The sequence below is a fragment of the Thermomonas fusca genome (assembly GCF_005862345.1).
Classification (GTDB): Bacteria; Pseudomonadota; Gammaproteobacteria; order Xanthomonadales; family Xanthomonadaceae; genus Thermomonas; species Thermomonas fusca.
In genome coordinates this window covers 392,429-507,771 of sequence record NZ_SROY01000002.1, presented here as the reverse complement: position 1 = coordinate 507,771, position 115,343 = coordinate 392,429, and the positions used below count along the sequence as shown (strand labels likewise).

The 115,343-nt window shown below is 69.3% G+C and carries 93 protein-coding genes, 4 tRNA genes and 1 pseudogene (2 of these 98 running past the window's edge); 55 read left to right on the top strand and 43 right to left on the bottom strand.

From position 1 onward, the window contains the following. From lpdA to pilH, 4 genes are all read left to right on the top strand, one after another. Positions 1-1,079, top strand: the 3' portion of a protein-coding gene (gene lpdA / locus E5S66_RS06565) for a dihydrolipoyl dehydrogenase (protein WP_138348465.1). 352 nt of this gene lie to the left of the window's left edge; 1,079 of the gene's 1,431 nt are visible here — the last part of the coding sequence; its start codon lies beyond the left edge, outside the window; its stop codon occupies positions 1,077-1,079. A gap of 334 nt (positions 1,080-1,413) precedes the next feature. Then, the gene (locus E5S66_RS06560) at positions 1,414-2,025 is read left to right on the top strand and encodes an LOG family protein (protein WP_138348464.1); all 612 of its coding nucleotides are present in this window, start codon (positions 1,414-1,416) and stop codon (positions 2,023-2,025) included. Beyond that, a complete protein-coding gene (locus E5S66_RS06555) occupies positions 2,022-3,026 on the top strand; it encodes a YhdH/YhfP family quinone oxidoreductase (RefSeq protein WP_138348463.1) in 1,005 nt (334 codons plus the stop codon). The genes E5S66_RS06560 and E5S66_RS06555 overlap by 4 nt, the downstream gene beginning before the upstream one ends. A 58-nt stretch (positions 3,027-3,084) precedes the next feature. Beyond that, complete coding sequence (gene pilH / locus E5S66_RS06550) at positions 3,085-3,465, top strand: twitching motility response regulator PilH (RefSeq protein ID WP_028839940.1); 381 nt, start codon at positions 3,085-3,087, stop codon at positions 3,463-3,465. A gap of 79 nt (positions 3,466-3,544) precedes the next feature. Here pilH and E5S66_RS06545 read toward each other — a convergent pair whose 3' ends face one another. Then, positions 3,545-4,450, bottom strand: coding sequence for a DnaJ C-terminal domain-containing protein (locus E5S66_RS06545; protein ID WP_138348462.1), 906 nt, complete (start codon positions 4,448-4,450; stop codon positions 3,545-3,547). 99 nt (positions 4,451-4,549) lie between these two features. Between E5S66_RS06545 and E5S66_RS06540 the strand changes: the two genes are divergently transcribed. Then, positions 4,550-5,032, top strand: coding sequence for a peroxiredoxin (locus E5S66_RS06540; RefSeq protein ID WP_138348461.1), 483 nt, complete (start codon positions 4,550-4,552; stop codon positions 5,030-5,032). 52 nt (positions 5,033-5,084) lie between these two features. On the opposite strand, the gene pbpC is transcribed toward E5S66_RS06540, so the two are convergent. From pbpC to E5S66_RS06475, 13 genes are all read right to left on the bottom strand, one after another. Further along, complete coding sequence (gene pbpC, locus E5S66_RS06535; protein ID WP_138348460.1) at positions 5,085-7,478, bottom strand: penicillin-binding protein 1C; 2,394 nt, start codon at positions 7,476-7,478, stop codon at positions 5,085-5,087. A gap of 7 nt (positions 7,479-7,485) precedes the next feature. Then, the gene (locus tag E5S66_RS06530) at positions 7,486-12,429 is read right to left on the bottom strand and encodes an alpha-2-macroglobulin family protein (RefSeq protein ID WP_138348459.1); all 4,944 of its coding nucleotides are present in this window, start codon (positions 12,427-12,429) and stop codon (positions 7,486-7,488) included. Between the two features lie 99 nt (positions 12,430-12,528). Next, positions 12,529-13,644, bottom strand: coding sequence for an HDOD domain-containing protein (locus E5S66_RS06525; protein ID WP_171033490.1), 1,116 nt, complete (start codon positions 13,642-13,644; stop codon positions 12,529-12,531). 132 nt (positions 13,645-13,776) lie between these two features. Continuing rightward, positions 13,777-16,344 (bottom strand): DNA gyrase subunit A, encoded by a 2,568-nt coding sequence (gene gyrA, locus E5S66_RS06520; RefSeq protein WP_028839935.1) that lies wholly within the window; start codon positions 16,342-16,344, stop codon positions 13,777-13,779. Between the two features lie 289 nt (positions 16,345-16,633). Continuing rightward, positions 16,634-17,701, bottom strand: coding sequence for an S-methyl-5-thioribose-1-phosphate isomerase (gene mtnA, locus E5S66_RS06515; RefSeq protein WP_028839934.1), 1,068 nt, complete (start codon positions 17,699-17,701; stop codon positions 16,634-16,636). A gap of 69 nt (positions 17,702-17,770) precedes the next feature. Then, the gene (locus E5S66_RS06510) at positions 17,771-18,502 is read right to left on the bottom strand and encodes a DUF3011 domain-containing protein (protein ID WP_138348457.1); all 732 of its coding nucleotides are present in this window, start codon (positions 18,500-18,502) and stop codon (positions 17,771-17,773) included. A gap of 146 nt (positions 18,503-18,648) precedes the next feature. Next, positions 18,649-19,617: an EF-P lysine aminoacylase EpmA gene (gene epmA / locus E5S66_RS06505; RefSeq protein WP_138348456.1), complete on the bottom strand. Its 969-nt coding sequence runs from the start codon at positions 19,615-19,617 to the stop codon at positions 18,649-18,651. Next, entirely contained in the window at positions 19,614-21,986 is a 2,373-nt protein-coding gene (gene ligA, locus E5S66_RS06500; RefSeq protein WP_138348455.1) for an NAD-dependent DNA ligase LigA, read from the bottom strand. The genes epmA and ligA overlap by 4 nt, the downstream gene beginning before the upstream one ends. A 129-nt stretch (positions 21,987-22,115) precedes the next feature. Further along, entirely contained in the window at positions 22,116-22,331 is a 216-nt protein-coding gene (locus tag E5S66_RS06495; RefSeq protein ID WP_028839930.1) for a hypothetical protein, read from the bottom strand. A gap of 63 nt (positions 22,332-22,394) precedes the next feature. Next, positions 22,395-23,111, bottom strand: coding sequence for a cell division protein ZipA (zipA, locus tag E5S66_RS06490; RefSeq protein ID WP_138348454.1), 717 nt, complete (start codon positions 23,109-23,111; stop codon positions 22,395-22,397). Between the two features lie 22 nt (positions 23,112-23,133). Then, a complete protein-coding gene (gene smc / locus E5S66_RS06485; RefSeq protein WP_138348453.1) occupies positions 23,134-26,637 on the bottom strand; it encodes a chromosome segregation protein SMC in 3,504 nt (1,167 codons plus the stop codon). A gap of 131 nt (positions 26,638-26,768) precedes the next feature. Next, positions 26,769-27,005: a BolA family protein gene (locus E5S66_RS06480; RefSeq protein ID WP_138348713.1), complete on the bottom strand. Its 237-nt coding sequence runs from the start codon at positions 27,003-27,005 to the stop codon at positions 26,769-26,771. Between the two features lie 71 nt (positions 27,006-27,076). Continuing rightward, positions 27,077-27,376 (bottom strand): YciI family protein, encoded by a 300-nt coding sequence (locus tag E5S66_RS06475; RefSeq protein ID WP_138348452.1) that lies wholly within the window; start codon positions 27,374-27,376, stop codon positions 27,077-27,079. A 345-nt stretch (positions 27,377-27,721) separates the two neighbouring features. Between E5S66_RS06475 and E5S66_RS06470 the strand changes: the two genes are divergently transcribed. From E5S66_RS06470 to E5S66_RS06460, 3 genes and pseudogenes are all read left to right on the top strand, one after another. Next, positions 27,722-28,627 (top strand): segregation and condensation protein A, encoded by a 906-nt coding sequence (locus E5S66_RS06470; protein ID WP_138348451.1) that lies wholly within the window; start codon positions 27,722-27,724, stop codon positions 28,625-28,627. After that, positions 28,624-29,181: pseudogene (gene scpB, locus E5S66_RS06465) on the top strand (SMC-Scp complex subunit ScpB); the annotation flags it as partial. The gene E5S66_RS06470 and the pseudogene scpB, both read left to right, overlap by 4 nt. Before the next feature lie 205 nt (positions 29,182-29,386). Continuing rightward, positions 29,387-31,060 carry a pseudouridine synthase gene (locus tag E5S66_RS06460; RefSeq protein WP_138348450.1) on the top strand — a complete coding sequence of 558 codons (1,674 nt, stop codon included), beginning with the start codon at positions 29,387-29,389 and terminating at the stop codon, positions 31,058-31,060. A 108-nt stretch (positions 31,061-31,168) separates the two neighbouring features. On the opposite strand, the gene E5S66_RS06455 is transcribed toward E5S66_RS06460, so the two are convergent. Continuing rightward, positions 31,169-33,220, bottom strand: a complete 2,052-nt coding sequence (locus tag E5S66_RS06455; protein ID WP_171033488.1) for a GGDEF domain-containing protein — start codon at positions 33,218-33,220, stop codon at positions 31,169-31,171. 135 nt (positions 33,221-33,355) lie between these two features. Between E5S66_RS06455 and E5S66_RS06450 the strand changes: the two genes are divergently transcribed. Next, positions 33,356-33,739, top strand: a complete 384-nt coding sequence (locus E5S66_RS06450) for a hypothetical protein (RefSeq protein WP_138348448.1) — start codon at positions 33,356-33,358, stop codon at positions 33,737-33,739. A 124-nt stretch (positions 33,740-33,863) separates the two neighbouring features. Continuing rightward, a complete protein-coding gene (locus tag E5S66_RS06445; protein ID WP_138348447.1) occupies positions 33,864-34,733 on the top strand; it encodes a pirin family protein in 870 nt (289 codons plus the stop codon). Positions 34,734-34,847: 114 nt separating this feature from the next. On the opposite strand, the gene tpx is transcribed toward E5S66_RS06445, so the two are convergent. The 6 genes from tpx to E5S66_RS06415 form a co-directional block, all read right to left on the bottom strand. Beyond that, entirely contained in the window at positions 34,848-35,348 is a 501-nt protein-coding gene (gene tpx, locus E5S66_RS06440) for a thiol peroxidase (protein ID WP_138348446.1), read from the bottom strand. 65 nt (positions 35,349-35,413) lie between these two features. Beyond that, positions 35,414-36,184, bottom strand: a complete 771-nt coding sequence (locus E5S66_RS06435; protein ID WP_138348445.1) for a lipoate--protein ligase family protein — start codon at positions 36,182-36,184, stop codon at positions 35,414-35,416. Then, positions 36,181-36,525: a lipoate-protein ligase small subunit gene (gene lplB, locus E5S66_RS06430; protein ID WP_246037161.1), complete on the bottom strand. Its 345-nt coding sequence runs from the start codon at positions 36,523-36,525 to the stop codon at positions 36,181-36,183. Before lplB ends, E5S66_RS06435 begins: the two co-directional genes overlap by 4 nt. After that, positions 36,522-37,340: an amidohydrolase gene (locus E5S66_RS06425; protein WP_138348444.1), complete on the bottom strand. Its 819-nt coding sequence runs from the start codon at positions 37,338-37,340 to the stop codon at positions 36,522-36,524. Before E5S66_RS06425 ends, lplB begins: the two co-directional genes overlap by 4 nt. Positions 37,341-37,345: 5 nt before the next feature. Next, positions 37,346-38,560, bottom strand: a complete 1,215-nt coding sequence (msrA, locus tag E5S66_RS13915; RefSeq protein WP_246037160.1) for a peptide-methionine (S)-S-oxide reductase MsrA — start codon at positions 38,558-38,560, stop codon at positions 37,346-37,348. A 141-nt stretch (positions 38,561-38,701) separates the two neighbouring features. Beyond that, entirely contained in the window at positions 38,702-39,850 is a 1,149-nt protein-coding gene (locus E5S66_RS06415) for a pyridoxal phosphate-dependent aminotransferase (protein ID WP_138348443.1), read from the bottom strand. A gap of 115 nt (positions 39,851-39,965) precedes the next feature. Between E5S66_RS06415 and ccmA the strand changes: the two genes are divergently transcribed. The 13 genes from ccmA (at position 39,966) to E5S66_RS06350 (ending at position 49,632) form a co-directional block, all read left to right on the top strand. After that, a complete protein-coding gene (ccmA, locus tag E5S66_RS06410; RefSeq protein ID WP_138348442.1) occupies positions 39,966-40,613 on the top strand; it encodes a heme ABC exporter ATP-binding protein CcmA in 648 nt (215 codons plus the stop codon). After that, positions 40,610-41,281, top strand: coding sequence for a heme exporter protein CcmB (gene ccmB / locus E5S66_RS06405; RefSeq protein ID WP_138348441.1), 672 nt, complete (start codon positions 40,610-40,612; stop codon positions 41,279-41,281). Before ccmA ends, ccmB begins: the two co-directional genes overlap by 4 nt. Before the next feature lie 104 nt (positions 41,282-41,385). Beyond that, positions 41,386-41,958, top strand: coding sequence for an azurin (gene azu / locus E5S66_RS06400; RefSeq protein ID WP_138348440.1), 573 nt, complete (start codon positions 41,386-41,388; stop codon positions 41,956-41,958). A gap of 134 nt (positions 41,959-42,092) precedes the next feature. Continuing rightward, positions 42,093-42,845, top strand: a complete 753-nt coding sequence (locus E5S66_RS06395) for a heme ABC transporter permease (protein ID WP_138348439.1) — start codon at positions 42,093-42,095, stop codon at positions 42,843-42,845. Then, positions 42,842-43,018, top strand: a complete 177-nt coding sequence (gene ccmD / locus E5S66_RS06390; RefSeq protein WP_138348438.1) for a heme exporter protein CcmD — start codon at positions 42,842-42,844, stop codon at positions 43,016-43,018. The genes E5S66_RS06395 and ccmD overlap by 4 nt, the downstream gene beginning before the upstream one ends. 10 nt (positions 43,019-43,028) lie before the next feature. Beyond that, on the top strand, positions 43,029-43,514 hold the full coding sequence (ccmE, locus tag E5S66_RS06385) for a cytochrome c maturation protein CcmE (RefSeq protein WP_138348437.1): 486 nt from the start codon (positions 43,029-43,031) through the stop codon (positions 43,512-43,514). Beyond that, entirely contained in the window at positions 43,514-45,439 is a 1,926-nt protein-coding gene (locus tag E5S66_RS06380; RefSeq protein ID WP_138348436.1) for a heme lyase CcmF/NrfE family subunit, read from the top strand. The genes ccmE and E5S66_RS06380 overlap by 1 nt, the downstream gene beginning before the upstream one ends. Before the next feature lie 10 nt (positions 45,440-45,449). Beyond that, positions 45,450-45,995: a DsbE family thiol:disulfide interchange protein gene (locus E5S66_RS06375; protein ID WP_138348435.1), complete on the top strand. Its 546-nt coding sequence runs from the start codon at positions 45,450-45,452 to the stop codon at positions 45,993-45,995. Continuing rightward, positions 45,992-46,477 (top strand): cytochrome c-type biogenesis protein, encoded by a 486-nt coding sequence (locus E5S66_RS06370; protein ID WP_138348434.1) that lies wholly within the window; start codon positions 45,992-45,994, stop codon positions 46,475-46,477. Before E5S66_RS06375 ends, E5S66_RS06370 begins: the two co-directional genes overlap by 4 nt. Further along, positions 46,477-47,478 carry a tetratricopeptide repeat protein gene (locus tag E5S66_RS06365; protein ID WP_138348433.1) on the top strand — a complete coding sequence of 334 codons (1,002 nt, stop codon included), beginning with the start codon at positions 46,477-46,479 and terminating at the stop codon, positions 47,476-47,478. The genes E5S66_RS06370 and E5S66_RS06365 overlap by 1 nt, the downstream gene beginning before the upstream one ends. Positions 47,479-47,569: 91 nt before the next feature. After that, a complete protein-coding gene (gene metX, locus E5S66_RS06360; RefSeq protein ID WP_138348432.1) occupies positions 47,570-48,724 on the top strand; it encodes a homoserine O-acetyltransferase MetX in 1,155 nt (384 codons plus the stop codon). A 101-nt stretch (positions 48,725-48,825) separates the two neighbouring features. Beyond that, positions 48,826-48,911 (top strand) — tRNA-Leu (locus E5S66_RS06355). A gap of 184 nt (positions 48,912-49,095) precedes the next feature. After that, the gene (locus E5S66_RS06350) at positions 49,096-49,632 is read left to right on the top strand and encodes a cysteine dioxygenase family protein (RefSeq protein ID WP_138348710.1); all 537 of its coding nucleotides are present in this window, start codon (positions 49,096-49,098) and stop codon (positions 49,630-49,632) included. Between the two features lie 27 nt (positions 49,633-49,659). On the opposite strand, the gene E5S66_RS06345 is transcribed toward E5S66_RS06350, so the two are convergent. Continuing rightward, positions 49,660-51,063, bottom strand: a complete 1,404-nt coding sequence (locus E5S66_RS06345) for an FAD/NAD(P)-binding protein (protein WP_138348431.1) — start codon at positions 51,061-51,063, stop codon at positions 49,660-49,662. Between the two features lie 147 nt (positions 51,064-51,210). On the opposite strand from E5S66_RS06345, the gene E5S66_RS06340 reads away from it, so the two are divergent. The 8 genes from E5S66_RS06340 to E5S66_RS06305 all read left to right on the top strand — a co-directional run bounded on the left by E5S66_RS06340 (position 51,211) and on the right by E5S66_RS06305 (position 57,676). Beyond that, positions 51,211-52,356 (top strand): glycosyltransferase family 4 protein, encoded by a 1,146-nt coding sequence (locus tag E5S66_RS06340; protein WP_138348430.1) that lies wholly within the window; start codon positions 51,211-51,213, stop codon positions 52,354-52,356. Continuing rightward, positions 52,334-52,888 (top strand): phosphatase PAP2 family protein, encoded by a 555-nt coding sequence (locus E5S66_RS06335; RefSeq protein WP_425472175.1) that lies wholly within the window; start codon positions 52,334-52,336, stop codon positions 52,886-52,888. Before E5S66_RS06340 ends, E5S66_RS06335 begins: the two co-directional genes overlap by 23 nt. 72 nt (positions 52,889-52,960) lie before the next feature. After that, complete coding sequence (locus E5S66_RS06330; RefSeq protein WP_138348429.1) at positions 52,961-53,746, top strand: SDR family oxidoreductase; 786 nt, start codon at positions 52,961-52,963, stop codon at positions 53,744-53,746. 4 nt (positions 53,747-53,750) lie between these two features. Further along, complete coding sequence (nei, locus tag E5S66_RS06325; protein ID WP_138348428.1) at positions 53,751-54,578, top strand: endonuclease VIII; 828 nt, start codon at positions 53,751-53,753, stop codon at positions 54,576-54,578. Positions 54,579-54,587: 9 nt separating this feature from the next. Next, positions 54,588-56,039 carry an aldehyde dehydrogenase gene (locus tag E5S66_RS06320; RefSeq protein ID WP_138348427.1) on the top strand — a complete coding sequence of 484 codons (1,452 nt, stop codon included), beginning with the start codon at positions 54,588-54,590 and terminating at the stop codon, positions 56,037-56,039. Then, positions 56,036-56,701 (top strand): carbonate dehydratase, encoded by a 666-nt coding sequence (gene can, locus E5S66_RS06315; RefSeq protein WP_138348426.1) that lies wholly within the window; start codon positions 56,036-56,038, stop codon positions 56,699-56,701. Before E5S66_RS06320 ends, can begins: the two co-directional genes overlap by 4 nt. Then, entirely contained in the window at positions 56,698-57,126 is a 429-nt protein-coding gene (locus tag E5S66_RS06310; protein ID WP_138348425.1) for a RidA family protein, read from the top strand. The genes can and E5S66_RS06310 overlap by 4 nt, the downstream gene beginning before the upstream one ends. Positions 57,127-57,130: 4 nt before the next feature. After that, complete coding sequence (locus E5S66_RS06305) at positions 57,131-57,676, top strand: 3-hydroxyanthranilate 3,4-dioxygenase (protein WP_138348424.1); 546 nt, start codon at positions 57,131-57,133, stop codon at positions 57,674-57,676. Positions 57,677-57,786: 110 nt separating this feature from the next. Here the strand turns inward: E5S66_RS06305 and pnp are convergent, their stop codons facing one another. From pnp to E5S66_RS06240, 13 genes are all read right to left on the bottom strand, one after another. Further along, positions 57,787-59,892, bottom strand: coding sequence for a polyribonucleotide nucleotidyltransferase (gene pnp, locus E5S66_RS06300; protein WP_138348423.1), 2,106 nt, complete (start codon positions 59,890-59,892; stop codon positions 57,787-57,789). Between the two features lie 160 nt (positions 59,893-60,052). Continuing rightward, entirely contained in the window at positions 60,053-60,313 is a 261-nt protein-coding gene (rpsO, locus tag E5S66_RS06295; RefSeq protein WP_028839392.1) for a 30S ribosomal protein S15, read from the bottom strand. Between the two features lie 134 nt (positions 60,314-60,447). Beyond that, complete coding sequence (gene truB, locus E5S66_RS06290) at positions 60,448-61,464, bottom strand: tRNA pseudouridine(55) synthase TruB (RefSeq protein WP_138348422.1); 1,017 nt, start codon at positions 61,462-61,464, stop codon at positions 60,448-60,450. Continuing rightward, positions 61,448-61,819: a 30S ribosome-binding factor RbfA gene (gene rbfA / locus E5S66_RS06285; RefSeq protein ID WP_138348421.1), complete on the bottom strand. Its 372-nt coding sequence runs from the start codon at positions 61,817-61,819 to the stop codon at positions 61,448-61,450. The genes truB and rbfA overlap by 17 nt, the downstream gene beginning before the upstream one ends. A 15-nt stretch (positions 61,820-61,834) precedes the next feature. Beyond that, entirely contained in the window at positions 61,835-64,447 is a 2,613-nt protein-coding gene (infB, locus tag E5S66_RS06280; protein WP_028839394.1) for a translation initiation factor IF-2, read from the bottom strand. 116 nt (positions 64,448-64,563) lie between these two features. Beyond that, the gene (gene nusA, locus E5S66_RS06275; protein WP_138348420.1) at positions 64,564-66,051 is read right to left on the bottom strand and encodes a transcription termination factor NusA; all 1,488 of its coding nucleotides are present in this window, start codon (positions 66,049-66,051) and stop codon (positions 64,564-64,566) included. Between the two features lie 6 nt (positions 66,052-66,057). After that, positions 66,058-66,687 carry a ribosome maturation factor RimP gene (gene rimP, locus E5S66_RS06270; protein WP_138348419.1) on the bottom strand — a complete coding sequence of 210 codons (630 nt, stop codon included), beginning with the start codon at positions 66,685-66,687 and terminating at the stop codon, positions 66,058-66,060. A 148-nt stretch (positions 66,688-66,835) separates the two neighbouring features. Continuing rightward, a tRNA-Met gene (locus E5S66_RS06265) sits at positions 66,836-66,912 on the bottom strand. A 116-nt stretch (positions 66,913-67,028) separates the two neighbouring features. Beyond that, the gene (crcB, locus tag E5S66_RS06260) at positions 67,029-67,439 is read right to left on the bottom strand and encodes a fluoride efflux transporter CrcB (RefSeq protein WP_138348418.1); all 411 of its coding nucleotides are present in this window, start codon (positions 67,437-67,439) and stop codon (positions 67,029-67,031) included. Between the two features lie 40 nt (positions 67,440-67,479). After that, positions 67,480-68,838 (bottom strand): replication-associated recombination protein A, encoded by a 1,359-nt coding sequence (locus E5S66_RS06255; RefSeq protein ID WP_138348417.1) that lies wholly within the window; start codon positions 68,836-68,838, stop codon positions 67,480-67,482. A gap of 29 nt (positions 68,839-68,867) precedes the next feature. Continuing rightward, positions 68,868-69,485: an outer membrane lipoprotein periplasmic chaperone LolA gene (lolA, locus tag E5S66_RS06250; protein WP_138348416.1), complete on the bottom strand. Its 618-nt coding sequence runs from the start codon at positions 69,483-69,485 to the stop codon at positions 68,868-68,870. Positions 69,486-69,594: 109 nt separating this feature from the next. Next, positions 69,595-71,967: a DNA translocase FtsK gene (locus E5S66_RS06245; RefSeq protein WP_138348415.1), complete on the bottom strand. Its 2,373-nt coding sequence runs from the start codon at positions 71,965-71,967 to the stop codon at positions 69,595-69,597. Positions 71,968-72,012: 45 nt separating this feature from the next. Continuing rightward, positions 72,013-73,083 (bottom strand): alanine dehydrogenase, encoded by a 1,071-nt coding sequence (locus E5S66_RS06240; RefSeq protein ID WP_138348414.1) that lies wholly within the window; start codon positions 73,081-73,083, stop codon positions 72,013-72,015. Positions 73,084-73,235: 152 nt separating this feature from the next. On the opposite strand from E5S66_RS06240, the gene trxB reads away from it, so the two are divergent. The 6 genes from trxB (at position 73,236) to E5S66_RS06210 (ending at position 80,784) form a co-directional block, all read left to right on the top strand. Next, complete coding sequence (trxB, locus tag E5S66_RS06235) at positions 73,236-74,186, top strand: thioredoxin-disulfide reductase (RefSeq protein ID WP_138348413.1); 951 nt, start codon at positions 73,236-73,238, stop codon at positions 74,184-74,186. Positions 74,187-74,293: 107 nt separating this feature from the next. Further along, the gene (locus E5S66_RS06230) at positions 74,294-75,442 is read left to right on the top strand and encodes a GNAT family N-acetyltransferase (protein WP_138348412.1); all 1,149 of its coding nucleotides are present in this window, start codon (positions 74,294-74,296) and stop codon (positions 75,440-75,442) included. Next, on the top strand, positions 75,439-76,179 hold the full coding sequence (gene aat / locus E5S66_RS06225) for a leucyl/phenylalanyl-tRNA--protein transferase (RefSeq protein ID WP_138348411.1): 741 nt from the start codon (positions 75,439-75,441) through the stop codon (positions 76,177-76,179). The genes E5S66_RS06230 and aat overlap by 4 nt, the downstream gene beginning before the upstream one ends. Before the next feature lie 110 nt (positions 76,180-76,289). Further along, positions 76,290-76,508 (top strand): translation initiation factor IF-1, encoded by a 219-nt coding sequence (infA, locus tag E5S66_RS06220; RefSeq protein WP_028839405.1) that lies wholly within the window; start codon positions 76,290-76,292, stop codon positions 76,506-76,508. 143 nt (positions 76,509-76,651) lie between these two features. Further along, a complete protein-coding gene (locus tag E5S66_RS06215; RefSeq protein WP_138348410.1) occupies positions 76,652-77,584 on the top strand; it encodes a PLP-dependent cysteine synthase family protein in 933 nt (310 codons plus the stop codon). Between the two features lie 104 nt (positions 77,585-77,688). Beyond that, the gene (locus E5S66_RS06210; protein ID WP_138348409.1) at positions 77,689-80,784 is read left to right on the top strand and encodes an EAL domain-containing protein; all 3,096 of its coding nucleotides are present in this window, start codon (positions 77,689-77,691) and stop codon (positions 80,782-80,784) included. A gap of 90 nt (positions 80,785-80,874) precedes the next feature. On the opposite strand, the gene E5S66_RS06205 is transcribed toward E5S66_RS06210, so the two are convergent. After that, positions 80,875-80,950: transfer RNA gene (locus E5S66_RS06205), tRNA-Ala, on the bottom strand. A gap of 300 nt (positions 80,951-81,250) precedes the next feature. Here E5S66_RS06205 and E5S66_RS06200 point away from each other — a divergent pair. Continuing rightward, positions 81,251-84,175 carry a VIT domain-containing protein gene (locus E5S66_RS06200; RefSeq protein WP_171033487.1) on the top strand — a complete coding sequence of 975 codons (2,925 nt, stop codon included), beginning with the start codon at positions 81,251-81,253 and terminating at the stop codon, positions 84,173-84,175. A 77-nt stretch (positions 84,176-84,252) separates the two neighbouring features. Here E5S66_RS06200 and E5S66_RS13910 read toward each other — a convergent pair whose 3' ends face one another. The 4 genes from E5S66_RS13910 to E5S66_RS06180 all read right to left on the bottom strand — a co-directional run bounded on the left by E5S66_RS13910 (position 84,253) and on the right by E5S66_RS06180 (position 91,886). Then, the gene (locus E5S66_RS13910; RefSeq protein ID WP_138348708.1) at positions 84,253-85,893 is read right to left on the bottom strand and encodes a serine hydrolase; all 1,641 of its coding nucleotides are present in this window, start codon (positions 85,891-85,893) and stop codon (positions 84,253-84,255) included. A gap of 82 nt (positions 85,894-85,975) precedes the next feature. Further along, positions 85,976-87,535, bottom strand: a complete 1,560-nt coding sequence (locus tag E5S66_RS06190; protein WP_138348407.1) for a serine hydrolase — start codon at positions 87,533-87,535, stop codon at positions 85,976-85,978. Further along, positions 87,532-88,785: a diaminopimelate decarboxylase gene (gene lysA / locus E5S66_RS06185; protein WP_138348406.1), complete on the bottom strand. Its 1,254-nt coding sequence runs from the start codon at positions 88,783-88,785 to the stop codon at positions 87,532-87,534. Before lysA ends, E5S66_RS06190 begins: the two co-directional genes overlap by 4 nt. Before the next feature lie 95 nt (positions 88,786-88,880). Further along, positions 88,881-91,886, bottom strand: coding sequence for a TonB-dependent receptor (locus tag E5S66_RS06180; RefSeq protein WP_138348405.1), 3,006 nt, complete (start codon positions 91,884-91,886; stop codon positions 88,881-88,883). A 232-nt stretch (positions 91,887-92,118) separates the two neighbouring features. Here E5S66_RS06180 and E5S66_RS06175 point away from each other — a divergent pair, with 232 nt between their 5' ends. From E5S66_RS06175 to E5S66_RS06105, 15 genes are all read left to right on the top strand, one after another. Then, positions 92,119-93,558, top strand: coding sequence for a C40 family peptidase (locus E5S66_RS06175; protein ID WP_342777276.1), 1,440 nt, complete (start codon positions 92,119-92,121; stop codon positions 93,556-93,558). Then, positions 93,555-94,661: a dipeptide epimerase gene (locus tag E5S66_RS06170; RefSeq protein ID WP_028839411.1), complete on the top strand. Its 1,107-nt coding sequence runs from the start codon at positions 93,555-93,557 to the stop codon at positions 94,659-94,661. Before E5S66_RS06175 ends, E5S66_RS06170 begins: the two co-directional genes overlap by 4 nt. After that, entirely contained in the window at positions 94,645-95,520 is an 876-nt protein-coding gene (locus E5S66_RS06165; protein WP_138348404.1) for a MurR/RpiR family transcriptional regulator, read from the top strand. The genes E5S66_RS06170 and E5S66_RS06165 overlap by 17 nt, the downstream gene beginning before the upstream one ends. Before the next feature lie 103 nt (positions 95,521-95,623). After that, positions 95,624-96,418 (top strand): L,D-transpeptidase family protein, encoded by a 795-nt coding sequence (locus tag E5S66_RS06160; protein WP_138348706.1) that lies wholly within the window; start codon positions 95,624-95,626, stop codon positions 96,416-96,418. Next, positions 96,415-97,671 (top strand): dicarboxylate/amino acid:cation symporter, encoded by a 1,257-nt coding sequence (locus tag E5S66_RS06155; protein ID WP_138348403.1) that lies wholly within the window; start codon positions 96,415-96,417, stop codon positions 97,669-97,671. Before E5S66_RS06160 ends, E5S66_RS06155 begins: the two co-directional genes overlap by 4 nt. A 192-nt stretch (positions 97,672-97,863) precedes the next feature. After that, positions 97,864-100,350, top strand: coding sequence for a bifunctional aspartate kinase/homoserine dehydrogenase I (gene thrA / locus E5S66_RS06150; protein ID WP_138348402.1), 2,487 nt, complete (start codon positions 97,864-97,866; stop codon positions 100,348-100,350). Beyond that, a complete protein-coding gene (locus E5S66_RS06145) occupies positions 100,347-101,279 on the top strand; it encodes a homoserine kinase (RefSeq protein WP_138348401.1) in 933 nt (310 codons plus the stop codon). Before thrA ends, E5S66_RS06145 begins: the two co-directional genes overlap by 4 nt. After that, positions 101,276-102,568, top strand: coding sequence for a threonine synthase (gene thrC, locus E5S66_RS06140; RefSeq protein WP_138348400.1), 1,293 nt, complete (start codon positions 101,276-101,278; stop codon positions 102,566-102,568). The genes E5S66_RS06145 and thrC overlap by 4 nt, the downstream gene beginning before the upstream one ends. A gap of 95 nt (positions 102,569-102,663) precedes the next feature. Continuing rightward, a tRNA-Arg gene (locus tag E5S66_RS06135) sits at positions 102,664-102,740 on the top strand. Between the two features lie 115 nt (positions 102,741-102,855). After that, complete coding sequence (gene amaB / locus E5S66_RS06130) at positions 102,856-104,388, top strand: L-piperidine-6-carboxylate dehydrogenase (RefSeq protein WP_138348399.1); 1,533 nt, start codon at positions 102,856-102,858, stop codon at positions 104,386-104,388. Between the two features lie 9 nt (positions 104,389-104,397). Continuing rightward, a complete protein-coding gene (locus E5S66_RS06125) occupies positions 104,398-104,697 on the top strand; it encodes a DUF4190 domain-containing protein (protein WP_028839419.1) in 300 nt (99 codons plus the stop codon). A gap of 7 nt (positions 104,698-104,704) precedes the next feature. Beyond that, positions 104,705-105,760, top strand: a complete 1,056-nt coding sequence (locus E5S66_RS06120) for a quinone-dependent dihydroorotate dehydrogenase (RefSeq protein ID WP_138348398.1) — start codon at positions 104,705-104,707, stop codon at positions 105,758-105,760. Continuing rightward, entirely contained in the window at positions 105,757-106,812 is a 1,056-nt protein-coding gene (gene murB, locus E5S66_RS06115) for a UDP-N-acetylmuramate dehydrogenase (RefSeq protein WP_138348397.1), read from the top strand. The genes E5S66_RS06120 and murB overlap by 4 nt, the downstream gene beginning before the upstream one ends. 38 nt (positions 106,813-106,850) lie before the next feature. Continuing rightward, positions 106,851-107,750, top strand: a complete 900-nt coding sequence (locus E5S66_RS06110) for a DMT family transporter (protein WP_138348705.1) — start codon at positions 106,851-106,853, stop codon at positions 107,748-107,750. Between the two features lie 78 nt (positions 107,751-107,828). Next, on the top strand, positions 107,829-108,395 hold the full coding sequence (locus tag E5S66_RS06105; protein WP_212745324.1) for a hypothetical protein: 567 nt from the start codon (positions 107,829-107,831) through the stop codon (positions 108,393-108,395). A gap of 7 nt (positions 108,396-108,402) precedes the next feature. Here the strand turns inward: E5S66_RS06105 and E5S66_RS06100 are convergent, their stop codons facing one another. Further along, complete coding sequence (locus E5S66_RS06100; RefSeq protein WP_171033486.1) at positions 108,403-111,123, bottom strand: serine/threonine-protein kinase; 2,721 nt, start codon at positions 111,121-111,123, stop codon at positions 108,403-108,405. A 91-nt stretch (positions 111,124-111,214) separates the two neighbouring features. Here E5S66_RS06100 and E5S66_RS06095 point away from each other — a divergent pair, with 91 nt between their 5' ends. Beyond that, on the top strand, positions 111,215-112,117 hold the full coding sequence (locus E5S66_RS06095; RefSeq protein WP_171033485.1) for a GGDEF domain-containing protein: 903 nt from the start codon (positions 111,215-111,217) through the stop codon (positions 112,115-112,117). Between the two features lie 15 nt (positions 112,118-112,132). Here E5S66_RS06095 and ispG read toward each other — a convergent pair whose 3' ends face one another. Next, positions 112,133-113,386, bottom strand: coding sequence for a flavodoxin-dependent (E)-4-hydroxy-3-methylbut-2-enyl-diphosphate synthase (gene ispG / locus E5S66_RS06090; RefSeq protein WP_138348394.1), 1,254 nt, complete (start codon positions 113,384-113,386; stop codon positions 112,133-112,135). A gap of 210 nt (positions 113,387-113,596) precedes the next feature. Here ispG and xseA point away from each other — a divergent pair, with 210 nt between their 5' ends. Further along, the gene (gene xseA, locus E5S66_RS06085) at positions 113,597-115,006 is read left to right on the top strand and encodes an exodeoxyribonuclease VII large subunit (RefSeq protein WP_138348393.1); all 1,410 of its coding nucleotides are present in this window, start codon (positions 113,597-113,599) and stop codon (positions 115,004-115,006) included. 42 nt (positions 115,007-115,048) lie between these two features. On the opposite strand, the gene E5S66_RS06080 is transcribed toward xseA, so the two are convergent. Then, positions 115,049-115,343, bottom strand: partial view of a GGDEF and EAL domain-containing protein gene (locus E5S66_RS06080; protein WP_138348392.1) — the 3' end only. The gene runs 2,555 nt beyond the window's last position; the window shows 295 of its 2,850 coding nt (coding positions 2,556-2,850); its start codon lies off the right edge, out of view; the stop codon is at positions 115,049-115,051.

The following is a 115,343-nucleotide window of genomic DNA, read 5'->3' as shown; positions in this document are numbered from 1 at the left end:
CCGCGTTCCACGGCTACGGCCAACTGCAGCCGGGCAACGTGGTCAGCGTGAAGCAGCATGACGGCAGCACCGTCGAGCTGAAGGGCACCAACGTCATCCTCGCCGCCGGTTCCGATTCCATCGAGCTGCCGTTCGCCAAGTTCGGCGAGCACATCATCGACAACGTCGGCGCGCTGGACCTCGAGAAGGTGCCGAAGCGCCTCGGCGTGATCGGCGCCGGCGTGATCGGCCTGGAACTGGGCAGCGTGTGGAAGCGCCTGGGCGCCGAGGTCACCATCCTCGAAGGCCTGCCGAACTTCCTCGCCGCCGCGGACGCGGAGGTGGCGAAGGTCGCCGCGCGCGAGTTCAAGAAGCAGGGCCTGGACATCAAGCTGGGCTGCAAGTGCACCGCCACCGAGGTCAAGAAGGACGGCGTGCACATCAGCTACACCGACGACAAGGGCGCGGCGCAGGAACTGGTGGTCGACAAGCTGCTGGTGGCCGTTGGCCGCCGTGCCGCCACCAAGGGCCTGCTGGCCGATGGCACCGGCGTGCAGCTCAACGAGCGCGGCCAGATCGTGGTCGACGAGCATTGCCACACCGGCGTCGACGGCGTGTGGGCGGTCGGCGATTGCGTGCGCGGGCCGATGCTGGCGCACAAGGGCTTCGAGGAAGGCATCGCGGTGGCCGAGCTGATCGCCGGCCTGCCGGGCCACGTCAACTTCGACACCATCCCGTGGGTGATCTACACCGAGCCGGAAATCGCCTGGGTCGGCAAGACCGAGGAGCAGCTGAAGGCCGAGGGCATCCCGTACAAGGCCGGCAGCTTCCCGTTCGCGGCGGTCGGTCGCGCGGTGGCGATGGCCGAGCCGGCGGGCTTCGTGAAGGTGCTGGCGCATGCCGAGACCGACACCATCCTGGGCATGCACCTGGTCGGCGTGAACGTGTCCGAGTTGGTCCACGAAGGCGTGCTGGCGATGGAGTTCAAGGGCAGCGCCGACGACCTGGCGCGCATCTGCCACGCCCACCCGTCGCTGTCCGAAGCCGTGCACGACGCCGCAATGGCGGTGCACAAGCGGGCGATCCACAAGGCCAATTGAGCCGGCTTTGTCGCCCCCACCCGTGCCATGCCGCCGCCAGTGGCAGCTTGGTGCGAGGCTGATGGCGACAATCGGCGGCATGGGTTCGGCGCATTGCGCCGAACGGGCAGGCCAGGGATGGTCTGCCCAGGCCCTGCCGCATGCGCAGGAAAGCGCATGCGAGCAGGCCACCGATTAGCCTACATGGACGTACTTGCGGCGTGTCGCCATCAGCCTTGCGCCGCGCTGGCACATCCGCATACCAACGAACGCCCGTGCTGATGCTGCATGAGGCCGGGCAGAAACGGCGCACCTCGGTGCGCCGTTTTCGTTGGCGGCGGGCGATAATCGACGCATGAAAACCCTCTGCGTCTATTGCGGCTCCAACGCCGGCAGCGACCCGGCCTATGCCGCGCTTGCCCGCGACCTGGGTAGCCGCCTCGCGCGCGACGGCATCGCGCTGGTGTATGGCGGCGGCAACGTCGGCCTGATGGGCATCGTCGCCGATGCGGTGCTTGCCGGGGGCGGCGAGGTGATCGGGGTGATCCCGCAGCAGCTGGTCGACTGGGAAGTCGCCCACAGGGGCGTCACCCGCCTTGAAGTCGTCGATTCCATGCACACCCGCAAGGCGCGCATGTTCGAACTTGCCGACGGCTTCGTCGCCCTGCCCGGCGGCTTCGGCACCCTCGACGAAATGTTCGAGATGCTGACCTGGCGCCAGCTGGGCCTGGGCCGCAAGCCCTGCGCCTTCCTCGGCGTGAACGGCTTCTGGGAGCCGCTGATGGCGATGCTGGACACGATGGTGCGCGAGCGCTTCCTGCACCCCGAACAGCGCACCGACATGTGGCACGGCACCGACATCGAGGCGCTGCTGGCATGGATGCGCGGCTACGTGCCGGCCCAGGCCGACAAATGGCTGGACGAGAAGCGCCGCAGCCAGCTCAACCTCACCACGGAGGATGTATGACCATTCCGGCGACGTTCCGGGCCTTCCGCATCCACAGCGACGCCGCCGGCTACCGCAGCGGCATCGAAACCCTGTCGCTGGACGACCTCAACCCCGGCGAAGTGGTGGTGAAGGCCGCCTACTCCTCGGTCAACTACAAGGACGCGCTGGCCGGGACCGGCAAGGGCAAGATCCTGCGCAGCTTCCCGCTAGTCGGCGGGATCGACGTTGCCGGCCACGTCGTCGCTTCGACCGATCCCGCCTTCAGGGAAGGCGACGCCGTGCTGGTCACCGGCAGCGGGCTGTCGGAAACCCGCGACGGCGGCTATTCGGAAGTCGCGCGGCTGGATGCGCGCTGGGTGATCCCGCTGCCCGCGAGCCTGAGCCTGCGCGAAGCGATGATCCTGGGCACCGCCGGCTTCACCGCGGCGCTGGGCCTGCTGCGGATGACCGAAAACCGGCAGACCCCCGCGCTCGGCCCGTTGGCCGTGACCGGCGCCACTGGCGGCGTGGGTTCGCTGGCGGTCGCCATCTACAGCAAGGCCGGCTATGAGGTGCACGCGATCAGCGGCAAGCCCGAACATGCGGCCTACCTGAAGTCACTGGGCGCGTCCGACGTGCTGGGCCGCGACGCGCTGGCCACCACCAAGCCGATGGACAGTGCCCGCTTCGGCGGCGGCCTGGACAACGTCGGCGGGCCGATGCTGGCCGCCCTGCTGGCGCAGACCGCCCCCTACGGCAACGTCGCCAGCTGCGGGCTGGCCGCATCGCATGAGCTGCACGCCACCGTGATGCCCTTCATCATCCGCGGCGTCTCGCTGCTGGGCGTAGCCTCGGCCGGCACCGCCCGCGACATCCGTGACGAGGTCTGGCGCCGTTTGGCCGGCGACTGGAAGCCGGACAACCTGGCCGCGATCTGCACCCGCGAAGCCAGCCTGGACGAACTGCCGCAGGTGTTCGACGGCATGCTTGCCGGCGGCGCGCTGGGGCGTACGGTGGTGCGCATCGCGCCTGTCATCTGACCGCGCTTGCAGGCCGCGGGCCTGCGGCTACAATCGACCCGCATACCCGGGGATTCACATGGCACGCATCCTGATCGTCGACGATTCGCCCTCCCAGCTGATGAGCATCCGACGCATCGTCGAGAAGCTCGGCCACGACGCACTCACCGCCGAGGACGGCGCCGCCGGCGTGGAAGCGGCCAAGCGCGAGCTGCCGGACCTGATCCTGATGGACGTGGTGATGCCGAACCTCAACGGTTTCCAGGCCACCCGTTCGATCAGCCGCGAGGCCACCACCAAGCACATCCCGGTCATCCTGGTCACCACCAAGGACCAGGACACCGACCGCGTCTGGGGCATGCGCCAGGGCGCCAAGGCCTACATCACCAAGCCGTTCAGCGAGTCCGAACTGGCCGATGTGATCAACCAGTATCTGGTCACCGGCCCGAGCGCCGCGTAACTCCTGCGGGCGCGGCCTCAGCAGCGAACCTCACCGCAGCCGGTGGGGCTTGACCTGAAACCCCATCCGAGAGGCCGGCTCACCCCCGTCGCCAGTCGTCGCCGAAGGCATCGCGCATCTTCGCGTAGGCCTTGCGCTGCGCGTCGTTGTGCGCCTTCGGGGCGAGGACTTCCAGCTCGACGATCTGGTCGCCATCCGCCGCGCCGCCGCTGCCCGGCAGGCCGCGCCCGCGCAGGCGCAGCTTGCGGCCGGATTCGGAATCGGCCGGAATCTTCAGTTCCACCGGCCCGCCCAGCGTGGGCACGCTGAGGGTGGCGCCCAACGCCGCTTCCCACGGCGCCACCGGCAGCACATGGATGACGTTGCGGCCATCGACCTCGAACTGCGGGTCGGCGGCGTATTCCACTTCCAGCAGCAGGTCGCGGCCGCCGTTGCCCTGCCGGGCCAGACGGATCACCTGACCGGGGCGCACGCCCTTGGGCACGCGCACATCCAGGGTCTTGCCGCCCACGCCGATGCGCACGCTGCTGCCGTTGTAGACCGCGCTCAGCGGCACCGCCAGCTTGGCGCGGGTGTCGCCCACCGGCTGCCCAGGGCGCCCACCGCCGTTGCCGCGGGCGCGCTGGCCGAACAGGTTCTCGAAGAAATCGGAGAAACCGCCGCCGGCACCACCGCCGGCGAAGATCTCGTCGTAGTCGAAATCCGGCTGCCCGCCCTGCCCGCGGCCGAAGCCGCCGGGCGGCGGGCGGATCTCGTCGCCGGGGCGGTATCCGCCGGCGCGCAGCTGGTCGTAGGCCGCGCGCTTCTGCGGGTCGCGCAGCGCTTCATAGGCTTCGTTGACCGCCTTGAACTTGTCCTCGGCGCCCTTTTCCTTGCTGACGTCGGGATGGTATTTGCGCGCCAGCCGGCGGTAGGCGGTCTTGATCTCGGCCTCGCCCGCGCTGGCTTCGACCCCGAGGATCCCGTAGTAGTCCTTGAATTCCATCGATGCTCCCTGCGGTCTGCGTACGGGGATTATCCCACCGCGCAGCCCAAGCGCAGTCACAGGCCTTAGACTGCCTGCTCATCGAAGTGAGGCCCGGTCATGTCGATTCAAGTCGGTCAGCACCTTCCCGAAGCGGTTCTGCAGTACATCGACAACGGTGTGCACCGGATCGACACCCACAGCCTGTTCGGCGGACGCAAGCTGGTGCTGTTCTCGGTGCCGGGCGCGTTCACGCCGACCTGCTCCGAACGCCACCTGCCCGGCTTCATCCAGCATTTCGATGCGTTCCGCGCCAAGGGCATCGAGGTCGCCTGCATGGCGGTGAACGATGCCTTCGTGATGCAGGCCTGGGGCAACAGCCAGGGCGTGCCGCAGGGCATGAAGATGCTGGCCGACGGCAATGCCGACTTCACCCGCGCGCTGGGGCTGGAGCTGGACGCCAGCGGCTACGGCATGGGCGTGCGCAGCAAGCGCTTCGCGCTGTATGCCGAGAACGAGATCGTGCGCGGCCTGTGGGTGGAGGCGCCGGGCGAATACCGGGTGTCGTCGGCGGAAAACGTGCTGGCCAATCTTCCGGCCTGATTGCACCTGCCACCGCGGCGCGATGCGCATTCGCGCATCTTTGCCCGGCGCGTCACGGTGACCGCGGCAGGATCGCGAAACGCAGGCTGTCCCAGGCGCCGCTGTCGGCCAGCGCGGTGAGTTCGTGCCGGCCCGGCTCCGCGAACTCGCGCAGCAGGGGCCGGCCGCCTTCGGTTTCACCGATCCAGCGGCCGTCCAGCAGCCACTGCACCCGCGCGCCGGCGCCCAGCGCACGCAGCGCAAGCCGCACGCCGGCGCCGCGGCCCGGCGGCGCAGCGAGCACGGCGCCATCGTTGACGCCTTCGATACGCAGGGTTTCCAGCGCGCCGCGGCCGTCGTCCGCGCAGTCGTCGGCCAGAGGCGGCAGGGTCGCGCCGGCACGCCAGGCCGTCGGCAGCCACGGCATCGCCAGCGCCGGCCAGCGCGCGATCTGTCGCGCCTGCGCGACATGCGGCAACCGGCAGTCGGCGGACAGCCGGCGCCCGCTGCCGGCATCCACTTCGAAGCGCTCGATGCCGGCGCTCCACAGCCGCGCCTGGCGCTCCGGCAGGGTCGGCGGCACCATCCCGTCGAGCGTCCACGCCCCTCGCCGCCGCTGGCACAGCGCGTCCGGCTGCGCGCTGGCGGCAGTGCCCAGCGGCCAGCAGATGTCGATTTCGGCCACGCTGGCCGGCATCGGCACGCGCCGCGAATCGCCGGGCGCGCGCGGCAGGCTGTCGACCACTTCGAACAGCAGCGGCAGTGCGGTGACCGCGCCGTACTGGCCGGGCAGCGGCGTGCCGTCCGGCCGCCCCACCCACACGCCCACGCTGTAGCGCGGCGTTGCGCCGATCGCCCAGGCATCGCGGAAGCCGTAGCTCGTGCCGGTCTTCCACGCCACCTGCGGGCGCCGGCCGGTGTCGAACATGCCCTCGGCCTCGCCGGGGCGCGGATGGGCGGCCAGGATCTCGCGCACGATCCAGGCCGCGCCGGGCGATAGCAGGCGGCGTTCGAGCTTCGGCGCATCGCCGGTATAGCGCACCCGCCCGGCGATGCCGCCGCGCTGCAGGGCGGCAAACGCGCCAACCAGATCCTCCAGCCGCGCGCCGGTGCCGCCCAGGATCATCGACAGGTTCGGCGCCGCCCCACGCGGAAGCCGCAGGGTGATGCCCGCGTGCTCCAGCCGCGCCGCGAAGCGCGCTGGCCCGACCCGGTCCAGCAGGTCCACCGCCGGCACGTTGAGCGACAGCCGCAGCGCCTCGGCCACGCTGACCGGGCCGTTGAAAGCGGTATCGAAATTGGACGGCCGGTAGCCGCCGAACGACTGCGGCGCATCGACCAGCAGGCTTTCCGAATGCACCAGGCCGTAGTCCAGCGCCATCCCGTACAGGAACGGCTTGAGGGTGGAGCCGGGCGAACGCCAGGCCTGCACCATGTCGACATGGCCCAGCCGCGCCTTGTCGGCGAAGGCCAACGAGCCCACGTAGGCGCGCGCTTCAAGACTGGCGTTGTCGACCACCAGCAACGCCGCCGAGGTGCGCGGCGGCAGGTCGGAGAAATACGCCGCGACCCGTTCCTCCAGCGCACGCTGCAGGGCCGGCTCCAGCGTGGACACGATGCGGCGTGCCTGCGGCCGCGCGGCGTGCAGGCGCTGCGCCAGCAGCGCGGCGTCCATCGGCGCGCGCAGGCGGCGCGACACCACGTTCTCGATGCGCGCATCTTCCACCTGTGCGCGCGTCCACACGCCGCGCGCGGCCATCCGCGCCAGCAGCTTGTCGCGCGCAGCCTGCGCCGCCTCGGGGTAGCGGTCCGGGCGCAGCCGGCTGGGCGCCTGCGGCAGCACCGCCAGCAGCGCGGCCTCGGCATGCGACAGCCTTGATGCCGGCTTGCCCAGGTAGGCCCAGCTGGCGGCCTCCACGCCTTCGATGGTGCCGCCGAACGGCGCGCGCTCCAGGTACAGGGTGAGGATCCCGCGCTTGGACAGATGCGCTTCCAGCTGCAGCGCACGCAGCAGCTGGCGCAGCTTGCCGGCGACGCTGCGGGTGCGCGCGCCGTGCAGGCCGGGATCGATGATCCGCGCCACCTGCATGGTCAGGGTGGAGCCGCCGGAGACGATGCGCCGGCTGGCCAGCATCTGCGCGCCGGCGCGCAGCATCGCCACCGGGTTGATGCCGGGATGGCGCCAGAACCAGCGGTCCTCGTAGCCCAGCAGCGCCTGCACGTACAGCGGCGACACCTGCTCCGGCGTGGCCGGATAGCGCCAGACGCCGCCCGCGTCGGCAAACGCGCGCAGCGGGCTGCCGTCGCGGGCGGTCACCACGGTGGCGGAATCGCGGCCCTTGGGCAGCGGCAGCGGAAAGGCGAAATCAAGGACCAGCAGGGTCAGCAGCAGTGCGGCCGTGCCCCAGCGCAGCCACGCCAGCAGGCGCCGCCAGCGCTGGCGGCGCAACGCACTTGCGAACGTCATCGCGGCCTCAGGGCTGCACCACCGTGATCCGCTCCGGCACCGCCTTGCCCACCCCGCGCAGCGCCGGCCGGTACATGTCCTCCGCCAGCGGCGGCGGCACGGTGTAATTGCCGGGGGTGACCGCGCGCACGAGGTAGAACAGCTTGGCGGTGCTGCCCGCGTCCAGCTTGAGCGCCGCCACGTAACGGTCGTCGCGGAACTCCTCGTGGCGCAGGTTGACGCTGTCACCACGCTCGCCGATGCCGATGCCGTCCACCACCACCTCGGCCCACTGCTTGGCATCACCGAGGTTGAAGTTCTCGATCTCCAGCCCCGCGGGCAACAGGTCGGTGAGCAGCGCGTCCGGCATGTCGCGGTCTGCCGTGACGGCAACGCGCACGATCAGCGCTTCGCCCTCCTTCAGCGCCCGCGGCGCCCACGGCTTGCCGTCGGTGCCGAACAGCGCCCGCTCGACCTTGATCACGCTGGCATCCGGCGCAGGCGCGGCGCGGGGCACGCCGGCCACGTCGAGGCTGGCGTAGAACGGCGGCTCGCCGGCCGGCAGGAAGCGCAGGCCCTTGGCCAGGGTGGCGTAATCGACGTCGCGGGCAAAGCTGCGCGCCTTGGCGATGGCTTCCTCGGTGCCGCCGGTGACCAGCTTGCCGGCCACCTCCTTCTTCACGTCCATCAGCAGCGCCTTGCCCAGCCGCGCCAGCGCGATCTGTTCCTGCGTGCTCAGCCAGAACCACGACGACGCGCGACGGCGCGCATCCAGTTCGCGGCTGACCTCGATCACCTTGGCATCGAACGCCGGCCTGGCATAACCGCGCTCGTGGGTCATCGCGATCATCAGCGCCATGTCGCGCAGCGGCGTGCCGTAATCGCCCAGCCAGTCGTGGCGGTCGCCTTCGAAGGCGAAGCCGGCGGCGATCGCCTTGCCGCCGCGCACCTTGTCGCCCTGCATCGACAGCGCCAGCCCGAGGTGGACCAGCGGCAGCCCCTTCAGCGCCTGCTTGCGGTCGTTGTCGTACAGCGCCCGCAGTGTCCCCAGCGGCGCGCGGTTGACCCGCGCCAGCACGTAGCCGGCATGCGTCTGGTAGGCGAACTTGAGGTACTGGCGGTGGCTGCGCCCGTAGAACTCGTTGCCTCCGGACAGCAGGTCTTCGCTGAGCCGCTGCAGCGCCTTCTGCAGCACCGCCTCGGGCACCACGAAGCCGGCCTGGCGCGCGTCCAGCAGGAACTCGGCGATGTACGGCGTCAGCAGGGGATCGACGTTGTCGTCGTCACCCCACATCGAGAAATGGCCGTTGCCCGCCTGCATCGACGCCAGCCGGCCGAACGCGCCCTCCATGCGCGCGCGCCGCTTGCCGGCGTCCAGCCCGGCCACGCCGAAGCGCCGGGCGGTTTCCGCATCCAGCGCCAGCGCCGCGTAGCCCTTGCTGGTGGTCTGCTCGGCGCAGCCATAGGGGTAGTCCAGCGCGCCCTTCAGCGCGGCGCCGAACGGGATCGGCGGCAGCGCGCTGACCAGCATGCGCGCACGCACCGAGCCCGGCAGCAGCCCTTCGGCAAGGCCGGCATCCATCGATGCCGCCTCGCCCGCGCCCAGCACCTGCGTGCGCGAGCGCAGCACCTGCGGCCAGCCCGCGCGCACCGGCAGGTCGTACCTGCGGTCCACCTTGAAGCCGTTGCCATCCACCCGCACCCGCACCTGCGCCACGCCATAGCCTTCCTGCGCGGTCAGCGGGAAGCTCAGCGTGGACTTGGCTTCGCTGGCCAGCTTCAGCGTGCGGCTGGCCTCGCCGATCGCGGCCGGGCCAATCCCGTCCAGCTGCACCTTGAACTCGCCACTTTTGCCGGTGAAGTTGGTGATGTCCAGGCTGACCATGCCGCGATCACCCGGCGCCATCGCGCGCGGCATGCTGGCCTCGGCGACGATCGGCGCGCGCACCACCACTTCGGCATCGCGATTGCCGTACTGCGCATCGGCATAGACCAGCGCCGACACCCGCAGGGTGCCGTTGAAATCCGGCACCGGCAGCGACACGCGCGCGGTGCCCCTGGCGTCCAGCTTCACCGGCCCGGCGAACAGGTCCACCGTCTGCACCCGCGCGGTCGGCCGCCGCGCCTGCGGCAGCGCGGCCAGCGCCATGTCGCCACCGAAGCGCAGCTTGGCGATGCCGCCGTCGAAACTCTCGATGACCCGGCCGTAGATGTCGTACGCATCCACGCCCAGGCGGCGCTGGGCGAAGAAATGCGCGCCGGCATCCGGCACCGGGAAGCGGGTGATGTTGAGGATGCCCACGTCCACCGCCGACACCGTGGCGTAGGCCGTCTTGCCGGCCAGCTGCGGCGCGCTCAGCGTGACCTGCAGCGGCTGCTCGGGGCGCACCTGTTTCTTCACCGCCAGGCCCACGGCGATGCGGCGGTCACGACGGTCCATCGGCACGAAGGCCTCGCCCACCGCGCGCGCCGGGGTGATCTTGCTGGACGCGCTGCCGCCGCGGAACACCAGCGCGGTCACGTACACGTCGTGGCGTTCCCAGTCCTGCGTCACCGGGATTTCCACCACGGTGCCGGGCTTCACATCCACCGACTGCACGAACAGCATGCGGTCGCTTTCCACCATCACCACGCCCTTGCCGGCATGCGGCGGCGTCAGGGTGACCTTCAGCTTGTCGCCGGCGCGATAGGCGGTCTTGTCCAGCGCCAGCTTGACCTTGTCCGGGCGCGCGTCCAGCCCGCGGTTCTCGTCGCCCCAGCCCCAGCCGGCGCGGAACGGGTAGCGCATGGTCAGCCTGGTCGCCGGGTCGAACACCTCCAGCCGGTAGTCGCCCCACTCCACCGGGAAGTCGATGCGCGCCGCGGTGGCGCCGGCGTCGATGCTGCGCGTCTCCACGGTCTGGAAACGACGGGTGAAATCGTGGCGCCAGCCGCTGTCCTCGTCGTGGCTCCAGTGGTAGTCGCGGAGTTCGCGCACCAGCGACACCTTCAGCCCGGCGGCCGGCCGCGGGCGGCCGTCGCTGCCGTAGCGCATCAGCTCGAAGCCGGCGCTCGCATTGGCATTGGCGCCGTCCTCGTCGTCGAACAGCGGGCGCACGCCGACCAGCGCATCGGCCGGCCACAGCGTGCGCACGAGGCTGCGGTTGACGCTGCGGCCGCCGGACTCGAACAGGCTGCCCGCCACGATGGCCTGCACCGGCGTGGTGCCCTTCACTTCCTCGGGCAGCGGAATGTCCTTGCGCAGCTCGCCTTTCGCATCCAGCTCGGCATCGATGGCATCCGCGGCGTCCTTCGGCAGCGCCACGGTGGGATCGCCGAAGAACCAGCCCTTCAGATTCTCCAGCGGGTGCTGGTCCACCCGCACCGTCAGCTTGGCGGTGAAGCGGTTGCCGGCGGCCGGCGCGCCGTAAAGGTAGGCGCCCTTGGCATGCAGCGCCAGCGGCTGGCCGGGGCGCAGGATCGGCGCCGCGCTGCCGAGGTCCAGCTTCATCCGCTCCGGCAGGAACTCCTCGATGCGCAGGCTCATGCCCTGCACCGCCTCCTTGCTGGCCGGATCCGTGCGGAACTCCACCTGCCAGCGACCGGTGGGCGCTTCGACCGGGATGGTTTTCTCGAAGCGGAAGTAGCCCTGCGCACCGGGCTGGATGCGCGACTCGACGAAGGTCCTGCCATCCGGCTGTTTCAGCCGGACGAACAGGGATTGCGACTTGCCGCCCTTTGCCTGCACCGGCCGGCCGTCGAAGTCGCGCAGCAGCGCGGAGACGCGCACGGTTTCATCCGGGCGGTAGAGGTCGCGGCCCGACCAGGCGAACACGTCGAACCAGGCCTGCTCGCGCCCGGCCACGGCGAATTCGGACAGGTCCAGCGCCGGCTGGTTGAACGGCAGCATCGACATGTCCTTGCCGCGCAGCGCGGTGAGCACGTGCCCGGCGTCCAGCCGGTAGTCGAGCAGCGCGTTGCCGTTGCCGTCGGTGCTGCCCTTGAACACCGGCTGGCCGCGCGCATCCAGTACCCGCAGCTCGACGTTGGCAAGGCCGGCACCGCTGGCCAGCGAGGCGGTATGCACGAACAGCTTGTCCTTGTAGGCGCGCGCGTGCAGGCCGATGTCGCTGACGCTGAAGTAGGCGACGTCGAACTCGCCCTTGAAGCTGCCGGCCTGTTTCATCACCGCGAAGTACAGGCCGGGCTTCTGCAGCTCGGCGATGTCCTGCAGCGGCAGGTAGGTCAGCACCCGCTCGTTGCGTTCGCCCCCCAGCACGAAGCGGTTGACGTACACCGGTTCGGCCAGCTTGCCGATCGGCGCGCGGCTGTCCGCATCGTCCGGGTCGTACCAGGACGGGTCCAGCTCCCAGCTGCCGCGACGGCCGCCGCGCTGGTAGTCGGCGAAGAACTTCGGCAGCGCGTCGTCGCGCACGCGGAGGAACTCGACGTCGACCTCGTCCACGTTCACCGACACCACCGGCAGCCCGCGCGATTCCTTCGCCGGGATCACGCTGCCCTGCGAAGCGAAACCCACCGCGGGTTCCAGCTCGCCGGTGAACACCTTCAGTTCCAGATCCTTGCCCAGCTTGCTGCCGTCGGCGGCGGTCAGCGCGGCGGAAATCCGCAGCGTGTAGTGCTTGTTCGCCTCGACATAGGGAAAGCGCAGGGTCTTGCCGTCGTCGGACAGCGCCCAGCCGCTCTGGCCGTCGCCCTTGGCATCGATCACCAGCAGCTTGTCGAAATCCTGGGTGCCCACCAGCGGGCGCGAGAACTCCACCGCCACCGCCAGCCCGTCCGGGCGCTGGTCGGGCCAGGCGCGCGCCACCGCGAAGCCGGTGATCTTCGCGCGCTCGGCCTTGATCGCCTCGCCGCTGGGAGCCGGCAGTTGCCCGCCCGGGTCGCGCTTGCAGCCGGCAATTCCCGTCGCCAGCAGCCCAAGCAACAGCAGCGCCAGCAGGCGCGCGGGCAGAAAGGTCCGTGCACGCATCATCGCGATATCCATTCCGTGGGATCGCGCCGAGTATAGGGGGCCTACGCGGGCTGGCACGCAGGATGGCGCGGCGCGGAACGCCCGGCGCAGGACGCGCGGTCAGACCAGCAGGCGCTCCCACATGCCGGCGAAATCGGCGTGGATCCGGCGGTGCTGCGCCCATGCCTCCAGCATCGCCAGGCCTTCGTCGCGGCTGAATTTCCCCTGCCGGGCCAGCATCGCCAGCGCCGCCGCCAGCCGCCCGGCGCGCAGCGCCCGCCCCAGCGGATCGGCCGGCATTCCGTCCGCACGCTGCGCATCCAGTGCGGTGCCGATCCGCTCGGACAGCTCCCACGACACCGCGATGCGGTGCGCCATCGGCGCCGTCTGTTCGTCGAGCACGCGGGCCACGGTGCGCGGGTCCGGCGGCAGGTGCGGGTGCAGCGCGTAGTTGTCGCGCAGCACCTGCGCCACCATGATCGCGCCCAGCCCGTGCAGCAGCCCCACCATCTGCGCGGCGAATGCGTCCTCCTGCCCGCGCCCGCCGCGAATCATGCCGGCGGCAACGTCAGAGGCCAGCTGGGTGTGTTCCCAGATCACCCCGGGCAGCCGGCCCAGCGGGCCTTCGCCGGTCTGCATGACCGGCTGCACCAAGGCCGCGGCGATGACCGGGCGCAGCCCGTCCAGCCCGAGCAGGGTGGCGGCGCGCATCAGGCTTTCGACCGGTTTTTCCTGGATCCGGTAAAACGGGCTGTTGGCGATGCGCAGCAGGTTGGCCGACAGCGCAGGGTCTTCGCTGACGATGCGCGCGATGTGTTCCAGCGATACGTCGGGATCGTTGATCGCCCGCATCAGCTTGGGCAGCAGGTAAGGCCGGCGCGGCATGTGCCGGGCCTGGAACTGCGTCCGCGACAGCAGGTTGGCGCAGGCCGCGGCGATGGCCGCATGCGCGGACGCTGCTTCCTCCGGCGCAACCGCCACTGGCGCGGCCCCGACGGTCTTGGTGTCCACCGCCAGCGCATACAGTTCGCGCACCAGCGTGCGACCGCGCGGGATCCCGGGGTCGGCAACGTCTCCGGCATCTGTCGGCGGCCAGTCTTCGTCGTCATCCTGCGCATCCGCAGGATCGATTGTCGGGCGCCGATCCGCCGCATCGGCATGGAACGACCACCATGCGCCGATCCCGGCCAGCACCGCCACCGTGCCCGCTACCGCCACCCATCCCACAGCATCCATCCGCGACTCCACCGGCCCCGTTGCACGTCCTGGATCCCGCTGCATCCTGTGCGGGAAGGGGACAGGCTAGCCGATGTAAGCACGGAGTGGCAGCCGCGCGCGCGCCGGGCCTCGTCGGCCCGGCGCCAGGACTCAGGCGACGGGATCTTCCGCGCCGTCGCTGCTTTCGTCGTCCAAGGTGGCATCCAGGCGCTCGATCGCCTGCAGCTTCTCGTCCGCCGCCAGCCGCATCAGGGTCACGCCCTGGGTATTGCGGCCGACCTGGGCGATCTCCGCGGCGCGGGTGCGCACGAGGGTGCCGCCGTCGGAAATCAGCAGCACGTCGTGGCGTTCGGTGAGCTGGATGGCGCCGACCAGCGCGCCGTTGCGCTCGTTGGTCTTGAGCGCGATCACGCCCTGGGTGCCGCGGCCCTTCTTCGGGAACTCGTCGATCGGGGTGCGCTTGCCGAAGCCGCGCTCGCTGGCGGTCAGCACGTCGCCGTCGCCATCCACCACGATCAGGCTGCGCACTTCCTCGCCGTCGGCCAGCTTCATGCCGCGCACGCCGGTGGCGGTACGGCCCATCGGGCGCACGCTGTCGCCACCGAAACGCACGGCCTTGCCATTGCTGGCGAACAGCATGATGTCGCGGGTGCCGTCGGACAGCTCGGCGTTCACCAGCGCATCGCCCTCGGCCAGGTTGATGGCGATCTTGCCGCGCGCCAACCGGAACGCGTATTCGGTCAGCGGGGTCTTCTTCACCGTGCCGTTGCGGGTGGCGAAGAACACGTACTTGCCGTCCTCGTACTCGCGCACCGGCTGCACCGCCTGCACCTTCTCGCCTTCTTCCAGCGGGATCCAGTTGATGATCGGGCGGCCGCGCGCGTTCGGCCCGGCCTCCGGCAGCTGGTACACCGGCAGCCAGAACACGCGGCCGTGGCTGGTGAAGGTGAGCAGGGTGTCGTGGGTGTTGACCAGCCACAGCTGGTCGATGAAATCCTCGTCCTTGGTCGCCGCCGCGTTGCGGCCCTTGCCGCCGCGCTTCTGCGCGCGATAGGTGGTGGCCGGCTGGCGCTTGGCGTAGCCGGCGTGCGACAGCGTGACCACCACGTCTTCCGGCGCGATCAGGTCGAGGATGTCGAGGTCTTCCTCGGAGGCGCGGATCTCGCTGCGGCGCGGGTCGTTGAACTCGGCCTTGACCAAGCGCAGCTCCTCGCGGATTTTCTCCAGCAGCACGTCCGGATTTTCCAGGATCAGGATCAGCCCGGCGATTTCTTCCAGCAGCTGGCGGTATTCGTCGGTCAGCTTCTCCTGCTCCAGCCCGGTCAGGCGGTGCAGGCGCATTTCCAGGATCTGCTGGGCCTGCGTCTCGGTCAGCTGGTAGCCATCCGCCTGCAGGCCCACGCCGGCCGGCAGGTCTTCCGGCCGGCTGGCCTCGGCGCCGGTGGCGGCCAGCAGCGCGCCCACCAGCCCCGGCTGCCAGCGCCGCGCCAGCATGCGCTCGCGGGCGACGCCCGGGTTCTCCGAGCTCTTGATCAGCTCGATCATCTCGTCGATGTTGGCCAGCGCAACGGTCAGGCCTTCGAGGATGTGCGCGCGCGCGCGCGCCTTGCGCAGCTCGAAGATGGTCCGGCGGGTCACCACTTCACGGCGGTGGCGGACGAAGGCCTCGAGGATCTGCTTGAGGTTCAGCAGCCGCGGCCGGCCATCGACCAGCGCCACCATGTTGATGCCGAACACCGACTCCATCTGGGTCTGCGAGTACAGGTTGTTCAGCACCACGTCGGCGGATTCGCCGCGCTTGACCTCGATATAGATGCGCATGCCGTCCTTGTCGGACTCGTCGCGCAGTTCGCTGATGCCCTCGAGCTTCTTCTCCTTGACCAGCTCGGCGATCTTCTCGATCAGCCGCGCCTTGTTCACCTGGTACGGGATCTCGGTGACGATGATCGACTCGCGGCCGTTGTCGGCCACTTCGATGTCGGCACGGGCGCGCATGCGCACCCGGCCCTTGCCGGTGCGGTAGGCGACGTGGATGCCGCCGACGCCGTTGATGATGCCGGCGGTGGGGAAATCCGGGCCGGGGATGTATTCCATCAGCCCGTCGATGTCGATCTGCGGGTCGTCGATCAGCGCCAGCAGCGCGTCCACCACCTCGCCCAGATTGTGCGGCGGGATATTGGTGGCCATGCCCACCGCGATGCCGGCCGAGCCGTTGACCAGCAGGTTCGGGAACCGGGTCGGCATGACCGTGGGTTCCAGTTCCTTCTCGTCGTAGTTGGGCTGGAAATCGACGGTGTCCTTGTCGATGTCGGCCATCAGCTCGTGGCTCAGCCGCGCCATCCGCGCCTCGGTGTAGCGCATCGCCGCCGCGGAGTCGCCGTCGACCGAACCGAAGTTGCCCTGCCCGTCCACCAGCAGGTAGCGCAGCGAGAACGGCTGCGCCATGCGTACCAGCGTGTCGTACACCGACTGGTCGCCGTGCGGATGGTACTTGCCGATCACGTCACCGACGATGCGCGCCGACTTGTAGTACGGCTTGTTGCTGTGCGCGCCCAGTTCATTCATCGCGAACAGCACGCGGCGGTGCACCGGCTTCAGGCCATCGCGGACGTCCGGGAGCGCGCGCCCCACGATCACGCTCATCGCGTAATCGAGGTAGCTGCGACGCATCTCGTCTTCCAGCTTGACGGGGATGATTTCCTTGGCGGATTCGGCCATCGTGCGTCCGTTTTTCGTGGTGGTGCCTATCGTGAATTCCGGCCCGCAGGCGACCAGCGGAAACCTGTTCCGCAAGTGCGTCCGGCGGGAATATCAACAACACGGAATCATACCATCCGGGTGCCTTTAAAGCACCCCGATTCCATCGGAAATCAAGCAGTTGCGCGGCTTCCAGGGCGCCATGCGTCGCCCCGCAGCGGCATTTCCCGGTGCCTGAAGCGCGATCGCGGCCAAGAGGGCGAAGTCCACGCCGCCCGCCCGATCACGGGAACGCTGCGAAAGCCGCGTCTCAGGCGCCGAACAGCGCCCGCATGCGCGCCGCGTCCGGGCGTTCGACCACCCCTTTTTCGGTGACGACGGCGTCGATCAGCGCATGCGGGGTCACATCGAAAACCGGATTCCACGCGCTCACGCCGTCGGCCACCACGCGCTTGCCGCGGAACGACAGCAGCTCGGCCGGGTCGCGCTCCTCGATCTCGATCAACTCGCCGGAAGCCGTGCCCATGTCGACGGTGGAGGACGGCGCCACCACCATGAACTTCAGCCCGTGGTGGCGGGCCGCGATGGCCAGCTGGTAGGTACCGATCTTGTTGGCGGTATCGCCGTTCGCGCAGATGCGGTCGGCGCCCACCACCACCCACTGCACCTGTCCGGTCTTCATCAGGTGCGAGGCGGCGGCGTCGGCGATCAGGGTGGCGTCGATGCCGTCCTGCGCCAGTTCCCACACGGTCAGCCGCGCGCCCTGGTTCCACGGCCGGGTCTCGGTGGCGAACACGCGCGCGATGCGGCCGTCGGCCACGCCGGCGCGGATCACGCCCAGCGCGGTGCCGAAGCCGGCGGTGGCCAGCGAGCCGGTGTTGCAGTGGGTCAGCACGCCGCTGCCGGGCGCGATCAGCGCGGCGCCGGCGCGGCCCATCGCGCGGTTGGCGGCCAGATCCTCGGTTTCGATGGCAAGCGCCTCGTTCTCCAGCGCCGCGCGCCAGTCGTCGCCCGGATCCAGCGCAGCCAGCGCGTCGCCCATGCGCGCCAGTGCCCAGGCCAGGTTGACGGCGGTGGGGCGGGCGGCGTTGAGTCGCTGGATGGCGGGCTCCAGCAGGCGCGAAGCTTCGGCCGCATCGGCGGTTTCCAGCCCGCGGCCGGCCAACACCACGCCCCAGGCCGCGGCGATGCCGATGGCGGGCGCGCCGCGCACGGTCAGCGCGCGGATCGCTTCGGCGACCTCGTCGCTGCTGCGGCAGATCTCGTGGACCACGGTGAACGGCAACACGCGTTGGTCCAGCAATTCCAGCGTCTCGCCGTTCCAGCGGATCGGGCGGACGTGGTCGTAGCGGTCGTAATCGATGGCGGAATCGTTCATGCCCGCATTTAACCACGGCCATCGCGGGGTGCCTGCGCACCCCGCGATGCCGTCACGCGCCCGCTGCGATCAGAAGCTGCGGAATTCGGCGCGGCAGCCCTGCGCCACCCAGATGCCGTTGCGGCCATAGCCCCAGCTGCGACCTTCGATGCAGGACGCGCGCGACAGCTGGCGAACCAGCTGCACGCCGGCGCGGGTGTTGGCCGCGCATTCGACGTAGCGCCCGTCGTTGGATTCGCAGCGGAACATGCGGCCGCCGTAGCCGTAATCCGGGCGGTCCCAGCTGCCACCGCGGCGCACCGCGAACTCGCCGCGGCAGCCCTGCGACACCCACACGCTGCCGCGCTCGGTACCCCAGCTGCGGCCCTCGATGCAGGCCGAACGCGACAACTGCCGCACCAGTTCAGCGCGTCCGCGACCGGGGAACGCGCAGCGGTTGTAGCGGCCATCGTTGGAATCGCAGCGCACGATGTTGCCGTAGCCCTGCCCGTATCGGTCGTCCCGGCCATAGCGGTCACCGCCCCGGTCGGTCAGGCGGAAGTCGGCGCGGCATCCCTGCGACACCCACACGCTGCCGCGCGCGGAACCCCAGCTGCGGCCCTCGATGCACGGCGCTTTTGATAGCTGCCTTTCCAGCATCGCCCGCGCACCTCCGGTGGGGCATTCGCGGGTGCGGCCGTCGTTGGATTCGCATCGGATGACCTGATCGCGATAGCCGTCGCCGCCGTAGTACTGGGCGGCAGCTGGAGCCGCGGCGGAGCCGGCGAACAGGGCGATGGCAATGACAAGCTGGCTACGCATGGGCTGGCTCCTCCTGGCTCGGCCCGGCATGGGCACGATTCACGGCTCCGACTGTAGGCGCGCCGGATTAACCGCAGGCAAAAATAGCGCGTCCGCCAGGCGTATGGACACGACGCATTCAGATTTAGCTTCGGCTGCCTTCGCGCTCAGGCGCGGGCGAAATCGAATGCCAGCACATCGGCGATGCGTGGCGTGCCCAACAACGACATCAGCAGCCGGTCCACCCCCAGCGCCACCCCGGCGCAGGCCGGCAGGCCGTGCTCCAGCGCCGCCAGCAGCGCGGCATCCAGGGGGATCGCCGGCTGGCCGCGCTGTGCGCGCACCTGCACATCGCGTTCGAAACGCAACTGCTGCTCGCGCGCATCGCGGAGCTCGTGGTAGCCGTTGGCCAGCTCCAGCGGGCCCAGATACAGCTCGAAGCGTTCCGCCACCGGCGGATCCTCGGCACGGATGCGCGCCAGCGCCGCCTGCGACGCCGGCCAGTCGTGCACCGCCAGCAGCACGTCGTTGCCGAACAGCGGCTGCAGCCGATGGGTCATCAGCAGGTCCAGCCAGTCGTCGCGGGTCAGGCCGTCGGGATCGATGCGCACCTCGCCCAACGCGTTGCGCAGGGTGTCGATGTCGGCGGTCAGGGGATCCAGCTGCAGGCGCTGCCAGTACAGATCGCGGAAGGTCGTGACCACCGGCGCGGCGTCGCGCCCGACCAGCGCCAGCGCGGCGCGCACCAGCGCCACGGTTTCGTCGAGCAGGCGCAGGTGGTTCCAGCCGATCCGGTACCACTCCAGCATGGTGAATTCGGGGTTGTGGCGACCGCCAGCCTCGCCGTCGCGGAACACCCGGCCCAATTCGTAGCAGTCGCCGATGCCCGCCGCCAACAGGCGCTTGAGCGCGAACTCGGGCGAGGTGCGCAGCCAGCGCGTGCGCGGCGCGCCGTCGGTGCGGCCGCAAAACTGCAGCGAAAACGAGGCGATGTTCGGCTCGGTATTGCCAGCCAGCGACAGCACCGGGGTTTCCACTTCCAGCACGCCGCGGGCGTGGAAGAATTCGCGCACCAGGCGGTTGAAGGCGGCGCGCAGGCGCAGCGCGTCAGGCAGCGCGGTCGGTTCCCAGCTCATGCGTGCTGCGCCAGGAACGCCAGCAGCTTCGCTTCGTCCCAGACTTCGATCCCGAGCTCCTCGGCCTTGGCCAGCTTGGAGCCCGCCTCGCTGCCAGCCACCACGAACGAGGTCTTCTTCGACACGCTGCCGGCCGCTTTCGCACCCAGCGCTTCCAGCTTCTCCTTCGCTTCGTCGCGGCCCATCGACACCAGCGTGCCGGTCAGCACGACGGTCTTGCCGTCCAGTGGTCCCGCCGCCTGAGCGCCGCGCTCGGGCAGGCGCGCGCGCAGCTCCGCCTGCGCCTGCGCGGTGCGCAGCAGCAGGCCGGCGTTGGCCTCGATCTCCAGCCACGCAACCAGCGCGCCGGCGGTCTCGGCCGGCAGGCCGGCGGTGACCAGGTTGTGCACCGGCGCATCCAGCAGCGCCTGCGCGTCGGCGAATGCGCGGCCCAGCTGGGCCGCGCGCAGGTCCGTGACTTTCGGAATTTCCAGGTCCAGCAGCAGTGTCGCCAGGTCCAGCGCCTCGGCCAGCTTCGGATTCGGCGCCCGCGCATCGGTGATGCGCACGCCGCGCGCCAGCAGGCGGTCGATCACCTGCTGGTTGCCGGGCTGGTCGAGGAAATGACCGAGCGCGCGCGCGACTTCGCCACCGATGTCGGGCACGCGCTTGAACAGCGGCCAGGGCAGGTGGCGGATCAGCTCGAGGTCGCCGAACCACTGCGCCAATGCCTTGGCGGTGCTTTCGCCGACGTGTTCGATGCCGAGCGCGTACAGGAAGCGGGCCAATGTCGTCTCTCGGCTGCGGTCGATCGCCTCGATCAGGTTGTCGGCCCACTTGGTCGCGACCTTCCCGGCCTTCACCGTCTCTGGAATGGAGCCGTCGCGCTCGTCCACGCGGCGCTTCATTTCCAGCAGGTCATCCAGCGTCAGCCGGTACAGGTCGGACACGTCCTGCAGGTAGCCGAATTCGGCCAGCGATTCGATGTAGCGCTCGCCGAGGCCGTCGATGTCCATCGCGCGGCGCGAGGCGAAGTGGAACACCGCCTGCACCCGTTGCGCCGGGCAACTCAGTTCACCCGAGCAGCGCCACACCGCCGCGCCCTCCTCGCGCACCACCTCCGCGCCGCAAACGGGGCAGCGCGTCGGCATCGACCACGGCTGCGTGCCCGGCGGGCGCTGTTCCAGCACCACCTGCACCACTTCCGGGATCACGTCGCCGGCGCGGCGCACGATCACCGTATCGCCATTGCGCACGTCCAGCCGCGCCACGTGGTCGGCGTTATGCAGGGTGGCGCGGGTGACGGTGACGCCGCCGACCTGCACCGGTGTCATCAGCGCCCACGGCGTCACCGCGCCGGTGCGGCCGACGTTGACTTCGATCGACTCCAGCACGGTCATCTGTTCCTGGGCCGGGAACTTGTGCGCGATCGCCCAGCGCGGCGCGCGTGAAACGAAGCCGAGCTCACGCTGGCCGGCGTAGTCGTCGAGCTTGTACACCACGCCATCGATGTCGAACGCAAGGCCGTCGCGGGCGGCGCCGATACGCTGGTAATAGGCCAGCAGCCCTTCGACGCCCTGCACCACCGTGGCCAGGTCGCTGACCGGGAACCCCCATTCGCGCAGCAACGCCAGGGTGGCCGAATGGGTGGCCGGCAGCGCGCCGCCCGCAACCTCGCCGATACCGTAGGCGAAGAAGCTCAGCGGCCGCTGCGCGGTGACGGCCGGGTCCAGCTGGCGCAGCGAACCGGCGGCGCCATTGCGCGGATTCGCCAGCACCTTGCCGCCGTGCAGGCGCGCGTGTTCGTTGTACTTCTCGAAGTCGGCGCGCGGCATGTAGACCTCGCCGCGCACTTCCAGCACCTCCGGCCAGCCGCTGCCGCGCAACTTCAGGGGAATCGCCTTCAGCGTGCGCAGGTTCGCGGTCACGTCCTCGCCGCTGGCACCGTCGCCGCGGGTGGCGCCCTGCACGAACACGCCATGCTCGTAGCGCAGGCTGATCGCCAGGCCGTCGAGCTTGGGCTCGGCGGAAAACGCGAGCTCGCCACGATCCAGCGTCTCGTCGATGCGGCGCACGAAGTCGCGCACTTCCTTGTCCGGGTCTTCACCAGGTTTCGGATCGGGGTTGCTGAACGCATTGCCCAGCGACAGCATCGGGATGGCGTGGCGGACTTCGGCAAACCTGCCCGATGGCGCGCTGCCAACGCGCCGGGTGGGCGAATCGGCAGTCGCAAGCTGCGGGTGCGCGGCCTCCAGTTCATCCAGCTCGCGCAGCAGGCGGTCGTACTCCGCATCCGGGATATCCGGCGCATCGAGGACGTGGTAGCGGTAGCTGGCGTCTTCCAGCTTCTTTCGCAGCTCGGCGGCGCGTTCGGCGAGGGTGGCGGTCATGCCGCGATTTTAGCGTTGCCGCGGTGAGCGCCAACGGACGGTGGCGGGTTCCGGCTCTGTCCGCATTCGCCCCGGTCGATCACGCCAAGCCCAAGCCCACCAAAGTCCGACCCGGAATCGAGGTGGGTTTCAGAGCATCCGCGGCGCGCTGGAAAAGTACCCGCCGGTGGTTTCGTAGCTGAGCGCGCTGCTGGCGTTGAACAGCGCGGCGGTGGCGGTGAACTGGGTGGGACTGAGGAACACCTGGGTGGTCGCCGACGAGCCTTCCAGGGTGTAGTAGAGCCAGTATCTCTTGTCGCTCGGCTTGTAGCCGAAGCTGTAGCTCTCGACCTTCTTCCACGCCATGGCCTGTCCCCGCTTTGTGTGTGTCCCTGCAACAACGGAGGATCCGGGCCGGACAGGCCGGCGCTACCAGCGCGACGTCTTGCCCAGCGGCGGCGCGGCGTTCTGGCGGTCGTAGGCACGCAGTTCGTCGCGGATGTGCTGGATGCGCTGGCGGCCCAGCGCGCTGCGCTCCTCGTCCAGCACCACACCGTCCAGCAGGTCGGCCATGCGCTGCGCGGCGGGCTCCATGGTTTCCCAGGCGTTCAGTGCCGGCAGCGGCGCCGGCAGGGTGAGGAAGAAGGCGATGGCAGGGGTTTCGACCTCGGCGATGCGCGCCATGTCGAAGCTGCCAGGCTTAATGATGTTGGCCACGCTGAAGATCGGGCCGGCTTCGGGCCGGCCGTCCACCAGGCGGTGGAACACGTCCATGTAGCCGAAGGTCAGGCCGGCCTTCTCGGCGGCGACCACGATGTCGGACCCGCGCAGCTTGTTGCCGGCCTTGGCGGCGACGTACAGCGAGATGATGCGATCGAACTGTTCGCCCGGGCGCCGGCCCAGCTCGCTCTGCGGCGCGCCGGTGGCCAACGGCAGTTCCTCCTGCTCGACCTCGGCGTCGCCCCAGCTGTCGGCCAGCTGTTCGCCCAGCGAGGGCTCGGCGCGGTCGGCGGCGTCGCGCGCGGACTCGCGGGGCACGCGGCGGCCCTGCCCGTCCTTGCGGCTGCGGCCGAAAAAGATGATCGCACCGAGCAGCAGCGACATCGCCACCGCGATGCCGATCCGGAGCAGGGTCATGTCCGACATCAGGCAATCTCCACGAAACAGGTTATGCGGCGCCGGCCAGGCGCGCGGCCTCGGCCAGGTCGACGGATACCAGGCGCGACACGCCCGGCTCGCGCATGGTCACGCCCGAGAGCTGCCGCGCTGCTTCCATCGTCGCCTTGTTATGGGTCACGAACAGGAACTGTACCGCCTCGCTCATCTCGCTGACCATCGCGGTGAAGCGGCCGACGTTGGCTTCGTCCAGCGGCGCGTCCACCTCGTCCAGCAGGCAGAACGGCGCGGGGTTGAGGCGGAAGATCGCGAACACCAGCGCCACCGCGGTCATCGCCTTCTCGCCGCCGGACAGCAGGGTGATGTTGGACACGCGCTTGCCCGGCGGCCGCGCCATGATCGTCACGCCGGTGTCCAGCAGGTCGTCGCCGGTCAGTTCCAGATAGGCGTGGCCGCCGCCGAACAGGCGCGGGTACAGCTCCTGCACGCCGGCGTTGACACGGTCGAAGGTGTCCTTGAAACGGCCGCGGGTTTCGCGGTCGATCTTGCGGATCGCTTCTTCCAGCGTATCCAGCGCAGATGTCAGGTCGGCGTCCTGCGCATCCAGGTATTCCTTGCGCTGCGCGGCCTCGGCATGTTCGGCGATGGCGGCCAGGTTGACCGGCTCCAGCCGCCGCAGCTTGCCGTCCAGCTCGCCAACCGTGCGCTCCCACGCGCCCGCGTCGGCGTTTTCCGGCAGCGTGTTCAGAACCTCGTCCATGACGAAGCCGGCCTCGACCACCGCCGCGGTGAACTGCTCGGCCTTCAGCGCCAGCGCCTGCTGGTCGAGGCGGCGCTGGCCGATGGCCTCGCGCTGCTCCAGCGCCTGCGCATCGCGCTGCTGGCGCACCTGCTCGTGCTGGCGCAGATCGGCGTCGACGCCCTCCAGCAGCGAGCGCGCCTGCGCCAGCTCGCGATCCACCCGCACGCGCTCTTCCAGCGCGGACTGGCGCTCGGCTTCCAGCGTCTGCACCGGCGCGTCGCCCTCGGCCATCTGCGCGGCCAGGTCGCCCAGCCGCGAATCCAGCTGGCCGCGCTGGCCGCCCATGCGTTCCAGCGCCTGCGCCAGCGCCACCGCCTGCACGCGCTGCGATTCCAGCGTCAGCGCCAGCGCGTGGGCGGCGTCGCGGGCCTCGCGGGCGGCGGTGCGCGCGGCCTCGCGCTTGTCGGTGAGGTAGCGACGCTCGTTTTCCAGGGTCTGCCGCGCCGACTCCAGATTGCCCATCCGGCCCAGCGCGTCGTCGATGCGGATGCGCGCCTCGGCGGCCTGTTCCTTGTTCGCCTCCAGCGCTTCGCCCAGCTGCGCCAGCTCACCGTCGATGCGGGCGATGCGGTTGCGCGCGTTCTCCAGCCGGCCCTGCTGGCTCTGCAGCTGGCCGGCCAGTTCCGACACGTTGCGATGGGCCATGTACAGCTGGCGCTGCGCGTCCTCGCGCTGCTGCTCGGCCGCCAGATGGGCGTCGCGCAGCTGGATCAGCGCGGCGTCCAGTTCGCGTTCGCGCTGCTGGTGCTGTTCGATGTCGCCGCGCAGGCTCTGGATTTCCTTCTCGCGCAGCAGCGCGCCCTGCTTGGCCGCGCCGGAACGGGCGATGCGCACCCAACCGTCGCCAAGCCGCTCGCCGCCACGGGTGATGACCGAATCGCCCTCGCCCAGCGTGGCCTGCAGCGCGCGCGCATCGGCCAGCGTGTCAGCGGCGTGCAGCCGCGCCAGCAGGCGCCGGATCGCGCGCGGGCCCTGCACTTTCGCCGCCAGCGAGGTGGCGGGATAGTTGGTGTCATCGGCGGCGCCGGCGACCAGCGCCAGCCGGCCTTCGCCGAGTTCGCCCAGCGCATCGACCAGCTGCTCCGGCGCCTCCACGATGACCGCTTCGATCAGCTGGCCCAGCGCGGCTTCGACCGCATTTTCCCAGCCGGCCTCGACCTGCAGGCGTTCGCCGACGCGGGCGGCATCGTGCAGGCCATGCGCTTCCAGCCACTGTTTGGCCGCGCCTTTTTCCTGCCCCAGTGCCGCCGCCTGCAGGGTTTCCAGCGAAGACAGGCGGCCGCGCGCGCCCTGCGCCTGCTTGCGCAGTTCGGCCAGTTCCGACTGGGCAGCGCGCTGGCGCTCCTGCACCTCGCCGCTGGCCTGCTTGCGCGTTTCCACTTCACCGGTCAGCGACTCCAGCGATTCCTTCTGGGTTTCGTGCTGCAGCTGCAGCTGCTCGAAGGCATCGCTGAGGGTGTCGAGATCCAGTCCGGCGCGCTCTTCGCGCAGCTGCTGGCGGCGGCGGTCGGCGTCGAGGATCTGCCGGTCCAGGTGTTCGATGCGGGTGCGCTCGACGTCGCCGGCGCGCGCGGCTTCGGCCTGGTCGCGGCTGTGCGTGTCCCAGCGCTGCTGCCAGTCGGCCAGCCGGGTTTCCGCCTCGCGCAGCGCGTCCTGCCGCAGCAGGTCTTCTTCCTGCAGCAGTTCAAGCCGGGGTTCGGCGTCGGCCAGCGCCTCGCGCAGCACGTCGAGCTTCTGCTGATCGCCGCTGATATGGCTGCCCAGTTCGGCCAGCGCTGCCTGCGCCTCGTCGCGGGCGCGCTGCAACCGCACCGACAGCTCGCGCTGGTGGGCGATCTGCTGTTCCACCCGCGCCAGCGTGCTGCCCACCTGATAGACCGCGGCCTGCGCGGTATTGAGCGCGTCGCTGGCGGTTTCGCGGCGCTCGCGCCCGGTTTCCAGCTCGCTTTCGGCGTGGCGCTGCTCGGCGATCAGCTGCTCCAGCCGGGTTTCCTCGCGCGCCAGTTTTTCGCGCAGTCCCTGCAGGCGGGCGTCCAGCGCGCGGAACTCCAGCGCCTTCCATTCGGCGTCCTTGACCCGGCGTTCGGCCTGGATCGCGGTGTACTGCTCGGCCTGCTTGGCCTGCCGCGCCAGGTGCTGCAGCTGCTTGCCGACTTCCTCGCGCAGGTCGTTGAGGCGGTCCAGGTTCTCGCGGGTGTGGCGGATGCGGGTCTCGGTTTCCTTCCGCCGCTCCTTGTACTTGGAGATGCCGGCCGCCTCTTCCAGATAGACGCGAAGTTCCTCGGGCTTGGCCTCGATGACCTGCGAGATCATGCCCTGCTCGATGATCGAATAGCTGCGCGGTCCCAGACCGGTGCCGAGGAACAGGTCGGTGATGTCGCGGCGACGGCACTTGCCGCCATTGAGGTAGTAGCCGCTCTGGCCGTCGCGGCTGACCGTGCGCTTGACCGAGATTTCGTTGAACGCCGCGTATTCGCCGGTGATGGTGTGGTCGCTGTTGTCGAACACCAGTTCCACGCTGGCCTGCGACACCGGTTTGCGCGCCGAACTGCCGGAGAAGATCACGTCGGTCAGCGAATCGCCGCGCAGGCGGCTGGCGGCGCTCTCGCCCATCACCCAGCGGATCGCGTCGATGATGTTGGACTTGCCGCAGCCGTTGGGACCGACGATGCCGGTCATGTTGGTCGGCAGGTGCAGCGTGGTCGGATCGACGAAGGACTTGAAGCCGGACAGCTTGATGGTGGACAGGCGCATGCGCGTCGGTGAACCCTTGGCGGCGCGAACCCGCGCCGCTGGAAAATTGGACTGAATCGATCCCCTAAACCATTGTTTTATCTAAGGGAAACTCTGCGGCAACCCGATGCCGACAGATGAGTATAGCGGCGCTATGCGACCTCGTCGGGGGTTCGCGCGCGGATCGCCAGGGCGTGGATGTCGGTCTGCATCATCTCGCCCAGCGCGGCGTAGACCAGCCGGTGCCGGGCCAGCGGCAGCTTGCCGGCGAAGGCGGCGCTGACGATGTCGACGCCGAAATGCCCCTGCCCGCCACGGGCGCCGGCATGTCCGGCGTGCCTGTGGCTGTCGTCGCTGACCTCCAGCGACAGCGGCGACAGCGCCTGCATCAGCAGCTCGCGGATGCGCTCGACCCGCGCCGGGTTCAGGCGCGGAATGTCGGCCTCGCTCCAGCCGCCGCTCACGGCAGCACCTTGCGGAACGGGCGCACGTCCACCCGCGCGTACACGCCGGCGGCGCAGTAGGGATCGGCATCGGCCCAGGCGCGGGCGTCCTGCAGCGAATCGAAGCGGGCCACCACCAGGCTGCCGGAGAAGCCCGCCGGGCCCGGATCCTCGGCGTCGATGGCCGGGCATGGACCGGCCAGCAGCAGCCGGCCCTCGTCGCGCAGCGCCTGCAGCCGCGCCAGGTGTTCCGCCCGCGCCGCCTGCCGCCGCGCCAGCACGTCCTGTCCGTCGTAGCCCTCGATCACGTACCACATCGCATCCGCCCTCCATGAACCGTTACCGCCATTGTAGGGGCGGCCAGTGGACAGCCGCGGCGGCAGCCCGTACCCTTGACCGATCGTGTAAGGCCCGATCCCGCGGCCGGTGCGGCCATCCGGCGCTCCACGCCGTCCCGCACCCGCCGATCCGGCCTCCCGCCACCCGTTCCGATGCCGCCCGCTGGCCGGGTGCATGCGCGCAGTGGCGGATTGCTGCAGGCGCAAGGTGACCCGGCCGGTACGGCCATCGACACATGCCGTGGCCCGGAGGGGGCCGCAAACCAGATGACATCCGAATCCAGCAGCGGCCCGGCGGCCGATGCCCCCGCCCACAATCCGAGCATGCGCCCCGAACAGCAGGCCGCGCCACAGCAGCAGGAAATGCCGCTGGCGATGGTGCTTGGGCAGCCGGTGGTGGAAATCCCGAGGGACCTCTACATCCCGCCGGACGCCCTGGAAGTCATCCTCGACGCCTTCGAAGGTCCGCTGGACCTGCTGCTGTACCTGATCCGCCGACAGAACCTGGACATCCTCGACATCCCCGTCGCCGAGATCACCCGGCAGTACGTGGACTACATCCAGGCCATGCACGAGATGCGCTTCGAGCTGGCCGCCGAATACCTGGTGATGGCCGCGATCCTGGCCGAGATCAAGTCGCGCATGCTGCTGCCGCGCCCGCCCAGCGAGGAAGGCGTGGAAGACGACCCGCGCGCCGACCTGGTGCGCCGGCTGCAGGAGTACGAGCGCTACAAGAAGGCCGCCGAGGACCTGGACACCCTGCCGCGGCAGGACCGCGACACCAGCGTGGCCACGGCCCACCTGCCCGATCGCGCCGCGGTGCGGCTGCCGCCGCCGGTGGAACTGAAGGAAATGCTGCTGGCCCTGCACGACGTGTTCAAGCGCGCCGAGCTGTACACCCAGCACGCGATCAAGCGCGACGCGCTGAGCGTGCGCCAGCGCATGGGCGAACTGCTGGAGCGGCTGGCCGGCGGCGCCTTCCACCGCTTCGAATCGCTGTTCACGGTCGAGGAAGGCAAGCTGGGCGTGGTGGTCACCTTCCTCGGCCTGCTCACCCTGGCCAAGGAACAGCTGATCGACATCGTGCAGGACGAGCCTGTGGACGTTCGCCAAGGCGAACGTCGGCCGCTGGCGCCGATCTACGTGAAGTCGCTGACCACGGGCGAAGACGCGCCCGCGCTGGACGAGCTTTCCAGCGAGTTCGATGACGCAACCGGGCCGAATGCATGACCGAAATCGACCAATCCCTTGTCACCCGCATCGTCGAAGCGGCGCTGCTGGCCTCCAGCCAGCCGCTGACGCTGGTGCAGCTGAAGGGCCTGTTCCCGCTGGACGAACCGGCGCCCGAGGACAGCGTGGAAACCGCGCTGCGCGAGCTGCAGGCCGGCTGCGACGGGCGCGGCGTGGAGCTGGTTGAAGTCGCCTCCGGCTGGCGCTTCCAGATCCAGGCCGACGTGCACCCGTGGGTGGCGCGGCTGTGGACCGAGCGGCAGACCAAGTACACCCGCGCCACCCTGGAGACGCTGGCGCTGATCGCCTATCGCCAGCCCATCACCCGCGGCGAGATCGAACAGATCCGCGGCGTCACCGTGAACAGCAGCATCATCAAGGCGCTGGAAGAGCGCGAGTGGATCCGCGTGGTCGGCCATCGCGACGTGCCCGGCAAGCCCGAGCTGCTGGCCACCACCAAGACCTTCCTGGACTACTTCGGACTGAAGCGGCTGGACGAACTGCCGCCGCTGTCGGAACTGAAGGAGATCGGCGAGCTGGAACCGCAGCTTCCGTTTGCCCCGGCCATTCCGGCCGGGATGGAAACGGGGTCGGAGAACATTTCCAGCCAAGCAAGCCCGAACGAAGACAGCGATGGGGAAATGGTCTCGGACCCCATTTCCGTACACGCTCTGCCCGAACAACCCCAACCCAACCAAGACCCACACGGAGACGACGCGAATCCCTCGGCTGACAGCCGCGCATCGTCGGAGCAAGCACATGAGCAATGAAGATTCCAAGACCCGCCGCCCGCTGAGCCTGAAGCGCGCCGCCACCGAAACCGCCGCCACCCCGCAGATCAGCGAACGCCTGCACAAGGTGCTGGCGCAGGCCGGCCTGGGCTCGCGCCGCGCGCTGGAAGCACGCATCGCCGAGGGCCTGGTCAAGGTCAACGGCGAGGTCGCGCAGACCGGAATGAGCATCACCGGCGGCGACAAGATCGAGATCGACGGCCGCACCTTCGTGGCCAGCGCGCTGACCGATCCGCCGCGCGTGCTGATGTACAACAAGCCGGAAGGCGAAGTGACCACCCGCGAAGACCCCGAAGGCCGCCCGACCATCTTCGACGCACTGCCCTCGCTGAAGGGCGCGCGCTGGATCGCGATCGGCCGGCTCGACATCAACACCACCGGCCTGCTGCTGCTCACCACCGACGGCGAGCTGGCCAACGCGATGATGCATCCCAGCCACGAGGTGGAACGCGAATACGTCTGCCGCGTGCGCGCGCCGGAAGGCGAGGAAAGCGTGTCCGACAAGCTGGTGGACCGGCTGGCCCGCGGAGTTGCGCTGGAGGACGGCCCGGCCAAGTTCGACGAGATCGAGCGCGTGACCGGCGCCAATGCCCCGCAGGAAAGCAGCCACGACTGGTTCCGGGTGCTGTTGAAGGAAGGCCGCAACCGCGAAGTACGCCGGTTGTGGGAATCGCAGGGCTGCCAGGTCAGCCGCCTGAAGCGCATCCGCTACGGCCAGGTGCGCCTGCCGCAACCGCTGCTGCGCGGACAGTCGCAGGAGCTGCCGCAGGCCGAGGTCGAGGCGCTGCGCAAGGCGGTGGGGCTGGAAGACGGCGCGCCGTCCGCGCTGACGCTGATGCCGGTGCTGGGCCAGCGCAAGGCTGGCAAGACCGTGGTGACCGGCAACGCCCGTGGCCACGGCTACGTGGGCGGTCACACCACCGCAGACGAAGGCCGCGAACTGCGCCGCTTCGACGCCTTCCGCGAGGATCGCGGTCGCCGCGGCGCCCCCCGCAAGCCCGGCGGCCTGACCGTCAGCGGCGAGATGGCCGCGGCGCAGCGTGACAAGCACCTGAAGATGAAAGGCCCGCGCCAGCCCGGCCAGCGCATGAAGCCCGGCGAGCAGCGCGGCGACAATCCGGCGGCGATGCGCACCTGGTTCGTGCCGGATGGCGTGGACACCGGCCCGTCCGGCCACCGCAACCCCGGCCAGCGCGGCCCGAAGAAGTTCGGTGACAAGCCGTTCGGCGAACGCAGCGGCGGCGCTGGCCGCCCCGGCGGCGGCAAGCCGCGCGGACCCGGTGCCGGCTTCGGCGGCGACGCTCGCGGCCCCAAGCCGTTCGGTGAGCGCGGCCCGCGCCGTGAAGGCGGCCCGGGTGCCGGCGAAGCGCGTCCGCAGCGCGCGCCCAAGCCTTACGGCCATCCGGGCAACGCCCCGCACTTTCCGTCCGACCATGCCCACGGCGGCGGCTTCAACCCGTACGGCGGCAGCGGCCACGGTGACGCCCGTGGCCCGCGTGGCCCGCGTCCGGGCGGCCCGCGTCCAGCCGGCCCGCGTCCGGCCGGCCCGCGCCCGGGCGGCAACCGCAATGGCCCCGGCAATGGCCCGCGCGGGCCGCGTCCGGCCGGCGGCAACCGCGGCCCGCGCGGCGGCAGCAAGTAAGCCGCAGCGTTTTCCAGTTGAAGCCATGCCATCACGCCCGCAGCTGCGGGCGTGATGGTTTCAGCGGGGCAAAGCCTGCGCGCTGACGCACCGCAGGCAGCTTCGACGTCAGCCCTGCGTCGGCGGCGCGTCCCGGTGCTCGGGCCCGCCGCCATGGAGCGGCTGCACCGGCCCTTCGACCATCTGCCACTCGGCCTGCGCCGCCTCGCGCAGTCGCGCCAGATCGGCTTCGCTGCAGGCGGCATCAACCTCGACCCGGGTCAGGCAAATCGCCTGATTGCGGCCGCTGGCCTTGGCCAGATACAGCGCGGAATCCGCGAGCCCAAGCGCAGCCGCCCACGACTGTCCCGGCATCATCGGATAGGCGACCACGCCCAGCGACACGCTGACCGGAATCGCCTGCCCCTCGAACATGACCGGATCGCCGCCGATCGCATCCAGCACCTTTTTCGCCACCAGCGGCAGCGCCGCGGCCAGGGTGGTGGGCAACACCAGCACGAACTCTTCGCCGCCCCAACGAGCCACCACGTCGTTCTGGCGCAGCTTCGCCTGCAGGCGCCTGACCGTTTCCACCAGCACCGCGTCGCCTGCCGCGTGCCCGCGGGTGTCGTTGATCCGCTTGAACAGATCCAGATCAAGCAGCATCAGGCCGATGCTTTGCCCACTGGTCGCCTGCTCCATCTGCTGCTGCAGCCCGTCCAGCATGGCCTGGGTGTGTCGGCGGTTGAATGCGCCGGTCAACGCATCGGTAGCCGACTGCAGGGCCAGCGCGGCATTGACATGGGTCAGCTTGCGGTTTGCCAGCCGCGCGCGCTTGATCGATTGCCAGGATCCCAGCAACACCAGCCCCAGAATCACCGCCAGCGCGATCCACAGGCGCTGCTTCCAGCTCTCTGCCTCCAGCTGGCTCTGTTTGGCCGTGTTCTGGGCAGCGAGCTTCTCGATCTCGTCGGCCTTGCGCTGGGCAGAGTATTTTTCCTGCAGCTCCAGCACTGCGGTCTCGCGCGCCTGAACCGCGCGCTTTTCCTGCAGCTCGGTGATCGTCTGCAGGGCATCCAGCGCTTCTTCATACCGCCCGGCCTCGCGCAGCACCCGCACCAATTCCTGGGTGATGCCCAGCGTGTAGACCTCGATGTCGGCCTGTTTGGACAGCTCCACGGATTCACGCAGCACGGCCACGCCCCGGTCCACGTCTCCCATCCCCGCCAGTGCGATGCCGATGTTGGCCAGCGGCGCGATCATTTCCCGCTGCAGTCCCTGCTCCCGCGCCAGGGCCAGTGCCTGCCGCGCATACCGCAGCGTCTGCGCGTAGCCGCCGGGCTGCGACAGCCAGAAATCGGCCAGGTTGTTGAGGATGATGATCCTGTCTCGCAACAGGTCCGGGTCGTCACCCACCAGCGCCAATGCCTTTTCCAGCGCAGCGCGCTGCTTCGTGCGTTCCCCGGCAAGCGAATAGGCGTGGCCCAGGTCGAGCAGAATGGTGGGCCGCCCCACCAGATAGCCAATCTCTTCCGCCAGCCGGTAGGCCTCGTTCCCCATCTGGATCGCGCGCTTGGGATCGCCACGATCCGCATTCAGCGCGGCCATCAGGCCCAGGTATTCCACCTGCGCCGCGTTGCGGCCTTCCAGCTTGGCCAGCTCGCTGGCGCGGACCAGCAGGGCGATCGCGTCGTTGTAGTTGCCCTTCCGCCTGTCCAGTTCGGCCTGCGCCGCCAGCAGCTTCCGCAAAGCGTCCCGCGAATCCAGCTGCCGCTGCAGGATCTCCATCTCCGCCAGTCGTGCTTCGGCATCCGCGCGCGTTGCCTTGTTGATGACTCCCTCGCGGAACGCCGACAAGGCCAGGTCGAACCTGCAGCGCACGCAGCCTTCCTTGTCTGCCATCAGTTGCAGCGCAGCGGCGCTGGAGCGATGCACCTGCGGATGCCGGCCGCCCCTGGACAGGTCCAGCAATACGCCGTGATAAGCGGCGCGGCGCGCCAGCGGCGCGTTCTGGCCGGGCACGTCCTCGACCGATTGCAGGCGCTCGATCGCCGCCGCCACCGACGGATAACCATGCTCGCTAAAATCCTTCAGCACGTCGTCCATGCGCGCCTGCGCCGCGGCCAGCGACGACAGCATGCACAGCAGCAATCCGGCGACCAGCCGTAGTCCAGACTTCATCGGCACCCCATGCTCCCCATGCGATTGTTGTACTCCACCGCGCATCGCCGCGATGCGACTCCTTCGGCAAAAACCGCCACCCGTCCGCCCGGCCCATGACCCGGGTAAGCTCGCAGCATCATCACGGAGGCCTCCATGCACGTTGTCCTGTCGCTACTGCTTCTGTTCGCCGCCCCGCAGGCAGCAACCACCACGGCCATGGACTATAGCGAAGCCAAGCGCCTGGCCGATGCCGACGAGGCCGCGGTGACCGGCCCCGCCAAGGAAAGACTGCTGGCGGCGCAGGCAGCGCTGCTGGATGCCGGGGTGGCCGAATGCAATCGCTTCGATCTGCGCGGCGACGTCACGCCGTTCGTGGTGGTGATGCAACTGGATGCACAGGGCCGGGTTCAGCAGACCTGGCGACAGGGCGGCTCGCCGCTGGCGATCTGCCTGCAACGCTATGTGCGCGGCCGGACGCTGGTGGCGCCGCCGAAAGCCCCATTCCACGCTTCGCTGGAAATCAGCTTCGACAAGTAGCGAAGCGGATGCGGCACAAATAGAACAATCCGTAGTTTTATACAGAATTGAACGCAATTTTCAGACAATCCATCATGACACCCAAGGCAACCGGCATCGCGCCGGCCCGCATTGGAGCAAAGCCATGAAGAAGGTCCTCGAAGTCGCCGGTGCGCCCGGCCGACACTGGGTCGGCAACGGGTTTCCGGTGCACGGCATGTTCGGCTACAGCGGCGCGGGCGTGGCCGAGCGCAGCCCGTTCCTGATGCTGGATTACGCCGCACCAATCCGGTTCGAGCCCACCAGCGAGCGCCGCGGCGTCGGCCAGCACCCGCATCGCGGGTTCGAGACGGTGACCATCGTTTACGAGGGCGAGGTGGAGCATCGCGACTCCACCGGCAACGGCGGCATCATCGGCAAGGGCGACGTGCAGTGGATGACCGCCGCCGGCGGCATCCTGCACGAAGAGTTCCATTCGCCCGCCTACGCCGCCGCCGGCGGGCCCTTCGAAATGGTGCAGCTGTGGGTCAACCTGCCGGCCAAGGACAAGATGGCGCCGCCCGGCTACCAGGGCATCCTGGACGCGCGGATCCCTGCCATCGCCCTGGCGTACGGCGCCGGCACGCTGCGGCTGATTGCCGGCGAACATGCCGGCCAGAAGGGGCCGGCGCGCACCTTCACCCCGATGAACGTGTGGGACCTGCGGCTGGCCGCGGGGCAGCGCGTATCGCTGCCGCAGCCGGAAGGCTGGACCACCCTGCTGGTGGTGCTGGACGGCACCGTGCAGCTGAACGGCGAAGCCATCGTCCGTGCCGCGCAGGTGGCCACGCTGTCCACCGCCGGCAGCGGCGTGGAGATCGAAACCAGCGGCGAGGCCAAGCTGCTGCTGTTGGCCGGCGAGCCGATCGACGAGCCGGTGGTGGGCCACGGCCCGTTCGTGATGAACAGCCAGCGGGAGATCATCCAGGCGATTGCCGACTTCAACAGCGGCAAGTTCGGGCGCATGGCGGGGTAGCCCGGCCGCGAACGCGCGCCGCGGCCACAAACGGAACCGGCGTCCCTGCCACAGGGACGCCGGATATCGGGGCATATCTGGAAACGCGCCCGGGCCGATGGGCGCGCTGAGGCTTCAGCCCAGCGCAGCCAGCGCCGCGGCGTAGTCCGGCTCGTCGGTGATTTCCGGCACCAGCTGGGTGTACAGCACCTTGTCGTGGTCATCCAGCACCACCACCGCGCGCGCGGCCACGCCGGCCAGCGGGCCGTCTTCCATCGCCACGCCATAGTCGCGGAGGAACTCGCGCCCGCGCATGGTCGAGAGCATGGTGACGTTGTCCAGCCCTTCCGCGCCGCAGAAGCGCTGCTGGGCGAACGGCAGGTCGGCGGAAATGCACAGCACCGCGGTGTTGGCCAGCCCGGCGGCGTCCCGGTTGAAGTGGCGCACCGAGGCCGCGCAGACGCCGGTATCGATGCTGGGGAAGATGTTGAGGATCTTGCGCTTGCCGGCAAAGTCCGCCAGCGCGCGGTCGGACAGGTCGACGCCGACCAGACGGAACGCCGGTGCCTGATCGCCGATCTGCGGAAGCTGGCCGCCGACGCTGACGGGATTGCCCTTGAGGGTGACGCTGGACATGTGGAACTCCTGAACGGAACGATGAATGGGACGCCCATGCTAGGGCGGCAGACGTAAGCCTGCCGTCACGGCACCACGGCCGTCCATGCGCGGGTGGCGAACTTCTCCAGCACCAGCGCCTCGGCCCGCGCCAGCTCGTCCGGGCGGACGGCGGCGTCGGACAGTCCGTGCGCCTCGCGGAAGGTGTCGATCATCCGCGCGATGACTTCCGCGCGGGCCAGCCCGGTCTGGCTGCGCAGCGGGTCCACCCGTTTGTTGGCGCTCTGGGTGGCCTTGTCGGACAGCTTCTCGCGGCCGATCCGCAGCACCTGCAGCATCTTGTCGGCATCGATGTCGTAGGCCATGGTCACGTGGTGCAGCACCGCCTTGCCGCGGCGCATTTGCGCGGCGCCGGCGATCTTGCCGGCCTTCGAGGCGATGTCGTTGAGTGGCTGGTACCAGGCCTCGATGCCGAGCGTGCGCAGCGCCTCCAGCACCCACGCGTCCATGAACGCGTAGGACTGCTCGAACGACATCCCGGCCACCAAAGACTCCGGCGCCGACAGCGAATAGGTGATGGTATTGCCCGGCTCGATGAACATCGCGCCGCCGCCGGTGATCCGTCGCACCACCTCGATGCCATGGCGCGCCGCGCCGTCGGGATCGACCTCGTTGCGCAGCGACTGGAAGCGCCCGATCACCACCGCCGGCGACGCCCATTCCCACACCCGCAGCGTCGGCGCCCGGCGGCCGGCCGCCACCTCGTCGGTGATGACCTCGTCCAGCGCCATGTGCAGCGCCGGCGACTGCGGCCCGGCGTGGACCAGCTGCCAGTCGAATGCACGCCAGGCGCTCATGCCGCCTCCGCCGCGTCGATGGCACGCCGCACCGCGACCGCAACCGCGTCGGCGCTGATCCCGTACATCCGCACCTGCACGGGCAGCGCCGCCTGCACCACCGCGGCCAGCACATCCGCATCGGCATCCGCGCTCTGCCCGGCCAGCGCCGCATTGATCGCGTCCAGCGCCTCGTCCGGTTCGAGGAAGAAATCCCCGCTCACCGCCACCTGCGCCAGCCGGCCGCGGTCGATGGCCACGTCGGCCACCACCAGCTTGCCGCCGGGCATCTTGTACTCGCCATGTCCGTGCATGCCGGCATTGTCCGCCGGCGCCGATGCCGCCGCCATGACCCCGGTCACGCCTCGAGGTTGAAGGCATCCGCATCGCGCAGTGCCGGGAAGCGCTGGCGCTGCGCGTGCAGCTCCGCCGCCTGCAGGGTGGTGGTGGCCACCACTTCGGCGTCCATGCACTCGCTGACCGGCTGGCCGAGGAAATCGATCACCGCGCTGTCGCCGCTGTAGTGCAGGCCGTTGCCGTCAGTGCCGACCCGGTTGACGCCGACCACGTAGCTGACGTTCTCGATCGCGCGCGCGCGCAGCAGGGTCTTCCACGCATGACTGCGCACCGACGGCCAGTTGGCGACGTACAGCGCGAGGTCGTAGTCCGGCAGGCCGGGACGGGCGGCGTCGAAGCGATTGCGCGAGAACACCGGGAAACGCAGGTCGTAGCAGACCTGCAGCAGGATATGCCAACCATTCCATTCCACGATCACCCGGCGGTTGCCGGCGGCGTAGCGCTCATGCTCGTTGGCGAACGAGAACAGGTGGCGCTTGTCGTAGTGGGCCAGCCCGCCACCCGGCGCGGCGAACAGCATGCGGTTGTAGACGCCGTCGCCATCGCGCAGTTGCACGCTGCCGGTGACCGCCGCGCCAAGCCGGTCGGCCTGTTCCAGCATCCAGTCCACGGTGGCCCCCTGCATGTCTTCGGCGGCGGCAACCGCGTCATTGGAAAAGCCGCTGGTGAAGGTTTCCGGCAGCACCACCAGGTCGGTGATGCCGTGCAGGGGCGCGATCAGCCCGGCGTAGTGGTCGCGATTGCCCGCGGGATCGTGCCAGCGGGTCTCGCCCTGCACGATCGAGACGCGCAGGTCGGACTGGGGAACGGAATCATCCATGGAGATCATGCCTTGGGCGGATCGGGAAGGAATTTCAGCACGTTGCCGTTGATGCAATAGCGCTTGCCGGTGGGCGGCGGGCCGTCGTCGAACACATGCCCCAGATGGATGCCGGAGCTGGTGCTGCGCACCTCGACGCGTCGCATGCCGTGACTGTCGTCCTGCAGGAACTCCAGTGCACCGGCCATCGGCTCGAAGAAGCTGGGCCAGCCGCAGGCGCTGTCGAACTTGGCGTCGCTGCGGAACAGCGCGGCGCCACTGATCGGGTCGAAATAGGTGCCGGGGCGGGATTCGGACAGATGCGCGCCGGTGCCGGGCAGCTCGGTGCCGGATTCGAAGGCGATGCGTTGCTGTTCCGGGCTGAGCAGGTGGAAGCCCAGCCACTGCCAGAACTTCCTCGGATCACCGGCATAGCCTGTGAAACGCGCGACCTCCTTGCCCTGCTGGAACAGCACGATGGTCGGCGTGCCCAGCAGCGGCCCGGCCAGCGTCCAGCCGCTCGGCGCCTTCTGCGAACGGGTCTTGGCGAACGGCACGTCCGCGTTCCAGCCCGCCAGCACCTGCGCCTGGAACTTCTCGCAGTACGGGCAGTCCTCGGCGTCGTACACCACCAGCTGGCGATCATCACGCAGCGTGCTGCCATCCAGCGGCGGTGTGGTCACGACATCGGCATCGAGGCCGTACTTCACCCCGGTGCCGCCCAGCCCGCAGTAGCCGTCGGGATTCTTCAGCAGGTAATCCTGATGGTTCTCCTCGGCGCGGCTGTAGTGGCGCAGCGGCAGGATCTCGGTACTGATCCGGCCGTGGCCGGCACGCGTGAGGTTCTTCTGGTAGAGATCGCGGCTCTGTTCGGCCAGGATCTTCTGCGCCTCGCTGGTGAAATAGATCGCGCTGCGGTAGTTGCTGCCGATGTCGTTGCCCTGTCCGCCCACCTGGGTGGGATCGTGGTTCTCCCAGAACGCCACCAGCAGGGTCATCAGGTCGAGGCGCTTCGGGTCGTAGCGCACCCGCACCACCTCGGCGTGGTTGCGGGCCTGGCTGCGGCCGGCGCGGATCAGCCGCTCCTCGCGCAGCACGTCTTCGTAGGTCACCTTGGGCGCATCGCCACCGGCGTAGCCCACTTCGACATCAGCCACGCCCGGCACCGCGCGCAGCCGTTTTTCCGCGCCCCAGAAACAGCCCATGCCGAAATAGATGTCCTGCAGCTGTTGCGTGTCCATGGCGGTGACTCCTGTCCGTGGCATGACCGGTCGGGCCTGCAAGGCCCGCCATCCCAGTAATGCGGCTGCGCCCGTCAGCAGCAGTGCAAACAACAGGGCGATGGTCTTGTCGGCCTGCATCATGGCCTCCGGGTTGTGGCGTTACAGCTTGGACAAACGTTCGATGGCACGGTTCACCGTGTCCTCGTTCTTGGCGAAACACAGCCGCAGCAGGCGCTGCCCGGCCGGCGCCGAGGCGTAGAACGGCGACAGCGGAATGCCGGTCACGCCGTGCTCCACGGTCAGCCAACGCGCGAACTCCAGATCCGGCAGGTCGCTGACGGCCGAATAGTCCACCAGCTGGAAATACCCGCCCGGCACCGGCAGCGGCTTGAGCCGGGTTGCGGCCAGCTGCGCGCGGAAGCGGTCGCGCTTGTCCTGGTAGAACGCCCCGAGCTGCTCGTAGTGTTCCGGCTCCTGCGTGATCATCTCGGCAAAGGCGTGTTGCGACGGCGTGAAGCTGCAGAACACGTTGTACTGGTGGACCTTGCGGAACTCCGCCGACAGCGCCGGCGGCGCGATCGCGTAGCCCAGCTTCCAGCCGGTGCAGTGGTAGGTCTTGCCGAAGCTGGAGATCACGAAGCTGCGCTCGCGCAGCTGCGGGTAGAGCAGCGCGGATTCGTGGCGCGCGCCGTCGAACACGATGTGCTCGTAGACCTCGTCGCTGAGCAGCACGATGTCGGTGCCCTGCAGCAGGTCGATCAGCGCCTGCATGTCGGCGGCGGTGAACATCGCGCCGGACGGGTTGTGCGGGCTGTTGACCATCAGCATGCGGGTCTTCGGGGTGATCGCCGCGCGCACCGCGTCCCAGTCGGGGGCGAAGGTAGCCGGGTCCAGCGGCACGTGCACCGCGGTGGCGCCGGCCAGCTCGATGGCCGGCTCGTAGCAGTCGTAGCAGGGGTCGAGGACGATGACCTCCTCGCCGGCGCGCACCACCGCGTGGATGGCGTTGAAGATCGCCTCGGTGGCACCGCTGGTGACGGTGATTTCGGTGTCGGCATCGGGGCGCCAGCCGTAGCAGCGCTCGGTCTTGGCGGCGATGGCCTGGCGCAGCGCCGGGATCCCGGTCATCGGCGCGTACTGGTTGTGGCCGGCCTGCATCGCGCGGGTCAGCGCGTCCACCAGCCGCGGCGGCACCGGGAAATCCGGGAAGCCCTGGCCGAGGTTGACCGCACCGTGCTCGGCCGCCAGCTGCGACATCACGGTGAAGATGGTGGTGCCGACCTTCGGCAGTTTGGTGTCTGGACGCATGGCGATGCCGTTTGCAGCGGGCATTCCAGTGTACGGAATCCACGCGCAGGCGGATGCGCAGGCAGGCGCAGGACGGTGGGCGCGCGTCGGAGCGGGCCGGTAGAATCGGCGGCCCATGCCCGATTCCCGCACGCCTTCCCGACCCCTGCTCGCCGCGCACGGGCTGGCGTTCTCGCGCGACGAGACGCCGGTGTTCGGGCCGCTGGATTTTTCCGTCGATGCCGGCGAGGCGCTGCTGGTGCAGGGCGGCAACGGCGCCGGCAAGACCACCTTGCTGCGCGTGCTGGCCGGCCTGCTGCGCGCCGAGGCTGGCAGGGTGGAGATCGACGGCCTGCCCGCACGGCCCGCGTCGCGCGCGCGCCACATCGCCTATCTAGGGCATTTGCCGGGCCTGAAGGCCGATCTGTCGGCGCTGCGCAACCTGGATTACCTGTGCGGGCTGCATGGCCGTCGCGCCCGGCAGACGCCGGAAGCGGCGATGGCCATCGTCGGCCTGGGCGGTTTCGAGGACGCACCGCTGCGCACCCTCTCGGCCGGGCAGAAAAAACGCCTCGGGCTGGCCCGGCAGTGGCTGTCGCCGGCGCCGCTGTGGCTGCTCGACGAACCCTACGCCAACCTCGATCTGGACGGCATCCAGCTGGTCAACCGGATGGTGGAAGCGCATCTGCGCGAAGGCGGCGCGGCGCTGATCACCACCCACGGCGCCTACGCCGCGCCGCCGGTGCGCACCCGCCTGCTGGAACTGAAGAGGCCGGCGGCATGATGTGGCAGGCCGCGCGCGCGCTGATGACCCGCGACCTGCAGCTGCTGTGGGCGCGCCGCGGCGACGCCCTGCAGCCGGCGCTGTTCGCGCTGTTGACGGTGGTGCTGTTCGCGCTGGCCCTGGGCGGCGATGCCAGGTCGCTGGCGCCGGTGGCGTCGGCGGTGTTGTGGCTGGCCGCCCTGCTGGCCGGGCTGCTGGCGCTGGACAACCTGTTCCGCGGTGACGCCGAGGACGGTTCGCTGGAACAGTGGATGCTGGCGCCGGTGCCGCTGTGGTGGCTGGTGCTGGTGCGCACCCTGATGCACTGGGCCACCACCGCGCTGCCGCTGATCCTGGCAGTGCCGCTGCTCGGCGAGTTGCTGCACCTGCCGCATGCGCAGCTGCCGGTGCTGATGCTGTCGCTGCTGCTGGGCACGCCGATCCTGAGCCTGCTGGGGGCAGTGGTCGCCGCGCTGACCGTGGGCATGCGCCGAGCCGGCATCCTCGTCGCCCTGCTGGCGCTGCCGCTGTACGTGCCGGTGCTGGTGTTCGGTGCCGGCGCGGTGGCCGCGCACGCGCAGGGCTTCGATGCGGTCGGCGCGCTGCTGCTACTGAGCGCCGGCCTGGTGCTGGCGCTGGCGCTGGCGCCGGTCACGGCCGCCGCCGCCTTGCGCATCGCCCATTCATAAGACAGCGCAGGCTTGAGATGGATCAATGTTTTTTTAACGAGCGGCGTCCGACAATGACGCGCCTGGCCGATGCGGCCAGCCCCACATTCTTTGGAGCATTCGCAATGAAGTCCCGTCATATCCTGCTCGCCGGTGCGGTTGCGCTGGCCCTGTCCGCCTGCGGCAACTCGTCCGCGCCCGCCGATTCCGCCGCCCCCGCCGATGCAGCGCCGGCGGCCGAAGCCCCCGCCGCGGCCCCGGTCGAGGCTGCTCCGGCCGAAGCCGCGCCCGCTGCCGCCAGCACCAAGCCGGCCGTGGTCGAAAACTGCGCCACCACCATCGAATCGAACGATGCGATGCAGTACAACGCCGACTCGATCACCGTGCCGGCCAGCTGCACCCAGTTCACCATCAACCTGAAGCACGTCGGCAGCATGGCCGCCAACGTCATGGGTCACAACCTGGTTGTCGCCAAGGAAGCCGACATGGCCGGCATTTCCGCCGACGGCGCCTCCAACGCGGCCGAACACGTCAAGGAAGGCGACGCCCGTTCGATCGCCCACACCAAGATCATCGGCGGCGGCGAATCCGCGTCGGTGACCTTCGATGTGGCCAAGATCAAGGACGGCGGCTACAAGTTCTTCTGCAGCTTCCCGGGCCACCTGGCGCTGATGCAGGGCAACATCCAGGTCCAGTAAGCCGCGCCACCCACGGGCGGGCGGCCCATGCCGCCCCGCCCGTTACCGGAAGTCCGGGTACCGGCCCGCCCGCGGGCTGGTATCCTTCGCAGGATTGACCACGGCGCGTCCACGCCGCTCCTGCCAAGGCCAAGATGTCTCCGCTGATCCGCTGGTTCCACCAACTCGGCTCGCCCCCGTACTTCGATCGCTTTGCCGCCCGCTGGACGCCGTGGGCTTGGCTGCTGGGGCTGGTGGCGATGGTCGTGGGCCTGTATGGCGCGCTGTTCCAGGTCCCCGCCGACTACCAGCAGGGCGACAGCTTCCGCATCCTCTACATCCACGTCCCCGCGGCCTGGATGAGCATGGCCATCTTCGGCCTGATGGCGTTCTATTCGGCGATCGCGCTGATCTGGCGGATCAAACTCTGCGAAATCCTGGCGATGGCCTGCGCGCCCACCGGCGCCGCCTTCACCTTCGTCACCCTCGCCACCGGCTCGATCTGGGGCAAGCCGATGTGGGGCACCTGGTGGGACTGGGACCCGCGCCTGACCACCGAGCTGATCCTGCTGTTCCTGTACCTGGGCGTGATGGGCCTGTACGCCGCCATCGACGACCGCCGCAACGCCGCCCGCGCCGCCGGTCTGCTGGCCATCGTCGGCGTCGCCCTGCTGCCGGTGATCCGCTGGTCGGTGGTGTGGTGGAACTCGCTGCACCAGGGCCAGACCATCCGCGTGTTCGGCGAGTCCAGCATGGACGCCAGCATGATGTGGCCGCTCATCTGGATGATCGTCGGCACCAAGCTGTGGTTCGTCGGCTCGCTGCTGGCCCGCGCCCGCGCCGACAACCTGCGCCGCGAAGCCGCCAAGGACTGGGTCTCGAAGCTGGCCGCCGGAGTGCCGCGATGAGCTACCGCGAATACGTCATCGCTGCCTATGCGGTGTTCGCCGCGATGCTGCTGTGGGACTTCCTGGTGCCGAAGCTGCAGATCCGCGCCGCCCTGCGCGCCGCCAGGCTGCGCAGCACCCGCCAGCAGGCCGCCCCTCCCCCCGATACCGAACGCCCGCTGTCGCGGGACTGACCTGGACGCCATGCACCCCACCCGCAAACGCCGCCTCCTGCTGATCCTCGCCCTGGTCGCCGTCGCCGGCGTGGCGACCGCGCTGATCGCGATGGCGCTGCAGCGCAACGTCGCCTATCTCTACACCCCGCATGAAGTGCTGGGCGGGACCGCCGGCGACAACGTGCGCAGCGGCGAAGCCCGCTTCCGCCTCGGCGGTATGGTCGCCAAGGATTCGTTCAAGCGCGCACCCGGCTCGATGGAAGCCCATTTCGAAGTGGACGACGGCGATGCGCGCCTGCCGGTGGTCTACACCGGCATCCTTCCCGACCTGTTCCGGGAGAACCAGTCGGTGGTGGCCACCGGGCGGATGCAGGGCGACGTGTTCGTGGCCGAGGAAGTGCTGGCCAAGCACGACGAGACCTACATGCCCAAGGAAGTGGCCGACAAGATGGGCGCCGCGCACAAGAAGCACAACGTGCAGGACAAGACGACGCCTGCGGAAGGCGCGCCGTAATGCTTCCGGAACTCGGACAGATCGCGCTGCTGCTGGCGCTGCTGGTAGCGGCGCTGCAGGCGCTGCTGCCCCTGCTGGGCGCCCAGCGCGACGTGCCGGTGCTGATGGCGGTGGCGCGGCCCGCCGCCTGGATGCAGCTGCTGCTGGTGGGCCTGGCCTTCGCCATCCTCACCTACGCCTTCGTGGTCAACGACTTCTCGGTGCAGTACGTAGCCGAGAACTCCAACTCGCTGCTGCCCACGCTCTATCGCTACACCGCGGTGTGGGGTGCGCACGAAGGCTCGCTGCTGCTGTGGGCGCTGGTGCTGGCGCTGTGGACCGCGGCGGTGGCGCGGTTCTCGAAGGCATTGCCGCTGCCGGTGGTGGCGCGGGTGCTGGGGGTGATGGGAGTCGTCTCGGTCGGCTTCCTCGCCTTCCTGGTGTTCACCAGCAACCCGTTCATCCGCATCCTGCCGGCCGCCGGCGAAGGCCGCGACCTCAATCCGCTGCTGCAGGACCCGGGGCTGATCGTGCACCCGCCAATGCTGTACGCCGGCTACGTCGGCTTCGCGGTGCCGTTCGCCTTCGCCATCGCCGCGCTGCTGGAGCGCCGCATCGACGCGCAGTGGCTGCGCTGGACGCGACCCTGGACCAACGTGGCCTGGGCCTGCCTCACCCTCGGCATCGCGCTGGGATCGTGGTGGGCCTATTACGAGCTGGGCTGGGGCGGCTGGTGGTTCTGGGACCCGGTGGAAAACGCCAGCTTCATGCCGTGGCTGGCCGGCGCCGCGCTGCTGCATTCGCAGGCGGTCACCGAAAAGCGCGGCAGCTTCGGCGGCTGGACGCTGCTGCTGGCCATCGCCACCTTCTCGCTGTCGCTGCTGGGCACCTTCCTGGTGCGCTCCGGCGTCCTGACCAGCGTTCACGCCTTCGCGGCGGATCCCGGCCGCGGCCTGTTCGTGCTGATCTTCCTCGGCATCGTGGTCGGCGGCTCGCTGGTGCTGTACGCGTTGCGCGCGCCGGACACCGAGAGCAACGCCAAACCCTTCGCCGCCGGCTCGCGCGAGACCCTGCTGCTGCTCAACAACCTGCTGCTGACCACCGCCTGCGCGATGGTGCTGCTGGGCACCCTGTACCCGCTGCTGGCCGACACCCTGGAACTGGGCAAGATCTCGGTGGGTCCGCCCTATTTCGCGATGATGTTCATCCTGCTGATGGCGCCGCTGGTGGCGCTGGTGCCGCTGGGCCCGCTGACCCGCTGGCAGCGCGAGCAAATGGCCACGCCGCTGCGCCTGCTGCTGCCGTGGGCGGTGCTGGCGCTGGTGGCCGCCACCATCGCGTTCTTCCTTGCGCCGCAGGGCCAGTGGAAGACCGGTGCCGGCATCCTCGGCGCGGTCTGGGTGGGCGCCGGCACGCTGCGCTTCGTCTGGACCCGCCTGCGTTCCGCCGGCGGCCGCCTGACCCGCGAAATGTGGGGCATGGTGCTGGCCCACCTGGGCATCGCGGTGTTCCTGGTCGGCGCGCTGCTGGTCGAAGGCCTGAACCTGCAGCGCGAGCTGGCGGTGAAGGCCGGCGACACGGTGACGCTGGGCGATTACGCGTTCCGCTTCGACGGCATCGTCGAGCGCGAGGGCCCGAACTACGTGTCCGACCGCGGCACCGTGCAGGTGCTGCGCGATGGCCGCATCACCCACACCCTGCATCCCGAGAAGCGCCGCTATCGCGCCGGCGGCCAGGTGATGACCGAATCCGGGATCGCCCGCGGCGTGTTCGCCGATGCCTACGTGGCGATCGGCGAATCGCTGGGCAACGATGCCTGGGCGCTGCGCGTCCATATCAAACCATTCGTGCGCTGGATCTGGGCCGGCGCACTGCTGATGGCGCTGGGCGCCATCGTCACCGCTTTCGACCGGCGCTTCCGCAGCGTGCGCAAGGATCTCCAATGAAGGGCCTCGCATGAAAACCTCCCGCTGGCTGCCGCTGGCCGCCTTCGCCCTGCTTGCCGCGCTGCTGGCGGCGGGCGTGTGGATGAGCCGCAAGCCCAACCGCGACGCCCTGCCCTCGCCGCTGATCGGCAAGCCGGCGCCGGAGTTCGCGCTGCCGGTGCTGCACGACCCCACCTACACGGTGAAGCTGTCCGACCTGCGCGGCCAGCCGTTCCTGATGAACGTCTGGGGCAGCTGGTGCGTGGAGTGCCGGGTGGAGCACCCGGTGCTGACCAAGTTCGCCGAGACCAAGCGCCTGCGCGTGGTCGGCTACAACTGGAAGGACGAGCCCGCCGACGCGCTGCGCTGGCTGGAGCAGTTCGGCAATCCCTACATGGTGGTGCTGTCCGACGTCGAAGGCCGCACCGCGCTGGACTGGGGCGTGTACGGCGCACCGGAATCGTTCCTGGTCGATGGCCGCGGCATCGTGCGCTGGAAGCACGTCGGCCCGCTGACGGACGAACTGATCGCCAAGGAACTGCTGCCGCTGGTCACCAGGATCGAGGCTGAACGATGAGCCGGGTCGCCAACTTCCTTGGCCGGGGCAGGATCGCCGGCCTGTCCCTGGGCCTCATCCTGGCCTGCGGACTTGCGCCGCCCGCCTTCGCCCAGGCCAACCAGCAGGCCGACGCCGCCCCGCTGCAGTTCCAGGATGCCGCCGAGGAAGCCCGCTTCCACGCGCTGACCCTGCAGCTGCGCTGCGTGATGTGCCAGAACCAGTCGCTGGCCGACTCCAACGCGCTGATCGCGCTGCAGCTGCGGCGCGAGGTGCTGGAGCTGATGCGCAAGGGCATGAGCGATGCGCAGATCAAGGATTACCTGGTGCAGCGCTACGGCGAATTCGTGCTGTACAAGCCGAAACTGGAAGGCGGCACCCTGCTGCTGTGGATCGGCCCGGCGGTGGTGCTGCTGGCCGGCGCCGGCGTGGTCGCCGCGATCGTACGCCGACGCAGGCCCGCGGCCAACCGGGATGCCAGCGACGACGGGCAGGAGTGGTGATGACCGCTTTCGTCGTATTCGCCGCGCTGCTTTGCCTGATCGTGCTGGCCGCCCTGCTGCGCCCGCTGTGGCGCGATGCGCGCGGCGTGGCGCTGGGCATCGGCCTGATCACCCTGCTTTCCACCGGCCTGCTGTACCGGCTGGTGGGCACCCCGCAGGCACTGGACCCCGCCGCCCGGCAGGCGCCGCGCACGCTGGAGGAAGCGGTGGTCCAGCTCAAGGCCGCGCTGGCGCGCGACCCGCAGCAGGCGGAAGGCTGGGCCCTGCTCGGCCAGGCCTATCTGCGCATGGAAGACGCCGCCAACGCCCGCGACGCCTTCGCCAAGGCCGCCAGGCTTGCCCCCGAGAACGCCGACTTCCTCACCGAAGCCGCGCAGTCGCGCGCGATGGCCAATCCCAACCGCAGCTTCGACGCCGAGGCGCTGACGCTGCTGCAGGCCGCGCTCAAGGCGGACCCCAACCACCAGCGCGCGCGCTGGTTCCTCGGCGTGGCCCAGCGTCAGGCCGGCAAGCATGCGGAGGCCGCCGCCACCTGGGCGCCGCTGCTGACGCAGGTCAGCGCCGACACCGCCACCAGCCTGCGCAAGGAAATCAACGCCGCCCGTGCCGATGCCGGCCTGCAGCCATTGGCCGAAGCCGCCGCCCAGCCTGCCGCGACCGCCCTGCTGAACGTCGAGGTGGCACTGGATCCCGCGCTGGCCGAACGGGTGCGCCTGCGGGCCGATGCCACGGTGTTCGTGATCGCCCGCCAGCCCGGTTCGCCGATGCCGGTGGCCGCGCAGAAACACGCGGTCTCGGAACTGCCGTTCAGTGCCGCGCTCAGCGACGGCGACAGTCCCATGCCCACCCTCAAGCTGTCGCAAATGCAGGAAGTCGAGCTGGTGGCGCGGCTGTCGGCCAGTGGCGATGCCAGTCGCCAGGAAGGTGACCTGGAGTCCAGGCCGGTGCGGGTGAAATTGCCGGCCGACAAGCCGGTGCGGCTGGTGATCGGCGCGCAGTAACCGCCGGTTCATGCCGGCATGCCTAAAAGGCATGACCGTCCGCTTCGTCAGGGGGGATGATGGCCTACCGGTCTTTTCCCCCCGCACTTCCATGGCCGAATTCATTCCCCCCGGCACCCGCTGGTTCGATCTGCCCACGCCGTTTCCGATGAAGCGCGGCGGCGCGCTGCACGGCGCGCGCCTGGCCTATGAAACCTGGGGCCGGCTGGATGCCGACGGCGGCAACGCCATCCTGATCCTCACCGGCATGTCGCCGGACGCCCACGCCGCGTCCAGCGATGCCGCCCCCGCGCCGGGCTGGTGGGAATGGATGATCGGCCCCGGCAAGCCCATCGACACCCGCCGCTGGTTCGTGGTCTGCATCAACCCGCTGGGCAGCTGCAAGGGCAGCACCGGGCCGGCGTCGGTCAACCCCGACACCGGCCAGCCCTACCGCCTGGACTTCCCCGAGCTGTCGATCGAGGATGCCGCCGATGCCTCCGCGGCGCTGCTGCGCGGGTTGGGCATCGCGCAGCTGGCCTGCCTGGTCGGCAATTCGATGGGCGGGATGGGCGCGCTGTCGCTGCTGGCCCGCCACCCCGGCATTGCCCGCAGCCACGTCAATATCTGCGGCGCGGCGCGCGCGCTGCCGTTCTCCATCGCCATCCGCTCGCTGCAGCGCGAGGCGATCCGGCTGGACCCGCAGTGGAACGGCGGCGCCTACGACGACGCGGAGAATTACCCGGAAAACGGCATGCGCATGGCGCGCAAGCTCGGCGTCATCACCTATCGCTCGGCGCTGGAATGGGACGGCCGCTTCGGTCGGGTGCGGCTGGATTCCGACCGCCGCGAGGGCGAGGATCCGTTCGGGCTGGAGTTCGAGGTGGAAAGCTACCTCGAGGCCCATGCGCGCCGCTTCGTGCACAAGTACGACCCCAACTGCTACCTCTATCTCAGCCGTTCGATGGACTGGTTCGACCTCGGCGAGGCGCACGCCGGCGACACCGCGCGCGGGCTGGCCGCCATCGAGGGCGTGCGCCATGCGCTGGTGATCGGGGTCAAGACCGACATCCTGTTCCCGATCCAGCAGCAGGAAGAGATCGCCGCCGGCCTGCGCAACGCCGGCTGCGACACCCGCTTCCTGCCGATGCCGTCGCCGCAGGGCCACGATGCCTTCCTGGTCGATGAAGAACGCTTCGGCCCCGCCGTCGCCGGCTTCCTGCGCGCGCTGCCGGCCGCGGCCCTGCCCAGCGGCAAGGTGGCCTGAACGCGCCGCATCGGAAGGACTGGAACCAGCAGAGGCGACGGCCACGCTCCCGCCGCCGGAGGCGTGCATATAGGCGCGCCGTCACGGTAAGATAAGCGCATGCCGGTGTGGCGGAATGGTAGACGCGGTGGACTCAAAATCCACTGGCAGCGATGTCGTGTAGGTTCGAGTCCTATCACCGGTACCAGCGATCCGAAGGGTCGGGCCTTGCGCCCGGCCCTTTCGCGTTTTTCACGGCCCCTGCGACCGCCACGGCGTCCGGCCGCGCAGGAACCGCCGCCGCGCTGGATTAGACTCCGGGGGTGAATCTTCCCCAGCCCAGCGCACCGACGCCGCAGATCGCCTTCCCCGGAAGCGCGCGCTTCCAGGCCATGCTCGATGCCGCCGTTGCGCTGGATGGAGTGCAGGCGGTCACCGCTGCGCTGCGCGACGCGCTGACTGCGCTGATCGTCGACCCCGGGGTTTGCCTGCCGGACTGCGTGCACGCGCCGGTGGCCGGGCACTACGCGCGACGCGAGCTTTACCGCAGCCCCGAGCACGGCTACAGCGTGGTGGCCATGACCTGGGGCCCCGGGCAGGGCACGCCGCTGCATGACCACGACGGTCGCTGGTGCGTGGAAGGGGTCTGGCAGGGCCAGCTGGACATGGTCCAGTACGAATTGGTGGAACAGGCAGGCGAGCGGTTCCGCTTCCGCGTCGCCGGGCGCAGCAGCGCTGGCCTCGGCAGCGCCGGCAGCCTGATCCCGCCGCACGAGTACCACACCATCCACAACGCGGATCCGGACCACATCGCGGTCTCGGTGCATGTCTACCAGGCGCCGCTGGAAAGCTGCGCGAGCTTCTGCCCGCAGGAAGACGGCTGGTTCGTGCGCGAATCCACACGGCTGGCCATCGACGAAGCTGCCTGAGCCGGCAGCCGTATCCACGCGCCTCGCTCAGGTCGTCGGTGCCGCCCGCCCGTCGAGCGTCGCGCGCAGGTGATCGGCCAGCGCCTGCGCCTGTCCGCGCAGCTCCGGAATCGCCAGGCTTTCCCACAGCGTGCCGATCCGCATCGCACCGAGCACGAACAACCCCGGATCTGGCTGGCCACGTGCATCCAGCACGCGCCCCGGTTCTTCACTGGCAATGCCGATGCCATGCGGGCCGGGCAACACGCGGCCGCGTACCCGCAGTGCGCCCAGCAGCGTGTCCGGCTGCAGGTCGATATGGGTCTCGACGCCGGTGGCATTGATGAGCCAGTCGGCGCGGAACGCGCACTCGCCGTCGGCGTGGCGCGGCCGGTAGCGGACATCGAGGCCGCCGTCCGCGCGTGCCGCGACCGATTGCAGCCGTCCGGCCAGGACTTCCAGCCGGCCACGCTCTCGCAACGCCCCCAGCGTCTGCGCGACCTGGGGCGCGATGCGGTGTCGATGGATGTCCCAATAGCGCACCAGATGACGCAGGAACCGCTGCTGCTCCACGTGCCCCAGCGAGCGCCAAAGCGCCTGCCCGTGAGGGCGCAGGCGGTCGAACACCCATTGCCAGGGCTCGCCGGCTGCGGTCGCCTCCCGCGTCCACGCACGGATCCGGCGCAGCCGCTCGCGCAGGCCCAGCGCGAGCAGCCCATCGATCGCGACGAGGTCCGCGCCGCCGGTCGCGGCGTGCGCCAGCGGCATCAAGCCGTGCCGCGACAACACGTGGATGCAGCCACGGTGGCCGCCGTGGACCAGGCTCAGCACGGCGTCCACCATGCTCAGCCCGGACCCGATGATGCAGACATCGGCATCGGCGGGAACGGCGGCGACGCCTTCGTAATTCCAGGCGTCGGCCAACCGCACTGCGCCGTGCAGCCGCGCAGCGGGAATGCGGCGCGGCGTATTGCCCACCGCCAGGACCACTGCGCGGGCGGCAAGGGTGGCGCCGGACGCGAGCGTCAGCAGGCTGTCTGTATCGCGCCTTTCGATGTCGGTCGCGCGTTCCTGAAGCCACTGCAGCGCCGGATAACGCGGCTGCGCGCGCAGCGTGTCGCCCAGATAGCGGCCGTAATCGCGACGTGGCGCGAACCCGGTCGCCAGCGCCGCGGCCGTGCCGGCATCGTCGCTGCCGGACAGGAAGCGGACGAAATGCCCCGGGTCTTCGGCCAACGCGCTCATCCGCCCGGCGGTGACATTGAGCAGGTGGGCGGGCTGGGTGGTCGCATACGCGGCGCCGCGGGCCAGCTCGGCGGCGGGCTCGATGATGGCAATGCGCAGCCGCGAGGCGGGATCGGACAGCAGCCGGATGGCGACCAGCACACCGGCCGCACCGCCACCGACGATGGCGACATCGACGCCGGAAGACCCGGCGGGTTCAAGGGACATGGGCAGGGGCCGAGGACTCCGGAGCCCGCATTGTAAGTGGCGCGCGACCGGTGCCGGCCGTCATCCACGGGTCATCCGCGCGACACCGTCCGTTCACCGCCATCGCCGACGCTGTGCCGCGACCAGCCCGTGCTGGCGGAGTCGCCCATGCGCTACGGCATCGTCACCGAAACCTATCCGCCCGAAGTCAACGGCGTGGCGCTGACCGTGCAGGGGCTGGAGCACGGCCTGCGCCAGCGTGGCCACGAAGTTGCGATGGTGCGCCCGCGCCACGATGGCGAAGCCGAGCCTGCCGTGGATACGCTGCTGGTGCGCGGCGCCGCCCTGCCCCGCTATCCCGGCCTGAAATTCGGCCTGCCGGCCACCCGCCTGCTGCACAACCACTGGCGGCAGGCCCGTCCCGACGCGATCTACGTGGCGACGGAAGGCCCGCTGGGCTGGTCGGCGCTGCGCGCCGCGCGCAGGCTCGGCATCCCGGTCGCCACCGGCTTCCATACCCGCTTCGACGACTACGTGCGCAGCTATGGCGCCCCGTGGCTTGAGGGCACGGCGCTGCGCTGGATGCGGCATTTCCACAACGGCGCGCAGGCGACCCTGGTGCCGACGCGCGAACTGCAGGCGTTCCTGCAGACGCAGCGGTTCCGCAACGTGGTCCGGCTGCCGCGCGCGGTGGACACGGTGGCGTTCCATCCGGGCCACCGCGATGAAACGCTGCGGCGCGAATGGGGACTGGATCCGCACGCGCTCGCGGTGATCCACGTTGGCCGCATCGCCGCGGAAAAGAACCTGCCGCTGGCGGTACGCGCGTTCCGCGAGCTGCAGCGGGTGCGCCCGGAGGCGCGCTTCGTGTGGGTCGGCGACGGCCCCGCGCGCGAGGCCCTGCAGCGCGAGAACCCGGACTTCGTCTTCCGCGGCATCAAGCGCGGCGGAGCGCTGGGCCGGCATTTCGCCAGCGCCGACTTGTTCCTGTTCCCCAGCCGCAGCGAAACCTTCGGCAACGTCACCCTGGAAGCGCTGGCCAGCGGCGTGCCGGTGGTGGCGTTCGACTACGGCGCCGCGCGCGAATTCCTGCGCGACGGCATCCACGGCGCGGCAGTCGCCGTTCCCGATGACGCCGGCTTCATCGCTGCGGCCCTGCGCTTGGCCAGTGACGACGCGCTGCGCACGCAAATGCGCCCCGCCTGCCGCGAAGCGGTGGCGGCGCTGCGCCCGACGCAGGTCGCCGACGCGTTCGACCGTCTCCTGCAATCGCTGACACGGAGCGATTCCCATGCCGCGCCCACCGTCCCCTGAGCGACCGCTGTCGATGGAACACGGCTGGTGCCTGCGCGCCAACGCCCTGTGTGCCCGCCGGCTGCCGTTCCGCTGTTTCGCCACCGTCAGCCGGCTGGGCGATGGCGTGTTCTGGTACGTATTGATGGGCGTGCTGGTGGCGCTCGACGGCCTCGACGGCCTGCGCGCGTCGCTGCATCTGGCCGCCACCGGTTTTGTTGCGCTGCTGCTGTACAAGCGGCTGAAGCGCTGGACCCGCCGCCCGCGCCCGTCGGCCCGCGATCTGCGCATCCGCGCCTGGGTGGCGCCGCTGGACGAGTTCAGCTTCCCGTCCGGGCATACCCTGCACGCAGTCGCCTTCAGCGTGGTGGCGGTGGCGCACTACCCGGCGCTGGCCTGGCTGCTGGTGCCGTTCACCGCCAGCGTCGCCGTCTCCCGCGTCGTGCTGGGCCTGCATTACCCCAGCGACGTACTGGCTGCCACCGGCATCGGCGGCGTGCTGGCGGCGGCATCGCTGTGGCTGGCGAGGGCGATCGAGCTGGCACCGCAGTAGGCTCGCTGCAGCGGCCGTGCACCGGTGCTGGAGGAGCCGCCGTTACAATCGGGATCTGACCAGGGAGCCCGCATGAACCTCGATCTTTCCGGCAAACACGCGCTGGTCTGCGGCGCCACCGAAGGCATCGGCCGCGCCACAGCGATGGAACTGGCCGAACTCGGCGCCAGCGTCACCCTGCTCGCGCGCCGCGCGGACGTACTGGGCGAGATCGCCGCCACGCTGCCGCGCGCGCAGGGACAAGCACACGGCTGCCTCGTCGCCGATGTCGCCGACACCGATGCGCTGCGCGACGCCGTCGCCGCACTGGCGGCGCGCACGCCGGTGCACATCCTGATCAACAACACCGGTGGCCCGCCCGGCGGCCCGGCGCACAGCGCCTCCATCGATGCCTACCTGGATGCCTTCCGTAAACATTTGGTCGCCAACCAGACGCTGGTGCAGGCGCTGCTGCCGGGCATGCGCGCCGTGCGCTGGGGCCGCATCGTCAACGTGATCTCGACCTCGGTGTACGAACCGATTCCCAACCTCGGCGTGTCCAACACCATCCGCGGCGCGGTGGCCAGCTGGGCCAAGACCCTCTCGCGCGAACTCGGCGGGGATGGCATCACGGTCAACAACGTGCTGCCCGGCTACACCCGCACGCGCCGGCTGGAGCAGATCCTGGCCGACCGCAGCGCGGCCTCCGGCAAGACCCGGGACGAGGTGGCGCAGGCGATGCTGGCAACGGTGCCGGCGGGCCGCTTCGCCGAAGCCGAAGAACCCGGCGGCGTGATCGCCTTCCTGTGCAGCCCGGCCGCGGGTTACGTCAACGGCCAGTCCATCGCGGTGGACGGCGGCCGCATGCAGTCGATCTGAGCCGATGCCCGAAGGCCCGGAAATCCGTCGCGCCGCCGACCGCCTGGCCGCGGCGGTGGCCGGGCGGACCGTGCTGCGGGCGCAGTTCGCGTTCGCGCGACTGCAGCGTTTCGAGCGCGAACTGGCGGGCAGCCGCATCCTCTCCATCATCCCGCGCGGCAAGGCACTGCTGACCACCTTCGACAACGGCTGGACGCTGTACACCCACAACCAGCTGTACGGCGTGTGGAAGGTGGCGCTGCCGGGCCAGCGCCCGGACTCCACGCGCAGCCTGCGGGTGGCGCTGGACACGGCCAGTGCCGCGATCCTGCTGTATTCGGCCTCCGACATCGAACTGTGGCGCAGCGACGAGATCGAGGCGCATCCGTTCCTGCAGGGGTTGGGGCCGGACGTGCTGGATCCTGCGCTGGATGTGGATGCCGTCGCCGCGCGCCTGCAGTCGCCGGCCTTCCGCGGCCGTGCGCTGGGCGCGCTGCTGCTGGACCAGGGCTTCCTTGCCGGGATGGGCAACTACCTGCGCGCGGAGGTGCTGTTCGACGCCGGCCTGCATCCGGCCTCTCGCCCGCGCGATCTGGACGCAGCACAAACCGCCAAGCTCGCACGGGCTCTGCTGGCGATCCCGCGCCACAGCTACGCCACCCGCGGCATCGAGCCCACGAAGGGCATGCGCGCGGACTACCTGGCGCACGAAGGGGAGCGCTTCCGCTTCCACGTATTCAAGCGCGAGGGCCAGCCCTGCGAGCGCTGCGGTACGCCGATCGTTCGCATCGCCAGCCAGTCGCGGCCGCTGTTCCTGTGCCCGCATTGCCAGCCGGGACGTCCATCACAGTAAACTGGCGGGATGCGACGGTTCGGACATGTCATCGGCGCGGCCCGCGGCGAAGCGACCAGCACCCGCTGGCAACCGGTTTTCGATCCCGCACATGCGCAACCGTATGCACAGGTCGCCGATGGCGATGCCGCCGATGTCGAAGCGGCGGCCGCTGCCGCCGAAGCCGCGGCACCGGCCTGGGCGGCGCTGCGGCCGAGCGAGCGCGCGCGCCATCTGGAACGATTGGCCGATGCGCTGGAGGCCCAGCTCGACGCGTTCGCCCATGCCGAAGCCATCGATGCCGGCAAGCCGCTGGCGCTGGCGCGCGACATCGAGATCCCGCGGGCGATCGCCAACCTGCGCTTCTTCGCCCACGCCGCCACCCAGTTCGCCAGCGAATCCCACCATGGCGAAGCCGGCCTGAACTACACCCTGCGCCTGCCGCTGGGCGTGGTGGGCTGCATCAGCCCGTGGAACCTGCCGCTGTACCTGTTCACCTGGAAGATCGCGCCGGCGCTGGCCGCCGGCAACGCGGTGGTGGGCAAGCCTTCGGAAATCACCCCCGCCACCGCCACGATGCTCTGCCAGCTGGCGCTGGATGTCGGCCTGCCGGCGGGCGTGCTCAACCTCGTCCATGGCACCGGGCCGAACGTCGGCGAGGCGCTGGTCGCGCACCCGCGGGTCAAGGCGATCTCGTTCACCGGCAGCACCGCGGTGGGTCGGCGCATCGCCGGCATCGCCGGGCCGCTGCTGAAGAAGGTGTCGCTGGAACTCGGCGGCAAGAACGCCACGCTGGTGTTTGCCGACAGTGACTGGCGCGCCAACCTCGACACGCTGGTGCGCAGCGCGTTCCAGAACAGCGGTCAGATCTGCCTGTGCGGTTCGCGGCTGCTGGTCGAACGCGGTATCCACGACGAGTTCCGCGATGCCTTCGTCGAACGCGCCAGCGCGCTGCGGCTGGGCGCGCCGCTGGAGCCCGATACCCAGCTCGGCCCGATGGTGTCGCAAGCGCATTTCGACAAGGTGCAAGGCTGCATCGAACGCGCCCGCGGCGAAGGCGGCCGCGTGCTCTGCGGCGGCACAGCCGCGGATCGTCCCGGCTGGTTCATTGCGCCGACGGTGATCGAAGGCCTCGGCCCGGACTGCGCGACCAACCGCGAGGAAATCTTCGGCCCGGTGGCAACGCTGCAGGCATTCGACAGCGATACCGACGCGCTGGCGCTGGCCAACGCCTCGGACTACGGCCTGTCCGCCAGCGTGTGGACGCGCGACCTTGCCCGCGCGCACCAGCTGGCCGCGCAGCTGCGCACCGGCATCGTCTGGATCAACAGTTGGCTGATGCGCGACCTGCGCACGCCGTTCGGCGGCAGCCAGGCGTCCGGGCTCGGCCGCGAAGGCGGACTGGAAGCCATGCGCTTCTTCACCGAACCGCGCAACGTCGGCATCGCCCTTCCCCCCATTCCCCCACAAGGCAACACATGAAAAAGGAACTCGACACCCTACTACGCAACAACCAGGGCTGGGCCGAACGCGTCACCCGCGAGGACCCGACCTTCTTCGAACGCCTGTCCAAGCAGCAGGCACCCAAATATCTGTGGATCGGCTGCTCGGACTCGCGCGTGCCGGCCAACCAGGTCATCGACCTGGTGCCGGGCGAGGTGTTCGTCCATCGCAACATCGCCAACGTGATGGTGCATACCGACCTCAACTGCATGTCCACCATCCAGTTCGCGGTCGACGTGCTCAAGGTGCGGCACATCCTGGTGGTGGGCCATTACGGCTGCGGCGGCGTCGGTGCGGCCCTGCACGGCACCCGGCTGGGGCTGGCCGACAACTGGATCCGCCATGTCGGCGACGTGGCTCAAAAACACGCCGGGCTGCTGGGGCAGCTTCCAGCGGAAGCGCGCCACGACACCCTGTGCGAGCTCAACGCCATCGAACAGGCGGAAAACGTCTGCCTGACCACCGTGGTGCAGGACGCCTGGGCGCGCGGCCAGCAGCTGGCGGTGCACGGCTGGGTCTACAGCCTGGCCGACGGCAAGGTGCGCGAGCTGGCGATGGACGTCGATGCGCCGGAGGCGCTTACCTCCGTTTACGCCGCCGCCATCGCCAGCGTGCGCGAGCGTCGCGGAATCAGCGGGTGACGCTCTCCGGCATCCATGCCGCCGCCGCGCCCAAGGCGGTAGGCCACTACCCACATGCGCGCCGCATGGGTGACCTGCTGTTCCTGTCCGGCATCGGGCCGCGTGATCCGGCCGACAATTCCATCCCCGGCAACGACTACTTCGCCGACGGACGGGTGCGCCGCTACGACATCGAGGCGCAGGCGCGCGCAGTGCTGGCGAACGTGCGTGCGGTGCTGGACGCCAGCGGCGCGCGCTGGGAAGACCTGATCGATGTGACCGTCTATCTCACCGACATGGCCCGGGATTTCAAGGCCTACAACGCGGTCTGGGCCGAGCACTTCCCGGATCCGGCCAGCGCGCCCTGCCGCACCACGGTCGGAATCTCCGCGCTGCCCACGCCGATCGCCATCGAACTCAAGTGCATCGCCCGGATCGAGGACTGAAGCCATGTTGCCCGCCGCCTTCAACCTGCACGCCTGGATCGAGCAACACCGACACCTGCTGCAACCGCCGGTGGGCAACAAATGCATCGTCCAGGACGACTTCATCGTGATGGTGGTGGGCGGACCGAACGCGCGCACCGATTTCCATTTCGAGGAAGGCCCGGAATGGTTCTTCCAGCTGGAAGGCGAGATGGTGCTGCGCGTGCAGGAGGATTTCAACGGCGAGCGCGGCACCCTGCGCGACATCCCGATCCGCGCCGGCGAGATCTTCTACCTGCCGCCGCGGGTGCCGCATTCGCCGCAGCGCATGGCCGGATCGGTGGGGCTGGTGATCGAACGCAAGCGCCTGCCGCACGAGGACGACGCGCTGATGTGGTTCTGCGTGGCTTGCAACCACCGGCTGTACGCGGACTTCTTCCACCTGGTCGACATCGAGCAGGATTTCTTCCGGGTATTCGAGAAGTTCTACCGCGACGACCACCTGCGCACCTGCAGCCAGTGCGGCACGCTCAATCCGCGGCCGGGGCGGTACGAGCAGCCAGCGGAGTAAGCGCGCCCCTCACCCACCTTCGGCATCCTCTTCCCGCGAACGGGGGGAGAGGGAAGAACAAAAAAAACGGGCCTTTCGGCCCGTTTTTTCATGCGCGGGTGGTGCGGCGATTACTCGCCGGCGCCCTCGCCTTCGGTCACTGCCTTGATCGACAGGCGGATGCGGCCCTGCTTGTCGACTTCCAGCACCCTGACCTTGACCAGATCGCCTTCCTTCAGCACATCGGAAACCTTCTCCACGCGCTCGCTGGAGATCTGCGAGACGTGCACCAGGCCGTCCTTGCCGGGGGCGATGGTGACGAACGCGCCGAAGTCCATGATCTTGGCGACCTTGCCTTCGTAGATCCGGCCCGGCTCGACGTCCGAGGTGATCTGCTCGATGCGCGACTTGGCGGCCTGGCCGGCGGCGGCGTTCACCGAGGCGATGGTGATGGTGCCGTCGTCCTGGATGTCGATCTGGGTGCCGGTTTCCTTGGTGATCGCCTGGATCACCGAGCCGCCCTTGCCGATCACTTCGCGGATCTTGTCCGGGTGGATCTTGATGGTCAGCAGGCGCGGCGCGAATTCGGACAGCTCGCCGCGCGGGGTGGTCAGCGCGTTCGCCATCTCACCGAGGATGTGCAGGCGGCCGGCCTTGGCCTGCGCCAGTGCGACCTTCATGATTTCCTCGGTGATGCCCTGGATCTTGATGTCCATCTGCAGGGCCGAGATGCCGTTGCTGGTGCCGGCGACCTTGAAGTCCATGTCGCCGAGGTGATCCTCGTCGCCGAGGATGTCGGACAGCACCACGAAGTCGTTGTCTTCCTTCACCAAGCCCATGGCGATGCCGGCCACCGGCGCCTTCACCGGCACGCCCGCGTCCATCAGCGCCAGCGAGGAACCGCAGACCGAGGCCATCGAGGAGGAGCCGTTCGACTCGGTGATTTCCGAGACCACGCGGATGGTGTACGGGAACGCTTCCATGGTCGGCATGACGGCCAGCACGCCGCGCTTGGCAAGGCGGCCGTGGCCGATCTCGCGGCGCTTCGGACCCATCATGCGGCCGGCTTCGCCCACCGAGTAGGGGGGGAAGTTGTAGTGGAACAGGAAGTGTTCCTTGTACTCGCCGGCGACGGCGTCGATGACCTGGCCGTCACGGGCCGTGCCGAGGGTGACGGCGACGATGGCCTGGGTCTCGCCGCGGGTGAACAGCGAGGAGCCGTGAACGCGCGGCAGCACGCCGACCTTGGAGCTGATCGGACGCACCGTGTCCAGCGCGCGGCCGTCGATGCGGATCTTGGTGGCTAGCACCGAGCCGCGCATGGTCTGGTATTCCAGCTCGCCGAATTCCTTCGAGGCTTCGGCGGTGCTCCAGCCGTTGGCTTCGATCTGCGGGGCGATCTCGGCCAGCACGGCCTTCTTCAGCGCCGAGATGGCGTCCTTGCGCTCCAGCTTGTCGCGCACCTGGAAGGCGGCCGACAGCTTGTCGCCGATCGCGCCCTTCAGCGCACCGATCAGCGCATCGTTCTTGGCCGGGGCGGCCCAATCCCACTTCGGCCGGCCGGCTTCGGCGACCAGCGCGTTGATGGTGTCGATCGCCACCTGCATCTGCTGGTGGCCGAACATCACCGCGCCCAGCATCACGTCTTCCGACAGCTCGGCGGCTTCGGACTCGACCATCAGCACGGCGTCCCTGGTGCCGGCGACCACCAGCTCGAGCTGCGATTCCTTCAGCGCGCTGACGGTCGGGTTGAGCAGGTACTGGCCGTCCTTGTAGCCGACCTTGGCAGCGCCGATCGGGCCCTGGAACGGGGCGCCGGTCAGGGCAACGGCGGCGGAGCAGCCGATCAGCGCCAGGATGTCGCCGTCGACTTCCGGGTTCAGCGACATCACCGTGGCGATGACCTGCACTTCATTGCGGAATTCTTCCGGGAACAGCGGACGGATCGGGCGATCGATCAGGCGGCTGGTCAGGGTTTCCTTCTCGGTGGCGCGACCTTCGCGCTTGAAGAAGCCACCCGGGATGCGGCCGCCGGCGTAGAACTTCTCCTGGTAGTCGACGGTCAGCGGGAAGAAATCCTGCCCTTCGCGCTGGGTCTTGGCCGCAACGGCGGTGCACAGCACCACGGTGCCGTCGCACGACACCATCACCGCGCCGCCTGCCTGGCGCGCGATCTCGCCGGTTTCGAGGGTGACGGTCTGGTTGCCGTACTGGAAGGTCTTGCTGATCTTCGCCACTTGGGAATCCTTGGTTTGACGGGTTCATCGACGCAGGCAAGCCCCGCTTGCTGCGCTGCATCGCGACATGCGATGCGAAGTTGCGGGCTGGCCGCGATCGGGTGGAACGGTAGGGCAAAAACGAACCGCGGCGCATTCCTGCGCCGCGGTGGGTGTTCTCTTAGCGACGCAGGCCGAGCTTGCCGATCAGCGCCTTGTAGCGGTCCGCATCCTTCTGGTGCAGGTAGTCGAGCAGGCTGCGACGGCGGTTGACCATCATCAGCAGGCCGCGGCGGCTGTGGTGATCCTGCTTGTGCGCCTTGAAGTGCTCGGTGAGCAGTTCGATGCGGGCGGTCAGCAGGGCGACCTGGACTTCCGGCGAGCCGGTGTCGTTGTCGCCGCGCTTGTGTTCGTTGATGACTTTCTGGGTATCGATGGACATGGTTGCCTCGTAGTCGCGTGACCGGCAGGAACGGGCGAAAAGAGCATCGCCCGCACCGCACGGCTCGCCGTGATGATGCGGATGGAAAGAAGATTTGCCCGGATGAGCAGCGGGATTATAGCCCGCGCCGGGAGTCACGGGCAATGCGGGGTGTCGATGTGCCCGCCGGTGAACGCGGCCCAGCGGAACAACCGGGCCGGATGCAGGCCCCCTTCGGCATCGACATCGCCCAGACCCAGACCGCGGCCCTGCTCGTCGAGGATCGCCACCTGCAGGCCACGCGGCGGATAAGGGCCGCGCAGGCCCTGCCCGCGCCCCAGCCGCTGCGCCTGCGCCGCGTTGACGCGAACCTCCGGCCACGAGGTCATGCCGGCTTCGATCGGCAGCAGGCAGGCGTCGAGCACGCGCTCCCCGGCCTGTTCGCGCAGTTCCTCCAGCGCCGCCAGCGTCCACATCCGCGGCTCGCGGAACGGGTCCACCCACAAGCGGCGCAGCTGCGCCACGTGGGCCCCGCAGCCCAGCAACTCGCCGAGATCGCGCACCAGACTGCGCACATAGGTGCCGGAGCCGCATTCCACGTGCAGCCGCAGGTTGGGCGATGCGCCGTTCTCCAGCTGGCCGTCCAGCAGGTCGGCGGCGTTGAGCAGGTCGAAGGCGTGCACTTCGACCTCGCGCGGCTCCATTTCGATCGTTTCGCCACGGCGCGCCTTGAGGTACAGCGGTTCGCCGCCGCGCTTGAGCGCCGAATAGATCGGCGGACGCTGCTGGATGCGTCCGCTGAAGGTCTTCAGCGCAGCGTCGATGGCGTCGATGGTCAGCGGCGGCACCGGCCGCTCGCGCAGCACCTGGCCGTCGGCGTCGTCGGTATCGGTGACCACGCCCAAGCGGGCCACGGTTTCGTAGGCCTTGCGCGCGCCCAGCAGGCCGCCGGCGATCTTGGTCGCTTCGCCGAAGCAGACCGGCAGCAGCCCGGTGGCCAGCGGATCCAGACTGCCGGTGTGGCCGCCCTTTTCGGCGCGGAACAGGTGGCGAACGCGCTGCAGGGCCTGGTTGGACGACAGCCCCTGCGGCTTGTCCAGCAGCAGGATGCCGTCCAGGCGACGGAACACGGTGCGCGGGCGACGCTCGCGCGGGTTATTCGGGCTCGCCACTGCCGTGCAGGTCGGGCAGGTCGCGCAGCAGGTTGTCGATGCGTTCGCCGCGGTCCACCGATTCGTCGTAGTGGAAATGCAGCTCCGGCACGTGCCGCAGCTTCACCGCGCGCGCCAGCTGGTAGCGGATCTCCGGCGCCAGCGCCTTCAGCGCCTTGACCGTCTCCGCGGCCCGGTCGGGCTGCAGCACGGTCACGAACACCTTGGCGTGCGCCATGTCGCGGGTGACTTCGACATCGGACACGCTGGACGATGCCAGCCCGTGCTCGCGCACGGCCGCATGCACCAGCGTGCCCAGCTCGCGGCGGAGCTGGGCGGAAACGCGGTCGGTGCGGTGGAAGGATTTCTGCGCCATGGCGGAAGGCACGCCTTACAGCGTGCGCTGCACCTCGATGCGTTCGAAGCATTCGATCTGGTCGCCCGGCTTGACGTCGTTGTACGCCTTCACGCCGATGCCGCACTCGGTGTTGACGCGGACTTCGTCCACGTTCTCCTTGAAGCGGCGCAGCGATTCCAGCTCGCCCTCGAACACCACCACGCTGTCGCGCAGCACGCGGATCGGCTTGGACTTCTTGACCACGCCTTCCACCACCATGCAGCCGGCAACCGCGCCGAACTTGGAGCTGCGGAACACGTCGCGGACTTCGGCGATGCCGATGATCTCCTCGCGGATTTCCTTGCCCAGCACGCCGGAAGCGATCTGCTTCACCTGGTCGATGACGTCGTAGATGATCGAGAAGTAGCGCAGGTCGACGCCGTTGCCTTCGATGACCTTGCGGGCGGACGCGTCGGCGCGCACGTTGAAGCCGATCACGGTGGCCTTCGAGGTCATCGCCAGCTGGGCGTCGGACTCGGTGATGCCGCCGACGCCGGAGCCGATCACGTTGATCCGGATCTGCTCGTTGGACAGGCCGGTCAACGCTTCGCGCAGGGCCTGCATGGTGCCGTGCACGTCGGCCTTGACCACCAGGTTGAGCGACAGCTGCGCCGCACCCTCTCCCATCTGCGCCATGATGTCTTCCATGCGGTTGCCCGCCGAAGCCACCAGCCGCATCTCGCGACGCTTGGTGTCGCGCTGCTGGGCCACGTCCTTGGCCAGGCGCTCGTCGGCGACGACGACGAAGTCATCGCCCGCCTCCGGCACGCCGGACAGGCCGAGGATCTGCACAGGGATCGACGGGCCGGCGGCCTGCACCTGGGTGCCGGTCTCGTCGAACAGCGCGCGCACGCGGCCGTACTGGATGCCGCAAACCAGGTAGTCACCCTTGGCCAGGCTGCCCTGCTGCACCAGCACCGTGGCGACCGGGCCGCGGCCCTTGTCGAGCGCGGATTCGATGACCACGCCGGTGGCGCGGCCTTCCGGCACCGCCTGCAGGTCGAGCACTTCCGCCTGCAGCGAAACCGCGTCGAGCAGGTCGTCCACGCCCAGGCCGGTCTTGGCCGAGAGCTCCACCATCTGCACGTCGCCGCCGAAGTCCTCGGCCACCACGTCGTGCGCCAGCAGGTCGTTCTTGACCCGCGACGGATCGGCGTCGGACTTGTCGATCTTGTTGATGGCGACGATCAGCGGCACCTTCGCCGCCTTCGCGTGCTGGATCGCCTCCACCGTCTGCGGCATCACGCCGTCGTCGGCCGCGACCACCAGGATCACGATGTCGGTCAGCTTCGCGCCGCGCTGGCGCATGTGGGTGAACGCCGCGTGGCCGGGGGTGTCGAGGAAGCTGATCACGCCCTTCGGCGTGGTCACGTGGTAGGCACCGATGTGCTGGGTGATGCCGCCGGCTTCGCCGGTGGCGACCTTGGTGCGACGGATGTAGTCCAGCAGCGAGGTCTTGCCGTGATCGACGTGGCCCATGATGGTGACCACCGGCGGACGCGGCGCCTTGTCGCCCTGCACTTCCTCGGTGTGCGCCAGCAGTTCGGACTCGGCGTCGCCCGCATCGGCATGCACGGCCTTGTGGCCGAGTTCTTCGGTGACCAGCGCCGCGGTGTCGTGGTCGATGGTCTGGGTGATGGTGGCCATCACGCCCATCTTGAACAGCGCCTTGACCACTTCGCCGCCCTTCATCGCCAGCTTCTGGGCAAGGTCGCCCACGGTGACCGCATCGCCGATGGCGATTTCGCGGATCACCGGCGCGGTGGGCCTGTTGAAGCCGGTGCCCGTGCGCGACTGGTCCAGCGAGCGCCTGGCCGGCTTGCCGCGGCCACGCGGCGCATTGCTGCGACGCGCGCGGTCGGACGGGGACAGGTGCAGCTGGCCGGCGAAACGCGCGGTGCTGTCGTCGTCCTCGACGCCCGCCTGCATGACGTGCGAGCCGCGGTGCGCGGGCTTGCCCTTGGCATGCGCGGCGCCCTTGTCGGCTTCGCGCACCGGCGCGACCGGCTTCGGCGCATGACCGTGGCCATGGGCGTGGCTCTTGGGCTTGCCGGATTCCTCCAGCGCGACTTCGGCGGCAGCGGTGGCTTCCGCGGCGGCGCGCTCTGCGCTTTCCTGCTCGCGGCGACGGATCTCCGCCAGTTCCTCGGCGCGCTGCCGGTCCTTTTCGGCCAGCGCCTGCTGCTCGGCGACGTTGCGGGCGCGGGACTCCTCCAGCTTGCGCAGCGCATCGGCGCGCTCGGCATCCAGCACTTCGGCGGCGCTGGGCGCGCGGCCGCTGCCCGGCTTGATGGTGATCTTCTTGCGGGTCACCACTTCGACGGTGCTGGCGCTGCGGCCGGCCTTGCCGCCGCCGCCGACGGTGATCTCCTGCTTGCGGCTGCGGTTCAGGGTGATCTTGCCGGGCGCGATGACCTCGTCGGCAGGCTTGTCGGCCTTGCCGTGCGCGCGGCGCAGGAAGCCGTGCAGCTTGAGTTTCTCGGCGCTGGTGATGACCTGGTCGGGACCGCTGAACTTCATGCCGGCTTCGGCCAGCTGTTCCAGCAGTTTATCGACCGGCGTATTCACCAGTTCGGCCAGCTTGCGGATGGTGGTTTGCTGCGACATTCGGTTTCCGGTGTCTTTGGCCGCCACGCGGGCGACCGAATCTGTGGATTGTAGGGCGGGCTCCAGCCCGCCGGCCAATCAGGCAGCGCAGGCCGGGGCCCGCGCCGTGCCAGGCGTCATTCGAACCAGTGCTTGCGCGCTTCCATGATCAGCACCGCGGCGCGTTCCTCGCCCATGCCCTCGAGATCGGCGATCTCGTCGGTTGCGGCTTCGGCCAGCTCTTCGCGGGTGCGCACGCCACGCTCGGCCAGTGCATAGGCGGTGGTTTCGTCCATGCCGTCGAGCGACAGCAGGTCTTCGGCCGGCTGATGCTCTTCCAGGTTCTCTTCCGCCGCCAGCGCTTCGTTGAGCAGCGAGTCGCGGGCGCGGGAACGCAGTTCCTCGACGATGTCCTCGTCGAAGCCCTCCACCGCCAACAGCTCCGCCATCGGCACGTAGGCCACTTCCTCGACGGTGCTGAAGCCTTCGCTGACCAGGATGCCGGCGATTTCCTCGTCCACTTCCAGCTTGTCCATGAACAGCTGGCGGGCGGTGGCCTGCTCGGCCTCCGACTTGGCCTGGACCTGGTCGGCGGTCATCACGTTGAGCTGCCAGCCGGTCAGGCGGCTGGCCAGGCGCACGTTCTGGCCGCCGCGGCCGATCGCCTTGGCGAGGTTTTCCTCGGCCACCGCGAGATCCATCGAGTGCTTGTCCTCGTCGACGATGATCGACTGCACTTCGGCCGGCGCCATCGCGTTGATGACGAACTGGGCCGGGTTGTCGCTCCACAGGATGATGTCCACGCGCTCGCCGTTGAGCTCGTTGGTCACCGCCTGCACGCGCGAACCGCGCATGCCGATGCAGGCGCCGATCGGATCGGTGCGGTTGTCATGCGCCAGCACCGCGATCTTGGCGCGGTCGCCCGGATCGCGGGCGCAGCCCATGATCGAGACCAGGCCCTGGCCGACTTCCGGCACCTCGAGCTTGAACAGCTCGATCATGAATTCCGGCGCGGCGCGGCTGATGAACAGCTGCGGGCCGCGCGGCTCGCTGCGCACGTCGAACAGGTAGCCGCGCACGCGGTCGCCGGTGCGCAGCACGTCGCGCGGGATCCCCTTGTCCTTGGAGATGATCGCCTCGGCGTTGCCGCCCAGGTCGACGTAGACGTTGCCGCGCTCGACGCGCTTGACCACGCCGGTGACCAGTTCGCCCACCCGGTCCTTCCAGGCATCGACCACCTGCTGGCGCTCGGCCTCGCGCACGCGCTGCACGATCACCTGCTTGGCGGCCTGCGCGGCGATGCGCCCGAAATCCGGGTTCTCGATCTGCTCTTCGATGTAATCGCCGACCTCGGCTTCGTCGCTCTCGTCCACCGCGTCCATCAGGCGCACCTGGCGGTCGGGCGACTCCATCACCACGTCATCGGCCACCACTTCCCAGCGGCGGAAGGTTTCGTAGCTGCCGTCCTTGGGGTCGATCTGCACGCGCACCAGCACGTCCTGCTCGACGTAGCGCTTCTTCGCGGCCGACGCCAGCGCGGCTTCGATGGCCTCCAGGATCACCGACTCCGGTACGCCCTTTTCGGCCGCAACCGCATCGACGACCAGCAACAGTTCCTTGCTCATGCCCGCTTACTCCGCATCAGGCGACCCGCTGGCCGCCGCCTTGTTGGTTGGATTCTTCTTCGCCGCGGGCTTGCCCGCCGCGCCTTGATTCTTGCCCTGCTTCTGCTTGCCCGGCCGCGCGTCGCGCCCGGACTTGTCCTGCGCCGGCGCCAGGCCCAGCGCCACCCAGTCGGGAACCAGCCGTGCCTTCTCGATGTTGACCGCGGCCGTCGCGAATTCCGCGCCGTCCACGTCGAACACCACGGTGTCGCCGTCCACGCGCAGGATCGCGCCCTGCAGGCGGCGACGGCCGTCCTGCGGCAGCTTCAGGGTGACCTTGGCGCTCTCGCCCACGTAGCGGGCGAACTGCGCCGCACCGAACAGCGGGCGGTCGATCCCCGGCGAAGACACCTCCAGGGTGTAGTTGCCGCTGATCGGGTCTTCGACGTCGAGCTGCGCTGACACCTCGCGGCTGACCGCTTCGCATTCCTCGATGCCGACGCTGCGGGCCTCGGCTTGCGCCTGCGGCACGTCGATATACAGGCGCACCGTGGCGCCGCCCGGCGCGGGCAGGTATTCGATGCCAAGCAACTCCAGCCCCATCGATGCGACGGTGGGCGAAAGCAGCGCGGCGATGTCGTCGGCCTTGTCTGTCACGTCTTTCCTGTCGGAAATCTGAAATGCGGAACCAACACCCGGAAACGAAAAAAGGGCCCTCTGGGCCCTTTTCCGATGACGCTGGATTGCGAAAGCTTGGAGAGACTTTCGCGGCCCGAGCCTAGTGTCGAAACGCAACACTGAAACTTGGTAGCGGGGGCAGGATTTGAACCTGCGACCTTCGGGTTATGAGCCCGACGAGCTGCCAGACTGCTCCACCCCGCAGCAGAGTGGCGCATTGTAGGGAAGCCGGCGCATTCGCGCAAGCACTTTCATCAAAGTCATTTCATGAAGTCATCGCTTGCCGTGCCTGCGCGCCGGCAGGCACCGCGGCGATGCCGTCACGCCAACGGAAACGGCGGACGGATGCCTGCCGCCAACCGCGTCCCCAGCCAGACCAGCAGCAGCCCCGCCGCCAGCGTCGTACCGAGGTAGACCAGCGCCATGCCCGCGCGCGGCGAGCGCGCCAGCAGCAGGCATTCCAGCATCAGCGCGGAATAGGTGGTCAGGCCGCCAAGCAGGCCGACGATCAGGAAGGCGCGCCAGTACAGCGCCTGCGGGCCGCGCCCCTCCAGCCAGACTGCCAGGAAGCCGATCGCGAACGAGCCGATCAGGTTGGCAGCCAGCGTCCCCCACGGGAAACCCTCGCCCAGCCGACGCAACAGCGCGCCACCCAGCCAGAAGCGCCCGGCCGCGCCCACCGCGCCGCCGCACATCACCAGCGCCAGCTGCTGCCACCAGATCGTCGCCATCTTCGCTCCCCGCCAGCCCATGTTTCGCGGCGCAGTATGCCTAGCCGCCGGGCTCGCCGCGCGCGCGGGCGCGCGCCTCGCGCAGGGCATCGAGTTTTTCCTTGAGCCTGATCTCCAGCCCGCGCGCCACCGGGTGGTAATAGATGCGTTCGCCCATGCCGTCGGGGAAGGCGGTCTGGTCAAGGGCGATGCCGCCTTCCACGTCGTGGTCGTACTGATAGCCCTTGCCGTGGCCCAGCGATTTCATCAGCCGGGTCGGGGCGTTGCGCAGATGCACCGGCACCGGCTGCGTGCCCTGCGCGGCGATGTCGGCGCGCGCCGCGTTCAGTGCCATGTAGCTGGCATTGGACTTGGCGGTGCTGGCCAGGTAGATGGCCAGATTGGACAGCGCGATGTCGCCCTCCGGCGCACCGATGCGGTCGTAGGCGTTCCACACGTTGATCGCCATTTCCAGCGCGCGCGGATCGGCCAGCCCGATGTCCTCCACCGCCATGATGGTGAGCCGGCGCAGCAGGTAGGACGGATCGCAGCCGCCATCGAGCATGCGCGCCAGCCAGTAGATCGCCCCGTCCGGATTGGAGCTGCGCACCGACTTGTGCAGCGCGGAGATCTGGTCGTAGAACTGGTCGCCGCCCTTGTCGAAGCGGCGGGTACGGTCGGCCAGCACCTGGTGCAGGGTCGCTTCCGTGATGGTGCCGCCCTCGCCTTCCGCGATATCCGCGGCGATCTCCAGCAGAGTCAGCGCGCGGCGCACGTCACCGTCGGCAGCCGCGGCGATTTCACCCAGCGCCGCATCGTCGATGCGCAGGCCACGCCCGCCCAAACCGCGCTCGTCGTCATCCAACGCCTGCCGCAGCGCACGCGCGATGTCCGGCGCCGACACCGCTTCCAGTACGTGCACGCGGCAGCGCGACAGCAGCGCGGAGTTCAGTTCAAACGAGGGATTCTCGGTGGTGGCACCGACGAACAGGATGGTGCCGCGCTCGATATGCGGCAGGAACGCGTCCTGCTGCACCTTATTGAAACGATGCACCTCGTCCACGAACAGCAGGGTGCGGCGGCCGGCGTCGAAGCGCGCCTGTGCCTGCGCCAGCACCTCGCGTACCTGCGGCAGGCCCGACAGCACCGCTGAGATGGCAACGAACTCGGCATCGGCATGCAGCGCCAGCAGCAGCGCCAGCGTGGTCTTGCCGCAACCCGGCGGCCCCCACAGGATCATCGAATGCATGCGCCCGGCCTGGATGGCGCGGCGCAGCGCGGAACCGGGCGCCAGCAGGCGCTGCTGGCCGACCATGTCGTCCAGCGTGCGCGGGCGCATGCGCTCGGCGAGCGGGCGCAGCGCCCCGTTCTGGGCGGCCAGCAGGTCGGGAATGGGATCAGGCGGGCGCGGACGCGACATGGGCGGATTCTACCCGCCGCGCTGCAGGCTCAATTGCCGATCACGTCCACGCCCTTGCCCGGCGCATAGGCAAAGGTGCCCTTGGCGAAGGCCGGGTTGCGCTTCCAGCCGGAAAACGCGATCACGGTGCGCTGGCCCAGCGCATCCACGTATTCCAGCCGCGCCAGCTTGCTGCCGGCAAAGCCCAGGCGCGCGGTCTTGAAGCTGGCGTCGGTCGAGCGCGGCGCCACTTCCAGCCAGGCAACGCCATCGCGACTGCCGCCGTCCTTGACCGCGAAATCGCGCTCCAGCCGCGCCGGTTCCAGCAGGATCGCCAGCGGGCTGTTGGCCTCTTCCGGGCCCTGCGGGCGGCGGGTGGCCTGGTTCAGGTCGGGGTCGACCACCCACACGGTCTTGCCGTCGGCCACCACCAGCTGCGCATAGGGCTTGGTGTACTCCCAGCGAAACAGGCGCGGCGCGGCCACCGCCACGCGGCCGCTCGAAGCTTCCTTCTGCTTGCCGCGCACGTCGAACACCTGCTGGCTGAACTGCCCGTCCAGCCCCTTCAGGCCCTTGGTGAAGACGGCCAGATCCTCGCGCGCAGCGGCGACGGCGAAGTTGCTGGCCAGCAGCAGTGCGGCAGACAACACGGTGGGGACGATGCGCATCGGAAATTCTCCTGACGTGGATGCGGTGCAGTGTCCCGCAGGGAAGCTGAATGCGCCGCGATGACCGGCGCCAGATCAAACCCGCGACTGACCGCGCGTTGCCGCGGATTCAGGCCCGCGGCGGCGGCGGCGCCAGCACCGTGCGATCGCCGTTGTGCTCGGGCGTGCTGACGATGCCGGCCGCTTCCATCGCCTCGACCAGCCGCGCGGCACGGTTGTAGCCGATCTTCAGCCGGCGCTGAACGCCGGAAATCGAGGCGCGGCGGGTTTCGGTGACGATCTGCACGGCCTGGTCATACAGCGGGTCGGCTTCCGGGTCGTCGCTCGCCGCCGCCTCCGGCAGGCCGTTTGCGCCCACGCTGCTGCCGTCGTACAGGGTCTGCGCCTCTTCCAGCACGCCTTCGATGTAGTCCGGGCCGCCGACCTGCTTGAGGTGTTGGACCACGCGATGCACTTCCTCGTCGGACACGAACGCGCCGTGCACGCGCTCCGGCATCGCGGTGCCCGGCGGCAGGTAGAGCATGTCGCCATGGCCAAGAAGGGTTTCCGCGCCGCTCTGGTCGAGGATGGTGCGCGAGTCGATCTTGCTCGACACCTGGAACGCGACGCGGGTGGGGATGTTGGCCTTGATCAGGCCGGTGATGACGTCCACCGACGGCCTCTGCGTGGCCAGGATCAGGTGGATGCCGGCGGCGCGCGCCTTCTGCGCCAGCCGCGCGATGAGTTCTTCGACCTTCTTGCCGACGATCATCATCATGTCGGCGAATTCGTCGATGAAGACGACGATGAAGGGCAGCGGTTCCAGCGTCGGCGGCGCCTCGTCCATGCCCGGGGTGGGCTTGAACAGCGGGTCCAGCAGCGGCTGGCCGGCGTCGGCGGCATCCTTGACCTTCTTGTTGAAGCCGGCGAGGTTGCGCACGCCCACCGCGCTCATCAGCTTGTAGCGGCGCTCCATCTCCGCCACGCACCAGCGCAGGCCGTTGGCGGCCTCCTTCATGTCGGTGACCACCGGCGCCAGCAGGTGCGGGATGCCCTGGTAGACCGACAGCTCCAGCATCTTCGGGTCGATCATCAGCATCCGCACGTCCTTGGCGGAGGCCTTGTACAGCAGCGACAGCACCATCGCGTTGACCGCGACCGATTTGCCGGAACCCGTCGTGCCGGCCACCAGCAGATGCGGCATGCGCGCCAGGTCCGCGACGATCGGCTTGCCGGCGATGTCCTTGCCCAGCGCCAGCGTCAGCGGGCTGGCGGCCTTGTCGTATTCCTTCGACCGCAGCAGCTCGCTGAGGTAGATCATCTCGCGATGGGTGTTCGGCGTTTCCAGACCGATCACCGATTTGCCGGGAATCACGTCGACCACGCGCACCGATTTCACCGACAGGCCGCGGGCGATGTCCTTGTCCAGCGAGGAAATCTGGCTGACCTTCACCCCCGGCGCCGGCTGCACCTCGAAGCGGGTGATCACCGGACCCGGATAGGCGCCGACCACCTCGGCATCGATGCGGAAGTCCTTGAGCTTGAATTCGATTTGCCGCGACAGCGTTTCCAGCGTCTGCGCGTCGTAGCCCTTGGGCTGCGGCTTGGGGTCGTCCAGCAGCGCCAGCGGCGGGATGCCGGAACCGTCGTCGGCGTGGAACAGCGGGATCTGCTGTTCGCGCTTGGCGCGTTCGCTTTTTTCCACGGCGGGCGCGGCCGGCGGCTCGATCTTGACCTTTTCGCGGCGCAGGCGGATTTCGCTGTCGGCCTTGCGCGCCACCCCGCGCTCCTCGCGCAGCGCGCGCGCCTCGTTCCACTCACTGGCCTGCTTCACCCCCTGCCGCGCACCGCGATCCAGCAGCCCCGGCAAGGCCAGCACCCAAGCGCCGATGCGGTCCATCACCGCCAACCAGGACAGCCCGGTGGCCAGGGTCACCGAGATCAGGAACAGGCTGATCAGGAACAGGTTGGAACCCAGCGGGCCGAAGCCGCGCTGCAGCGACCGCCCGGTCAGCTCGCCGAGGATGCCGCCGCTGCCGGCGGAAAAATCGTTGCCGCCGCCGACCCGCAGGTACAGCAGCCCGCAGGCCGCGACCAGGAAACCGACGATGCCGACCAGCCGCAGCGCCGGCCCCAGGTCGGCTTCGCCATCGCCGTCCGTATCCATACCGAACAGCGCGATCCAGGCGATCGCGCCCAGCACCAACGGCAGCAGGAAGGCAACGTAGCCGCACAGGAACAGCAGGAAGCTGGCGATCCATGCGCCGGCCACGCCTCCGACATTGTGGATGGGCGCCAGCAGGCTGGAATCGCGATCCCAGCCCGGGTCGGCAGGCGAAAAGGTGAACAGGCAAGCCAGCAGGTACAGCAGCAGCGGCGCGATCACGATCAGGGCGAGATCGCGCCACAGGCGCTGCCGGCGCGGGCTTTCCGCCGCGCGCGCACCGCCTGTTTTGGCCGCCGTTTTCCGACTGCCACCGACCTCGGATACCGCTTTCGCCACCTGCGATCAGACCTCAGGAAATCCCCATAGGCCTTTGATAATACGTCAAAGGTCCATGCCACGCAGTGCCGGATGCACGATCTTCCCGGCATCCACGTTGATGCCCTTGGCCAGCGCCGGATCGCTGCGCCAGCCGACATCGCTGGCCAGCCGGTTGACCCACGGCAGGATCGCGGCGCAGATCGCCTGCGAGGAAGTCTGCGGCACCGCGCCCGGCATGTTGGTCACGCAGAAGTGGGTCACCCCGCCTTCCACGTAGGTCGGGTCTTTCCACGTGGTCGGGCGCGAGGTTTCGAAACAGCCGCCCTGGTCGATGGCGATATCCACCACCACGCTGCCCGCCTCCATGCCGGCCAGCATCTCGCGGGTCATCACATGCGGTGCGCGGGCGCCGGTGACCAGCACCGCCCCCACCACCAGGTCGGCGGCGGCAACCTCGCGCGCCACCACGTCGTGGTAGGGATACAGCGCAGTGACGTTGTGGCCCAGCCGCATCATGTCGTCCATGCGGTCGTGGCGCATCTCGAACACGGTGACGTTGGCGCCTTCCGCGGCGGCCAGAGCGGCGGCGGTGCCGCCGGCCTTGCCGGCGCCGAACACCACCACCCGGCCGCGCTCGGTGGCCGGCAGCCCGCCCAGCAGCTTGCCCTTGCCGCCCAGCGGCTGGTGCAGCAGGTGGGTGCCCACCTGCACCGCCAGCTTGCCGGCGATCACCGACATCGGCGCCAGCAGCGGCAGGTCGCCGTTGGGCAGCTCCACCGTTTCGAAGGCGACGCCGGTCAGGCCGATCTCCAGCAGGCGGCGGGTCAAGGCGGGTTCGGCGGCCAGGTGCAGGTAGCAGAACAGCAGATGGTCCTTGCGCAGCAGCGCGAGGTCGCCGTCGATTGGCTCCTTGACCTTCACGATCAGCTCGCCCTTCTCGTACAGCGCGGCGGCGTCGGCGGCGATGTTGACGCCGAGGCGGGCGTACTGCTCGTCGGAGAAGCCGCTGCTGGTGCCGGCGTCGGCCTCCAGCCAGACCTCGTGGCCGCGCTTGACCAGGTCGCCGGCGGCGGCGGGCACGAGCGCGACGCGCCCTTCGAGGGTCTTGGTTTCCCTGGGGACACCGATGCGCATGCTTCGCTCCTGGGCGGATGGTCGTGGATGGTCGCGGATGGACGACAGCGTTGCGGCGTTCGTGGCTTGTATCGGGGCGCTGCCGCCGCCAAGCTAGTGACGAACGACGCCCTGCGCGACTCCAGCCGATTATAGGGAAACCGCTTCAAGCCATGACCACGACCAAGCACACCCGCCTCCTGATCCTCGGTTCCGGCCCCGCCGGCTGGACCGCTGCCGTCTACGCCGCCCGCGCCAACCTCAAGCCGGTGGTGATCACCGGACTGCAGATGGGCGGCCAGCTGATGACCACCACCGAAGTGGACAACTGGCCGGGCGACGCTCACGGCCTGATGGGGCCGGACCTGATGACGCGCCTGCAGGCGCACGCCGAGCGCTTCGACACGGAAACCGTGTTCGACCATATCCACACCGCCGATCTTTCCAAACGGCCGTTCCGGCTGGTGGGCGATTCCGGCGAGTACACCTGCGACGCGCTCATCATCGCCACCGGCGCCACCGCCAAATACCTCGGCATTCCGTCCGAGGAAACATTCAAGGGCCGCGGCGTGTCCGCCTGCGCCACCTGCGACGGCTTCTTCTACAAGGACCAGGATGTGGCGGTGATCGGCGGCGGCAATACCGCGGTCGAAGAGGCACTGTACCTGTCCAACATCGCCCGCAAGGTCTACCTGGTGCACCGCCGCGACACCCTGCGCGCGGAAAAGATCATGCAGGACAAGCTGTTCGCCAAGGTCGCCGCCGGCAAGATCGAAACCGTTTGGCACCACACCGTGGACGAGGTGCTGGGCAACGACGCCGGCGTCACCGGCATGCGCCTGAAATCGGTGCAGGACGGCAGCAGCCGCGACATCGACGTGCAGGGTTTCTTCGTCGCCATCGGCCACAGCCCCAACACCTCGCTGTTCGAAGGCCAGCTGGAGATGAAGAACGGCTACCTGAAGATCCACACCGGGCTGGACGGCAACGCCACCCAGACCAGCGTGCCGGGCGTGTTCGCCGCCGGCGACGTGGCCGATCAGGTCTATCGCCAGGCCATCACCTCGGCCGGCTTCGGCTGCATGGCCGCGCTCGACGCCGAGAAGTTCCTCGACGACGAGTGATCGCCCTTGCGGATTGCCCTGCCGGCAATCCGCGCGACTGCGGGCGACCGGCCATGGATGGCCTGGCCGAACCGAGCCATGGATGGGAGCCGCGCTGGTCTTCGCCAATGCCTGCAATCCGCCTCCACCGCACCATGTCCGAGCTCCCAGCCGCTGCCTGGGACGCGCTGCACGACGGCCGCAACCCCTTCGTCGCGCATGACTTCCTGTGCGGGCTGGAAGCCACCGGCTGCCTGCGCCCGGACTGGGGCTGGTCGCCCTGCCACGTGGGCCTGTGGGAGAGCGAGACGTTGGTCGCCGCGGCACCCGGCTACCTGAAGACCAACTCGCACGGCGAATTCGTGTTCGATCAGGCCTGGGCACAGGCCTATGCGCAGCATGGATTGCACTACTACCCGAAGTGGCTGGGCGCGGTGCCCTACTCACCCGTGACCGGCCCGCGGCTGCTGGCCCGAGACGAGGCGGCGAAGCGCCGGCTGCTCGATGCGATTGCCGGCTTCATCGGGCGGAACGGCCTGTCTTCGGCGCACGTCAACTTCCACGATGACGCCGACGAGGCGGCGTTCGACGGCCACCCGCAGGACGACGGCTGGCTGCTGCGCGAGGACATCCAGTACCACTGGCGCAACGACGCCGGCTGGGCCACGTTCGAGCACTGCCTCGACGCCATGGACCGCAAGCACCGCAAGAACATCCGCCAGGAACGCCGCAAGGTGCGCGAGGCCGGGATTTCCTTCCGCATCGTCCATGGCGAAGAAGCTGCGGACGACGATCTTGCCGCGATGCACCGCTTCTACCTGCAGACCTTCTCCGACTACGGCAATTCGCCGGCGCTGACGCTGGAATTCCTGCGCCATCTCGCGCGAACGATGCCCCGCCAGCTGGTCATCGTGCTGGCCGAACGCGGCGGCGCGGCGATCGCCGGTGCGCTCTGCCTGCGTGGCGGCAACACCCTGTACGGACGCTACTGGGGCGCCGCGGAACAGCACCCCGGCCTGCATTTCGAAACCTGCTACTACCAGGGCATCGACTACTGCCTGCGCGAAGGCCTGACCCGCTTCGAACCAGGCGCGCAGGGCCGCCACAAGATCGCCCGCGGCTTCCTGCCAACCCTGGTGCGCAGCCGCCACTGCATCGTCGATCCGCGCTTTGCCCGCGCCCTGGATGAGTGGTGCGCGCAAGAACGCCATGAGGTGCGGCAGCACCTGCAGCAATTGCAGGCACATTCGCCGTTCCGCGACGGTGCACCGGCATGAGCCTGCAGCTGTTCGAACTGGACGCGGACCCGGCCTCGCCATTTCCCCCGGTCGAGCTGGCGCTGTCCGACCCCGATGGACTGCTCGCCTTCGGCGGCGACCTGTCGCCCACGCGCTTCCTCAATGCCTACCGCAGCGGCATCTTCCCGTGGTTCTCCGAGGGCGAGCCGATCCTGTGGTGGAGCCCGTCGCAGCGGGCGGTGTTCCGAAGCGACGGCGTGCACCTGCCTTCGCGCCTGTGCCGGCGGCTGCGCAACAGCGGCTGGACGGTGCGCGCCGACAGCGTCTTCACGCAGGTCGTCGCCGGCTGCGCGGCGCCGCGCGCGGGACAAGGCGGCGGCACATGGATCACCGCCGACATGCAGGCGGCCTACCTCGCCCTGCACCGACTCGGCCTCGCCCACAGCATCGAAGTGTTCGATGCCGAAGACCGGCTGGTCGGCGGACTGTTCGGGCTGTCGTTCGGGCACATGTTCTGCGGCGACAGCATGTATTCGGGGGAATCCGGCGCCTCCTCGCTGGCGCTGGCGGCGCTGGCGCGGCGGCTGCGCGATTGGGGCTGGCCGCTGCTGGATGCGCAGGTGCCCAATCCGCACACCCGCCGGCTGGGCGTGGAAATCTGGCCGCGCGCGGACTATCTGGCCGCCCTTGCCCGCCTGCGTGACCTTCCCGCCACGCCGGGAAATTGGCAGGAACGCTTCGGCCAATGGCCGGCTTCTGCGCTTGCCTCCGCCTGAACGATTAACGGGTTTTTTGCAAGACCCGGCCCGACGTGGCAGAATGTCGGACTTTCGGGCCCCGTATTCATGGCGCCCTCCCCAGATACAGGACACGCTCCGGCAGACACATGGCGAAAGACGACGTCATCGAATTCGAAGGCACGATCTCCGAAACCCTTCCGAACACCATGTTCCGGGTGAAGCTGGAGAACGGCCACGAGATCATCGCCCACATCTCCGGCCGCATGCGCAAGAACTACATCCGCATCCTGACCGGCGACCGGGTCAAGGTCGAAATGACCCCCTACGACCTGACCAAGGGTCGGATCACCTACCGCCACCGCTGAACCACGCCGGTTCGGCCCTGACGGCCATCTCCGCAGACGCCCCGCAAGGGGCGTTTCGCGTTCCTGCGCACCGTTGACCTGCATCATGGGGCGGCGACCGGCGCCGGCGCAGACTGCAGGCCACCCCGCAGCGGAGCAAGCCCGTGTCCACCCGCCATCCCGGCATTGCCAGCAGCATCCTCGGCGCCATCGGCGACACCCCGCTGCTGGATATCGACGGCGTGCTCGCCAAGTGCGAATTCCTGAATCCGTCCGGCTCGATCAAGGCGCGCATCGCCCGCTACATCGTCGAACGCGCCGAACAGGAAGGCCTGCTCAAGCCCGGCGACACCATCGTGGAGGCTACCAGCGGCAATACCGGCAACGCCTTCTCGATGGTGGCCGCGGTCAAGGGCTACCGGATGCTGGTGGTGATGCCGGAAGGCCTGTCCAGCGAGCGGGTGGCGATTTCCCGCGCGTTCGGCGCCGAAGTGCTGTTCTGCGGCAACTTCCACGTCAATGCCGCGCTGGAACGTGCGCGCGAACTCGGCCAGCAGCCCGGCTACTTCTTCCCCGGCCAGTTCGAGAACGAATGGAACGTGGACGAGAACCGCAGCTGGCTGGGCCAGGAAATCCTTGCCCAGCTGGGCGGGCGGGTGCCGGATGCGTTCGTGCACGGGGTCGGCACCGGCGGCACGTTGATCGGCGTCGGCCAGGCGCTGCGCGCGGTGAATCCGAACGTGCGCCTGTTTGCGATGGAACCTTCGGAATCGCGCACCATCCTTTGCGGCGAGGTGGCGCTGCACAAGATCGAGGGCATCTCCGACGGCTTCATTCCGGCCATCTATGCCCGTCATCGTGAGCTGGTGGATGCCACCATCAGCATCTCCAGCGAGGATGCGGTGGCGCAGATGTACGCGCTGGCACGCGAGCGCGGCCTGCTGTGCGGCCCCAGTTCCGGCGCTCATGTGCTGGCGGCACGCCGCCTCATGGCGCAGTACCCGGAACTGAAGACGGTGGTCACCATCCTCGACGACGAGGGTGAGAAATATCTGCACGATTTCCACATGCAAACCGCTCCCGGCAACGGCGCATAAGCGATCCCGCAAGGCAACGCGCACCGGCCGGCCCGAAACGGGCCCGGCTTGATAGCGCACGGCCGGTTGCCAGCTCACGGCACGTCTAGTATGAAGACCCGGTCATGGTGGCTTGCTCCACCCCGGCTGGCCAACGCTTCATTCCCTCGACGAGACCCTACGTGCTGCACAACCGGCCGCGCACATCGCTGATCCAACGGCTGTCCCTGAGCATCTGGGGATTGTTTCTCGCCCTACTGCTGCTGCTGTCCGCGCTGGGGTACCTGGCGATGCGGATGACGGCCGACAGGCTGGTGCCGATGGTTGCCCGGCACGCGGTGGAGCTGCGCGCCAATGCCAGCGAGGGCTTGTTCCTGCAGGCCGAGCAGAGCGTGCAGCGGCTGCAGGGGGAACTGCTGCTGCGGCTCACGCAGGCCGACCGCGATGCCACCCTGGCGCGCTTCGATGCGCTGTTCGCGCGCAGCGCCGACGGCCTGTGGCGGCTGCGCCCGGAGCTGGTGGATGTGCAGCGCGCGCCCACCCTGTACCTGCACCAGCCGCCGCAGGGGCTGGGCGATTCCGCACGCCTGCGCGCCGTGGTCGCCTACGACCTGTTGCGCGAGCAGGGTCCGGCGCTGGCGCCGCCATTCTTCTCGGTCTACATGGACTTCGTCGAAGACGGGCTGATGGTCTACGCCCGCGGGGTGGATTGGGGCAGCGGCGCCGATGCCGCCGCCACCAATACCGGCTATCCCACCATGCAAGGCTCGGAGCCGCGCCGCAACCCGCAGCGCAAGGTGTTCTGGACGCCGGTCTACTTCGACAAACAAGCCGCCACCTGGATGGTCTCGGTGATCAAGCCGTTGGATTGGCAGGGCCGGTGGGTGGGCACGCTGGGACACGACGTCTCGGTGCAGACCCTGATCGACCGGACAACTGCCAGCCACGCTGAGGAAGGCACCCAGCTGATCCTGAGCACCGAAGGCGAGCTGATCGCACACCCGCAGCTGGGCCGGCGCATCGCCGCCGCCGATGGCCAGCTGAAGATCGCCAGCCTGGACGACCCGGTGCTGGAGCAGGTGCAGCGGATGGTCGCCACCGCCGCGACCGACAGCGGCGCCGGGCGCACCCCCGACGGCAGTCAATGGGTGGCGTGGTCGAAGATCCACGGTCCGGGCTGGTTCCAGGTCTATCTGTTGCCGCAGTCGCGGGTGGACCAGCTGCTGATCTGGGGCATGGCCGCGCTGTTCTGCATCGGCATTGCCGGCCTGCTGCCGGCGATGTGGATGCTGCGGCGGCGCGTGCGCCGGTTGTTCGCAATCCCGCTGAAGCGGCTGGCGGTGGCGGTCGACGAACTGGGCCAGGGCCGCGATCCGCAGCCCATCGCCATGGGCAGCCGCGACGAACTCGGCCGGCTGGCCGATGCCTTCGACGACATGGTGGAGGAGTTGATCCAGCAGCGCGCAATGCAGTTCGCGCACGCACAGGCGCTGCAGACCGAGATCGACGAACGCCGCCAGTTCATGACCAGGCTGGAGGAAGAGCGCGCGCGCCTGCTGGCGTTGCTGGGCGCGATGAACCTGGGCATCGTGTTCGTCGGCAACGGCAACCACATCACCTATTGCAACGCGGCGTTCCTGTCGATGTGGGAGCTGCCCGAGGGCACCACGGTGGTGGGCCGCAGCACCCGGGAAACGCTGGAAATCGCCAAGCGGCTGATGGCGGCCCCGCAGGAAGTGCTGCCGCAGCTGGAGGAGTCGCTGACCCACCAGGAGCGGCCCCGACAGCTGGAAATCCGTCTGTTCGACGACCGGGTGATCCTGCACAACGCCTACCCTGTGCACGACGGCCATGACCATTTCATCGGCCACCTGTGGGTGCAGGAAGACGTGACCCGCGAGCGCCAGACCGAGGCGCAGCTGACCCGCTTGGCCGAACACGACGCGCTGACCAATCTCTACAACCGCCACCGTTTCGGCGACGAGCTGACGCGGTTCTTCCACGATGCAGAGCGCATCCCGGCCCAGGCTGCGCTGCTGTTCTTCGACGTGGACGAGTTCAAGTACGTCAACGATACCTTCGGCCATCGCGCCGGCGATGCGGTGCTGAACCGGGTGGCGATCGAACTGCGCACGCTCGTCCGCGAGGGCGACATCCTGTTCCGCCTCGGCGGCGACGAGTTCGCCGTGCTGATGCCGCATGCCAGCCAGGACGATGCCGAGCACCTGGCCGAGCGGGTCGTGCGGCGCATCTCGCAGACGCCGATGGCGATGCAGGACCAGACCGTGCGCATGACCGCCAGCCTGGGCATCGCGCACTACCCCACCCATGCCGGCAACGCCGAAGAGCTGGTCGCGCACGCGGATGCCGCCATGTATCAGGCCAAGCACACCGGCAAGAACCGCTGGAAGGTGTACCGCGTCGACCGCGATACCTCGCGCGAGATGGCGGGGCGGCTGGCGTGGAACGACCGCATCGCGCGGGCGCTGGAGAATGGCCACCTGCAGCTGCACTTCCAGGGCGTCTATCGCGCCGGCAATGGCCACCTCGCCCATCTGGAAGCGCTGATCCGGATGGAGGACGAAACCGCGCCGGGCCAGCTGATCCTGCCCGGGCAATTCATCGACCAGGCCGAGAAGAGCGGCAAGATCCTGGAAATAGACCGCTGGGTGGTCAACGAGGCCATCCGCCTGCTGGCCGCCCATCCGCACCTGCCGGCAATGGCCATCAACATCTCCGGCCGCTCCTTCGATGATCCCGACCTGCCCGCCTACATCAGCGCCCAGCTGCAGCGGCAGCACGTCTCGCCCAAGCGGCTGCTGGTGGAGCTGACCGAGACTTCGGCGGTGTCCGACATGGGCGATGCCGCGCGCTTCATCGCCGCGCTGCGCCGCACCGGCTGCCCGATCTGCCTGGACGATTTCGGCACCGGGTTCGCGTCGTTCGCCTACCTCAAGCACCTGCAGGCCGACATCCTCAAGATCGACGGCATGTTCATCCGCGACCTGCCGCTGGAACGCGACAACCAGGTATTCGTGCGCGCCATCATCGAGGTTGCACACGGCATGGGGAAGCAAGCCGTTGCCGAGTTCGTGGAAGACGGCAAGACCCTGCTGATGCTGCGCGAAATGGGCGTGGACATGGTCCAGGGCTACCACCTCGACCGCCCCAAGGCCGACCACCCGGCGCTGCACGCGGGCGCGTCGGTTCTGCGGCCCTGAGCGAACCCGCCGGTCTCCCGCCCAGGCCGCTCGAAGCATCGCGGGGCCGAAAACCAAAAACCCCAGCCGCGGACGGCTGGGGTTTGGATTTGGTGGAGCCAGGGAGGATCGAACTCCCGACCTCGTCATTGCGAACGACGCGCTCTCCCAGCTGAGCTATGGCCCCATAAGGGAATGGCGATTATACGGATGCCGCGACGCGCTGCCAACTCCCCGCGCGCAGGACCACCTTGCTTGACGAGCCGCCGCTGGCATGGCTCAAGATTGCGCCTGCTGCGGCGACGGCGGTGAACAAGGGCGGGCCCCGGGAAGGCCTTGCCCGGGTCATCTTGGCCCGCGGGGACGTCATCAAGAGCCGGTGATGTTCTCAACACTTAACCCCGATGCGCACCGAACCACGTTCGATGTGTTCGGCGCCTTCGCCATGCCCACCCAACCCGTCGGCCTCGCCAACAGGATCACACCAATGAACGCCGCCCTTCGCAATGCCTCCGTACTTCGCTGCGCCGCGTTCGCCTGCCTGCTGGTCGCCCCTGACGTTGCCGCGGCCGCCACGCCACCCAGGATCGAGGCCGACGACCAGGTACAGCTGACAGCCACCCGGGTGGAATGGACGCTGGACGGCCCTTTCGCCCTGCGCCGGATCGAGCTGATCATCCGCAATCCCCACGACCGACCGCTGGAGACCACCGTGCAGGTGCCGCTCGCCGGCAACGAACGCCTGCACGGGTATGCGCTGGACATCGAGGGTCAGCTGCGCGATGCGGTACCGGTGGAGCGGGTTCGCGCCCACGCCGCCTTCGAGGAAACCGTGCGCAACCGGGTGGACCCGGCGCTGGCGCAGAAGGATGCGGGCAACCGCTACGGCATCCGGGTGTTCCCGATCCCCGCCCACGGCGAACGCCGCCTGCGGCTGGATATCGCCAGCCTTGCCGCGCGCAAGGCCTGCGGTTGGCGCCATCGCCTCGACGCAGGCCTGCCGCTGGGTAGCCAACCGACGTCGCGCGTCACGGCCACGACCAAACCGGTATCCGCCGGCACCACGTTGCCTGGCTGGCATGCCGCGCAATCCGTGCATGCGGCCAGCTGGCAAGCAGCCGCCGCCAAGCCCGCGCCCAGCGCATGTCTCGCGGCGCCGACGACAGATGCCAGCTTCCATGCAAGGTTCGAGGACGGCCTGGAAATGCATTGGCTGGAAGTGCCCGCACGCCGTCCGGCGGCGGTGCCAACCCCGCCCGCAACCAGCCGCATCGAGGTGGTCTGGGATGCTTCCTACAGCACGCTCGGCAGCGACCGCACACCGGAACTCCAGCTGCTGGATCGCTACCTGCGCGGGCGCACCGTTGACGTCACCGTGAGCGTTGTGCATGAAACCGTGCAGCGGCGCCAGCTTCGCATCGACTCCGCGAGCGCACTGGCGAAGTTCCTCTCCACCTTGGCCGACGAACGACCCGACGGCGCCACCGCGCTGCCAGCCTGGCGCGCCGACCCGCGCGCCCGGCAGGTACTGCTTTTCAGCGATGGCGTCGCCACCTTGCCGGGCGCGGTGGATCCCGCCACCCGCGCACCGGTGTTCGTGATCGCCAAGGGCGTGGCGGATCCCGCCTTGGCCCGTTGGATCACGCACAGCGGCGGCCAGATACTCGACCTTGCGACGCTGACGCCCGACCAGGCCCTGCGCGCCCTGCGCCGCACGCCAACCCTGCAGGCGACGCTGGGCCCGCTGGATCGCAACTGGTACCTCGAGCAGTACGCGGTCGACGACGGCGCGCTCCGGGCCTGTCACGTGGCCCGGGCCGCGGGCGCCGCTCCACGCCTGCCGGTGATCCATGCCACGGCCTCCGGGCCTCGCGAGCAGGCGCACCGGGCGCTGCCCGCGCGCAACTCCGCACTGGCCGAATTCTGGTGCGCCACCTGGCAGGCCGAGGCGCTGGAAGCCCAGCCAGACCAGCACCGCGCCGCGCTGGCTGCACTGGGCGAACGCTTCGGCGTGGCCAATCGCGAGACCAGCCTGCTGGTGCTGGAAAGCGACGATGATTACGTCCGCTTCGGCATCCTGCCGCCGGCGGCGGACGTCGCCTTGCGCGACCGCATCCAGCGGCGGCGCGCCCAACTGGAGACCGAGAAATCCACCGCCTGGATGGAAAACCGGCGGGCGATCCAGCGCGGTTGGGAGGCGCGAACTGCGTGGTGGAACACCGTCTTCCCCAAGGACGATCCGCGTCCACGTTGGGCCGAACAACGCCGCCAGACGGAAGCCCAGCGCGCCCGCGAAGAGGCGGAGATGGCACGGGAGCGCCGGCCTGCACCGAGTCGGCTGGTCGGCGCCACCGCGGCAATGGCGGCGGATGCGGCGGCAGCACCTGCCTCGATGCCCACACCACCCTCGCCGCCCGCACCTGCACCGTCCGAACCGGATACACAGACGGGCGACATCGGCATCCAGCTGCAGGCCGTGACCATGGATTCGCCCTACGTGGCCGAACTGCGCGCCGCGCATGCGGCGGCGGCGCTCTACCACCGCTATCTGGACCTGCGCACGCAATACGGGCAAAGCCCGGCCTTCCACTTCGACGTAGCGCAGCGGCTGTTCGAGCTGGGCGATGCCGAGCGCGGTTGGCGGGTGCTCAGCAACCTTGTGGAGCTGATGCCGAACGACCCCGCCAGTCTGCGGCTGGTGGCTTACCGGCTGCAGGAAGCTGGCCTGCAGGAAACCGCCATTGCACTGCTGCGCAAGCTGCGCGAGCTCGCCCCGGACGAACCGCAGTCATTCCGCGACCTGGCGTTGGCACTGCGTGCGCCGGCAACCTGCGCCGAAGCGCTGGCCTTGCTGGACCACGTGGTGGATGCGCCGTGGTCGCCGCGCTTCGCGGACATCGGGGTGATTGCGCTGGCAGAGCGCAACGACCTGCGTACACGCTGCCCTGCTGCGACGATCACGACCGCTGGCGACCTGCTCGCGCAGCCTCTGCCGGTGGGCCTGCGCGCCGTGCTGCGCTGGGACCTCGACGACACCGACATCGACCTGCACGTGACCGATCCGAATGGCGAGGAGGTTTATTACAGCCATCGCCTCAGCTACCAGGGCGGCACCATCTCACGCGACTTCACCGCCGGCTACGGCCCCGAAGAGTTCATCCTGCGCAACCCCAAACCCGGCATCTACGAGGTGGCGGTGAACTACTACGGCAGCCGGCTGGCGAAGCTGACCCGCGGCGCCACCCTGAACCTGAGCCTGCAGACCGGCTTCGGCACCGCCGGCGCGCACGAGCAGACCGTCAACCTTCGCCTGCTGGAGCAGACCGGCAAGATAGTGGTGGGGCGTTTCATCGTGCACGCGGACGGCACGCTGGGGCTGACGCAGGCAGGCAGCGGCAAAACCTCGCCGTGAGCCTCCACCAGCCACCGCTCACCGTTCGGGCAGTGGCGGTGTTCCGTCTGCGCTGAAGTGCAGGCGGGCGCGCCCGCTCAATCGCGCAGGAACAGCGCGCCGATCTCCAGCGCGGTCCTGTACGGCTCGGGATCGTTGCGATTCGTCAACAGCACCACGGTGAGCTGCCGCGCCGGCCAGCGCACGATCACGTTGCGGAAGCCGATGGTTTCGCCGGAATGCCACCGGGTGTCGCCGGTGATGCGCCAACCGAAGCCGTAGTGTGCGTCGAAACCCTCGCCCACCACCTTCACGTGCGGGGCGAACGCCAGCGCGCGCGAGGCGTCCGACAACAGGCGGTCGTCGTACAGCGCCGCGTCCCAGCGCGCCAGGTCGTCGATGCTCGAATAGATGCCGCCATCGCCCAGCACCGCGCTGGTCGAACTCTGGTCGGTGCGCTGCCATCTTTCGACAGGCGCGGCGCCGCTGGTTTCGCTGTGGCCGAAGGCCCGGTGCGGCACCTCCGGCCCGCCGGCCACGTAGGCCAGGCTGCCTTGCATGCCAAGCGGCTGGAAAATCCGGCTGCGCAGGAAGTCCGGGTAGGCCATGCCCGAGGCGCGCTCCACGACCAGCGCCAGCAGCGCATAGCCGCTGTTGCTGTAGCGGTAGGCGCTGCCCGGCGCGAAGTACAGGCGGTTTTCCTTTTCCAGCAACGCCAGCACCCCGGCGTCGCGGATCTGCCCGTCGTACGGCTCCTGCATCAGGTCTTCGTAGTCCACCAGCCCGGAGGTGTGGGTGAGCAGCTGGCGCAAAGTGATCGCGGCGGCGGCGTCCGGCAGCGTCGGCAGCGTCGGCAGCCACTTGCGCGCCGGATCGTCGATGGACAGCCTGCCGTCCTGCGCCAGCAGCAGGATGGCGGCGGCGGTGAACTGCTTGCTGATCGAGGCCAGCCGGTAGGCGGTGGCCGGGCCGGCTTCGATGTCGCGCGCCAGGTCGGCGCGGCCGTAACCGCGCGCCACCACCGCCGCGCCGTCCTTCAGCACCAGCAGGGAAGCGCCGGGCGCTTCGCCCTCATAGCGTTGCATCAGCGCATCGATGGCGGCGTCGCGGGTCGGGGGCGCGGTCACGGGCACGTCGTAATACCGGTCGGGGGAAGGTTCGGGATCGAGGCGGAAGTGCCACCACTCCTCGGGCAGGTTGGCGAAACCCTCGGCCGCCATCGCGTCGCGCAGCCGGTGGCGGTTGGCGCGCTGGGCGGGGCTGGCCTCGGGACTGTCGGTATTGGCAAGGGTGCCGAAGAAATCGAAGGCGGTGCCCATGTCCAGCGGTGTGCAGGCCGCGCCCTGGGCATCGCACTGCAGCAGGGTCAGGTCGACCGTGCCGCCGCGGCTGTGCCCGGAGACTGGTGCGATGTAGACGCCGCGCAGCTGAGGCTTGTCGAGGTCCGGATAGAACTCGGCCTTGGTGCGGGTATCGGCCGCATCGTCCATCCAGCGCACGAACTGCGCCACCGCACGCGCCGGGCGGTAGCAGTCGTACACGCGCAGGCGCTGGTGCTGCTTGCGCAGCGACGCCTCGACCCGCGCCAGTGCCTGCGCGGTTTCGCGCTTGAGCCAGCAGCGCGGCGCCAGGTAGCCGTCGATGGGCACGCCGACGAAGTTGTGGCTGCCGGCATATCTGATTTCCTGGGACAGGTCCGGCACCAGCGTGCGGATGTCCACCAAGCCGGCCTCGTCCATGCTGCGCGCGGGCGACAGCACCGGCGCTTCGCCGGCATGCAGCGGCGCGACGCAGGCCAGCAGGGCCGCCAGCAGCAACGCCCTACTCACAGCCGCGCTCCCGCACGAAGGCCAGGTCCTCGTAATCGGAACTGAAATCGCCGTCGGGATTGAACTTGGCCATGCGCAGCCGGGCCTTGCCGCCCTCGCGGGAGAATGCCAGCCACGCGTCTTCGTCCACGGCCTCGTCGTCCCAGACCAGCAGGTGACGGCCGTCCAGGCGGCCGATCCGGCCGTGCATCTTCGGCGACTTGGCCGCGCGCCATTCCACCGCCTCGCCGACCGCGCAGATCCGCACCTCGCCGAACCACGGGTCGCGCCAGACGCCCAGCCATTCGCGCAGCTCGCTCGCGGAAACCGGCTGGCGCCGGGCAATGTCGGGCAGCGCGGCCTTGGGCGCCGCGGCCGGCGGCGGCGTGGCCAGCACGTCGGCGTAGCCGTCCACGCCCAGGGATTTCCCCGGCGCGGTGAACAGCTTCAGCAGCGCGGTGCCGAGCACGGTGCGGGCGCTGCCGCCGTCACCATTGATCATGAACACGAAGCCGGAACGGCGGTCCGGCAACAGCATCATCATCGAATACATGCCGCCCAGCGTGCCGGTGTGCGAGACCGTCCACTCGCCGTCCACGTCGGCCAGGCGGAAGCCGTAGGCATAGGCGTAGTAATGGGTATCGTCCCACTGCCGCTTGAGGCGCGAGATCGGCATCGGCGTGCGCGCCTTCCACATCTCCGCGCGCTGCGCCTCGCCCAGCCACGCCTCCTGCGCCGCGGTCGGCGCCAACCAGCTGTTGGCCCAGATGAGCATGTCGTCCAGCGTGCAGCGGATGCCGCCGGCTGGCGCGGAAGCAATCGCGGGGATGATGTCGGCATCGCCGCGGGTACGCACGACCTGGTCGCCATCGCGGCCGTGCGGCTGCGCCACGCTGCCGGCATCCTTCAGGGCGAACTCACCCAGCCGGCAGCCGGACAATCCCAGCGGGGCGAACAGCTCGCGCCGCACCAGTTCCTCGTAGGAGGCGCCGCCTGCCGCGGCAGCCACCTGCCCCGCCACCACGTACAGCAGGTTGTCGTAGGCATAGCCGGCGCGGAAGCCGTAGGCCGGCCTGATGTGGCGCAGCCCGCGCACGATGTCGTCGCGGGTGAAAAGATTGGGTTCCGGCCACAGCATCAGGTCGCCGCCTCCTTCGGGCAGGCCGCTGTTGTGCACCAGCAGGTCGCTGACCGTCATGTGCGCGGTAACCCACGGGTCATGCATCGCGAACGCCGGCAGGTGCTTCACCACCGGGTCATCCCACTGCAACTTGCCCTGCTGCACCAGCCGCGCCAGCACCGCCGCGGTCATCGCCTTGCTGTTGGAGGCGATCTTGAACAGGGTCTTGTCCGTCACCGGATCGCCGCTGCCATGCACGGTCTCGCCGTAACCACGGGCGAAGACCACCCTGCCGTCTTCGATCACGCCCACCGCGATGCCCGGCAGCCGGTAGCGGGCGATGACCTGGCGCACGGTGGCGTCGATTGCCTGCGGGTCCGGCCCTGCCGGCGCTGCGGCGGATCCGACGACCGGCAGCAGCAGGGCCAGCAGCAGGACAAGGGCGGGCTTCATGCGCTTTTCCATTCGTTCGCGGGGCGTTCGTCGGCGATCATCGCATCGAAATCCTGGCGCTTGCGGATCAGCGCGTAGCGGCCATCCTCCACCAGCACTTCCGCCGCCAGCGGGCGCGAGTTGTAGGTCGAGGCCATCGACGCGCCATAGGCGCCCGCGCCGAGAATGGCGACCAGGTCGCCGGCATCGCAGCGCGGCATGTCGCGCTGCCGGGCGAAGGTGTCGCCGGTTTCGCAGACCGGCCCGACCACGTCGTAGGCCACGCGCTCGCGGCCGACATCGCCACCGACCCGCACGATGTCATGCCAGGCCTCGTACAGGCTGGGCCGCAGCAGGTCGTTCATGCCCGCGTCCAGCACCAGGAAGCGACGCGCGCGGCCCTGTTTTTCCAGTACCACGCGGGTCAGCAGCAGCCCGGCTTCGGCCACCAGCCAGCGTCCGGGCTCCACCAGAATGCGCCCACCGAAGCCGGCCAGTGCTTCGCGGATCGCGGCCGCGTACTCGGCTGCGTCCGGCGCCACTTCGCCATCGCGGTAACGCACGCCAAGGCCACCACCCACGTCAATACTGGCGATGGCGTGGCCGGCGGCTTCCAGCTCGCGCCAGAACGCGGCCATCCGCTGCAGCGCCTCGCGCACCGGCTGCAGGCTCAGCAGCTGCGAGCCGATGTGCATGTGCAGTCCATCCAGGCGCAGGTTCGGCCACTGCGCGGCGCCATCGAACCACGCCCGCGCCTCGTCCGTCGGCACGCCGAACTTGTTCTCCGCCTTGCCGGTGGAAATCTTGGCGTGGGTCAGCGCGTCCACGTCCGGATTGATCCGCACCGAAGCGACCGCGGTGCATCCGCGTGCGGCGGCAATGCGCTGGATCGCATCAAGCTCCGCGCGCGATTCCACGTTGAAGCGACCGATGCCCGCGGCCAGCGCCGCGTCGATCTCCACGTCGGTCTTGCCGACCCCGGAAAACACGATGTCGGCCGCAGCGATGCCGGCACGCAGCGCACGCTGAAGCTCCCCGCCGGAAACGATGTCGGCGCCCGCGCCTTCGGCTGCCAGCAACTGCAGGATGGCGCCGTTGCCGTTGGCCTTGACCGCATAGCGGATGCCGGCATCCAGGCCCGCCAGCGCATCGCGCAATGCGCGAACGCGCCCGCGGATCGCCGGCGCCGAATACACGTACAGCGGCGTGCCCTCGCGCGCGGCCAGCGCCACCAGTGCCACGCCATCGACCGTGCCCGTTGTCGCATCCATCCAGCGCACTTCCGTTCCGTTCAAAAAAAATGGCGGCCCGGCTAGGGCCGCCTCCAGGGGGAACCGCAAAACTGCATCAATGTCCGATCAAGGGATCAGAAGTTGTAGGTCACGACGAGATTCATGTAGCGCGGCGACTGCCAGACGGTGGCCTGCCCGAAGTAGGGCATCACCACGCCGGGGGTACTTTCGTGGCGCGAATGCACGTTGATGGCGGTCTGGTTGTTCAGCAGGTTGTAGACGGAGAAACGCGCCTTCAGGTCGACACCTTCCACTGGAAGCGTCCAGGTCACGTTCGCGTTCAGATCAGTGACCCAGGGCATGCGACCAAATGCTCCGCGCTCCGAATAGGTCAACTGCCGCGTCGCCCACTTGGAGCAGTCGTTGCTGGCGGACTGCTCACACAGCCAACCCGAGCCACCGCCGCTGAACTCGCCAGAACCACCCGCCGCCCGATTGTCGTTGGGCCAGACCACGCCGAACGCGGTGATCGGACCGCCCGAACGCGCCGACAAGGTGGCACCAAAACTCCACATGTCGTTCAGCTTGAAGCTGCCACGCAGCTTGATCTGGTGGCGGAAGTCGTTGAACAGCACGCCGTAGCGCTCGTTCACCGCCGGGTGATCGTAGTACTGCACTAGGTTGGTGTCGGCATAGCCGGTATCGGAGTTCACCGGCCCTTCAATATTGCCCTCGCTCCTGGACCAGAGATAGCTGGCGTTGAACGCCCACTTGTCATCCCACGCACGGTCGAGCTGGAACTCCACCGCCTTGTAGGTGCGCTTGGGCTTCTTGTAGCCCATGATCGCGCCGCTGCCCAATGCCTTGTAGCCATCCTCGGAGCTGTCGAAGGTCACCCAATCATTGGTGGTGGGACACCACAACGTGTTGGTCTCGCCCGGATTGATGATCGGCCAGTCACCGGAATACCAGGGGCAGCCTTCCACATGATTGATGCGAACGTCTTCCACAGAGCGCGTCATCCGCCGGTAGGTGGCATTGACGCCGTACGACCACGCCGGGTTGATGGCGCGCTGGAACCCGAGGATGAACTCGTCCTGGAACACCATCTTCAGGTCCCGCGCCACGGCAGTGCGGAAGTCCTGCGGTGCCGGGACGTTGCCGTTGGTATTGATGCCGCCGATCTGCGCGCCGAGGATCGGCAGCAGATAGGTGCCTGCCACCGGATGCTGCATCTGCTGCCAGCCGTCAAGCACGTAGTAGGTGTGTTCGTCGGTGGTGCCGGCGAAGTAGTCAGGCAGCTTGTTGGTCAGCGGCAGGTAGTAGCGACCGGCGTTGCCGAACACTTTGGTCGAACCATCGCCCATCACATCCCAGCTGAAGCCCAGGCGCGGGGAAAGCATGTCGGAGAAGTCCGCCTTGGCGAAGGTCACGCCCGAGGCGTATTTGTTGTGGAACTTGTCGGCGCGCAGCCCCAGGCTCAACAACAGATTGGGGGTCACGTTCCAGTTGTCTTCCAGGTAAAGCGCTTCCGCCTCGGTGGTGACCGGCGTCCCGGTGAGGTAGCGACGTGCATCCACGATTGCGGTGGTCCCCGCAGGAATGACGGTGCCATTGAGTGCGCTGCCTGCCGTAGCACCTTGCACCTGGTAACTGCGGCCGTCACCGGGATAGCGCACCGAACTGCTTGAGTCCATCACCTCGCGGTCAACTCCGAATCGCAGCAGATGGTCGCCCAGCGCCCACTCGAAATCCAACCGGGCCGCCTCGCGCCTGTCAAAACGCGTGCCGATACTGCTTTCGGTCGGGTGGCAACCTTCCGGCGTGGTTTCCGCACCGAACTTCGCGGTATAGGTGCTTGAACGCGTCACGATGCTGCAATCGGCATCCTGGGTGCTGCTGTTCGCGGCACTGCGCTTGTTCACGCCGTACATCGCCTTGGCGGTGAAGTTGTCAGTGAAGTGGCCGGTATAGGTCAGCGACCAGTTCTTGCCGCCGGAGTTCGCGATGCTGTCACCCTTCAGGCTGTCCAGCGTTTCGGTCTCCCATGTGTACCGGTAAACGTCGGTTGCCGAGTCGGCCTTGTCGGAAAACGCCAGCAGTTCCAGCAAGTGGTCGTCATTGATGTGCCAGTCCAGCTTGCCGCCCCAGAATCCATTGCCCCGGCGAGTGAGCCAGGCTCCGGTGGCGTCGTAATCCTTGGAGTTGTTGTCGCGCTTTTCGTACATCGCGAAGAAGAACAGCTTGTCCTGCACGATCGGACCGGAAGCCCATACGTTGGTCTTGAACAACGGATTGGTGTCACGGCTGGTGCGGTTGCGCTCGTCGAGCGTGCCGTCGGAATGGAAGTGATCCTTTCTTTCCGCGGCCCAGTCCGCCGGCTCCAGCGTCACCTCCATGCCAGCCTTGAAGTCGTTGCCGCCGGAGCGCGTTACCGCGTTGATGACACCGCCGGTGCTGCGTCCGAACTCGGCCGAGTAGCCGCCGGTCTTGACCTGGAATTCTTGGTAGAACGCGAACGGCACCGAAGAGAACCCTTGGCGCCGATAGGGGTCGGTCACGTTCAGGCCATTGATGTACGCGGCGTTTTCGGCCACCGATGAGCCACCAAAAGTCAGCCCTCCGAAGGTGGCGCCCGACGCCACCACGCCCGGCGCCAGCAGCGCCACCGCACCGATGCTCTGGTCAACTGGCATCCGCGATAGCTCCTCGCGGGTCACATTGGTGGCGGTCTCGGTGGAATACACGTCCACTCGATTGACTACCCGCGAACCGACCACTTGCACCGCATCGATGTTGGTCAGGTTGCCTTCGTTGCCGAGATTGACCGTGGTGGTACCGCCCAGCGACACGTTCACCGACAACGACTGGCCCACATCCTGCCCACCGCGTTTGACCTGCAGGCTGTAGTCGCCCACCGGCAGCTGGCTGACGCGGTAACTGCCGTCGCTGTTCACGGTCACCGTGCGGCTGGCGCCGGTGGCGTTGTTGACCAGCACCACCTGGTCGCCAGCGCTGGCGCGCCCCGCCACGGCACCGGTGGCGCTCTGCGCGAAGACCGGCGAGGCTGCCAGCGATGTCAGGCACAGGCCCATCGCGATACTGAGTACGGACTTGCGCAAATTGCGGGTGCTGCTCATAACCTCTCCCCGGTCGATGATTGAGTTGTTCTGGTGCCGCGGCGCGCGGGATTCCCGCTCCTCGCCCGCCGCCGGCAGCGACTGTCGTGGCTGTGTAACACGCTGGGAAAATATGGTCAATAATTTATTCTTGGCGTATAACAATCACGAATCAGATATTCCGCAGTGCACAATCCGCAACACCGCCCGCAGTGCCTTCACCCGGCTGCGTGCTCCACCTGAAGGAGTCGGAATGACACCCACGCGATCCCCGCGCGCCGGCATGCCGGCCGTACGCCTGCTGGCGCTGGCGCTGGCATTGGCAGCCCTGCCCGGCACCGGCATGGCGCGCACGCCGCAGGCCAACCCACTGCCGGTGCCTGCGCACGGCGTCGTCGGCGTCGCGGACGCCCAGCTCACCCCGGATTTCTGGATCGCCCGCGCCAAGGCGCCGGACGCACTGCTGCTGGCGCGCGCCGCCATCGACGCCCGCAACGCGCGGCTGCTGCGCGAAGACACCTCGATGCACGACCTGTCCGCGCTGCCGGCCACGCTGGCGCGCGCGCAGGTTACCGGCTGGATCACCGACCTGGCCTCGCCGCCAACCCGCGCCCTGTGGGACGAGGCCGGCCAGCCGGTGGCGAAGGCGACGCTCGACGCCATCGTCGCCAACCGCGCGCTTGACGCCGTCCCCGCCAGCCAGCCGACCCGCTTCGGCATGGCCGTCCATCGCGCCTCGCTGCGCGCGTTTCCCACCGCGCTGCGGGTGTTCAACAGCGACGACGACGCCGACATCGACCGTTTCCAGGAAAGCGCGCTGTTCCCGGGCGATGCGGTGGTGATCGCGCATGCCAGCGGCGACGGCAAATGGCTGTTCGTGGTCAGCCCGCGCTACGCCGCGTGGGTGGAAGCCGATGTCATCGCCGCGGGCAGCCGCGACGCCGTGCTGGGCTACGGCCAGCGCGCGCCCTACCGGGTGATCACCGGCGCCAAGCCGCGCACCGTGTTCACCCGCGAGGAGCCGCGTCTGTCGGAACTGCAGCTGGACATGGGCACGCGCGTGCCGCTGGCGCAGGCCGCGGCGGACCAGCCGGTCAACGGTCAGCACCCCTACACCGCGTGGACGCTGGAGCTGCCGGTGCGCAACGCCGACGGCGGCTTGGCGTTCGCGCCGGCGCTGCTGCCGCGCATCGAGGACAGCCGCGCCGACTACCTGCCGCTGACCCGCGCCAACCTGATCCGGCAGGCGTTCAAGTTCCTTGGCGAGCGCTACGGCTGGGGCCATGCCTACAACGCGCGCGACTGCAGCGGCTTCGTCTCCGATGTCTACCGCAGCATGGGCGTGCAGCTGCCGCGCAACACCAGCGCGCAGGCGGTCAGCCCGGTGTTCGCGCGCACGCATTTCGAGGCGGGCGATACGCGCGAGACGCGCATGGCCGCGGTCCGGGCGCTGGAGGTGGGCGACCTGATCTACATTCCCGGTCACGTGATGATGTACATCGGCGACATCGACGGCATGCCCTACGTGATCCACGACACCAACGGCGGCACCGTGCTGGGCGCGGACGGCAAGCCGCATTCGCTGCGCCTCAATGGCGTTTCGGTCACTCCGCTGCTGCCGCTGCGCTTCGGCAAGGACCACGACTACGTCGACCGCATCACCAACATCGTCAAGGTGGCAGCCGCCCAATGAAGATCACTGACATCCGCTTCGGCATGCTGCGCGTGCCGCTGAAAACCCCGTTCAAGACCGCGCTGCGCACCGTCGAGCAGGTGGAGGACGTGGTGGTGATGGTGCACACCGACGATGGCCACGTCGGCTACGGCAGCGCGCCCGCCACCGCGGTCATCACCGGCGACACCCACGGCTCCATCGTCGAGGCGGTGCGCCACTACATCGCGCCGCGCCTGATCGGCCACGAGATCGCCAACCTCAACCACCTCACCCACCTGGTGCAGGGCGCGATGGAGAAGAACACCAGCGCCAAGGCGGCGGTGGAGATCGCCCTGTACGACCTGTGGGGCCAGCTGTACCGCGCGCCGATCTACCAGCTGCTGGGCGGCGGCGACCCGGCCATCACCACCGACATCACCATCAGCGTGGACTACATCGACAAGATGGTGGCGGACTCGCTGGCGGCGGTGGAGCGCGGCTTCGAGTCGCTGAAGATCAAGGTAGGCAAGGACATCGGCGTGGACATCGAGCGCACCAAGGCGATCCATGCCGCGGTGGAAGGCCGTGCCCTGCTGCGGCTGGATGCCAACCAGGGCTGGACCGCCAAGCAGGCGGTGTATGCGCTGCAGACGCTGGAAGACGCCGGGGTCAAGCTCGAGCTGGTCGAACAGCCGGTCAAGGCGCACGACCTGGCCGGGCTGCGCTACGTCACCGAGCGCGTGCACACGCCGGTGATGGCAGACGAAAGCGTGTTCGGCCCGCGCGAAGTGGTGGAGCTGATCCGCATGCGCGCCGCCGACATCGTCAACATCAAGCTGATGAAGACCGGCGGGATTTCCAACGCGGTCAAGATCGCCGATATTTGCAGCCTGTACGGGATCGACTGCATGATCGGCTGCATGCTGGAATCCAGTATTGGCGTCGCCGCCGCCGTGCATCTGGCGGTGGCGAAATCGGACGTGATCAGCAAGGTGGACCTCGACGGACCATCGCTGTGCCGCTTCGACCCGGTGCAGAGCGGCGTGATATTCAACGAATCGGAGATCAGCGTGACCGATGCACCCGGCCTTGGCATCCGCCACATCGAAGGCCTCGCGCCCGCGCATGACCTGGCCGCCTGAGGCGATCCCGGTGGGCACGGCGCTGGTCAAGATCCGCTCCGAGCGCGACCGCATGTCGGCGATCGAGCGGCGCATCGCCGACTTCATCGTCGAGAACGCCCAGCTGATGCGCGACTACTCCTCGCAGCACCTGGCCAACGCGCTGGGCATCAGCCAGTCCAGCGTGGTCAAGTTCTGCCAGAAGCTGGGCTTCAAGGGCTATCCGGACCTGAAGCTGGCGATCAACGAGGCGGTGATCCGCGCCGACAGCAACGGCAGCGCGCAGCCGCAGCCGCAGGATGCCTCGCAAGCCGCCGCGCAGGGCTACGGCCTGTGGCTGCGCAAGTCGGAGGCCGAAGAAGCCACCCGCCTGATCAACCCGCCCGGCACCCTGACCGCCGTCGCCGAGGCGATCGGGCGCGCCCGCACCGTGTTCATCATCGGCCAGGGCGAAGACGACCTGCACGCGCGCACGCTGGCGCTGCGGCTGGCGCAGCTGGGCATCCTCACCGTGCACAACTTCGACGCCGCACACATGACCGCCAGCCTGTCCGCGGCCAGGCCGGACGACGTGTTGCTGGCGTTCTCCGAGCACGGCCAGCAGCCCGTGCTGGGTCAACTGGCGCGGCACATGCGCAGCCAGCGCGGCAAGGTGGTCACCATCACCCGCCACAGCGCCAACGCCCTGCGCGCGCAGGCCGACCTGGCGATGCTGGTGTCCGCGCACGACGAGCGTACGCACATCGAACCCCTGCTCTACCACTCGGCCATGCAGCACCTGCTCGACCGGCTGTTCATCCGCCTGTACGAGGCCGACGGCGCGCGCCGCACCCGCTTGCAGGAAACGCTGGAGCGCATCCAGCCGCTGCTGGATCCGTGATGGCCCGGGCTCGTCTTGCACCAGCGATGACGGCATTCCCGCGCAGCCGGAAACCTCCGGCAAAAGCCCGCTACGATTCCACAATTTCCCGGACCCCATGACGATGCCGATCCGCCGCACCGCCACCGCCCTGCTCGCCCTGTCGCTTGCCGCCTGCGCCCATCGCAGCGCACTCCCCTCCGCAGATGCGCGCAACTGGGCGGACGCGCAGCAGATGGTGCTGGTGACCTCCGCCGACTGGGACGCCCCCGGCGGCGAGTTGCGCCGCTTCGAACGCAACGGCGAGGGCGACGGCTGGAAGCAGATCGGCGAAGCGGTGCCGGTGACCCTGGGCCGCAACGGCAGCGGCTGGGGCCTCGGCCTGAATCCGCAGCGCGGCGACGGCCCGGTCAAGCGCGAGGGCGACGGCAAGGCGCCGGCCGGCGTGTTCGCCATCGGCACCGCGTTCGGCTACGCCGACAGCGCGAACACCGGGCTGCGCTACCAGGCGATGACGACCAATGACTGGTGCATCGACGTGCCGGCCTCGAACTACTACAACAGGATCATCGACCGCAGCACGGTCAAGGCACCGTACCTCGACCAGTCCAGCGAGCCGATGCGCCGCGATATCCATGTCGACGGCGACCAGCGCTATCGCGAAGGCTTCGTGATCGAACACAACCAGGGCGGCGCGGCGCGCCAGGGCGGCAGCTGCATCTTCGCCCACCTGTGGAAGGCGCCGGGCGAAGCGACCGCCGGCTGCACGGCGATGGCGCCGGCCAGCATGGACGCGCTGCTGGCGTGGCTGGATGCGCGCCGCAAGCCGGTGTTCGTGCTGTTGCCGATGGCGCAGTACGCGGCGCTGAAGCAGGACTGGAAGCTGCCGGAAGTCGCGACCCCGGAGGCCCGCCCGTGAGCCAGACTGCGCGCGTCCTCACCGGCCTCGTCGCCGGCATCGTCTTCGGCATCCTGCTGGCGTGGCTGGCACCGGACACCGGCCTGCGGATCGCCGCCGTGGTCGAGCCGTTCGGCAAGCTCTGGCTCAACGCGCTGCAGATGACCGTGGTGCCGCTGGTGTTCGCGCTGGTGGTGGTGGGCATCAACCAGGCCAGCGACGCCGCCCATTCCGGGCGGGTGGCGCGGCAAGCCATCGTCAGCTTCGTGGTGCTGCTGGCCGCCGCCGCGGCGATGACCGCGGTGCTGGCGCCGCTGGCGCTGTCGATGCTGCAGCCCGATCCGGCCGTCGCCGCCGCGCTGCGTGGCCATGCGCAGGACATCGCGCCCCCCGCCGGCGGCTGGGCCGAGGCGCTGGTGGCGCTGGTGCCCAGCAACGCCGTCTCCGCCGCCGCGGCGTCGGCGATGTTGCCGCTGGTGACGTTCGCCCTGTTCTTCGGCTTCGCGCTCACGCGCCTCGCGCCGGAGCCGCGCGCGCAGGTGGTGGGCCTGCTGAAGGCGATCAGCGACGCCATGATCGTGATCGTGCACTGGGTGCTGTGGGCCGCGCCATTGGGCATCTTCGCGCTGGTGCTGGCGCTGACCGCGCGCGCCGGCCTGGGCATGTTGCAGGCGCTGGGCATCTACATCCTGCTGGAGTGCGCGCTGTACGTGCTGGCGGTGGTGCTGCTCATCGCGGTGGCGGTCACCGTGGGCAAGCGCCGCTTCCGCCACTTCATGGCCGGGCTGGTGCCGGTGCAGGCGGTCGCTGCCAGCACCCAGTCGTCGTTGGCGACGCTGCCGGCCATGCTGGACAGCGCGCAGAACCGGCTGGGCATCCCCGCCCGCGTGTCCGGGCTGGTGCTGCCGATGGCGGTCTCGCTGTTCCGCATCACCTCGCCGATCCAGTACATCGCCACCGCCTGCTTCATCGCCTGGGCGCTGGGCGTGGACCTGACGGCGGCACAGCTGGCCACGGGCGTTGCGCTCAGCGTGCTGGTCAGCATGGGCTCGGTGGGCCTGCCCGGCCAGGCGATCTTCCTCGCCACCAACCTGCCGATCACCCAAGCCATGGGCCTGCCGATTGCCGCGCTGCCGGTACTGATGGCGGTCGATGCCATCCCCGACGTGCTGGCGACGGTGGGCAACGTCACCGGCGACATGACCGCCACGGCGGTGGTGGCGGCGCGCAGCGGCGAGCCGGAGCGATCGGTTCCATCCGAAACCGCCGCTTGACAATTTTCGTTGCAGTGCAGCAGAGTCGACCCATGTCCCGCCGCATGACCACCACCACGACCATTACCACCGGTACCACGCCGGTGCGGTCGGTCATGCCTGGATAACCATCCCAGACACACGGCCCCCGCAGCGAAGAGGCGGGGCGCGAATCCCGACTCGACGCGACGCGGGGCTTCCACCGGAGGCTCCATGGATTCGTCGCAACCCGCACCGCCAAAACCCGTTTGCCGCGCACACAAGTTCGGCGGCAGTTCGCTGGCCGATGCCGGGCGTATCCGCCATGTCGCCGGCCTGCTGCTGGCCGATGGCGCTGCGCGACAGATCGCCGTCACCTCGGCGATGCACGGCACCACCAACGCACTGGTGGCACTGGGTGAAGCCGCCACCGGCGGCGGTGGCTGGCAGGAAGGGCTGGCCGCCCTGCGCCAGCGCCACCGCGACACCGCGCGGGAACTCCTGACGCAGCCCGAAGCAGTGCTGGCGCGGATCGACGCGCTCTGCGGCGAGCTGGCCGAGCTGCTGCAGGCCACCTCGTTGCTGCGCCAGCCGGGCCGCACTGCGCTGGAGCGCATCCACGGCATGGGCGAAGTGCTCTCGACGTCGCTGCTGCATGCGCACCTGCTGGAACGCGGCGGCGACTACGCCCTGCTCGACGCGCGCGAGGTGCTGGTGGTTCGCCATACCGACCTCGGCGCGGTGGTCGACTGGGATGCCAGCGCGGCGCTGCTGGCCGACTGGCGCGCGCGCCACCCGCAGGCGCGTGTCAACGTGACCGGCTATGTCGCCCGCGACGAACACGGCCTGCCCACCACGCTGGGCCGCAACGGCAGCGACTACTCCGCGGCGATCTTCGCCAGCCTGTTCGAGGCCGACGAGCTGCATATCTGGAGCGATGTCGACGGCGTGCTGTCGGCCGATCCGCGGATCGTGCCGGAAGCGGTACCGCTGACCGCGATGAGCTATCGCGAGGCCTGCGAGCTGGCCTACTTCGGCGCCAAGGTCATCCACCCGCAGACGATGACGCCGGCCATCGCGCGCGGCCTGCCGATCCTGATGCGCAACACCTTCCATCCCGATTTCCCCGGCACCCGCATCGACGCCGATGGCGACCGCAGCGCCGCCGGCCCGGTGAAGGGACTCACGCTGGGTGGCGAGTTGGCGCTGGTGTGCCTGGAAGGCGCCGGCCTGATCGGCGTGCCCGGCACCGCCGAGCGCGTGTTCGCCGCGCTGCATGCCGCGCACATCTCGGTGGTGATGATCTCGCAGGGCAGCTCCGAGCATTCGATCTGCTGCGTCGTCCACCAGCGCGAAGCCGCCCTCGCGCGCGACGCGCTGCGCGAGGCGTTCGCCCGCGAACTGGCCGGGGCACAGGTGCAGGGCGTGACGATGCTGGCCGGCGTCAGCGTGCTGGCCGCGGTGGGCGACGGCATGGCCGGCACGCCGGGCGTGGCGGCGCGCATGTTCGATGCGCTGGCGCGCGCGCGGGTCAACATCCGCGCGATCGCGCAGGGCGCCTCCGAGCGCAACATCTCGGTGGCGATCGACTCCAATGATGCCGCCCGCGCGCTGCGCGCGGTGCACGCCGCGTTCTGGCTGTCGCCGCAGACCATTGCGCTGGCGGTGATCGGCCCCGGCAAGGTCGGCAGCGCCCTGCTCGACCAGCTGCAGGCGGCGCTGCCGCGGCTGCGCGAGCGCCACAACATCGACCTGCGCCTGCGCGCGCTGGCCAGCCGCAACTCGCTGTGGCTGTGCGAACACGGCGACGAAGCCGACTGGCGCGCGCGCATGCAGGCCGCACCGTCCGCGGACGGCCTCGATCTGCTGGCCACACACCTGCTGGACGCGCACCTGCCCCACGCCGTGGTCATCGACTGCAGCGCCAGCGACACCGTCGCGCAGCGCTACCCCGGCTGGCTGGCCGCCGGCATCCACGTCATCACCCCGAACAAGCAGGCCGGCGCCGGGCCGCTGGAGCGCTATGAAGCAATCCGCGCGGCGAAGGCGAAAAGCGGCGCGCGCTTCCGCTACGAAGCCACCGTCGGCGCCGGCCTGCCGGTGATCTCCACCCTGCGCGACCTGCTGGATACCGGCGACGAACTGCTGGCCATCGACGGCATCTTCTCCGGCACGCTGGCCTGGCTGTTCAACATGTTCGACGGCAGCAAGCCCTTCTCCACGCTGGTGCGCGAGGCGCATGCGCTGGGCTATACCGAACCCGACCCGCGCGACGATCTCTCGGGCACCGACGTGGCGCGCAAGCTGGTGATCCTGGCGCGCGAATCCGGCATGCCGCTGTCACTGGCCGACGTGCAGGTGGAAAGCCTGGTGCCCGAAGCCCTGCGCGGCGCCGACCGCGACGCCTTCATGGCCGGGCTGGAAACGCTGGACGCGCCGATGCGGGCGCGCTTGGAGGCCGCCCGCTCCAACGGCTGCGTGCTTCGATATGTCGCGCGGTTGGAGCGTGATGGCAAGGCGTCCGTTGCGCTGCGCGAGCTTCCCGCCGACCATGCCTTCGCCCACCTGCGCCTGACGGACAACTGCGTGTCGTTCACCACCCGCCGCTACTGCGACAACCCGTTGGTCGTTCAAGGCCCCGGCGCCGGGCCGGAGGTCACCGCCGCGGGCGTGTTCTCCGACCTGTTGCGGCTGGCCGCGGCGCTGGGAGCCAGGCTGTGAGCGCCGCGCGACGCGAAGCGCGGGCCTTCGCGCCCGGCTCGGTCGGCAATGTCGGCGTCGGCTTCGATGTACTCGGCCACAGCATCGCCGGCATCGGCGATGTCGCCACGGTACGCCGCATCGAGGAGCCGACGGTGCGGATCAAAGAAATCCGCGGCACGGTCACCGACCTGCCGCTGGAGGCCGCGCGCAACACGGCCGGGATGGCGCTGATCGCGCTGCGCGAGGCGTTGGCGCTGCCGTACGGCTTCGAGATCGGGATCGACAAGGGCATCCCGCTGGGCTCCGGGCTGGGCGGCTCGGCCGCGTCCTGCGTGGCCGCGCTGGTGGCGGCGAACGCGTTGCTGGAGGCGCCGCTGTCGCCGCACGCCCTGTATCCGCACGCGCTGGCCGGCGAGGCCGTGGCCAGCGGCGGCCGCCACGGCGACAACGTCGGGCCGATGCTGCTGGGCGGGTTGGTGCTGGCCACCGAGGATCGACTGACCAAGGTCCACGTGCCGGCCAGCTGGCACGCCGCGGTGGTGCATCCGCATGCCGTGCTGGAAACCCGCCGCGCACGCGAAGCGCTGGCCGGTGCCTATGCGCTGCAGGAATTCGTGGCGCAGAGCGCGAACCTGGCGCAGGTGCTGCTGGGCTGCGAACGTGGCGACGCGTCGCTGGTGCGGGCCGGCCTTTCGGACGTGCTGGTGGAACCGCGCCGCGCGCCGCTGATCGCGGGCTTCGCGGCGGTGAAGCAGGCCGCGCTGGATGCCGATGCCATGGGCGCCAGCATTTCCGGCGCGGGGCCCAGCGTGTTCGCCTGGTGCGAAGACGCGGCCAGCGCTCAGCGCGCGGGCGCGGCGATGCAGGCCGCCTTTGCCGCCGCCGGCATCGACAGCGATCTGCTTCTCACCGCCATCGCCGGACCGGCCGCACGGGTGCTGGCATGAACGCATACAGCACGCGCGGCCGCGCGCCACTTGTTTCGATCGCGGATGCCATCGCCGCCGGCCTCGCGCCGGACGGCGGCCTGTACATGCCCGAAACATGGCCATCGCTCTCGCTCGCCCAGTTCGATGGGGCGGACACGCTGGCCGACATCGCCACCCGCTTCCTCGTCCCGTTCTTCGCCGGCGGCGCGCTGGAATCCGCCCTGCCCCGCATCTGCGGCGACGCGTTCGCCATCGAGCCGCCGCTGGTGGATTTCGGCAAGCGCGGCGACTTCCTGCTGGAGCTGTTCCACGGGCCCACCGCCGCGTTCAAGGACTACGGCGCAGCCTTTCTGGCCGGTTGCCTGGCGGCGCTGCCGCGCGGCGACAAGCCCTTGACGATCGTGGTGGCCACCTCCGGCGACACCGGCGCAGCGGTGGCCGCCGCCTTCGACGGCCGGCCCGGGTTCCGCGTCGCCATCCTCTATCCCGATGGCCGCGTCTCCCCGCGGCAGGCGCACCAGCTGGGCTGCTTCGGCGACAACATCCGCGCGTTCCGCGTGGACGGCAGCTTCGACGACTGCCAGCGCCTTGCCAAGACCCTGCTCGCCGATGCCGCCTACCGCGCCGAGGTGCCGCTGGGCTCGGCCAACAGCATCAGCCTGGGCCGGCTGCTGCCGCAGGCGGCCTATTACGCGCACGCAGCCCTGCAGCACTGGCGCAGCACCGGTCGCACGCTGAACTTCGTGGTGCCCACCGGCAACCTCGGCAATGCGCTGGCCTGCCTGCTGGCCAAGCGCATGGGCCTGCCGATCGGCGAACTGGTGCTGGCCAGCAATGCCAACACCGTGCTGCCGGACTTCTTCGCCGGCGGCGACTACGCGCCGCAGCCCAGCATCGCCACCCTGGCCAACGCGATGGACGTGGGCGCGCCCAGCAACTTCGAGCGCCTGCAGTACCTGTATCCGGACGACGCCGAACTGCGCGCCACCCTGCGCGCCGAAGCGGTGAGCGATGCGCAGATCCGCGCCGCCATCGTCCGCATCCACAACGAACGCGGCCAGGTGATCTGCCCGCACACGGCGTGTGCCGCCGAGGTGCTGGACCGCCTGCGCACGCGTGGCGCGCAGGGCGACTGGGCCGCCGTCGCCACCGCCCATCCGGCCAAGTTTCCGGAAGTGGTCGAACCGCTGCTGGGCGAGACCATCGTCCCGCCACCGGCGCTGGCGGCGATGCTGCAACGGCCCAGCCACGCGCAGACGCTGGGCAACGATGTGGCGCTGCTGAAGCAACGCCTGCGAAACGCGTGAGCACAATCGGCAATGCGACCAATCCATGCGGACGAATCAGCAGAATTACCGGCGGACTGGCGAATTCCTCCGCGATTGCGATAATGGCCGGTCAAGGCCCCGTAGCTCAGCTGGATAGAGCGTCCCCCTCCTAAGGGGAAGGTCGCCCGTTCGAATCGGGCCGGGGTCACCAGGGAACGGGAACATGGAGCAGCGCGGCGCGAGTGGGGATTTCCCACGGGCGTTCGTCCTCCCATGGATTCCCGAAATCCCACCCACTTCGTCAAACCCGCATCCCGGAGCCTGCCATGTCCCATCCCGTCCTCACCGCGCTCGGCCTTGCCGCCGTCGAATCCGGCACCTATCTCGGCAACGGCGAATGGTCGAAGACCACCGATGCCGGCGTGATCGAGCCGGTCAACCCGTCCAACGGCGAGGTGCTGGGCCGCGTGCACGCCTCCTCGCAGGCCGACTACGACCTGATCGTCGAGCGCGCGCAGGCCGCCTACAAGGTGTGGCGCACCACCCCGGCGCCGCGCCGTGGCGAGGCGATCCGCCTGTGCGCCGACGCGCTGCGCGCCCACAAGGACGCACTGGGTTCCCTGGTCGCGCTGGAGATGGGCAAGTCGAAGCCGGAAGGCGACGGCGAAGTGCAGGAAATGATCGACATCGGCGAATTCGCCGTGGGCCTGTCGCGCCAGCTGTACGGCCTGACCATGCACAGCGAACGCCCCGGCCACCGCATGTACGAGCAGTGGCACCCGATCGGCCTGGTGGGAATCATCAGCGCGTTCAACTTCCCGGTCGCGGTGTGGGCATGGAACAGCTTCGTCGCGGCGGTGTGCGGCGATATCTGCATCTGGAAGCCCTCGCCCAAGACCCCGCTGTCGGCGATCGCCAGCATGAAGATCTGCAACGAGGCGCTGCGCAAGGGCGGCTTCCCCGACATCTTCTTCCTGTTCAACGACGCCGGCAGCGATCTGGCCCAGGCGTTCGTGGACGACAAGCGCATCCCGCTGATCAGCTTCACCGGCAGCACCAAGGTCGGGCGCATGGTCGGCGAGCGCTGCGCGCGCCGGATGGGCCGCAGCCTGCTGGAGCTGGGCGGCAACAACGCGATCATCCTCGATGAAACCGCCGACCTGAAGCTGGCGATCCCCGGCATCGTGTTCGGTGCGGTCGGCACCGCCGGCCAGCGCTGCACCACCACCCGCCGCCTGATCGTGCACGAAGCCGTGTACGACGACGTGCTGGCCAAGCTCATCACCGCCTACAAACAGGTGGAAGGCAAGATCGGCGATCCCACCGACCCGGCCAACCTGATGGGCCCGCTCAACAGCAAGGACGCGGTGGACGCCTACCTCGACGCCGTCGCCAAGGCCAAGGCCGCCGGCGGCAAGGTGGAAACCGGCGGCGCGGCGATCGACCGCGCCGGCAACTTCGTCCTGCCCACCATCGTCACCGGGCTGACCAACGACGCCGAGATCGTCCAGCACGAGACCTTCGCGCCGATCCTCTACGTGATGAAGTACAAGGATCTCGACGAAGCCATCGAGATGCAGAACGCGGTGCCGCAGGGCCTGAGCTCGTCGATCTTCACCACCAACCTCAAGCGCGCCGAAGCGTTCCTGTCCGCGGCCGGCAGCGACTGCGGCATTGCCAACGTCAACATCGGCACCAGCGGCGCCGAGATCGGCGGTGCGTTCGGTGGCGAGAAGGAAACCGGCGGCGGTCGCGAGTCCGGTTCCGACGCGTGGAAGGCCTACATGCGCCGGCAAACGAATACCATCAACTATTCCGACTCACTGCCGCTGGCGCAGGGCATCAAGTTCGACCTCTGAGGATCGCCAATGAATGCACCCATCCGCCAGACCAGCACGCTCGCCGTGGTGAGCCTTGTCTTCGGCATCCTCGGCTGGACCCTGCTGCCGTTCCTCGGCAGCCTGGTCGCGGTGGTCTGCGGCCACATGGCGCGGGGCGAGATCCGCCGCGCGCAGGGCAACCTGGAGGGCGACGGCATGGCCGTCGCCGGACTGGTGCTGGGCTACATCGTGATCGGGTTGAGCCTGCTGGCAGTGCTGGCGGCGATCCTGTTCTTCGGCGGACTGGCCGCGCTGATCGGCCTGGCCGGCATGAACGGATCGTTCTGACCGGCACGTGTACGGACTGACCCGCCCGCTGCTGTTCGCCTTCGACGCCGAGCGCGCGCACGGCCTCGGCCTGGCCTCGCTGGAGGCGGCCTACCGCTGCGGCCTGTCTTCGCTGCTGGCGACGCCGCCCAAGCCGCTGCCAACCAAGGCGCTGGGGCTGACCTTTCCAAACCCGGTGGGCCTTGCCGCCGGGTTGGACAAGAACGGCGCGCATATCGATGCGCTGCTGGCGCTGGGTTTCGGCTTCGTCGAAGTGGGCACGGTCACGCCGCTGCCGCAGCCTGGCAATCCGCGCCCGCGGATGTTCCGGCTGCCGCAGCAGCAGGCGGTCATCAACCGCCTCGGCTTCAACAACCAGGGCGTGGACGTGCTGGTGCGCAACGTCGAACGGGCGCAGCGCAAGACCGGTCTGCTGGGCATCAACATCGGCAAGAACAAGGACACCCCGAACGAGGACGCAGTGGCCGACTACATGGTCTGCCTGCGCCGGGTGTACCCGCTGGCCGACTACGTGACGGTCAACATTTCCTCGCCCAATACCGCCGGCCTGCGCGAGCTGCAGGAAGAGCAGGCCCTGCGCAAGCTGGTCGGCACCCTGCGCGACGAGCAGGAAAAGCTGGCCGTGCGCCACGGCAAGCGGGTGCCGTTGCTGGTGAAGATCGCCCCCGACCTGTCGGAAAACGACATCGATGCCGCCGCCCGCGTGCTGGGCGACCTGGCGGTGGATGGCGTGATCGCCACCAACACCACGATCTCGCGCGAAGGCGTCGAGGGGTCGCGCCACGCGCAGCAGGCCGGCGGCCTGTCCGGCGCGCCGCTGATGGGCCAGGCCACTACCGTGCTGCGGATGCTGCGCACGCGCCTGCCCGACACCATCCCGCTGATCGGCGTGGGCGGCATCCTGCACGGCGCCGACGCCGCCACCAAGCAGGCGGCCGGCGCACTGCTGGTGCAGACCTATACCGGCCTGGTTTACCGCGGCCCGGCGCTGATCGAGGAGTGCGTGGACGCGCTGCGTCGGCGCAAGGAAGCCCCCAGCCGCGGCACCCTGCCACCCGAATGAACGTCGCCCGCGGCAACGGCTATCGCATTGCCGAAAACGCCCGGCTCGACGCGCGCAACACCTTTGGCGTGCGCGCCACCGCGTCGATGCTGGTGGAAGCCACCGACGCCGCGGCGCTGCCGGAGTTGTTCGGCTACGCGATGCTGCGCGACGCATCCACGCTGGTGCTGGGCGGCGGCAGCAACCTGCTGCTTGCCGGCGATCCGCCGGGTGCGGTGCTGGCGCTGGACACCCGCCGCATCGACATGGTCGAAGACGACGGCACGCGCGCCATCGTCCGCGCCGATGCAGGCGTGGGCTGGCACGACTTCGTGCTGTGGACGCTGGGCCACGGCCTAGCCGGGCTGGAAAACCTGGCCCTGATCCCCGGCACCGTCGGCGCCGCGCCGATCCAGAACATCGGTGCCTACGGCGTGGAGGCGTGCGAACACGTGCACGCGGTGGAAGCCTTCGACCGCGACGGCGGCGGCTTCGTGCGGCTGGCCGCGGCCGACTGCGCCTTCGCCTACCGCGACTCGCTGTTCAAGCATGTGCCCGACCGCTACGTGGTGAGCGCAGTGGAGTTCTCGCTGTCACGCACATTCCAGCCGCGGCTGGGTTATGCCGGCATCGAGGACGAGCTGCGCGCGATGGGTGTCGACGGCAGCCCGCGCGCCGCGCAGGTGGCCGAGGCGGTGATCCGCATCCGCCGCCGCAAGCTGCCGGACCCGGCCGTGGTCGGCAATGCCGGCAGCTTCTTCAAGAACCCGATCGTGCCGGCCGCGCAGGCCGAAGCACTGCTGGCGGCGCATCCGGCGCTGCCGATGTTCCGCGGCGCGGACGCGGATTCGCGCAAGCTCTCCGCCGCCTGGTTGATCGACCGGTGCGGCTGGAAGGGCCATCGCGACGGCGACGCCGGCGTGTCCGCCGAGCACGCACTGGTGCTGGTCAACCACGGCCAGGCAAGCGGGTTGGAGCTGCTGGCGCTGGCGCGCAGGATCGCCGAATCCGTGCAGCTGCGCTTTGGTGTGGCGATCGAGCCGGAGCCACGGATTATCGGGGCGACCTGGTGACGACACCGCGCAGCACCCACGCGCGCGCCGCCCTGCTGATGCTGGGCAGCACGCTGGGGTTCGGCCTGATGGCGATCTTCATCCGGCTGGCCTCGAAGACCATCCCGACCTGGGAAGTGGCGTTCTTCCGCAACAGCTTCGGCTTCCTCACCCTGCTGCCGCTGCTGGTGCTGCCGGCGCTGCGCCAGCCGCGGCCGGCCGCCGCGTTCGCCGCCAGCGTGCGCACCGACCAGCTGCCGCGCTACGTGGTGCGCACCGCGATCGGCATCGCCAGCATGTTCTGCGGGTTCTGGGCGATCGCCCACCTGCCGCTGGCACAGGCGGTGTCGCTGGCGTATTCGTCGCCGATCTTCGTCACCATCGCCGCCATCCTGATGCTGGGCGAGCGCGTGCGGGCGCGCCGCTGGACCGCGGTGGCGCTGGGTTTCCTCGGCGTGCTGGTGATCGTGCGGCCGTGGTCGCATGCGTTCAGCATGGGCTCGCTGGTGGCGGTGTCGGCGGCGGTGCTGAGCGCACTGGTTGCGATCCAGATCAAGCAGCTCTCGCAGGTGGACAAGGCCGACACCATCGTGTTCTGGACCTATGCGCTGTGGGTGCCGATGTCGCTGCTCCCGGCGCTGTTCGTCTGGGTCTGGCCCAGCGGCATCACCTGGCTGTGGCTGGTTGCCACCGGGCTGATGGGCACGGTCGGCCAACTGCTGTGGACGCGCGCGCTGAAGCTGGGCGACGTGTCCGCGCTGACCCCGATCAGCTTCATGCAGCTGCCGGTGGTCACCCTTGCCGGCTGGGTGCTGTTCGACGAGGCGCTGGACGGCCCCACCCTGCTGGGCGCCGGCATCATCCTCGGCTCCACCTTCTACATCGCCCACCGCGAGGCCAAGCTGGCGCGCCAGCAGCGCAGCAATGCGCCCAGCGAGGCGGTGGAGCCCGGCAACTAGCGGACCGTGCATTCCGGCACGGGTGAGTGCCGGCGCGGGGTGCTATTTCTTCAGGGCCTCCCTGCTGGATGAACCGCGATGCGCCCTGCCCTGCTGCTCCTGCTCGCCGCGCTGGCCGTGCCGGCCTCCGCCCAGAACGCCGCGACCGCCACCGCGCCGCCCGCACAACCGGTGAATTTCACCGTGCCCGCCGCGGCGGCGCAGGACGTCGCCAGCATCGATGCCATCATCAAGACGCTGTATGCGGTGATCTCCGGGCCGGTCGGCCAGGCCCGCGACTGGAACCGGCTGCGCTCGCTGTTCGTTCCCGACGCCAGAATGATGCCGGTGGGCGTGCGCGCCGACGGCGGCACCGGCATGCGCCTGCTGCGGGTCAATGACTACGTGGCGCTGTCCGGCCCGATGCTGGTCGAACGGGGCTTCCGCGAGACCGAGCTTGCGCGCCGCACGGAGCAGTTCGGCCATATCGCCCATGTGTTCAGCACCTACGAGGGCAAGGTGGAAGCGGGCACCGCGCCGATGCGCGGCATCAACAGCATCCAGCTGATGCATGACGGCCAGCGCTGGTGGATCGTGTCGCTGATGTGGGAAGCGGAGAACCCGAAGCTGGCGCTGCCCGCGCAGTACCTGCCCGCCGGCAGGTAGGCGCCGCTCAGCGCACCGCCTGCCGCGCCTCCTCGCGCTCGGTGTCGATGATGTCCTGGCGCTTGGCCAGCCGCGCCTCGCCCAGCGTCTTCGGATCCGCCCGCAGCAGCGGCTCGATGTAGCGCGCGCGCAGTTCGCCAGCCGCGCCGGCCTGCCCGCGCTTGCGCAGCAGGCCTTCCAGTTGCCAGGCCGCATCGATGGTGCGGGCATCTTCCTTGCCCAGCGCCACTTCCCGCAGCGGCAACAGCTCCTGGTAGGAAGCGATGGCCAGCGTGGCGTTGCCCAGCGCATCGGCAGCCTGCGCGCGGATGTCGTAGCCCATCATCAGCTCGCGATGGCGCTCCCCCAGCACCTGCCGGGCGGTGGGCAGGTAGCGGTCGAGTTGGGCCAGCGCGTCTTGCGCGCGCCCGGCCTGGTACAGGGTGGCGGCCCGGTTCAGCTGGATGACCATGGTGTCCGGGTGCGACGGGCCCAGCAGGCGCACCCGCGCGTCGGCAACCTGCGCCTGTAGCGGGATCGCCCGCGCAAAGTCGCCGGAGCGGGCGTAGAAGCTGGACAGGTTGAGCAGGCCGCGCAGCGTCTGCGGGTGGTCGGCGCCCATCACCCGGGTGCGCGCATCGACCACCGCCTGCGCGATCGGCAGTGCCTGCGCGTTGTCGCCGCTGTCGCTGAGCATGTTCGCCAGATTGCCCAGCTCGCCCAGCGTGGTCGGATGCTCGGCCCCGAGGCGCCGGGTCTGGATCGCCGCCAGCTCGCGCTGCATCGCCACCGCGCCAGCCTTGTCGCCGGTCATGATGCGCATGATCGCGAGGTTGTGCTGGGCGCCGAGGGTATCGGCATGGTCCTTGCCCAGGGTGGCGGCGCGGATCGCCACCACCGTTTCCAGCAGCTTGCGCCCTGCATCCGGTTCGCCCATCCGCCCCAGCAGCGTTGCCAGGCTGTTGGTGACTTCGGTCGTGGCCGCGTCCCGTTCGCCCCGCAGGCGGATCGCATCGGCGCGCAACGCCTCCAGCAGCGCGCGCGCGCGCGGGCGATCGCCCAGCGCGGCGATGGCATCGGCCTGGTCGAGCCGCAGCTTGATCCACAGCGGATCCTCGGCCGGCAGCGACGCCGCATCGCGCAATGCGGTGTCCGCCAGTGCCAGCCCCTCCTTCGTGCGGGCAGCCTCCAGTAGCGCCCGCACTTGGGCTTGGCGTGCCCTGAGGGTTTGCGGCGCCGAGGCGCCCAGCGCCCTGGTGCGGTAGTCGGCCACCTGCGCGAACCCTGCCGCGGCCTCGGCCGGCAGTCCCAGCGCCAGGCGCACCCGCGCCACCGATTCGCGCAGGTCGGCGGCCAGCGCCGGATCATTGGCGAAGTCGTGTTCGATGGCGCGCTCGGCGTTGGCCAGGATGCTGCGGTCGATCACCGAACGTGCGACATCCGGCGTGCTGGTGCGCGCCAGGCCGCGCTCGAACGCCGGCACGTCCCCGCCCGCCTGGCGGGCGACCTGCGTGCGCAGATCGCGGCCGATATCCACACCCATCGCTTCGACGTCGACCCCCTCCAGCATCGACTGCTGGAACGCCGCCACCCTTTCCAGCTGCGCATTGCGCTGCTCGGCAATGGCGCGCTGGGCGCGGGCCTGCAACAGGCCGTAGACCGACAGCGCCAGCCCGCCGACCAGCGCCAGCACCACCGCAGTGGCGGCGATGATGCCGGTGCGATGACGCTGCGCGAACTTGCGCCAGATGTAGCCGCGGCCGTGCGGTGCGGCCAACAGCGGCTGGCCGTCGAGGAAACGCTGCAGATCCTCGGCCAGTGCGGCGGCGGACTGGTAGCGCTCGTTGCGCTCGAAGCGCATCGCCTTCGCCACCACCCAGTCCAGCTCGTTGCGCAGCACCCGCCGCATCCGCGGCAACGGTTCCCGCCGCGCCTGTGCGATCCGTCCTGCATCAACTGGCGACAGGGTCGACAGCTGCTCCGACGGTAGCCGCAGCGTATGCACGCCGCTGGCCGCGGTTTCGCCGTTGGCATTCGGCCGCTGGCCCGTCAGCAGTTCGCAGAGCACCACCCCCAGCGCATACACGTCGCTGCGGGTATCGACCAGCGCCTGGTCGCCGCCGGCCTGCTCCGGGCTCATGTAATCCGGCGTACCGGCGACTTCGCCGCCCGAGCCCGCCGCCGTGGCGGTGGCGATGCCGAAATCGATGATCTTCGGCAGCGGCCTGCCGTCCACCTCGTCCACCAGCAGGTTGCCCGGCTTGAGGTCGCGATGGATCACGCCTTTTTGGTGCGCGTGCTGCACGCCCTCGCAGACGCGCACGAACAGGGCGATGCGCTCGCGCAGCGACAGCGCGTGCTGGTCGCAATAGGTGGTGATGGGGCTGCCGGCGATGAATTCCATCGCGAAATACGGATGGCCATCGGCGGTGGTGCCGGCATCGTATATCTGGGCGATGGCCGGGTGCCGCATCCGTGCCAGCAGCTGCCGCTCGACTTCGAAATAGGCCACCCGCCGCGCGTCCATCCGCTGCGCACGCAGCAGCTTGAGCGCCACCGTGCGGCGCACAGGCTGCAGCTGTTCGGCACGATAGACATCGCCCATGCCGCCGCGCCCGAGCAGCGATTCGATGCGGTAATGGCCCAGCTGCACCCCTGCGGCCAGCGCTTCACCCGCAGGCACCGTTGCGCTCGGCATGGCTTCCAGCAACTGCGTGCGTTCCGGATCGTCCGGCGTGTCCTGCGTCATCGGCACTCTCCCCTGCCGCGCAATTCTAGCCGCCTGCTGGCCTTGCCCCGCGCTGACGTTAAACTCGCGGGTCAGCCAGCTCCACACTGCCATGACCACGACGGACACCGGCTCGCACGACACCACCCAGCGCACGCTGTTCAGCGAGGGCCCGCTGCGCCCTGCGCCGCGGCCGGCTTGCGTGGTGGTGATTCACGGCGAGGGGCTGGGCCGGCGTGCCGACATCCATGAAGCGCCGGTGCTGATCGGCCGCTCGCCCGAGGCCGACTTGTCGCTGCAGCACAAGAGCGTCTCGCGCCAGCACTGCCGGATCTGGCGCGACGGCGATATCTGCCGCATCCAGGACCTGGGCGCCACCAATACCACCTGCGTCAACGACGCCAGTCTCCGCGCGGAAACCGTGCTCGCCGATGGCGACCGCATCACCGTGGGCGAAAGCATCCTCAAGTTCATCGCCCAGGACAGCGTGGAAGCGCGTTACCACGAGGAGATCTACCAGCTGGCGGTGAACGACCCGCTGACCGATCTCTACAACCGCCGCCACTTCTGCGAGATGGTGGACAAGGAGATCGGCCGCGCCGTGCGCCACGGCCGCCCGCTGGCGCTGTGCATCATCGATGTCGACCTGTTCAAGCCCGTCAACGACCGTTATGGGCACATCAGCGGCGACGAGGTGCTGCGGCGGATGGGCGCGCTGGTGCAGGCGCATGCCCGCGGCGACGACGTGGCCGCGCGCATCGGCGGCGAGGAATTCGCCCTGCTGCTGCCCGAATGCGCGCTCGACGATGCGGTCGCACTGGCGGAACGGTTACGCGCCGCGGTAGCGGATGAGGTTTTCGCGCCCGGGGGCGAGCCGCAGCAGATCACCATCAGCATCGGCATTGCCGGGCTCGCCCCAGGCCGCGACAGCCGCAGCACGCTCATGACTGCAGCCGACGTCGCCCTGTACCGGGCCAAGAGCGAAGGCCGCAACTGCGTGCGGATCGAAGCCTGACCGGACACGGACGGGTCAGTCGGCCCGCGCGGCCCCGTAGTGCGACTGCACGTAGCCGTCGATCAGCGCAACGAACTCCTGCGCGATGTGTTCGCCGCGCAGCGTCACGGTCTTCTCGCCATCCACGAACACCGGCGCCGACGGCGCCTCGCCCGTACCCGGCAGGGAAATGCCGATGTTGGCGTGGCGCGATTCGCCCGGGCCGTTGACCACGCAGCCCATCACCGCCAGGGTCATGTTCTCCGCGCCGGGGTGGCTGATCTTCCATTCCGGCATCTTCGCGCGCACGTGCTCCTGCACCACCTTCGCCAGTTCCTGGAAGAACTCCGAGGTGGTGCGGCCGCAGCCGGGGCAGGCCGTCACCATCGGCGTGAACGCGCGCAGGCCCATGGTCTGCAGAAGTTCCTGCGCGACCACCACTTCCTGCGTGCGCGAGGCGCCCGGCTCCGGGGTCAGCGAGATGCGGATGGTGTCGCCGATGCCTTCCTGCAGCAGCACGCCCAGCGCCGCGCTGGAGGCCACGATGCCCTTGCTGCCGATACCGGCTTCGGTCAGCCCGAGGTGCAGGGCGAAGTCGCTGCGCCGGGCGAGGTCGCGGTACACCGCCACCAGCTCCTGCACGCCGGACACCTTGGCGCTGAGGATGATCTTCTCCGCCGGCAGGCCCAGTTCCACCGCGCGCTGCGCCGATTCCAGCGCCGACAGGATCAACGCTTCGCGCATCACCCGGCCCGCGTCCCAGGGCAGCGCGCGCTGCGCGTTTTCGTCCATCAGCCGCGCCGCCAGCGCCTGGTCCAGCGAACCCCAGTTGGCCCCGATCCGCACCGGCTTGCCGTAACGGATGGCGAACTCGATCAGCTGGGCGAACTGGGTGTCCTTCTTCTTGCCGAAGCCGACGTTGCCGGGGTTGATGCGGTACTTCGCCAGCGCTTCGGCACAGGCCGGCTCGTTGCTCAGCAGGGTGTGGCCGTTGTAGTGGAAGTCGCCGATGATCGGCACGTTCACGCCCATCATCGCCAGCCGCTCGACGATCCTCGGGATCGCGGCTGCGGCTTCGGCGGTATTCACCGTCACCCGCACCAGCTCGGAGCCGGCGCGCCAGAGTTCGCCGATCTGCTTGCTGGTGGTCGCCACGTCGGCGGTATCGGTATTGGTCATCGACTGCACCACGACCGGCGCGCCGCCGCCCACCTGCACGCCCCCGATCTCGACGGGGCGGGTGATGCGGCGGGCAAGCGGGCCGAAGCGGTCTGGAGCGAATGTGGTCATGCGGGCATTTTAGCGACTGCGACGCACTTCCATGCACGGCTTGGCTGCGGGGCGGGCCTGCTTCGAGCGCGCCATGGATGGCGCGCGGGCGCGCATCGTGGCTGGATGCGAAGCCCAAGCGGCGAAGCAGGCTTGCCCCGCAGCCAAGCCGTGCAGCGACAAACCGCGTAGTGCCCACCGCGAAATAACGCATTTCGCTACGATGCCCCCATGCAACGCGACGCCAACGTCCTCACCCCCAGCCAGCTGAACACGCTGGCGCGCGACCTGCTGGAAGGCAGCTTTCCCAGCGTCGTGGTGGAGGGCGAGATCGGCAACCTCGCACGGCCGTCGTCGGGCCACCTGTATTTCACCCTCAAGGACGCGCGTGCGCAGGTGCGCTGCGCGCTGTTCAAGCCCAAGAGCCAGTGGCTGAACTTCATCCCGCGCGAAGGCCTGAAGGTGCTGGCGCGCGGGCGGCTGACCCTGTACGAGGCGCGCGGCGACTACCAGCTGGTGCTGGACGGGATGGAGGATGCCGGTGAAGGCGCGCTGCGGCGGGCCTATGAGGAACTGAAGGCGCGGTTGCAGGCGGAGGGACTGTTCGATGCCGCCCGCAAGCGCGCCCTGCCCGCCTTCCCGCGCCGGATCGCGGTGCTGACTTCGCCCTCTGGCGCGGTGATCCGCGACATCGCCAGCGTGCTGCGCCGCCGTTTTCCGCTGCTGGACGTCGAGCTGCTGCCGGTGCCGGTGCAGGGCGAAGGCGCCGCCGCGCGCATCCGCAGCATGCTCCTGCGCGCCGACGCCAGCGGCCGTTTCGATGCCATCGTGCTGGCACGAGGCGGCGGCTCGCTGGAAGACCTGTGGGCCTTCAACGACGAGGCGCTGGCGCGCGCGATCGCCGACTGCATGACGCCGGTGGTCTCGGCGATCGGCCACGAGACCGACTTTTCCCTGAGCGACTTCGCCGCCGACCTGCGCGCGCCGACGCCTTCGGCCGCCGCGGAACTGCTGGCGCCCGACGCCGCCGGCCTGTCGGCGCGGCTGGCCGCCCTGCAGCGACAGCTGCAGGCGCAGCAGGCCAATGCCCTGCGGCAAGGCATGCAGCGGGCGGACCGCGCGCTGCTGCGGCTGCAGGCGCAGCGTCCGCAGGCGCGGCTGGAGGCGTTCGCGCGCCGCGCCACCCAGGCCCGGCAGCGCCTGCACAACGCCATGCAGCGGCGGCTGGAACGCCAACATGCCGTGCTGCGCCACGCCGACGCGACGCTGCGCGCGCAGCATCCGCAGCGCCGGCTGGAACGGTTGCGGCAGCGGCTGGCGGAACTGCGGCCACGCCCGCGTGCGCTGCTCTCCCGGCAACTGCAAGCTCTGCAGCTGCAGCTGCAATCGCTGCAACACCGCCCGCGTGCGCTGCTGGTGCAGCGCCTGCAGCACGATGCGGTGCACCTGCGCGGGCTGGCGCGTTCGCTGCACGCGATCAGCCCGCTGGCCACGGTGGCGCGCGGCTACAGCATCCTGCAGCGCGAGGACGGCCAGGTGGTGCGCAGCATCGACGAGGTAGCCGCGGGCGACCGGCTGCGCGCGCGCCTGCACGACGGCGAGCTGGCGGTGCGGGTGGAGACCGCAATCCCGTCCCGCTGAGGCGGCACCTGCCGGCGCCCCGGCGCGGTGCGGGCGAAATCGTCAGGCTGCGGGCAGCGGCACCGGCGGGCTGAACAGGAACCCCTGCGCATAGATGCAGCCGAGTTCCAGCAGGCGGTCGCGCTGGTGGCGGGTTTCCACACCCTCGGCGATCAGCTCGATGCCCAGGCTGGTGGCCAGCGCCACGATCGCGCGGATCACCGCCACGCTTTCGGCATAGCCGTCGCTTTCCAGCCCGGCCACGAAGCTGCGGTCGATCTTCAGGCTGGCAATCGGAAAACGGTGCAGGTAGGACAGCGCGGAAAACCCGGTGCCGAAATCGTCCAACTGCGCCAGC

What these genes read in the sequence shown, in the direction of transcription:
- E5S66_RS13910 (WP_138348708.1), bottom strand. Translation starts at nt 85,893, where the DNA reads ATGGACGAGGCCGGCTTGGTGGACATCCGCACGCTGGTGCCGGACCTG.
- E5S66_RS06380 (WP_138348436.1), top strand. Translation starts at nt 43,514, where the DNA reads ATGCTTCCGGAACTCGGACAGATCGCGCTGCTGCTGGCGCTGCTGGTA.
- E5S66_RS06255 (WP_138348417.1), bottom strand. Translation starts at nt 68,838, where the DNA reads ATGTCGCGTCCGCGCCCGCCTGATCCCATTCCCGACCTGCTGGCCGCC.
- azu (WP_138348440.1), top strand. Translation starts at nt 41,386, where the DNA reads ATGAAGTCCCGTCATATCCTGCTCGCCGGTGCGGTTGCGCTGGCCCTG.
- tpx (WP_138348446.1), bottom strand. Translation starts at nt 35,348, where the DNA reads ATGTCCAGCGTCACCCTCAAGGGCAATCCCGTCAGCGTCGGCGGCCAG.
- E5S66_RS06305 (WP_138348424.1), top strand. Translation starts at nt 57,131, where the DNA reads ATGTTGCCCGCCGCCTTCAACCTGCACGCCTGGATCGAGCAACACCGA.
- E5S66_RS06510 (WP_138348457.1), bottom strand. Translation starts at nt 18,502, where the DNA reads ATGCGTAGCCAGCTTGTCATTGCCATCGCCCTGTTCGCCGGCTCCGCC.
- E5S66_RS06240 (WP_138348414.1), bottom strand. Translation starts at nt 73,083, where the DNA reads ATGCGCATCGGTGTCCCCAGGGAAACCAAGACCCTCGAAGGGCGCGTC.
- E5S66_RS06170 (WP_028839411.1), top strand. Translation starts at nt 93,555, where the DNA reads ATGAAGATCACTGACATCCGCTTCGGCATGCTGCGCGTGCCGCTGAAA.
- E5S66_RS06230 (WP_138348412.1), top strand. Translation starts at nt 74,294, where the DNA reads ATGCCTGCAATCCGCCTCCACCGCACCATGTCCGAGCTCCCAGCCGCT.
- E5S66_RS06365 (WP_138348433.1), top strand. Translation starts at nt 46,477, where the DNA reads ATGACCGCTTTCGTCGTATTCGCCGCGCTGCTTTGCCTGATCGTGCTG.
- E5S66_RS06125 (WP_028839419.1), top strand. Translation starts at nt 104,398, where the DNA reads ATGAATGCACCCATCCGCCAGACCAGCACGCTCGCCGTGGTGAGCCTT.
- lysA (WP_138348406.1), bottom strand. Translation starts at nt 88,785, where the DNA reads ATGGATGCGACAACGGGCACGGTCGATGGCGTGGCACTGGTGGCGCTG.
- lolA (WP_138348416.1), bottom strand. Translation starts at nt 69,485, where the DNA reads ATGCGCATCGTCCCCACCGTGTTGTCTGCCGCACTGCTGCTGGCCAGC.
- ccmE (WP_138348437.1), top strand. Translation starts at nt 43,029, where the DNA reads ATGCACCCCACCCGCAAACGCCGCCTCCTGCTGATCCTCGCCCTGGTC.
- E5S66_RS06345 (WP_138348431.1), bottom strand. Translation starts at nt 51,063, where the DNA reads ATGTCCCTTGAACCCGCCGGGTCTTCCGGCGTCGATGTCGCCATCGTC.
- zipA (WP_138348454.1), bottom strand. Translation starts at nt 23,111, where the DNA reads ATGTCGGACATGACCCTGCTCCGGATCGGCATCGCGGTGGCGATGTCG.
- E5S66_RS06540 (WP_138348461.1), top strand. Translation starts at nt 4,550, where the DNA reads ATGTCGATTCAAGTCGGTCAGCACCTTCCCGAAGCGGTTCTGCAGTAC.
- ccmA (WP_138348442.1), top strand. Translation starts at nt 39,966, where the DNA reads ATGCCCGATTCCCGCACGCCTTCCCGACCCCTGCTCGCCGCGCACGGG.
- metX (WP_138348432.1), top strand. Translation starts at nt 47,570, where the DNA reads ATGGCCGAATTCATTCCCCCCGGCACCCGCTGGTTCGATCTGCCCACG.
- gyrA (WP_028839935.1), bottom strand. Translation starts at nt 16,344, where the DNA reads ATGGCCGAATCCGCCAAGGAAATCATCCCCGTCAAGCTGGAAGACGAG.
- infA (WP_028839405.1), top strand. Translation starts at nt 76,290, where the DNA reads ATGGCGAAAGACGACGTCATCGAATTCGAAGGCACGATCTCCGAAACC.
- E5S66_RS06340 (WP_138348430.1), top strand. Translation starts at nt 51,211, where the DNA reads ATGCGCTACGGCATCGTCACCGAAACCTATCCGCCCGAAGTCAACGGC.
- E5S66_RS06100 (WP_171033486.1), bottom strand. Translation starts at nt 111,123, where the DNA reads ATGACGCAGGACACGCCGGACGATCCGGAACGCACGCAGTTGCTGGAA.
- E5S66_RS06375 (WP_138348435.1), top strand. Translation starts at nt 45,450, where the DNA reads ATGAAAACCTCCCGCTGGCTGCCGCTGGCCGCCTTCGCCCTGCTTGCC.
- E5S66_RS06450 (WP_138348448.1), top strand. Translation starts at nt 33,356, where the DNA reads ATGCACGTTGTCCTGTCGCTACTGCTTCTGTTCGCCGCCCCGCAGGCA.
- E5S66_RS06165 (WP_138348404.1), top strand. Translation starts at nt 94,645, where the DNA reads ATGACCTGGCCGCCTGAGGCGATCCCGGTGGGCACGGCGCTGGTCAAG.
- crcB (WP_138348418.1), bottom strand. Translation starts at nt 67,439, where the DNA reads ATGGCGACGATCTGGTGGCAGCAGCTGGCGCTGGTGATGTGCGGCGGC.
- infB (WP_028839394.1), bottom strand. Translation starts at nt 64,447, where the DNA reads ATGTCGCAGCAAACCACCATCCGCAAGCTGGCCGAACTGGTGAATACG.
- E5S66_RS06435 (WP_138348445.1), bottom strand. Translation starts at nt 36,184, where the DNA reads ATGAGCGCCTGGCGTGCATTCGACTGGCAGCTGGTCCACGCCGGGCCG.
- trxB (WP_138348413.1), top strand. Translation starts at nt 73,236, where the DNA reads ATGACCACGACCAAGCACACCCGCCTCCTGATCCTCGGTTCCGGCCCC.
- nei (WP_138348428.1), top strand. Translation starts at nt 53,751, where the DNA reads ATGCCCGAAGGCCCGGAAATCCGTCGCGCCGCCGACCGCCTGGCCGCG.
- E5S66_RS06160 (WP_138348706.1), top strand. Translation starts at nt 95,624, where the DNA reads ATGCCGATCCGCCGCACCGCCACCGCCCTGCTCGCCCTGTCGCTTGCC.
- ccmD (WP_138348438.1), top strand. Translation starts at nt 42,842, where the DNA reads ATGAGCTACCGCGAATACGTCATCGCTGCCTATGCGGTGTTCGCCGCG.
- E5S66_RS06330 (WP_138348429.1), top strand. Translation starts at nt 52,961, where the DNA reads ATGAACCTCGATCTTTCCGGCAAACACGCGCTGGTCTGCGGCGCCACC.
- murB (WP_138348397.1), top strand. Translation starts at nt 105,757, where the DNA reads ATGAACGTCGCCCGCGGCAACGGCTATCGCATTGCCGAAAACGCCCGG.
- E5S66_RS06320 (WP_138348427.1), top strand. Translation starts at nt 54,588, where the DNA reads ATGCGACGGTTCGGACATGTCATCGGCGCGGCCCGCGGCGAAGCGACC.
- E5S66_RS06560 (WP_138348464.1), top strand. Translation starts at nt 1,414, where the DNA reads ATGAAAACCCTCTGCGTCTATTGCGGCTCCAACGCCGGCAGCGACCCG.
- E5S66_RS06190 (WP_138348407.1), bottom strand. Translation starts at nt 87,535, where the DNA reads ATGAAGCCCGCCCTTGTCCTGCTGCTGGCCCTGCTGCTGCCGGTCGTC.
- thrA (WP_138348402.1), top strand. Translation starts at nt 97,864, where the DNA reads ATGGATTCGTCGCAACCCGCACCGCCAAAACCCGTTTGCCGCGCACAC.
- E5S66_RS06545 (WP_138348462.1), bottom strand. Translation starts at nt 4,450, where the DNA reads ATGGAATTCAAGGACTACTACGGGATCCTCGGGGTCGAAGCCAGCGCG.
- E5S66_RS06350 (WP_138348710.1), top strand. Translation starts at nt 49,096, where the DNA reads ATGCTCGATGCCGCCGTTGCGCTGGATGGAGTGCAGGCGGTCACCGCT.
- nusA (WP_138348420.1), bottom strand. Translation starts at nt 66,051, where the DNA reads ATGAGCAAGGAACTGTTGCTGGTCGTCGATGCGGTTGCGGCCGAAAAG.
- ispG (WP_138348394.1), bottom strand. Translation starts at nt 113,386, where the DNA reads ATGACCACATTCGCTCCAGACCGCTTCGGCCCGCTTGCCCGCCGCATC.
- E5S66_RS06415 (WP_138348443.1), bottom strand. Translation starts at nt 39,850, where the DNA reads ATGCGTCCAGACACCAAACTGCCGAAGGTCGGCACCACCATCTTCACC.
- pbpC (WP_138348460.1), bottom strand. Translation starts at nt 7,478, where the DNA reads ATGACGTTCGCAAGTGCGTTGCGCCGCCAGCGCTGGCGGCGCCTGCTG.
- E5S66_RS06395 (WP_138348439.1), top strand. Translation starts at nt 42,093, where the DNA reads ATGTCTCCGCTGATCCGCTGGTTCCACCAACTCGGCTCGCCCCCGTAC.
- E5S66_RS06200 (WP_171033487.1), top strand. Translation starts at nt 81,251, where the DNA reads ATGAACGCCGCCCTTCGCAATGCCTCCGTACTTCGCTGCGCCGCGTTC.
- pilH (WP_028839940.1), top strand. Translation starts at nt 3,085, where the DNA reads ATGGCACGCATCCTGATCGTCGACGATTCGCCCTCCCAGCTGATGAGC.
- E5S66_RS06530 (WP_138348459.1), bottom strand. Translation starts at nt 12,429, where the DNA reads ATGATGCGTGCACGGACCTTTCTGCCCGCGCGCCTGCTGGCGCTGCTG.
- epmA (WP_138348456.1), bottom strand. Translation starts at nt 19,617, where the DNA reads ATGAGCTGGGAACCGACCGCGCTGCCTGACGCGCTGCGCCTGCGCGCC.
- smc (WP_138348453.1), bottom strand. Translation starts at nt 26,637, where the DNA reads ATGCGCCTGTCCACCATCAAGCTGTCCGGCTTCAAGTCCTTCGTCGAT.
- ccmB (WP_138348441.1), top strand. Translation starts at nt 40,610, where the DNA reads ATGATGTGGCAGGCCGCGCGCGCGCTGATGACCCGCGACCTGCAGCTG.
- E5S66_RS06480 (WP_138348713.1), bottom strand. Translation starts at nt 27,005, where the DNA reads ATGCAGGCGCTGTCGCCGCTGTCGCTGGAGGTCAGCGACGACAGCCAC.
- ligA (WP_138348455.1), bottom strand. Translation starts at nt 21,986, where the DNA reads ATGACCGCCACCCTCGCCGAACGCGCCGCCGAGCTGCGAAAGAAGCTG.
- xseA (WP_138348393.1), top strand. Translation starts at nt 113,597, where the DNA reads ATGCAACGCGACGCCAACGTCCTCACCCCCAGCCAGCTGAACACGCTG.
- E5S66_RS06455 (WP_171033488.1), bottom strand. Translation starts at nt 33,220, where the DNA reads ATGAAGTCTGGACTACGGCTGGTCGCCGGATTGCTGCTGTGCATGCTG.
- E5S66_RS06335 (WP_425472175.1), top strand. Translation starts at nt 52,334, where the DNA reads ATGCCGCGCCCACCGTCCCCTGAGCGACCGCTGTCGATGGAACACGGC.
- msrA (WP_246037160.1), bottom strand. Translation starts at nt 38,560, where the DNA reads ATGGACACGCAACAGCTGCAGGACATCTATTTCGGCATGGGCTGTTTC.
- E5S66_RS06370 (WP_138348434.1), top strand. Translation starts at nt 45,992, where the DNA reads ATGAGCCGGGTCGCCAACTTCCTTGGCCGGGGCAGGATCGCCGGCCTG.
- rbfA (WP_138348421.1), bottom strand. Translation starts at nt 61,819, where the DNA reads ATGGCGCAGAAATCCTTCCACCGCACCGACCGCGTTTCCGCCCAGCTC.
- mtnA (WP_028839934.1), bottom strand. Translation starts at nt 17,701, where the DNA reads ATGAACGATTCCGCCATCGATTACGACCGCTACGACCACGTCCGCCCG.
- E5S66_RS06210 (WP_138348409.1), top strand. Translation starts at nt 77,689, where the DNA reads ATGGTGGCTTGCTCCACCCCGGCTGGCCAACGCTTCATTCCCTCGACG.
- E5S66_RS06470 (WP_138348451.1), top strand. Translation starts at nt 27,722, where the DNA reads ATGCGCCCCGAACAGCAGGCCGCGCCACAGCAGCAGGAAATGCCGCTG.
- can (WP_138348426.1), top strand. Translation starts at nt 56,036, where the DNA reads ATGAAAAAGGAACTCGACACCCTACTACGCAACAACCAGGGCTGGGCC.
- E5S66_RS06175 (WP_342777276.1), top strand. Translation starts at nt 92,119, where the DNA reads ATGACACCCACGCGATCCCCGCGCGCCGGCATGCCGGCCGTACGCCTG.
- E5S66_RS06555 (WP_138348463.1), top strand. Translation starts at nt 2,022, where the DNA reads ATGACCATTCCGGCGACGTTCCGGGCCTTCCGCATCCACAGCGACGCC.
- amaB (WP_138348399.1), top strand. Translation starts at nt 102,856, where the DNA reads ATGTCCCATCCCGTCCTCACCGCGCTCGGCCTTGCCGCCGTCGAATCC.
- E5S66_RS06445 (WP_138348447.1), top strand. Translation starts at nt 33,864, where the DNA reads ATGAAGAAGGTCCTCGAAGTCGCCGGTGCGCCCGGCCGACACTGGGTC.
- E5S66_RS06095 (WP_171033485.1), top strand. Translation starts at nt 111,215, where the DNA reads ATGACCACGACGGACACCGGCTCGCACGACACCACCCAGCGCACGCTG.
- E5S66_RS06105 (WP_212745324.1), top strand. Translation starts at nt 107,829, where the DNA reads ATGCGCCCTGCCCTGCTGCTCCTGCTCGCCGCGCTGGCCGTGCCGGCC.
- E5S66_RS06495 (WP_028839930.1), bottom strand. Translation starts at nt 22,331, where the DNA reads ATGGCGTGGAAGAAGGTCGAGAGCTACAGCTTCGGCTACAAGCCGAGC.
- aat (WP_138348411.1), top strand. Translation starts at nt 75,439, where the DNA reads ATGAGCCTGCAGCTGTTCGAACTGGACGCGGACCCGGCCTCGCCATTT.
- rpsO (WP_028839392.1), bottom strand. Translation starts at nt 60,313, where the DNA reads ATGTCCATCGATACCCAGAAAGTCATCAACGAACACAAGCGCGGCGAC.
- E5S66_RS06110 (WP_138348705.1), top strand. Translation starts at nt 106,851, where the DNA reads ATGCTGGGCAGCACGCTGGGGTTCGGCCTGATGGCGATCTTCATCCGG.
- E5S66_RS06425 (WP_138348444.1), bottom strand. Translation starts at nt 37,340, where the DNA reads ATGGATGATTCCGTTCCCCAGTCCGACCTGCGCGTCTCGATCGTGCAG.
- E5S66_RS06475 (WP_138348452.1), bottom strand. Translation starts at nt 27,376, where the DNA reads ATGTGGTACGTGATCGAGGGCTACGACGGACAGGACGTGCTGGCGCGG.
- E5S66_RS06180 (WP_138348405.1), bottom strand. Translation starts at nt 91,886, where the DNA reads ATGAGCAGCACCCGCAATTTGCGCAAGTCCGTACTCAGTATCGCGATG.
- E5S66_RS06525 (WP_171033490.1), bottom strand. Translation starts at nt 13,644, where the DNA reads ATGGATGCTGTGGGATGGGTGGCGGTAGCGGGCACGGTGGCGGTGCTG.
- E5S66_RS06460 (WP_138348450.1), top strand. Translation starts at nt 29,387, where the DNA reads ATGAGCAATGAAGATTCCAAGACCCGCCGCCCGCTGAGCCTGAAGCGC.
- thrC (WP_138348400.1), top strand. Translation starts at nt 101,276, where the DNA reads ATGAACGCATACAGCACGCGCGGCCGCGCGCCACTTGTTTCGATCGCG.